The organism is Embleya sp. NBC_00888, assembly GCF_045207655.1.
Classification (GTDB): Bacteria; Actinomycetota; Actinomycetes; order Streptomycetales; family Streptomycetaceae; genus Embleya.
In genome coordinates this window covers 4,720,621-4,835,963 of sequence record NZ_CP108785.1, presented here as the reverse complement: position 1 = coordinate 4,835,963, position 115,343 = coordinate 4,720,621, and the positions used below count along the sequence as shown (strand labels likewise).

Sequence of the window (115,343 nt, the reverse complement as noted above, 5' to 3'; positions counted from 1 at the left end):
CGAGCATTTCCAGGGTGTCGCGCACCGGGGCTTGGGCCTCGGGCTCGGGAGCGAGCGGCAGCCGCCGGGCCCGCCGGTCCAGGTGGGCGGCCGCGACGGTGGCCGCGTCCAGAAAACCGGCCTGGAAGACGACGACCGTGCCCTCGACCGCAAGGGGGCTCGGCCGAAGCCGAAGGACCTGTCCCGGTCGTACCCACAGCCAGGATCCGCTGTCCACCACGCATTCGGTGAGGTCCACCGCGCACGGCAGCCGCCCGGTGCGCACGGTGACGAGCCGGCCGAGTGGGACCCGCGGACCGCGAACCGCACCGGAACCACGTGGTGTTCGCCGCGGGTTCGACACGCGCCCTCGACCGGTCCGAAGCCGATCGAGGGCGCCCCGTCGCGGACCGGTGCCGGCCGGGCGGCCCGCGCCGGGTCGCCGCCGGCTCCTGCTGTGCTATTGCCCCTGGGCGTTCATGGCGTTGATCAGGCTTTGCGGACGCATGTCGGTCCAGGTGCGTTCGATGTGGTCGAGACAGGTCTGGCGGCTGTCCTCGGGATGCGCCACGGTCCATCCGGCGGGTACGTCGAGGGTTGCGGGCCACAGGGAGTACTGGTTCTCGTCGTTGACCAGGACGAGGTAGGTGGCGTCGTTGTCCTCGAAGGGGTTGGTCGTGTGGGTCATGTCAGCTCCTTCCGGTCGTGCGCTGCCGGTGCCGGTGCACCGGCGGGAACGGGGTCGGGGTCGGGCGTGCCGGCCGGGAGGGTCGCGGCGATCCGGTCGAGGCGAGCCGCGAGGGCGGGGCCGATCCGGGCGAGCGCGTCCGGTTGCATCAGCCCGTTGTGACGGGCGGCGATCTCGAGGACCTCGATCCGCCCGCGCACGTGCGGGCGCCACGCCGTGGGCTCGGGGATCCGCGGATCGCGGTCCGTGGTGGCCTTGAACAGCAGCATGTCCCCGTCGAACACGCCGGGGGTGAACGCGTGCGCTGCCACCGCGTTGTGGTCCAACACGGCCGCGACGGCCGCGAGTTGGTCCGGCTGGAGACCGGCCAGGACGTGCTCCCGTTCGCGCAGCACCCGAGCGAGTTTGTCGTAGGTCGCCGGAAGGGGGGTGAAGGCGCCCGGGTCACAGTCGAGAACGACAGCCAGGTGTTCCGCTCCGCGGTGAAGGGCGGATTCGTGGGCGGAGATCGCGTACAGGGGGTAGGCGTCGAGAACGGCCAACAACGCCGTGTGCTCGCCGCGCGTGGCCAGTTCGGTGGCGATGGCGTGCGCGATCAGTCCGCCGGCGGACCAGCCGAGCAACTGGTACGGCCCCTCCGGCTGCACCTCGCGGATCTGTTCCAGGTAGTCGGCGGCCATCTCCTCGACCGAGGCGGGCGCCGATTCCGGGTGGCTCAAGCCACGGGCTTGCAGCGCGTACACGGGTTGGTCCGGGTGCAGGTGGCGCAACAGCCCGCCGTACGCCCAGCCGATGCCGCCGGCGGGATGAACGCACCACAGTGGCAGCCTGCTTCCGTGCGGGCGCAGCGGCAGTACCACCTCCATGACGTCACCGGGGCGACCCGCCCCCGCTCGCTCGGCCAGGCCGGCCGGGGCGGGTGTCTCGAAGAGGGTGCCGAGTGCGATGTCGACGCCGAGGACGGCGCGGATTCGGGAGATGAGGCGGGTGGCGAGAAGGGAGTGGCCACCGAGGTCGAAGAAGGAGTCGTCGGTCCCGACGGCCGGCAGATCCAGAATCTCGGCGAACAGTTCGGCGAGGACCTGTTCGTGGGGGGTTCGTGGAGCCGTGCGGGTGTCGTCCTTGGCGTTCGGCCGGTGTTCCGGGGCGGACAGCGCCGCGCGGTCCGGTTTGCCGTTGGGGGTCAGCGGCATGGCGTCGAGGAGGACGAACGCCGAGGGGACCATGTACTCGGGCAGGTGCTCTCGCGCGTACGCGCGCAGTTGCGGGACCGTCGGGCTCTCGCCCCGCGTGGGCACGAGGTGGGCGGTGAGGCGTTTGTCGCCGTGTCGGTCCTCGGGGGCGGTGACGACGGCCTGGGCCACGCTGGGGTGCGTGGTGAGAACGGCTTCGATCTCGCCGGGTTCGATACGGAACCCGCGGATCTTGATCTGCTGGTCGCCTCGTCCGCAAAATTCCAGGCCCGCGCCGTCCGCGCGCCATCGGGCGAGGTCGCCCGTGCGGTACATCCGTTCCCCGGGCGCACCGAACGGGCACGCCACGAACCGCTCGGCGGTCGGGGCCGGGCGGTTCAGGTAGCCGCGGGCGACGCCCGAGCCGGCGAGGTACAGCTCGCCGGTCACTCCCGGCGGCAGCGGGTCGAGGGCGGCGCCGAGGACCCAGGCGTGCATGCCGGGCATGGGATGGCCCAGCGGCAGCGGCCGATCGGTGGCGACCACGGGGCCGAGCCGGTGGTGGGTGGCGAACGTCGTCGTCTCGGTGGGGCCGTAGACGTGTACCACCAGCGTGCCGGGACAGGCTTGCCGGATCCGGGCGGCGGCGGACGGGGAGACCACGTCGCCGCCGGTCCACACCTCGCGCACGCCGGCGAGGCAGTGCGGTTGCTGTTCGGCGATCAGGTGGAACAGTCCGCAGGTGAGGAACACAGCGGTCACCGCGTGGCGGGTGAGGACGCGGTGGAGGGTGTCGACGTCGAGGGGGTCGGGTGGGGCGAGGACGACGGTGCCGCCGTTGAGCAGGGGTGTCCACAGTTCGTAGGTGGAGGCGTCGAACGCGGTGGGCGAATGCGCGAGGACCCGCTCGTGGGCGCCGCCGCGCCAGGTGGGGGCCAGTGCCAGCGTGGCCACGTCGTGGTGGGTGACGGCGATGCCCTTGGGTTCGCCGGTCGACCCGGAGGTGAACATCACGTACGCGAGCCGGCGCGGGTGGCAGGCGATGTCCGGGTCGGCGTCGCTGTGGTCGCCCCGTTCGAGCGTGGTCAGCGTGTCGGGTGTCAGCAGCAGCACCGCGTCGGTCCGGCGCATGATCAGGTCGATGCGTGAGGGCGGGAACCGCGGGTCCAGCGGCACGTACACCGCTCCGGCCTTGACGATTGCCAACAGGGCCGCGACCAGGTCGAGGGAGCGTTCCAGCAGGACCGCCACCGTGTTCTCGGGTCGCACCCCACGGTCGATCAGGGCGTGTGCAAGGCGGTTCGCGCGCTCGTCCAGTTCCCGGTAGGTCACGGTCGTGTCGCCGGCGATCACGGCCGGCGCGTCCGGCGTGGCCCGCGCCCGCCGGGCGAACAGTTCGGGCAGTGCGGCCCACGGCACGGCCTCGTCCCGTGCCTCGGTCCGCCCGGTGCCGGACCGCAGCGTGTATCGCTCGTCCTGGGAGAGCAGGTCGATGCGGCCGATGGGTGTGTCGGGATCGGTTGCGGCTGCCCGCAGCAGTCGGGTCCATCGTGCGGTCAGCGTCTCGATCGTGGACCGGTCGAACAGGTCGGTGGCGTACTCGAGCATGCCGTCCACACCGGCGGGATCGCCGTGCGGACCGTACCGCTCCTCCAGGCCGAACGCGAGGTCGACCCGGGCGGTTCCGGTGTCCAGGGGCACGGCGCCGGCGCGCAGTCCCGGCAGGGCGAGGTCTTGTGCCGGTGCGGGATGGAGGCCGAGCAGCACCTGGAAGAGCGGGTGTCGGGACAGCGACCGGGTGGGGTTGAGTTCTTCCACCAGTTGCTCGAACGGCAGGTCCTGGTGGGCGTAGGCGGTCAGGGCGTTGTCGCGGACGCGGGCGAGGAGTTCGGTGAACGTGGGGTCGCCGGAGGTGTCGGCGCGCAGGACGAGGGTGTTGACGAAGAATCCGACGAGGTCGTCGAGGGCTTGGTCGGTGCGTCCGGCGATGGGGCTGCCGATCGGGATGTCGGTGCCTGCGCCCAGGCGGGTGAACAGGGCGGCGAGCCCGGCCTGCAGGACCATGAACAGGCTCGCGCCGTGGCATCTGCCCAGATCGGTCAGGGCGGCGTGCACTCCGGCGTCGAGTTCGAAGGCGAGGCGCTCGCCGCGGTGGGTGGCGGCCGCGGGGCGGGGACGGTCGAAGGGTAGTGGGAGTTGGTCGGGCAGACCGTTCAGGGCGCCTTTCCAGTAGGCGAGTTGGCGGGCGGCGAGACTGTCGGGGTGGGCCGGGTCGCCGAGCAGATCGTGCTGCCACAGGGTGTAGTCGGCGTATTGCACCGGCAGCGGTTCCCATGCGGGTTCCTCGCCGCGGGCCCGGGCGGCGTAGGCGCGGGTCAGGTCGCGCGAGAGCGGGCCCGTCGACCAGCCGTCCCCGGCGATGTGGTGCACCAGGAGCAGCAGCACGTGCTCGTCCGGTCCGGTGATGAACAGCTCCGCGCGCAGTGGCGGTTCGACGGCGAGATCGAAGGAGTACCGGGCGGCGGCGGCGAGCCGCTCCCCGAGGTCGCTCTCGTCGAGCCGGGTGACGGGCAGACACAGGTGCCGACGGGTCTGCGTCGCGTCCAGCACCCGCTGGTGCGGCACTCCGTCTTCCGACTGGGGAAATACCGTGCGCAGGCTCTCGTGTCGCGCTGCCACGTCGGCGAGGGCGGCGTGCAGGGCTTGTCGGTTCAGGCGGCCGGTCAGGCGCAGCGCGAGGGGAATGTTGTAGGTGGGGCTGGGGCCTTCGAGGCGGTGCAGGAACCACAGGCGGCGCTGGGCGAAGGACAGCGGCACGTTCCGGGGGCGTTGCCCGCGACCCAGGGCGGGCCGCCTGACCGGGCTCCCCTGGTCGAGTCGCCCGGCCAGGTCGGCCGGGGTGGGGGCTTCGAAGAGGGTGCGCAGTTCCACGTCGGTGTCGAGGACGGCGCGGATGCGGGAGGTGAGGCGGGTGGCGAGCAGGGAGTGGCCGCCGAGCTCGAAGAAGTTGTCGTCGGCGGACACGTGTGGGAGGTCGAGGGTTTCGGCGAACAGTTCGCACAGCAGTCGTTCCTGCGGGGTGCGTGGGGCTCGCCGGTGTTCGGCCGGGCGGTGTTCGGGTGCGGGGAGCGCGGAGCGGTCGAGTTCGCCGTCGGTGGTCAGCGGCAGGGCGTCCAGGGTCGTGAACGTCGAGGGGACCATGGATTCGGCCAGCTGCTCGCGTGCGTGCGCCCGCAGGTCCGAGGGGTGCGCGATGCGGCCGGCGGTGGGGACCAGGTAGGCGACCAGGCGTTTGTCGCCGTTCCGGTCCTCGTGGACGACGACGGCGGCCCGGTCCACGTCCGGGTGGTTCGCCAGGACGGTTTCGATCTCGCCGGGTCGGATGCGCACACCGCGGATCTCGACTCGGTCGTCGGTGTGGCCGCAGAGCTCCGGTCCGTTGTCGTCCGAGCGCCATTTCGCGAGGTCGCCGGTGCGGTACATGCGTTCGCCGGGCCGGCCCCATGGGCAGGCGACGAACCGTTCGGCGGTCCGGTCGGGCCGACCCAGGTAGCCGCGGGCCAAGCCCGCCCCGGCGAGGTACAGCTCCCCGATCACTCCCGGCGGCACCGGCCGCAGGGCGGCGTCCAGCACGTAGGCGCGCATTCCTGCGACGGGCCCGCCGATCGGCGGGGCGCAGCCGGTGGAGGCGAACGGGGCACGCGTCGTCGCCGATACGGTGGCCTCGGTCGAACCGTGGGCGTTGATCGTGCGTCGCTCGGGCGCCCACCGGTCCACCGGGCTCGCCGGGCACGCCTCGCCGGCGACGGCCGGCGTGGTCGCCGGGCCGTCGGGCGCGACCGCACCGGCCGGCGCCGATGCCGGCCCGGTGGCGTGCGCCGGCCCCGACGGCGGGTCGGCGAGCGCGGACAACGGGTCGGCCACCGGGGTGAGCACCAGCGTGGCGCCGGACAACAGGGCGGCGCACAGGTCCCGGACGAAGACGTCGAAGGCGGGAGAGAGCAACACGCGGCTGCCGGTGCCGAGTCCGAGCTGCGCGATCTGGGTGGCGGCCATGTGGGGGATGCCGGCGTGGGTGACGGTCACGCCCTCGGGGCGGCCGGTGGCGTCGCAATCGTAGATGACACAGGCACTGTGCCGGGGGTCGACGGCGATGCCCGGGTCGGTGGCCGGGCGTTCCTCCCCCAGGACGGTGACCATCTCCGGGTGGTCGAGGACGAGCGCGGGGCGGGCGTCCTCGAGCATCGACCGGATGCGGGCGGCCGGGGAGGCTGGGTCGACGGGCAGGTAGGCGGCCCCGGCCTTGAGCGTGCCCAGGATCGCGACGACGAGGTCGACCGAGCGGGGCAGCACGAGGGCGACGATGTCCTCGGGGCCGATGCCTCGGGCGATCAGGGCATGCGCGAGCCGGTTGGCGCGGGCGTTCAGCTCCCGATAGGTCGGCTCGCCGTCGCCGGCGATCAACGCGAGGGCGTCCGGTGTTTCCTCCACCTGTGCGGCGAACAGTGCCGGCATCGACCGTCCCGGCGGCGCGGGAGCGGTCCGGTCGAACTCTTGGAGCACTCGTCGGCGTTCTTGTGCCGACATGAGCTCCACGTGGCCGATCGGCCGGTCGGGGTCGGCCGCCACCGACACCAGCAGGCGCGTCCACCGGTCCGTCAGCGCCTCGACGGTGGCCGGATCGAAACTGTCGGTGGCGTATTCGACGGTGCCGACGATCCCGTTCGGGGCGCCGTCGCGCGTGTGCCGTTCGGTGAGGCTGAGCGTCAGGTCCATGCGCGCCGTGCCGGTGGGTGTCGGTCGGCCGCTCACCCGCAGGCCGGGGAGCTCGAATGTCCCGGCGGGGGTGTTCTGGAGGACGAGCATCACCTGGAACAGGGGGTGGTGCGCGAGCGAACGCGCCGGACTCAGCTCTTCCACCAGGCGTTCGAAGGGCAGGTCCTGGTGTGCGTAGGCGGCCAGGTTGGTGTCGCGAACCCGGGTGAGGACTTCGGTGAACGAGGGGTCGCCGCTGGTGTCTGTGCGCAGGACCAGGGTGTTGACGAAGAACCCCACCAGGTCGTCGAGGGCCTCGTCGGTGCGCCCGGCGATCGGGGTGCCGATGGGGATGTCGTGCCCGGCACCGAGGCGGCTGAGCAGGGCGGCGAGACCCGCCTGGAGGACCATGTGCAGACTCACCCCGCGTTCGCGGGCGAGTTCGAGCAGGGCGGCATGGAGGTCGGCGCCCAGCGTGATGTCGGTCGTGGCGCCGCGGTGGGTGGCCTCCGCGGGGCGTGGCCGGTCGGCGGGCAGCGCGAGTTGCTCGGGCAGGCCGGCCAGCGCCTGTCGCCAGTAGGCCAGTTGGCGGGCGGCCGGGCTTTCGGGATCCGCCGGATCCCCCAGGAGGTCCCGCTGCCACAGGGTGTAGTCCGCGTACTGCACCGGCAGCGGCTTCCACGCGGGTGCCTCGCCGCCGCGCCGCGCGGTGTACGCCGCCGTCAGATCCCGTGCCAGTGGGCCCATCGACCAGCCGTCCCCGGCGATGTGGTGCACCACCAACGACAGCACGTGCTCGTTGGGGGCCAGGGCGAACAGTTCGGCGCGAACCGGCGGTTCGGTCACCAGGTCGATACCGCGGCGCGCCGCCGACGCGAGCCGGTCCTCCAGCTCCGCCTCGCCGACGGAGGTCACCGCCAGGGACAGGTGCCGACGGATTCGCCCCTCGTCCAGGACCTGCTGACCGGGCATCCCGTCCTCGGACACGGGGAAGACGGTGCGCAGGCTCTCCTGTCGCACGGCGACGTCCCCCAGGGCCTGCTCCAGTGCCGCCGGGTCGAGTTCCCCGGACAGGCGCAGCGCGAGGGCGATGTTGTAGGTGGGCGTGGGGCCGTGCATGCGGTGCAGGAACCACAGGCGGCGCTGGGCGAACGACAACGGCAGCGGCGCCGGACGGTGCTGCGGGCGCAGCCCGGGCCGGGCCGGCCCCGCCGCGTCGAGCCGGGCGGCCAGGCCGGCCGGCGTGGGTGCCTCGAACAGGGTACGGATCCCCACCTCGACGCCCAGTACCGCGCGGAGGCGGGAAATGAGGCGGGTGGCGAGCAGGGAGTGGCCGCCGAGGTCGAAGAAGGAATCGTCGGCGCCGACGCGGGGCACGCCGAGGACCTCGGCGAACAACTCGCCCAACACCTGTTCGTGTGGGGTGCGCACGGCCCGGCCGCCTTCACCGGGGTGGTGCTCGGGAGCCGGTAGCGCGGCGGTGTCCAGCTTGCCGTTCACCGTCAGGGGAAGCGCGTCCAGGGTCACGAACTCCGACGGGACCATGTAGTCGGGCAGGTGCCCTCGCGCGTGCTCGCGCAGGTCCTGGGCCCGCGCACCGCCGGGGGTCGGGACGATGTAGGCGACCAGGCGCTTGTCCCCGGGCCGGTCCTCGCGGGCGACGACGGCGGCGTGAACCACGTCCGGATGCGCCGCGAGGACGGTTTCCACCTCGCCGGGTTCGATCCGGAAACCGCGGATCTTGACCTGCCGGTCGGCGCGGCCGAGGTAGACCAGCGCGCCGTCCGCGCGCCGGCGCACCAAGTCCCCGGTGCGATACATCCTTTCGCCCGATCCCGCGTACGGGCAGGCGACGAAGCGTTCGGCGGTGAGGCCGGGCCGGTCGAGGTAGCCGCGGGCGAGCCCTTCGCCGGTGAGGTACAACTCGCCGGGCGCGCCGGGCGGTACCGGTTGCAGGGCGGCGTCGAGGATGTGGGCGCGCAGGTCGGGCAGGGCGGTGCCGATCACGCTGGCGCCCGCCGCGGCGGCGGTCTCCCGGTCGAACGCGGCGTGGGTGGCGTACACCGTGGTCTCGGTGGGGCCGTACATGTTGACCAGCACGGGCGCGTCGTCGCCGTGGCGGCTGTACCAGTCGTCCAGGCGGGCGGGGTCCAGGGCCTCGCCGCCGAGCAGCACCATGCGCAGCGACAGCGCCTGCCCGACCTGCGGGGCTTCGCGGTCGGCGTGCATCAGGGGATGGAACGCGGACGGTGTCTGACAGAGCACCGTCACGCGCTCGTCGGCCAGCAGACGCAGGAACTTCCCCGGGGAGCGGGTGGTGTCGTGGGGGACGACGACCAGGCGCCCGCCGTGCAGCAGCGAGCCGAAGATCTCCCAGACCGAGGCGTCGAAGGTATAGGAGTGGAACAGCGCCCACACGTCGTGCGGACCGCACGCGAAGAGGTGTCGGGTCGTGGAGAGCAGCCGCACCACGTTGCGGTGCGGGATCACCACACCTTTGGGTCGGCCGGTCGAACCCGAGGTGTGGATGACGTAGGCCGGATGCCGGGGATCGATGGCGGCGGCGGGATCGGAATCGGGGCAGTTGCCCAGCAGCGCCGCCGTCGAAGGGGCGTCCAGCAGCAGCGAATCCGTGCCCGGGGCGGGATCGATCGCGGCGCGGATCGCGGTATGGGTGAGCAGCAGGGCCGCGCCGGTGTCGGCGAGCGTGGCCACGATCCGCGCGGCGGGGCAGCCGGGTTCGATGGGCAAATACGCGGCACCGGCCTTGAGCACTCCCAGGATCGCGGTCACCATCTCGACGCCGCGGGGCAGAACGAGGGCGACGATGTCCTCGGAACCGACACCGCGGGAGATCAGCGTGTGCGCGAGCCGGTTCGCACGGGCGTTCAACTCCCCGTAGGTCACGGCGTCGTCCCCGCACACCACGGCGACGGCCTCCGGGGTGGCGCGAGCGCGGACCTCGAACAGCCCGGGCACGCTGGTGTCCGCGACTTCGGCCGGCACCTCGTCGCGGCGGGCCACCAGCTCGCGGCGCTCACCGTCGGAAAGCAGGTCGAACGCGCCGATGCGCCGATCCGGGTCGGCCGTGGCCATGGCGTCCAGCAGGCGCAGCAACCGCGTCTGGTGGTCGACCAGGTCCGCGTCGCCGTACCGGTCCGCGGCGGCGTGCAGCTCCAACCGCATCCCGGCCCCGTCCCGTTGCTCCAGGGCCACCAGCGTCGGGGCGGCTACGGCTCCCCGGGAGAGGTTGTGCATCGTGGAGCGGTGGCCGGCGAACGTGAGGGAGGCGCCGAACGTCATGACGTTGACGATCATGAAGAACCGGGAGCCGATCCGGTCGGGCAGGCCGAGGTCGCGGGTCATGTCCTCGCCGCGGTAGCGCTCGTGCGCCACCGCCTGCTCCACCGCATGGTCGACTCGGGAGAGCAACTCGGCCAGCGGCATGGCCGGATGCAGCTTCAGGCGCAGCGGCACCACGTTGGCCAGTACTCCCGGGATGTTGAGCAGGTCACGCCGCGAGCGGCCGGAGACGACCAGGCCGAGCAGCACGTCCCGCGCGCCGGTCAGCCGGTGCGCGTACGCCGCCGCGGCGGCGACGACGTAGCGCGACCGCTGTGTCCCGGTCTGCTCGGTCGCCTTCCGCAGCGCCTCCGGGGATGCCATCGGGCGCGCTTCGGTCCTCCGGGCGCCACCGGGAAACCACAGGCCGTCGCCTGCGCCGACTTCCGTGCGTGCGAGGTCCGGTCGGGCGGGCAGCGGGGCCGGGTCGGGCAGGTCGGCGAGCACTTTCGTCCAGTGCGCGCGGTCGGTGTCGTACTGCCCCGAGGTCCGGTAGTCCAGGTCCGCCCGCACCAGATACGCCGGCGACCCGAACGGGGAGGCTCCCGTCGCCCTGCCGGCGACCATGGCCGTGTACACCCGCGCGACCCGGCGCGCGACGAGGGCGAAACCGAAGCCGTCCATCACCAGGTGGTGACTGCTGCCGTACCACCACCAGCGGTCCGTCCCCAGTCGCAACAACGCGAACCGGAACAACGGACCGCGAGACACGTCCATGGGGGTGTCCATGTCCGCTGTCATCCACGCCCGCGCCGCCGCCTCCGGGCAGGCATCACGGCTGACGTCGACAAGCGGGAACGACAAGTCCGGGTCCGCGTCCACGATCTGCACCGGGCCGTCCTCGCCCTCGATGACGCGCGCCCCCACCGCCTCGGTCTCCGACACGGTCTGCCGCAGCGCGGCCTCGAACAGCGCGGCGTCGACCGGGCCGTGGATCTCCACACACTCCGCGACCCGGTACGCCGCTCCCCCACCGGGGGAATGCTGCTCGGCGAGCCAGAACTCCCGTTGCGCGCAGGTCAGCGGCAGCGCACCGGAGACGGCTCCCTCGTGCCCCTCCACGGGGTTCGAACCGGGCTCCGGGTCGGGATCGGACACGATCGTGGCGCCAGGGCTGGACAACGGAAGACCTCCGGGAGTCTCGGACAACGGACGGGGAACCGCGGCTGCGGGGTCGGTCGGGTGCGCCACCCGGGCGAACACTGCCGAGGAACGAAAGCCACGAGAGCGGCTGCCGCCACATCCGCGGTGTGCGTGGCGACTCCCGGCTCGGGCCGTCCGAGCGTGCCTGTGCACCGATCGCCGACCGCGCCTTGTCTTCCGCGCGGCATTCCTCCGAACATACGAAAAGCCAACCAGAGGGTTAGCCGACCGGGCAACGAAACCGGCGCGACGCACTACGAACGGGTGAACACCCCTGGGCCGCTTGGCGGGCCCGGACGACACGTGGCGAACTTCGGCTCGACACACGTCGAGGCCGAGGCGGCCGGGCGCGACTTTCGCAGACCGCGCATCCCGATGCCCGACGATCGGCCACCCCGCGGACCCGCTCCGATGCCGGCCCGCCGGGCGGCCCGACCGATGCGTCACAGCGTCCACGGCGTACGTGCTTCCGTCCGGAGCGACGAGGCGGACCTGTCGGCCGGTCGGGCCCGCCTCGAGGGTGAATCACTCGCGGCGGGGTCGGTTCGGGTCCGGCCACAGGCGATGTGCCCGTTCGATCGGTGCCCAGACTGTGTTCTGCCGTATCAAGGCCGGCTTCCCCAACTCCGCGCGGCCCTCACGGCGGATCGCCGCGTACGGATCGGTCCGGGAATCCCGAGGCATCCGGCCCCGTCACGACGACGAGCACTCTCATGCTCGCGACGCAGGAGATGGGGTGCTACCGGAACGCGTGAGCATCACCCTGGCGAATCCCGGCGCCTCCCGAAGGCCTTGTCGAACGGCTTCCGGTTGACGTGGACAAGCCAACGGACCGGATATCAGCCCGCGTTCCGTCCTCTCACGGTGTGCGGGGGCGTGCGGATGCGGCGTGGATTCCGTCCAGGAGGACATCGAAGCACCAGTTGCTGCGAGTCGGCCCGTCTCCGGACGTGAGTTCGCCGCCGAGCCGGGCGATATTGGGATAGCGCCCCGCGTCCACTGCGGCGATCCGCTCGGTCGGGTCGTCGGCGCGCTGCCCGGGGGACTCCCGGTTGCCGTGCTCGACCGCGATGGCCGTGGGGTGGAGCAGCAGGAGATCGAGCCCCCAGGCGGCCGCGTGATCCGACACGCCGCCCTCGCGGAGGAGGTCGAGTACGGCCTCGGCCAGGGCCATGTGGTTCGGGCCGTTGGGTTGCGTGGACAGCGCCATCCGGGAGAGCTCCGGATGGGCGATCAGAAGTTCCGCGTAGTTCGCCAGCAGCGCTTTGAGCCGATCCCGCCACGTACCGCCCTGGGGCGGCGTCCAGGCGGCCGGGTCGAGCAGGGCGTCGAGGATCTGCGCATGCAGGTCCCCGGTATCGCGGACATAGACGTACAGCGACGCCGGCCCCGTGTCGAGAGCTGTCGCGATGCGACGCATCGTCACCTTCTTCAGCCCCTCCTCCCGCATGATCACGAGTGCGACGTCAACGATCCCCTGCCTGGTCAAGGCGGGTTTCGCCGGACGCGCTCGCCGACTGCGGGGACTCGGTGCGCTGTCGGTGAATCTCATGACCGGAGCCTATCCCGAACATGTTCGTGACGATCACGCCGAGTACCGGCGACCGAGGGCAGCGGCGCAGGGGATCCTCGCGGCGCAAACGGCGTCCGTATGCACTTGCACCGCCTTGACCAGGAGATCCCAGGGCACGGAGGAGGGGCCATCGGCCGGGACGGCGGCCGACGGCCCCGAGCAACTCGCGGACCGCGGAACGGTATTCATCCGCCCCCGGGCCGCGTGGTGCTATCTGAACAGGCGGTCGCCGCTGTTGGCCATGCGGTGGGTGCCGCTGTGTGCGTTCACCCAGTCACGGACCATCTTGACGGCGTTGCCGCATTGCCAGTTGTTGTCGTAGTCGCGCACCCCCGTGAAGGCCCCGTAGCCCGCGATGATGCCGTCCACGCGTGCGTCGCCCAGGAGTTTGTCGACGTACCACGGATCGTTGTAGGTGGTCGTCCAGGACAGCGTGGCCGCGAGTCGTCCGGCGGCGCGGTCCCGGGCGCCCTTCTTCAATTCGGCGCACGTGTTCCAGGTGGCCTCGGTGCAGTTGCCGAATCCCTTGCTGATGTCGCTGTCGCCGTAGTCCATCACCCGCCGGCCGGTCGGGAATCCGGAACCGGATCGGTCGAACGCGTTCACGACCTTGTCGCGGGTCCCGGTCGTGGTGATGCCCTCCAGCGGGCCGAGCCTGCCCTCCAGGCTCTTCCAGCCCCTGCCGCCGACGTCCGGGGTGCTGCCGCCGTGGTACTCGTAGAAGCCGTAGAGCACCTGGATCCCGGCCGCCGTCAGGCGCTGTGCCTTGTCCCGCAGTCCGGCCACGCTGCACGTGCGGTTCGGCGCTTCCCCGCAGTAGTTCGGGTCCTTGATGTCCAGCCACACCAGCGCCAGCCGGCGCCCCGCGTTGGCGTTGGACAAGATGCGGTCGAGCATGGCGTCGAAGCTGGGGCCCAGCCGGTTCTCACCGGCCGAGGAACAGTCGTGCCAGGCACGCCACTCGTTCGGATTCCACCAGGCACAGACGTCGATCTCGATGGCGTTGGCACCATGGTTGATCGCGGCGTCCACGCCGTCCAGCGTGTCGACCCGATGCGCGATGTCATAGATCGCCTGACGCTGATCGGCCGCCGCCGCCGGAGTCGAACCGAGCACGGTGGTGGCGACGAGCCCGCACAGGGCCGCCATCAGCGCCAGTAACGTCCGTGGGCGGGTGACACCCCGTAGGTGAGTGGTCACGAAGCTACTCCTTCATATAGGTGTCCCGAAGCGCACGACCACCGATCGTCGACATCCGCGTCGGCGTCGGCGGGCGGGTGCGCGCCGGATCGGCTGCCGCAGGTTCCGGCGAGAACGCCCGCTCGGTGAGCCGACCGGAGGCCGACCCCCGATCGTCGCAACGCCGTGGGCAGTTGGTGTTTCGGTTGCCTGCGCCGGGTTCTCGACGCGAGCATCCACAATCGTCACGCCGCAGCCACGCTTCGGGTTGCATGAGGGTTGCGTGAGCCCGCCGTGTCGTATCCCGACCGGCTCCGCACCCAACGGATCCGCCACGCAACACGCGCGGCCACGCGATCGCCTCACACGACCATCCCGTGCTCGGCCACGGCGCCCACCCCTGCCGGCGCGAGGTGTGCACCGCCCGTCCCGCCACGCCGAACACCGACCGGGGGCGGGCATGGCGGGACGGATGCCCGCGTACCGGCGGCGCGATACCCCGACGAGGACCGGTCGCGCACAACGGTTCCGCCGCGGACGCCTTCGACGTGGTCGTACCGGCTCTGCCCGGTTTCGGTTTCAGCGAGCGGCCCCGGGAACCCGGCTCGAACCCGGGCCGTACCGCACGTGCCTGGGCGGACCTGATGACCAGGCTCGGTTATCAGCGCTTCGGGGGCGCACGGCGGCGACTGGGGCGCGTGCATCGGCACCGAGTCGGCCCGGCCGGCGCCCGAGCGGGTCGCCGCGCTGCATCCGACCATACCGATCGCGTCGCCCCTGCCCGAGGACCCGGCAACGGCCGACGAGGCGGAGCAGCGCATGATCGCCAAACGCGACAGGTTCCCGCGGACCGGCCCCACCCTTGTGATCGTCCAGAGTGTGCTCCCCCAGACCCTGGGCTACTCCCTGCTCGACTCTCCCGCCGGGCTCGCCGCGTGGCTGGGCGAGGCGCTGGTCGCCTTCTCGGACACGCGTCCTGCCAGCGCCCAAGTCCCGGTTCAGCTGGGCTGTCCACGCATCGACCGGCTGTGTGCCCAGGCCCCGCCGAGGCGCCGGCTCCGAACTGGTCCTGGTGCTATCCGGCCTTCGGTTCGCTGTCCGTTCGCGTCGCGGAGGTCAGGGGCGTGGCGGCCGGGGGGCGGCGTGTGAAGGTGCTTCGGTAGGCGGTCGGCGTGGTGTGCACGGAGCGTCGGAAGTACAGCCGAAGGTTCGCCGCCGAGCCCAGCCCGCATTGCCGAGCCACCTGATCGATCGAGTGGTCGGTGGTCTCCAGGAGTTCACGGGCGACGCCCACTCGGGCGTTGACCAGCCATTGCAACGGTGGTCCACCCCGAACGCGAGGCTCATCCGGAGGCGCCGCGTGCGCACGTCGAGACCGTAGGCGCGGCCGGGTCGAACGAGGGGGTCCAGGTATGACTCGGCATGTGGGTCGACAACCAACGCACCGGACGGGCCTCGCTGAGCGAAGAGCAATGAGCGACTCCTCACCCGACTCGGCATGTGCTGGTGAGGTTGGTGCGGGAGCCGGGAACGCCGCACCAGTGGTCCGCGTGGTCGGTCCTGCGGTAGAACCCCCAGCCGCTGTTCGTCGGGGACTTGAGGAAGCTCGGCCCGGATTTGATCTGCACGGCCACAATCGGCCGGTGGCGCGGCTCATGCGTCCATCGCGTAGGACTGGTCCATCAGTTCGGTCATGGCCTGCCGGAAGTCACGGCGCCGCTGCTCACTCCAGTCGGCGGTCAGCCGGCCGAAGACCTGCTCCTGCCGGCGGTGAGCCTGTTCGAGCATGGATCGGCCCGCGGGGGTGAGGGACGCTTCGCGCCGTCGTCCATCGATCGGAGATGCCTCCATGACCAAACAACCGGCTGCGGTGGCACCCTTGATCAGCCGCGAGGCTCCGCTCTGGTCGATACCGATCTCGTGGGCGACCGCATTCACGGTCGCCGATACCCCGCGTGCGGTCAGAGCGTGGACTGCCTCGGCGACCAGCACGAGTCGCCCCTGTTCAGCCGCCCCAGGATCACTTGCCACAGATCGGCGTGACCAGTGCCGGACGAAACCGAACAAAACCTGGCCCGGCCCCCGGCCGCTCATTCGGATGCCGCCATCTCACGGCAGATGTAGGCCAGTTCGAGCGCCGACTTCAGGTCGGACAAGCGCAGCGCGGCAGTCACCTTGCCGGCGGTGGCGCGGAAGACCGTCGCCACACGCGTCGGTGTCCTGCTCTCGGGCCAGGTCGCGTCCTCCTCGACAACCATCAAGCGGTCACTGATCGGGTACCACGCCTGCGGGACCAGCTTGATCCCGGAGCGTTCCACCCACTCTCCGAACTGCTCGGGTGTGATCGGACCGGCACCCTTCGGACCCAGGACGACGATCGGGTTCCCGACCGCCCTCGCCGAACGCCGCAGGTCACCTTCGTTCACGCTCGCGTGCCACTCGTTGACGGCTGTCTCGAGACTCGACTCCATACCAACAATTATATGCTACTCGCATACATTTTTGCAGGTCCAGGCCGTCTGCAACCTTCCGACCCAACTGATCGATCCAAAACTGTTTCGGACGCCCCGGCCACCCCGAAGGGACTGCGTGGCCCCTGCGAACCGCCGGGCGCGGTCCGGGTTTCGGGCCACACCCTCGCGAGACCGACGACCGCGGCCCCGCCCGAACTCGTGCCCTGCACCCAGGAATCAGGATGCGGCCCCGGGAAGTCGCCCCGAAACAGGCATGGTCGCCTCGGCCCGTGTCGGGAGGTCCGCGATGTGGAAGAGGGCGTGTTCGCGGCCTGTCGGGGCGACCAGTTGCAGGCCGGTGGGGAGTCCGTCCACGGGAGCCGCCGGCAGCGTGAGCGCGGGAACGCCGACGAGGTTCCAGGGGAAGGTCAAGGAAAGCAGGAGCGCGCGGACCTCGACGGGCGTACCGGCGACATCGAGGTCCCGGCAGCCCAGGGGTGGTGCCACCACCGGCACCGTGGGCAGTGCCAGCACGTCGTGTTCCTCGAAGAGACGGGCCGCCGTCCGCGCCGCGGAGCTCCGGACGCGGTGTGCGTGGCCGACCTCGTCGTCCCCGACCGCGCCCGCAACGCGCAGGCGTTGCAGGACCTCCGGATCGAACAGACCGGGTTCGCGCTCGATCCGGTCGGCGTGCACCGCATGGGCCTGCCGGCCCTGAATGGCGAGGAACGCCTGCCGCAACCGCGCCGCTCCGGGGAAGGGGACGTCGGGGACGGGGCCGACACGCTGTTCGAGTGCGGCCCGTGCCGACCGCGCCACCCTCGGGTCCATGGGTCCCAGTCCGCCGGTGTCCAGCCACGCGACCCGGAGCGGAGCGGCCGTCCGGGCAAGCTCCGGCGCGGTGCCTGCGAGCACGTGGTGCGCGATGAGACAGTCCCGTGCGCCGCGGGCGTGGATGCCGATGTGGTCGAAGGCCGTCGCCAGCGGGAAGACGCCCTCGGTGGGCAACGCTCCGAAGGCGGGCTTGAATCCGTGAACGCCGCAGAGTGCCGAGGGGATGCGTACGGAACCGCCGGTGTCGGTGCCGAGAGCCAGCGGAACCATTCCCGCCGCGACCGCCGCCGCGCTGCCACCACTGGATCCACCGGTCATGCGGCTCGGGTCGTGCGGATTGCGCGAAGCGCCTTGGAGAGAACGGTCGCCGGTCGGGCCGTAGGCGAACTCGTGTGTGGTGGTCTTTCCGACGATGACCGCGCCCGCCTCGCGAAGCCGGGTCACACAGGCCGCGTCGACGGCGGGGACGTGGTCGCGGAAGTGCGCCGATCCATAGGTCGCCGGCAGGCCCGCGACGTCGATGAGGTCCTTGACGGCGACCGGAATACCGTGCAGGGCGCCACGATCGCGGCCCGCGTCCAACTCGCGGTCGGCCCGCTCCGCCGCCTCCAATGCCCCGACCGGATCGACCGCGACGAAGGCGTTGAGCCGATCGTTCAGTCTCGTGATCGAGTCGAGCGCGTGGTGGGCCAGTTCCACGGCCGTGACGTGTCGTGCGCGCAGGGCGTCGGCGAGGTCCGCGAGCGTGTGGTTCGTGAAGTAGCCGGAGATCGTCGGCTCGACCTTGCGGTCGGTCGTCATGTGCGTTCCCTCGTATCGCGTCGTCGTGCGTCGTCGTGCGCGGTCGTGCGCGGTCGTGCGCGGTCGTGGGTGGATCGACCCAGGGCCGGTCCCGCCCCGTCGGCCCGCCCCCGGCAGGAGGCGGGCCGACGGCGCGGGTGGATCACCGGACGGTCGCCACGTTCGGCGTGTCCGTGCTCCCGTCCGCCGAAGTGGCGGAAGTGGCCGAGCCCGTGGCCGGCGCTCTGCCCCCGACCGGTTCGTCCTCGCTCGGAGCCGGGTCCGTCCGAACGGGAGGGGTGGACGCCCCGACCTTTCGCCCCGCCGCCGCGCGCGAGAGCAGATAGTAGAACCCGCCCGCCACGCCGAGCCCGGCGAGCCAGGACAGGTCGATGTCGCCGAGAGCCCGGGCGACGGGCCCACGCATGACCGGAACCAGGCCGTACTGGCAACTCCACGCCGCGACGATGCCGAGGCCCAGGCTGATCAGACCGGGGCGGTTGAACGCGGGGTAACGCGAGGCGGGCCCGGTCTCGTACAGCGAGGCGACGTCCGGCCGGCCGCGGCGCACCACGAAGAAGTCGACGACGACCACGCCTGCCCAGGGGCTGATCCACACCAGGATCGATGTCATCCAGTTGTCGAAGGCGTGCGCGAAACTGTCGGATCGCAGGAAGACGAGCAGCACCAGCGTGGCCACGGCACCGGACGCCAGGGTGACCTTCCATCGGGCCGCTCGCAGACCCACCGACAGCGCGGCCAGCGAACACGAGTACAGGTTGAGGATGTTGGTGGCGATGGGGCCGTGCATGACGAGCAACAGCACCGGCAGCGCCAATCCTCCGAAGGCGCCGATCACCAGTTGCGACGGGTCACCACTCTCCCCGGAACTCGCCAGACACGCGCCCAGCGCGGCCAGCCACACCGTGGGCACGTACATCCCCAGCGCCGTGGCCCACACGACCTTGCGACCGGACGTACCGGGTCTGACGAAGCGGCTGTAGTCGCCCGAGTACGGGAGCCAGCTGACCGCCCAGCCGACGCCGATCGCGGTGACCAACTGGGTCACGGCGGTGAACTTGGCGCCGGGGGACGTGGCCGTCGACCCGGTCCAGTCCAGGTCGACCTGGGTGAGCGCGACCACCGTCATGACGGCCATGACCACCACCGTCAGGGGCACCGTCCACTTCTCGAAGGTGCGGATCGCGTAGAACCCGAACAGGGCCAGCCCCAGTTGCACGGCCATGATGACGGCGGCCACCAGGTATTGCAGACCGGCCCCGCCGGTGATGCCGAGTTCGTCCAGCATCGCGATGGCGAGGTCCAGGACCACCCAGGTGTTCACGCCCACCCAGCCCATCGCGAGCAGGCCCTGCATCACGCCGGGCAGGATCGCGCCGCGACGGCCGAACGCGGAGCGGCCGAGCACCATCTGGTTGACGCCGGTGCGGTGTCCCATCAGGTTGAACACGCCGAAGACCGCGCACCCGACGATGTTGGCCACCACGACCACGAGCAGTGTCTCGACCAGGCTCAGGCCCAGGGTCACCCCCAGTGCCCCGAGCACCCAGTTGATCGGCGCGATGTTGGCGCCCGCCCAGATCCAGAACTGCTCCCACGCGGTCGAATCGCGACCCGATGCCGGAATCGGATCGATCCCGTGCGGGTCGAAGACTGCCTTCGTCGGGGTCCCGCCTGTCTCGTGTGGTGCGTTGGGCGACATGACTTCCTCCGGGGGTCAGCGACATACGTCGGCTGTGAGTGACTTCACGGAACCACCGGAGCGCCACTGCCGGAGAGTGGAGAGAAAGTGCCTTTTCGGGGTCGATCGATGGTTGAATCCACACCATGTTCACGTTGCGTTCGCTGGCCGAGTCGGAAGAGTTGCGGCTGACGGTCCTCGTGACCGGCGCGCCGGGGGCGCTGGACGCGGACGTGGCCTGGGTGCACAACACCGAGCTGCCCGACCCCTCGCCATACGTCGGCCGCAGCGAATTGGTGATGACCAACGGCCTGTGGGCCGAGCACACCGACGCCGCGGACTTCGTCGCGAACGTGCGTCGGTCGCACGCCGCCGGAGTGGTGTTCGGACTGCGCAGGTCGGTCCGCCGGACACCGTCCGACCTGGTCGCCGCATGCCGCGAGGCGAACCTGCCGCTGCTCGAACTGGCGGTCGAGGTCCCTTTCACCGCGCTCTCCCACGCCGCGGCCGCCGCCTACGCGCGCCGGCGGCACGACAGCCTGGAGGCGTCGGTACGCAGAGGTGACGCGCTGGCCGAGGCCATCTCCCGGGGCGCGGGCACCGAGGGAGCGCTGCACGTCCTGCGCCGGGAGGTGGATCTGCCGCTGGCGGTGGTCGAGCGCTCGGGACGACGGCTCGCGGAGGCCGGCATGCACCTGGGCGACGACGAGGCGGCGGCCGTCGCCGCGGCTCTGACCCGACGTCCGCCCCCGCTGGAGGTGGGCATCGACGACGACCGGACCGTGACCCTGTTCCTGGTCGGCGCTTTCGGCGAACCCGACGCCGCGCTCGTGTGCCCGGGCCCACCGTCGGCGATCGGCGAGTTCGAGCAGACGGCCCTCCAGCAGTGCGCGCATTTCCTGAGCCTGGAGACCGCCCGGCGGCGCGCCGAACGGGCCATCGAGTCGCGGTTCGCCGCCGAACTCGTCGACATGATCATGTCGGGCCTCGGCGCTTCCCGGGAACTCGCGCACCGGCTCGAGGGGTTCGGCCTCGACACGGGCGAGCCGACCGCGATGTGTGCCATCGCCCCGGCGCACGGCGACCATGCCGTCCTCGACGAACTGGCCGAGGCCGCACAGGTGGCATTCGCGGCCGCCGGCCTCCCGGCCGTCATCGCGCCGGGGGGCCGCGACATCATCTGCCTGTTCACCTGGCGGGACGACGAGGAGGATCTCGGCGCCTGGCTCGCCGGCCTCGTCGCGCGTCTGGGCGGACGCGTCCCCGATCGCCGCGTCGTCCTCGGCTACAGCGGCGTCACCACGCCCGGCGCACCCTTGCGTACCCCGCTGGTGGAGGCACGCGAGGCCTGTCGGATCCTGGCCCGACAGGCTTCCGGACCGAGCGTCGCGACGTTCGCCGAACTGCCGTCGTACTCCGCGCTGTTGGGCCAGATCGACCCCGCCGTGCTGCGCCGCATGGCGGACACGCTACTCGGCCCGCTGCGCGAGCAGGACGCCTCCCGCAATACCCAGTTGGAGATCACGCTGCGCACGTTCCTGGACCGCGGCGCGCAGTTCTCCGCGACCGCGGAGGCTCTGTTCGTCCACGTCAACACGCTGCGCAAGCGACTGGCCCGAATCCGTGAGTTGACCGGTCGCGACCCGCTCCTCATCGACGGCCGGGTGGACCTCTTTCTCGCGCTTCAGGCGGACGCGATGACGGGGCCGTGAGCACCCTCGGAGAGATCCTCTCCAGAGGGGGGATGATCCGACACCATATTGCCTCATCCAGTGTCGGATCCTCTCCTGCCGTCCGCGCACCGCGCGTGTTTGAGTTGGCGACATGGAACTCACCTTCCGGGTACACCGGATCGAGGTGCCGGCCCGCGAGGGGCGCGCACTACGCGTCGCCGCCGGACAGCGGCTGCGGGTGGTCGACGTCGAAGGCCGCCAGGTCGGAGACGTATTCGCGTTCACCGACGACGACTCCGGCGAACATCTGAGCGCGTCCCACACCCGCGCACACCTGAGCAAACTCTTCCCCGACGTCGGCGAGCACTTCGTCACCAACCATCGCCGCCCGATCCTGCGTCTCGCCGCGGACACCTCCCCCGGACGCCACGACATGCTCATCGCGGCGTGCGACGCCGCGCGCTACACGGCGCTCGGGGCACCCGGTCACGCGTCCTGCGCCGACAACCTGCGCACCGCCATGGCCGAGATCGGCCGCCCGGTGTCCCACATCCCACAGCCGGTCAACGTCTTCATGGACATCCCGGTGCGCGTGGGCGGCGGACTCGACTGGGTCAGCGCCTCCACCGGCGCCGGAGACAGCATCACCTTCGAAGCTCTCGTCGACTGCGTCGTCGCGGTCTCCGCCTGCCCCCAGGACCTCGTCGACATCAACGACGGGACACCCACCGCGCTCGAACTGCAATTGATCGACCACTCCCCCGACACCACCGACCCGTTCGGCGAAACACCCGCCGACCCGGCCGACACCCGACTCTAGAACGGAACTTGCGATGACCACGCCTGCCACGGCCACGCCTGCCACGACCACCCCTGTCGCGGGCCATCCGGCCACCGAGCCCCTCACGTTCGCCGGGCTACGCCTGGACAACCGCTTCGCGGTCGCGCCGATGACCCGGGTGTCCGCCACCGAGGACGGGGTCCCGACCCCGGAAATGGCCGACTACTACGCCCAGTTCGCCAAGGGCGGCTTCGGACTGGTGATCACCGAGGGCACCTACACGGACACCACGTTCAGCCAGGGCTACGCCCGCCAGCCGGGCATCGTCGCCGGGCGGCACGTGTCCGCCTGGACGTCGATCGTCGACCGGGTCAAGGCCGCCGGCACGCCGATCGTCCTGCAACTGATGCACGCCGGGGCCTTGTCCCAGGGCAACCACTACCGCACCGAGACCCTGGGGCCCTCCGCCGTTCGGCCCCGCGGGGAGAAGATGCCCGAATACGGCGGCTCGGGACCGTGGGACGTCCCCCGCGCGATGACGCCCGACGACATCGAGGAGGCCGTCGAGGGCTTCGTCGCGTCGGCGGTCAACGCCCACAGGGCGGGATTCCAGGGCGTCGAGGTGCACGCGGCCAACGGCTACCTCCTGGACCAGTTCCTCACCGACTACACCAACGAGCGGACCGACCGGTTCGGCGGCGACGCGCACAACCGCGTCCGCCTGACCGCCACGGTGCTCAATCGCATTCGGGTGGCCCTGGGACCGGACTTCGTGGTCGGCGTACGCCTCTCGCAAACCAAGGTCAACGACTTCACGCACCGCTGGGCGGGCCCCGCGGAAGCGGAGACCATCTTCCGCGCGGTCGCCGAGGCGGGAGCGTCGTACCTGCACGTGGCCAGTGAGGGACGCGACTGGCTCGAGACCGCGAAGCTGGAGGGCGGGGAGACGATCACCGCGTTGGCTCGCCGGGTGACCGGCCTCCCGGTGATCGCCAACGGCGGCATGCACAAGCTCGACCAGGCCGGACGACTGCTCACCGAGGGGCACGCGGACGTCCTGTCCATCGGCCGCGGTGCGCTGGCCAACCCGGACCTGCCGTACCTTGTCACCAAGGGAGCGGCACTGGACCGCTTCGACCACGCGATGATGCAGCCGATGGCCACTCTGGAGAACGCGCGCCGGTGGCGAGAGCAGCGCGACGCCGGGTGATCTCCGGGTGATCTCCTTCCCGACAGCACGTCCGATGCGGTGGCGCGGGTACGATTCCCGCGCCGCCGCGGGACCCGTCGAGACGCGAACGCGGCGACCGCGCGTCGCGACGCGACCGGCGCGACAACGACACCGACACGACCAGCCGAGGTACACATGAGCGACAAATGGCGAAACGGTGCCGGGGCTGTGGCCACCCTCACCTTCGATGTGGACGCCGAGGCCCCGATCCTGGCGCACGGACGCCATTACGCCGCGCACGCGTCGACCATGTCGCACCAGGCGTACGGACCCGACGTGGGCGTACCGCGCATCCTCGACCTGCTCGACGAGACGGGTGTGCCGGCGACGTTCTTCATCCCCGGTTGGGTCGCCGAGCGCCGCCCGGGCCTGGCCGCCCGGATCGTCGACCGCGGTCACGAGGTCGCCCACCACTCCTACAGCCATCGCCCGCCGACGAGCCTGGCGCCGGGTGAGGAACGCGCCGACTTCGAGCGCGGCATGGAGGTCTTCGCGGCGCAGGGCATCGAGATCAGCGGTCACCGGGCGGCGAACTGGGAGGCGACCTACGAAACCGCCGAGCTGGTCGCCGACCACGGGCTCCTGTACGACTCGTCGCTGATGGGCGACGACCGCCCCTACCGCATCCCCACGGCGAAGGGCGTCGTCACGGAGCTACCCGTGCACTGGTCGCTCGACGACTGGGAGCAGTACGCCTTCCTCCCGGCCCCACACGTGGGATCCGTCGTCGAATCCCCCCGCAAGGTCCTGCAGATGTGGACCGACGAGATCGACGCGATGGCCCACTACGGAAGCCTGTTCAACCTGACGAACCATCCCTTCCTCACCGGACGTCCGTCTCGCGCGATGGCACTGCGCAAGCTGATCGAACACGCGCTCTCCCGCGGCGACGTGACATTCCTGCGCTGCCGTGACGTGGCGAAGCTGGCTGCCGAAGACGCCGATCTCGCCACCCGCCCCTCGGCACCGCCGCCCGCGGACTCGCTGGGCGCATTTCCGCCTGGGCCCGCGTGACGTCGGAGACACTCGGCCCATGCCCGTCGGCGGCGCTCGCATACTGGACCGCATGGACGTCTACGACACGATCGGGATCTCGTACACGCGGACCCGACAGCCGGATCCGCGGATCGCCGCACAAATCGCCGCGGCGCTCGCGGACGCGGCGGACGTGGTCAATGTGGGAGCCGGAACCGGCTCCTACGAACCGCCGCACACGGTCCTGGCGATAGAGCCCAGCCGCGTCATGATCACCCAGCGGCCACCCGGTTCCGCGCCCGCGGTGCAAGCGGTCGCCGAACACCTGCCCTTGCCCGATCGGGCGGTCGACGCGGCCATGGCCCTGCTCACCGTCCACCACTGGACCGACCCGGCGGCGGGGATCGCCGAATTGCGCCGCGTCGCCCGCCGCCGCATCGTCGTCCTGACCTGGGATCAGCGGATCTTCCGCGAGAATTTCTGGCTCGTGCGCGACTACCTGCCCCAGGCCGCCGAGTTCGACGACGCGCGGGCGATGGACCTGGACCGATTGACCGATCTGCTCGGCGGAGCCCGCCGGGAGCCGGTCCCGGTACCCCACGACTGCACCGACGGATTCGGCGCCGCGTACTGGCGCCGACCGCACGCCTACCTCGACCCCCGGGTACGCGCGGGCATCTCCATGCTCGCGCAGACCGGCGAACACGCCCTCGCCCCGGGCCTCGCCCGACTCGCCGACGACCTGAACACCGGCCGCTGGCACACCCGTTACGCCGACCTGCTCTCCCACGACAGCATCGACGTCGGCTACCGCCTCGTCATCGCCGACCTGGCCTGACACCTCCCAAGCCCGGTGGAAGTGCGGGCCCACAGCGTCCTCGATCCGCTCGATCGCCCGAAGGACGCGGTTCGCCCGCGCGTCGTTGGTGAAGTTCCGACGTGGGACGGGGCCGGCCCATCGGCATCGGCCCCGTCCCAGCCCTACCGGGGAATCAGGTGATGAAGACACCTGACATGACGGCGTTGGGGCCGCCCGCCTTCGTGACGCGGACGGTGACCTGTCCGTTCACCGTCCACGTCAACCAGCGTCCGGCACCGAAACCGGTCAACGTGGTGGTGCTCAGCACGGTGCCCGACTGGTCCAACAGTTCCACGGTTTGGGCGCGGCCCTGGTTGTCGTAGTCGGTGAAGTAGGCCGCGAGTTCACGTGTGCCCTGCACCGACACGCCGATCTCGAAGCGGTTGGGGTTGAACCAGGTCGACGCGACACGGGTACCGTTGGTCGGGTGTTGCAGCGCCCTGGGCAGAGTCGAACTGTTCGCCCAGGTGTAGGGCGTGGCGGTCGCCGCGGGGGTGACGGTGACGCCGGTGGGCAGGGACGTGGACACGCCGGGGATCGCATGGCCCGCCTGTCCCCTCACACCCAGCCAGTCGCCGCCGATGCTCTGGCCCACGCCGGGGCCGAGGGCCTGCACGGTGTCCAGGGACAGGCTGTAGGCGGCGCCGGGGTTGCTGCGGAAGACCAGGTACAGGTCGTGTGTGCCGGCGGGTGCGGTGACGGGCACGGCGGCCGTCTCCGTGAAGGTGTACCACCCGCCGGTGTTGCCGACCTGTGTGGTGGCGACGAGTTGCCCGGTCGGGCTGCCGAGGCGGGCCTCGATGCGCCCGCCGGTCGAACCGGAGGCGACCCGGTACCTGATCGAGTCGATGCCTTGGAAGCTCACGTTGTCGTATTTCACCCACTCGCCGTCCTGGATGTTGCCGACGTACTGTCCGTGTTCGGCGTTCGCGTGGTTCTCCACGGCCACGCCGGACGCCTGGTTGTAGTAGTGGGCCTGGAAGCGCTTGGGCCGGTAGACGGAGGTGTCGCTGCCGGTCAGCTTCCCGATCCCGCCGGGGCCGCCGCGGTCGGTGTAGCGGGCGTCGATCGCCCAGAACGCGTTGGCCGCGGCGTGGCCCTCGTCGAGGAATGTCGCCGCGACTCCGGAGCATGCCCGGACCGGGTCGGCCGGGTGGGCGTGCTCGTCGTGGCCCAGGGCGGGCTGTACGACGATGTCGGCGCAGTTCACCGTCCCGTCCTGGGTGTCGTTGACGGCTACCTGCCAGGGCAGTGAGTCGCCCCATTCGAAGAAGCCGCCGTTGGTGGGCGTGGTGATGCTCACGGTGGGTGCGGTGTTGCCGACGACGATCGGCACGGACGCGGTGGCGCTGCGCTTTTGGGGTGTGTCGGTTTCGGTGACCCTGAGTGTGGCGGTGTACTCGCCGTTCGTCGTGTAGGTGTGGTTGGGGTTGGGGTCGGTGGAGGTGGTGCCGTCGCCGAACGTCCACAGGAACGACAGCGCGTCTCCGTCGGCGTCGCGGCTGCCCGTGCTGGAGAACGCCACGGTCAGCGGCGCGATGCCGGCGCGGGGTGTGCCGTCGGCGACCGCCGTGGGGGCGCGTCCGTTCTTGACGTAGTCGATGCGGTAGAGCCCGGAGTTGGGGTTGTCCCGGCCGTAGCCGCCGCCCCACTCCAGCAGGTACAGGGAGCCGTCCGGGCCGAACTGCATGTCCAGGGGGGCGAGGAAGGACAGGTTGGACAGCACCGGGTTGAGCGCCATGACGCTGCCGTCGGCCGCGAGGGGGAACTCCTTGATGTAGTTGCGGCCCCATTCGTAGAACAACGGCGTGCCGGAGAAATACTCGGGCCATTTGGTGTCCGATACCAGGTTCGGGTCGTAGCGGTAGACCGGACCGGCCATGGGTGCGCCGGCTCCCGTGCCCAGTTCGGGGAATTGTGCGGAGGCGCCGTAGGAGTACCAGACGTCGGCGGCGCGGGCGGGGGGCAGGTTCGTCAGTCCGGTGTTGTTGGGTGAGGTGTTCACCGGGGTGGCGCAGGTGAATTTCGCGCCCGGGGTGCCGGTGGCGAAGTCGTAGTCGTTGAACGGGGTGTTGTCGCCGATGCAGTATGGCCAGCCGTAGTTGCCGGCGGAGCGGATGATGTTCCACTCCACGATTCCGGCCGGGCCCCGGTTGGGGTTGGTCGTCTTGGAGTCGGGGCCGTAGTCGGCGAGGTAGACCGTGCCGTCGGTGTCGACGCTGTAGCGGAAGGCGTTGCGAAAGCCCATGGCGTAGATTTCGGGCCGGGTCCTGGCCGTGCCGGGCGGGAACAGGTTGCCGGTGGGAATGGTGTAGGTGCCGTTGGGCTCGGGGTGGATGCGCAGCAGTTTGCCGCGCAGGTCGTTGGTGTTGGCCGAGGAGCCCTGGGCGTCGAAGTGGCTGCGGCCGGGGCGCTCGTCGATGGGTGTGTAGCCGTTGGACTCGAACGGGATGACGTCGTCGCCGACGGACAGGAAGAGGTTGCCGTTCCCGTCGAAGCGCAGGGTGCCGCCGGTGTGTCCGATCTCGTTGGGTGCCCGGCCCGCGGGAACCTCCAGCATGACGACCTCGGTGTCGAGGCGCATGGTGTTGCCGCTCATGGTGAATCGGGAGAGGCGGTTGAGCGGGCCGCTGTTCGCGGGCGAGTAGTAGAGGTACACGTATTGGTTGGTGGTGAAGTTCGGGTCGAGGGCCAGGCCGAGGAGGCCGTCTTCGCCGCCGCTGTAGACCGGGATGGTCGCGGCGGTCACCGTGCGGCCCAGTTTCGGGTCGTGGATGCGGACCTGGCCGCGCACGAGTTCGGTGAAGAACACCCGGCTGTCCGGTGCGATGGCGATGCCCCACGGGGCGGACGTGTCGGTGTCCAGCGCGACCTTCTGGTAGTTGGGCCAGTCGGTGCCGCCGCAGTCGCCCGGCTCGGCGCCGGCGGCGTATTCGATGCCGCCGAGGACGTGGGTGCGCAGCAGCGGGTCGGCGTAGGCGGCGATGGAGTGGCCCATGGATGTGATCCACGTGCGGCCGCCCTGGTAGTCGTCGCACCAGGTGACCGGGTGGTCGGGGCCCATGCGGCCGGCGGCCGGTGAGGAGGGGTAGCTGCGTTCGTCGAGTTGGACCAGGACGTGCTTGTCGCCGCGCACGGTCCTGGTGAAGGCGTACCACTCCTCGCTGCGGGTCCACTCGCGGGGGAGGTCCTTGGTGGAGGGGTGTGCCCGGTCGGATACGAGTGCGGTCGCGGTGACCCCGGCGGAGGCGGTGTGCGAGGTGAACTCGGTGCCGATCAGGGACCGGTAGAACGGGAAGTTCGGTTCCATGTCGAGGGGGTTGTGGATGGCGACGACACCGCCTCCGGCGCGTACGTAGCGTTCGAACGCGCCTTCCTCGGCGGCGTTCCACACGTCGCCGGACGCCTGCGCGAGGATGATCACGTCGAAGCCGGCGAGGTTGGCGTCGGTGAAGCCGGAGGAGTCCGGGGCGTGTACGACCTCGAAGTCGTGCTGGTCGGCGAGGTTTTGCACCATCGTGATGGCGGCTTGCTTGGAGTCGTGGACGAATCCGGCGCTCTCGGTGAACAGCAGTGCGCGGAAACGGTGTTCGTGTCCGGGGTGGGCGACGGCTGTGTGCGGGGCGACCAGGGCGAGCAGGGTCAGGAGAACCACTGTTAACCCGGTCAGGGATCTTTTCATGTGGGCGTGCTCCTCGGTGTGGTGGGGCGGAACGAGGTCAGTCGTGGGGGATGCCGAGGTCGTCCAGCGCGGACCGGAGCCAGTTCAGGGAGCGTTCCAGCATCGGGCCGCCCTGGCCCTCGCATTCGATGCTCAGCACGCCGTCGTAGCCGCTGTCGTGCAGGAGCGCGAGAATGCGGCGGATGTTGTCGGCGTTGACGCCGTCGCCGATCGCGCAGTGGCTGACGGCGATGCCGGTCTGTCCGCCGCGCACGGCTTCCGCGAGGGACCGGGAGACGTCCTTGATGTGCACGTGGGAGATGCGGTGGAGGAAGCGCTTGGCGAACTCGACCGGGTCCTGGCCGGCGATGAAGGTGTTGCCGGTGTCGAGGTTCATGCCCAGGAGCGGCGAGTCGACGAAGTCGAGCATCTCGGCCATGCGGTCGGGGTTGGTGGTGAAGTAGCCGTGCGGTTCGATGTTGATCCGCACACCGTGTGCCTCGGCGACGTGCAGGATCTGTTCGTAGGAGCGCTTCATCGACGCCATGGCCTCGTCGTCGGTCAGGCCGGCCGGCGCGTGCAACCCGTCGGTGGTGTCGACCCGGTCGCAGCCGGCCTGGGCGGCCCACGCGATGGACTTGAGCACGTACGGCACCCCCCGCAGGGGCCCGTCCAGGCCGGACAGCGGGTAGGCCGCGTCGACCTGGGAGAACCGCACGCCGCGCGCGTGCATCGCGCGGCGCAGCAGGACGGCGTCCTCGTAGAGCGCGACGTGCGGCTGGTAACCCAGGCCGTGGATCCAGCTCACGCCGTCGATGAGGCCGCATTCGATGTGGTGGACGCCGTGTTCCTCGGCCCACGCAAGGCACTTGTCGAACGACCAGTACGCGGAGTTGAAGGCGTCGGTGTGGAACCCGATGTGCATGACGGGGCTGCCTTTCGATGTCGAACGGGATTCGTGCCGTCGGGATTTGTGCCGTGCGTCCACGCCATGTCGTTGCCGGCGGCGCGCCCTCGCACGGATCCCGGGCGCGGACACGGAGAACGTCGGGGACGGTTGTGGTGTGGTGTGGTGTGGAGTGGCGGGGTCGAGGGGCTGAGGGCGGGCCGGGGCATGGCCGCGTCGGTGCTGCGCCGACGGTCGGCGCAGCGGGTTGTCGGTGGTGCTCCGCGGGTCGCCGTCGCCCCCGTGCGTTGCAGGCGTGTACGGGGTCGGCTTCCTGGTACCGGCGCGTGCACTCGACGTATCGGTTCGCCGGCACCGGTTCGAGCGGCAGAGCCTCGACCCGAGTCGCGTGCGGGGTATCGCGCTTGGCGGTGGAGTCGCTGCACAGCGGCAGCGGGCCGTCGGGCGAATCGGTGGGCGGAGTCCGTGTGTTCCCCCGCGCGGGTACCGGACTGTGGGAGGGACTGGTTCCGGTCGTCCACAGGGTCGCCGGGACCGGGTGCGACGCGGTCGCAAGGCGTTGCGCTCCTTCCTGTTTCCGGCTTGCGACAAGCGAAGGTTCCGCCAGGAATGTAGTTGATTCCGCTTTCACCAAGAAGAGTTTCAACTAATCAAAACAAACTTCTTCCCGCGTATGGACAAACTGTCCGGTCGAGTGGAGGGTACAAGCCTCGGAGCCACCGGAAGGGCGGGAGGACATCGGATGTGAGCCGCACCCGTCGAGCGACCCCCCGCGCACCGGCGGCCACGAATGCCCCGGGCCCCTCGCGGACTCCGCCACGCGCCCCTCGGAAGGACGACCATGCCTCGCCCCGTGACACCGTTCATCGGTCGATGGGCGGACCCGCCCTTTCGAGCAGGTGTGCCGACTCGCCGCCGACGGGGACTACGACGGCCTCGAAATCGCCTGCTGGGGCGACCACTTCGAGGTCCGAAGAGCCCTCACCGGGGGCGACTGCGTGGACGGCCGCACGGCAATCCCGAACAAGTACGGGCCGCTGACGCGGGCCACATCAACCATGGCCGGACGGGCGTGCCTCGCGGATGCCGCGGCTCGCCACCACACCCGCACGCAAGACGCTCGGCCGGGAAACCCCGACCGAGCGTCTGTATGAACTGCCCGCCGGACACGTGATGATCACGTGTCGCGACGATCGCCGTGGACCCTCCAACCGGCGTGGTACGCAGAGCCTCGCCTCAGGACTCGTCCCCGTCCTTGCCCCAGTCCCGGACTCGGCGCAGCGAGTGTCCGGTCGCCGACTTGCACAGGAACTCGGCGCGCTCGTAGGACAGTCGCCCTCGGCCGGTCTGCGGGCAGACGTCCTCCGCGCCCAGGATGCCCGCCCGCGCCGGGCCCGGGCGTCGGTCGGCGAGGAACACCGGGCCGCGGGTGCGGCCGTCCAGGAGTTCGGGCAGGAGCGCGGCCGTCCCCGACCGCCAGGTGATCCACGCGCGACGCCGATCCGACCGCCGATCCGCTTCCCGGTCCGCGCGGCGGGCTCGTCGCTCCGGCAGGTCGAGGTCTTGGACGTTCAGGGCCAGCACGGCCGCGACGGTGGCGCCCGACTCGCGCAGCAGCGTCCACAACGTGCGCTCCCGCAACGGGGCTTCCGCATCGCCCGGCCACGCCGTTCCGGGCGGGACCGGCATGGGCCCGGGGCGGGATTCGGGCGTCCGCTGGGGAACGGCCGCGTCGAGGCCCGGGGTATCCGCCCACGCTCCGAACGCCCGTACGGCGGAACGGTGTCGGTTCCAGGTGGCCGCCGCCACGCCGCCCCACGACACGCGGAAGGCGCCGGCGATCTGATCGGCCGTCAGCGACGCGAGCGGCAACCCCACGCCCAGAGACAACCGCAGTCGCCACAACGTCTGTCCGTAGGAGCGGGCCGTCGCCGGCGCGAGCCGGTCCTGGGCCAGAAACGCGTCGATGGCCTCGCCGAACGTCGGCGTGGACGCGTCCCCGATCGGGATCGCCTCGGCACGACGCGTCAGAAAGGCGCGTTCGGCGGCGTTCTTGGTCAGCAGCGCCGCGCGCACGAACTCGCGGCGTGCCTCCTCGCCGCGCCCCAGGCGCAGCAGCAGGTCGCCGCGCACCCCGGGGAGCAGGTGGTAGTCGCGGAGCGCGGGATCCGAGGTGAGCGTGTCGACGAGGGCGAGGCCGGCCGCGGGGCCGTCCGCCTTCCCCACCGCGACCGCCTGGTTGAGCCGCACCACGGCGGTGGGCAGGAGTCGGGCCAGGGCGGCGTACAGTCCGGCGATCCGCACCCAGTCGGTCTCCTCGGCGGTAGGCGCCTGGGCATGGCAGACGGCGATCGCGGCCTGCAACACGTAGGGTCCGGGCCGGCCGGGCGTACCGACCGCGCGGGCCCGCAACATCGCCGCGAAGCCGCGGCGGATGAGCAATCGATCCCAGCGTCCCCGGTTTTGCGCGTGCAACGGAACCGGTTCGCCGGCGGGGCCGGTGCGCGCCGCCGTACGGGACGCCTGGATCTCCATCAGCGCCACCAGGCCGTGCGCTTCCGCCTCGTCCGGCACCGACTCGGCGAGCAGGCGCCCCAACCGCAGCGCCTCCAGGCACAGGCCGGGCCGCGTCAGGTCCTCGCCCACGGTCGCCGAGTAGCCCTCGTTGAAGATCAGGTAGACGACCTCCAGGACCGAGGACAGGCGTTCGGCCAGTTCGGCGCCGTCCGGGAGTTCGAACGGAACCCGCTCCTCGGCGAGCGTGCGCTTGGCCGTCGCGATGCGGCGGGCGATCAGCGGCTCGACGCTGAGGAACGCGCGGGCGATCTCGGATGCGGTGAGTCCCCCGAGCAGCCGCAGGGTCAGGGCGACGCGTGCCTCGGTCGGCAGGACGGGGTGGCAGGAGACGAACATCAGCCGCAGCACGTCGTCCTGCTCGGACGCCGGATCGGCGGTCCCGAGGTCGTACTCGGAGCCGCCGACACCGTCGTCCATCCGCCGCCGCTCGGCCAGGTCGTGCGCGAGCGTCTCGCCGTGTTCCGCCGACCGCCGGTCGCGGCGGATGTGGTCGACGGCGCGGCGCTTGGCGACGGTGGTGAGCCAGGCACCGGGATTGTCCGGGACCCCCGACTGCGGCCACTGCTCCAGCGCCGCGACCAGCGCGTCCTGCGCCAGTTCCTCGGCCACCCCGACGTCGCGCACCATGCGGGTGAGCGCGGCGACGATCCGGGCCGACTCCATCTTCCAGATCGCGTCGACCGTGCGGTGGACGTCCGTCACGGACCGAAGACCTGCTGGATCACGCTCTCGCCGTCACCGACGATCCTGCGGAACCGGCGGCCCAGTTCGACCGCCTCCTCCTTGGACCGGACCTCGACCAGGGCGAAGCCGACGACCGCCTCCTTGGACTCGGCGAACGGACCGTCGGTGACGGTGATGTCGCCGCCATCGGAAACCAGCCGGACGCCGCCCGGCTCGAGCCCGCCGGTGGCCAGCAGCACGCCCGCGGCGCTGAGCTCATCGATGAAGGCACCCATCTCGGCGAACAGTTTCTCGTCGGGGGCCTTCGCGTTCTCCGAGGCCTTGGACGTCATCAGGTAGCGCATGGTGTTCCTCCGGTTTCGTCTCGCCCGGCCGGATCGCCGGGGCGCACCGACACGTCGCGCCGGCCATATGACAGGGAATCGCATTATTCCCTGTCGCATCGGCGGATCGACGATGGTGCGAGCCCCAGGGAAGAAATCCGAGGCTCACCCGCCCCTCGAAGGAGCCCGCCCTGATTCCGTCGACCGGGGACACCCGCGCCGTGCGGTGGGCGTCGTGGTGACGCACGCGTCGTCGCGCAACGAGGTGGTCGAAGGTCACCCCTGCGGTGCCCACAAAAAGATCGTCGGGACCGAAGAGTCGTGGACGGCCCGACGGTCTCCATGACCAACAACCAACGAGGAAACGAGACAGTTCGATGCGCATTGTGATTGGTGAATTCGTCAGCCTGGACGGCGTCATGCAAGCTCCGGGCCATCCGGACGAGGACACCGAGGGCGGGTTCGCCCACGGTGGCTGGACACACCCGTTCTTCGACCCGCAGGTGATGGGCGGCGCCCTCGCCGAGTGGGCCGCCGACACCGACGCGCTGCTCTTCGGACGCCGCACGTGGCAGGTCATGGCCGCGGCGTGGCCCGGGCGGGCCGGCGACCCCTTCGCCGACCACATGAACTCGGTCGCCAAGTACGTCGTCTCCGGAACCCTGGGCGACGACGACCTGACCTGGAACAACACCACCCGCATACCCGGCGACCAGGCCCTCGACCGGATCCGGAAGTTGCGTGACACCGAGGGTCGGGACCTGGTGGTGATGGGCAGCCTCTCGCTCGCCCGCGCCCTCCTGGCCGAAGGGCTGGTCGACGAACTGCGGCTCATGATCATGCCGGTGCTGCTCGGCGGCGGAAAGACGATCTACCCGGCCGACGGCGCACTGCGCACGCTCGAACTGGTCTCGACCGTGGTCAGCGGCACAGGCGTGCACGTGTGCACCTACCGACCGGTGGCCGCGGCGTAGTTCGCGCCCGGGATCGGGTTCTCACGGCGCGGCCGGGAACACACCCGGCCGCGCCCGCACGGTGATGAATCCGCGAAACGCTCGCGCGGCCCGCACCGAACGTCACCGCCTACCGAACCCGGCAAGCACCCCACCCCACGAACGCGGACCCGACAGCGCTCACCCACCCGGCTCGGGGGTGCGCCGGGTGTCGGCAGGCCGACCGGGCAAGGTACGGGTGTTCGGCTCGATGGCGCGCATGGCCTGTCGGGCTTCGGCGCCGACCTGGCGTCTGTCTGCGATCGTCGGTGCACGCGTGTGCGGGGCGATCGCGACGAATCCGTACGCGCCGAGCCGCTGCATGTCGAGCACCGAACGTGCCCGGTTGGGCGCGGGCACGCTCTCCATTGCTCGGGCCGCGTGCGCCACCACCGTCGCCAATCGCGCCGGCTCGACGGCCCCGGTCAGGGCGTGGCCACCGGGCTGGGGCAGAACGTACACGTCCTGGCCTTTGGCCTTGTCTCCGAGTCGCTCGGTCATCGCCCATTCGTACGCGGCGGCCGTGGCGAAGACCTCCTTCTCCGGGATTCGGAAGTCCTGGGTGGCGCTGATGAGGCGCTGTGGGCGATTCCCGCCGGACGGGCCGACCAGTCTCGTCCATCCGCCGATCGCACGAGGGGAATCGCCACAAACAGTGGGGAACGTGTTCGGTGCGCCTATCGTCGGCGTGTCGACCCGAACCCTGTCGATGTCCTCGCACATCGACCCGGGGGTTTCCATGTCCATCGCAGGCGCCCATCCCCTGTTCTCGACCCGCACGCACGGAGACGTGGTCGTGGTCGCGTTGCGGGGCGAGATCGACATCGTGACCGCGCCCGACATCGAATTCCATCTGGATCACCTCACCCGGGTCCGACGCACACATCTGTTCATCGACCTGAAGGCGGTCACCTTCATCGGGGCCTGCGGCATCGCGCTGCTGGTGCGCGCTCGCGAACGAGTCCTCGCCGGGGCGGGCACACTGTCCCTGATCTGCGTCAGCCCCTTCGTCCTCAGGCTGTTGTCCCTGCCCGGCTTGTGCCGACCGCGCTTCGTCGTCCTGGCCCGATCACCCGTCCCCGCCCCCTGACCGCGCCCCGGGAGCGGGCAGCCGAGACAGGCCGGACCGGTGGACGGTGGACCCTCACCCTCGCCGCAGCGAAGACGGACAACGCTCGTCGCCGTCGCGGAACGTGCCCGAATCGTCGCCACGTGAATTCCGATTTCGCCCACGTCGTTGTGGCGCGGTGTCCTGCCCGGGTCTGTTGAGCCGTGGCCGAGGACTCGGGAGGCTGTGGACCCCCGACCGGCCTTAGGCTGGAATCGCCGACGGAAGTGGCGCACGAGCGTGTGGACGCCGCTCGTTCACGAGGGCTCCAAATGGCCCGGTGATGAGAGGGATCGGCGGACAAAAGCCTGTCGCCCCGTCGCACGGAAGCGAGTGCGGCCGGCGGCCACGAGCGGCGCGCCCGGGTCGAACGGAGTGATTTGTCATGGACATCAGCAACCGAACCGTGACCGCCAGGCCCGCGCCCGGATCACGGTGGGCCTTCGAAGTCCGTTGGACGGTGACGCTCACGCCCTCGGAAGCGAGCAGCGGCACCCTGTTCCAGGATGCCTACCGGATGTGGGAATGGGATGTCTCGGACCACGACGCGCTGACGAGCTGGTCCACGTCCGATCCTTTCGATCCCCCTTCGACCACGATCAATCGCATAGCCCGGCTGAACATGCCCGCGGACGCGCTGGACACCGAATCGGGTGAAGAGGAGATACGCGCACAGATTGGCGTGCGCAACGTATCGGCGGGCGGACCGTGGCTGATCGACAGGTTCACCCCCATCGTTCACATCTCGCCGTGAGCCCCTCTGCGGGCAGGTAGGCCGCCCGAAAACGGCGGTCGGGTGCCGTCCGGCCGCCGTGGAACTCGACGCGGTCACCGCCGCGTTGACGGACCCGATCCGGGCGGTCGCATCCCATGCGGGGCCGAGACCCGGCGACCGGGACCGACCACGTCCGACGCCGTCGGGCCCGCCGAGGCGCCGAGTCCGGTCCTCATCCTCGAGTCGTCCCGGCTGCGCGCGGCTCGAAGAGTCGGTCGAGGTGGTAGTCCAGCACGGCACGGGCCGCCCGGGGGGTGTGTTGGCCGACCAGGACGCCCGTGCCGACGCCGTGCCCGAGCGCGAGCAGCCGGGCGGCCTCCGCGTCGGGGTCGCGGTCGGCGGCGATCTCCCCGACGGCCCGTGCCTGTTGCAAGGCTTCGGCGACACGGCGTTCCAGGCGGCGGGGTCCCTCGACGAACGGTTGCCCGGCCAGGTCCGGGTCGGTCATCGCCAGCACCGCGTACGCCGTCCACACCAGATGGAAGACCCTGCTCTCCTCGTCGGTCGGCAGCGCCTCGGCCACGAGCGCCTCCACCAGCGCCCGCGCCGGTGCCGGATCCGGCAGCCCGGCCAGCCGCTCGGCCCATCGCGCGTCGCTGCGGCTCTCCAGCCGATCCAGGGCGGCGTGCATCAGGTGGGCGCGGGTCTCGAAGTAGTACTGCACGATGCGCAGGGACACCCCGGCCTCGGCGGCCACGGCCCGCATCGTCACCGCGTGCAGCCCCTCGCGTGCGGCGAATCGCACGAGTGCGTCGGCGATGTGCGCGCGTCGTTCGGCGTGATCGACCAACCTCGGCATGCGCCACGCCCTCCCACCGGACACACATTTTTACGTTACAAACGTATCATCAAAGAGTTCGTGGCCGACGCGTCGAACGGTGGAGGACATGAAGCGGGAAGAACGCGCGAGCGGGCCGGACCCCACGGCTCCGGCGCTCGCGACGGACGCGCAATCCGCGTCGGGCCGGGTCGGGCGGGCGTCGTCGGGGGTGCTCGCGTTGGCGTGCGCCGCGCAGTTCATGGTGGTGCTGGACGTGTCGGTGGTGAACGTGGCGCTGCCCTCGGTTCGTGACGCGCTCGGCTTCCGCGAGGGAGCCCTGCCGTGGGTGGTGAACGCGTACGCGTTGGTGTTCGCCGGGTTCCTGCTGCTGGGCGGGCGGCTGGCGGATCTGTACGGGCTGCGGCGTGTCTTCGCCGTCGGGCTCGCGCTGTTCGCCGGGGCCAGCCTGGTGGGCGGCTTCGCAACCTCTCCGGCCGCGCTGGTCGGCGCGCGCGCCGCGCAAGGCCTGGGGGCAGCGATCCTGGCGCCCGCGACGCTGACGCTGGTGACCACCACGTTCGCCCAAGGCCCGGCGCGGACAAGGGCGTTGGCCACGTGGACGGCGGTGGGTTCGGCCGGCGGCGCGGCCGGGAACCTGATAGGCGGGGTGCTCACGCAGACCCTGTCGTGGCGATGGGTCCTGCTGATCAACGTACCCGTCGGCGCGATCGCGATCGCGGCGGCGTTCGCGCTGCTGCCCCCGACCCGGCCCGCGACGCCGTCGACACGAGGGCGGCTGGATGTGCCCGGCGCGGTCCTGGCCACCGTGGGCGTCACCGCGCTGACCTACGGCGTGGCACGGGGTCCCGTCCGGGGCTGGGCCCAGCCGATGACGGCCGGGGCCGTGGCCGCGGGGATGCTCGCGCTGGTCGCGTTCGCCGTGGTTCAGGCGCGGTTCGCCCCCGCGCCGTTGATGCCGCCGAGGTTGTGGCGGGTGCGGGCGATCTCGGTGGGCAACGCGGTGATGCTCCTGGCCGGGGCGTGCTTCATCCCGATGTGGTACTTCCTCTCCCTCTACATGCAGAACGTGCTGCGCTACGACGCTCTGGAGACCGGCCTCGGGTTCCTCCCGCACACCCTGGCCGGCATGGGCGCCGCCCGATCGGCGCCGTGGGTGATACGACGCATGGACGCGCGCACGCTGATCCTGCTCGGCACCGCGGTCACCGGGGCCGGGTTCCTGTGGCAGAGCCGTTCCGACGCCGGCAGCGGCTACGCGCTGGGCGTGCTGGGGCCCGGGATCGTGATGTCCGCGGGGGTCGGCCTGCTGGTCACCCCGATCACCGCCACCGTCACCTCCGGCATCGACACCCGCGACGCGGGCGCCGCGTCGGGGCTGATGAACACCACCCGCCAACTGGGCGGCGCCCTGGGCCTGGCCGTCTTGGTCGCCGTCGCCGGAGCCTCCGACGCGGGCCGAGTCCCGGCCGACCCGGCAGCGGATCACGGCCGCGTTTTTCTCGCGATGACCGCGATTCTTCTCGCCGTCGTCGCCGCCACCTTCGCCCTCCCTCGGGCCGAGGACGCCGAAGCGGGCCCGACACCGCGGGAGGTACGGTCCAAGCGGGGCGCCTGAACCGCCAACCGGATCAGGAGGCCGGGAGGCGGGTGCTGCGCACGACTGGGCCGGTTGCGTCCGCGGGCCCGTTCCCGCAGCCGTCGTGCGCCGGGTGTGCCGGTGTCGGCGGAGTGGCCGTCAGGTCACCGGGTTGTTGTACGTCGCGTCGACGACACCGTTCGCCTTCTGCCCGGCGGTCGCCGGATTCATCTCGTTGAGAATCTCGGTGGCGTAGGTGCGCAGCGGTGCGATGGCGAACCCCGGTGCCTGCGGCAGCATGCGCGCCGCCTCGGTCGCGATGTCCTGGGCGGTCGTGAGCATCGGGTTGTCCGCCGCCCGCTTGGGGACGACCCCGGTGCGGGCCGGCATGCTCTGGCTCGCGTCGGACCACTTCGACTGCCAGTCGGCGGTGGTCGTCATCGCCAGCAGCCGTGCGGCGCCCGACACCAGGCGGCTCGCCTTGGCCACCACGAGCACCGTGCCGACCAGCGGGACGGGCGCGGGGCGGTCGGCGACCGGGCTCGGCAGCGGGAACACGCCCAGCTTGCCCTTGAGGTCGGGGTGCGCGGCGATGAGCGGGTCGTAGATCCAGTCGCCGCCCACGATCATCGCCGTGTCGCCCGCTCCCAGCACGTCGTACGGGCTGCCGGTGTCCGCGGTGTAGTCGCCGACGTTCTTGGGGGCGGTCGAGAACGCCTGGAGTTTCTTGAAGTACCCCATCCCCGCCTGCGCGGCCGGCTGGTCCAGGCGACCGCGCCAGGTCGTCCCCTCCTTCTCGGCGATCCGGCCGCCCGCGGCCCAGATCGACGACGCGATCACCTGCCAGGCCTGGCCCGGCATGTGGACGGCCTGGAACTTGGGGTTGCCCGCGTGGAAGGCCTTCAGCCTCGCCAGTTCGGCGAGCCAGGCGTCCTGGGTCCGGGGCACCGTGAAGCCGGCCGGATCGCACAGGTCCTTGCGGTAGAGCACCACGGACAGCGCGGCGTTCTGCGGCACCGCGACCAGTTGCCCGTCGATCTCGCAGGCCTTCCGCATGGCCAGGGTCCACGAGTCGACGTCGAACAGGCCGCGGTACGCCGACAGGTCGGCCAGCTGGCCGCGTGCGTGGTACCTGGCCAACTCGCTGACCTCCACCTCGAACACGTCGGGCGGGCTGCCCGCCGCCAGCGCGGTCGCGAGCTTCCGGTCCTCGGCGAACGTCACGACCGTGGGTTTGACGGTTGCCTGCGGCTGCTTCTCACTGAAGCCGATGCCGAGTTCGGTGAGCAGCGCCCGCTGCGCGGTGTTGTTGTCGCTGCCGAACTCCGTGCACCACATGGCCAGTGTGTACGAACCGGTCGGCGCGCGGGGTACCTGCGCCGGTACCTGCGCGGCCGCGGGTTGCGAGCCGGTGGGACCGCTGGGGCCGGTCGGCGGCTTGGCGGCCGGATCGCCGTCCCTGCCGAACAGCCAGGCGGCGACGCCGCCCACCGCGGCGGTCGCCGCGGCGGCGCCCAGCGCGATGAACCGCCTTCGGTTGGGCGGGCTTTCCGGCTTGGGCGGCGCGAACCCCGGGGCGTAGTCGGGGCGCGGCACCGGCGGCGGCATGCCGGCCGGAACAGGCGCGTGCGCGCCACCAGACGCGTGCGCGGCACCAGGCGCGTGCGCGGGAACGGCCGGCGGGGCGAGCGGCCGGGGCGGGACCGGTGCGCCCTGCGGAGCGGCCCCGGCCGGTAGCTGCCTCGGGTACCGCGGGGGCGGACCGTACGGCGGACCGTAGGGCCCCGGGACGTGCCCCGATCCGGGTGGCCCGGGGATACCCGGTCCTGCGGCGTCCGTCCCTTCGGCGCCTGCCGCCGGGATGCCGGCCGGTGCTCCCGGACAACCCTGCTGCGGTGTGCCGGGCAGCGCGGACGGGTCGCCCGACTGTGCCGCGATCTGCCGGGCGAGCGGGTCGGGAAGCCAGTTGTCCAGGGAGAGTTCGCCGGTCTGCCCGGCCTGCGGCAGCGCGCGGTGCAGGACCTGGTCGGTCGTCGGGCGAGAGACCTCGTCCTTGGTCAGGCAGTCGGCGATCAGGGCGTGCAACGAGGCGGGCACCCCGTCCAGGACCGGGTCCGCGTGCACCACCCGGTACAACAACCCCGGAGCCGACCCCCCACCGAACGGCCCGTTGCCGGTGGCCGCGAAGACCAGCACGGAACCGAGCGAGAACACGTCGGACGCCGGGGCGACTTCCTCGCCGCGTGCCTGCTCGGGTGAGAGGTAGCCGGGCGAACCGACCACGAGGTCCGTCGCGGTCACCGAGGTGTCGTCGGCGGCCCTGGCGATCCCGAAGTCGATCACCCGGGGCCCGTCCAGGGCGAGCAGCACGTTGGACGGCTTGAGGTCGCGGTGGATCGTGCCGGACGCGTGGATCGACTGCAGCGCCTCGGCGAGCCCCGCCGCCAGCGCGCGCAACGACCGCTCGGGGAGCGGCCCATGCTCGCGGACCACGTCCGCCAGGCTCGGCCCGGCGATGTACGCGGTGGCCAGCCACGGCATCGGACCCTCGGTGTCCGCGTCGACGACCGGGGCGGTGTAGAAGCCGCCCACCCGCCGTGCGACGGCCACCTCGCGGGCGAACCGCCGCCGGAAGTCCGGGTCTTCGGCCAGGTCGGGCCGGATCACCTTGAGCGCCACGGAGCGCCCGCTCGGCGAACGGCCCAGGAACACCCGGCCCATCCCGCCCGAGCCGAGCCGCCCGGTGAGCCGGTACGCCCCGAGCTGTACGGGGTCGTGCTCCTGCAACGGCTCCATCGGCCCTCCCACGACCCGCGCACCCCTTGATCCGCGTGGGACGGCAGTCTGCCAGAGCCACCCACCGGACGGGACGGCCGGGCGTTCACAGGTCCACGGCCTGCCACCCGATCCGCACGTCGCCGACCCCACCACGTACGAACGGGTACGAAGTTCGGGACCGGCGCCTTCCGCTGCACCGGACACCGTGAGCAACGCCAGGATCCGAAAACCGGCCCGATTCCGAAGTCCTGCCGAACTCGTGCGCCACCGACTGGTGTTGCCCGGGCGACCGCCGCGGCCGCGAGTGAGGACCTGGTCAGGCGGTGGCCCCGGACGTGGTGGGGCGCGGATGAAGGTACGCAAGAAGTCGGATGTGCCGAGACCGGCCCCGGCGTCAGACTGGGCGTCGGTTTGTCGTCGAGGGCGGGGAGACGAGCACGTGGGCATGGTGCGGACGACGGCCGGGGCGCGAGCGGCGGCCATGGCGCTCACGGTGTTGTCCGGTGCGCTCGCTGCCGCGTGCGGCGCCGGGAACCAAGCGGACGACGCGAAGGACAAATCGGCGGCACGGCGCTGTGAACCGGTGCGGTCCACCACGTCCGGCCTGTCGGAGGTGTTCCCGGAGTTGGCCCGGTTGGGTCCTGTGGTTTCCGCCGGCTGGTGCGGCCGGGCTCTCGGCTCGCTCGACACGGCACGTGTGCAGGTGCCGGGGCCGTCGGACTGGGTCTACTACGGTGTCGTCCGTCTCGCCGACGGCGCCGCCGCGGAAGCATGGGGCCCGTGGAAGCCGGCCGGCGGGCCTCCGACCGGGATACCGACCGCCTTGAGTTCGTTCATACCCGCGCATGGCCAGTGGTCGTCCAACGAGGCGGGCGCCTACCTGGACCGCTCCTCCGCAACGATCGTCCTCGGTTCGGTGCCCCTGGGGAATTGAAGGCCGCGGCCGGCTCGGCCGTACGACCGCCAGGGCCCCGGACGAGCCGCGGCGCGGTTCGCCCGGGACGAGCCGGAAGGCGCCTGTGGTGCTCCCCGCATTCGCGAACCCGCCCGACGAACACACCGAACCCCGTCCTTGACGGCCACCGCCGGCGCTCCGCGGGTCGGCGACCGCGTCCTGGACCGGCCGAGCCGTGTCGACGTCCGGCCGCCGGCCCGAGCGGGTGAAAAGCCTTACCGGACGGCCCAATGACAGCCTGCCGACCGCTCGCCGTCGTGCGGTAGGTGATTGCTTGACCCTTGCGCCGGATCGGGTGCGATCAGGCACAAGGAGCCGGGCGGCGGGAGCCGGGTTACCTCCCCGCCTCCGGCGTTTCGACGCGCGGAGGCGCAGTGACGGACGATCAGATCCTTCTCGGGCTCGCTCTGACGGTGGTGCTCGCCACCGGCTCACAGATCCTGGCGAGCAAGCTGCGCGTCCCCGCACTGATCCTGCTCCTACCCGCCGGATTCACGGCCGGCGCCCTCACCGATGTCGTCCACCCCGACAAGCTCATGGGCGCGAACTTCTCCGCCCTGGTGTCCCTGGCCGTGGCGGTGATCCTCTACGACGCCGGTCTGGGACTCAACCTGCGCAACCTGACCGGACGGACGCGGTGGATCGTCGGCAGACTGCTGCTCCTCGGCGTGCTGGTGACCTTCTTCGTCACCGCCGCGGTGTCACCCGCCCTGTTCGACATGCCCCTGCGCGTGGCCGCGATGCTCGGCGTCATCCTGGTCGTATCGGGGCCGACGGTCGTGGGTCCAATTCTCGATTTCGTACGACCGAACGACAAGGTACGACGCATCCTCATCTGGGAAGGCACGCTGACCGACCCCATCGGCGGCATCCTCGGTGCTCTCGTCTTCCACGCCATCTCCTCGACCCACCGGGTCGACATCGGACGGGGCTACCAACTCGGCCAGTTCGCCCTGAGCCTTGCCGTCGGCCTGATCGGCGGGGCGGTGGGAGCGGTGCTGCTGTGGTGGACACTGCGCGTGCTGCGGCTCGGCGAAACGCTGGGGACGCTGGCACAGCTCGCCACCGTGATCGCCGTCTCGGCCGGCTGTGACATCGCCCGGGACGACACCGGACTCATCGCCGCAATCGTCACGGGACTGGCCGTCACCAATATCGCCGGCTTCGACATGCCCGCTCGCCGGCCCTTCTTCGAGACCCTGGTTCAGCTGATCATCGGGCTGCTGTTCGTCTCCATCTCGGCCACCGTCACCCCTTCGTCGCTGACGCCGGTGCTGCTGCCCGCTCTCGCGCTCATCGTGATCCTCGTCCTGGCGGTGCGCCCCCTGGTCGCCTTCGCGGCGACGTCCCGTTCGGGTCTGACTCCAGGAGAGCGGGGCTTCATCGGATGGATGGATCCACGCGGCATCGTCGCCGCCGCGACGGCGTCGGCGTTCTCCGCCGGCCTCGTCGACCGGGGGGAGCACGGCGCCTCCGAAATCCTCCCGATCACCTTCCTGGTGATCGTGGGGACGGTATTGCTGTACGCGTTGACGGCAGCCCCCGTGGCTCGACGGCTGGGCGTCGTCGAACCGGCGGGGACACGCGTTCTCCTCGTGGGCGGCGAGCCATGGGTGGTCGAGATGGGACAGGCCCTGCGATCCGCCGGCCTCGACGTGTTGATGTGGGCCGGCGCCGAGGAGGAGCGAGAACGGATCAGATCCGCGGGAGTCCGGCTCGCCCAGGGCGACCTGTTGGCCACCGCCACCAATCCCGGCGCCCGGCTCGAGGGGGTGTCGGCCGTGTTCCTGGCCACCGACGACGACGACTTCAACGCGCTCGCTTCGGTCGTCATGCAGGACAACGTCGAAGGCCCGGTCTACCGCGTCGGCCCTCCACACGACAGCCACGGCGTCGTCGCTCCCTACACCGGCGGCGACATCCTCTTCGGCAGGTCGCTCGTCCGTCACGTCCTGGCGGAACGCTATGCGGCGGGAGCGCGGTTCGTGGTCCGGCCCGCCTCCGCGCCCACGTCGCCCGGCCACGACACGCTCTTCGTGCTACGAGCCGACCAGCGACTGGAGCCGGTCACCGAGAGTCGGCGGGTCAGGCCCGAGAAGGGCGACAGCGTCGTCCTGCTCACCCCCGTTTCCTCAGGGCGGTGAGTGCCCCTCGCGGATCCCCCGCGTGTCAATCGCCGTTCCGACGCGCCCGGTTGAGAGTGGAGTCGAGGGTGATCGCCGCGTCGATCAACGCCAGGTGGGTGAAGGCCTGGGGGAAGTTGCCGAGTTGTCGTCCCGTCAGGTCGATCTCCTCCGAGTACAGGCCGAGGTGGTTGGCATAGGTGAGCATCTTCTCCAGCACGAGCCTGGCCTGGTCCGTCCTCCCGGCCCGCGCCAGGGCATCGACGTACATGAACGTGCACAGCGAGAAGGTCCCCTCGGAGCCGCGCAGTCCGTCGGGCGACGCCTCGGGGTTGTAGCGGTAGACCAGACTGTCGCTGACCAGCTCGCGGTCCATCGCGTCCAGCGTGGACGTCCACATGGGATCGTCCGGGGTGATGAATCCGACGGTGGGCATCCGCAACAACGACGAGTCCAGGACGTCACTGCCGTAGTGCTGCACGAACGCTTCACGCTTGGGGTCCCATCCCCGCGCCAGGACCTGTTCGTAGATCCGGTCGCGCTCGCTCGCCCAGTGTCCGCGGGCGGCCGGGCGCCCGCTCGCGGAGGAGAGCCGCAGGGCCCGGTCGAGGGCGACCCAGGACATCACCCGCCCGTAGGTGAAGTCCTTGCGGCCTCCGCGGGTCTCCCAAAGCCCCTCGCCCGGCTGATCCCAGTGGTCGACCAGCCAGTCCAGGAGGGTGTGCAGTGCGGACCAGCCCTTGATGTCCAGCCGTATCCCGTGCTGGTGCGCGAAGTGGATGCTGTCCATCGCCTCGCCGTAGATGTCCAGTTGCATCTGGTCCGCGGCACCGTTGCCGATCCGCACCGGCGCGGATCCCTCGTATCCCTCCCAGTGCTCCAGGATCTCCTCCGTCAGGTCGGAGGAGCCGTCGACCCGGTACATGACGTTCAGCGGTCCGGTGTCGATGGCGCCACCCGCCTCTTCCTTCACACGATCGCGCAGCCAGCCGATGAACGCCGTGGCCTCTTCCCTGAAGCCCAGGCCCAGGAGGGCGTAGACCGAGAAGGAGGCATCACGGATCCAGGTGAACCGGTAGTCCCAGTTGCGCTCGCCGCCCAATTGCTCCGGCAGTCCCGCGGTGGGAGCCGCGACCAAGGCGCCACTCGGCGCGTAGGTCATGAGTTTCAATGTCACGGCCGAGCGCTCCACCGCCTCACGCCAGCGGCCCGAATAGCGGGACTGGGCGAGCCAGGACCGCCAGAATCCGATCGTCTCCTCGTAGATCTGCTGGAATTCCGCGACCCGGATCTCCCGAGGTGGGCCATCGGGCGACGACTCGACGATGACGCCGCGCTCCTGTCCGGCCCGCAGCGGCAGGGAGAGATGCAAGTCCTTGTCCCCCGACAGCAGCGTCAGCAGCCGCTCGTCCCCCGGCTCCCGGACGGCATGCACGGCCAGCCGTATCCCCTCCGCATCGAATACCGCTCCGTGCTCGGTGATGTGCAGTTCGTGCGGCTTACGGCCGTAGTCGAAGCGGGGGGCGATGTCCCCTTCGAACGTCATGCTGCCGCGCACACAGCGCAGCATGCGGACGAGGCGATGGCGGTCCGTCGCGACGCCTCCGGTCACCGGCATGAAGTCGACCACCTCGCCCGTCCCCGACTCCGTCATGAAGCGGGTGACGAGAATGGCCGTGTCGGGAAAGTACAACTGCTTCGTCGCGTAGGTCGTGGCGGAGGGCCGGACGGTGAAATGCCCGCCCCTCTCCCGATCCAGAAGAGCACCGAACACACTGGGCGAATCGAATCGAGGGCAGCAGAACCAGTCGATCGCGCCGTCGGTGCTCACCAGCGCCGCCGTCTGCAGATCGCCGATCAACCCGTGGTTTTCGATCAATGGGTACGCGTCCATGAGGAGCCTGCCTTCGCCGGGAATGAGAGCCTGGCCGGCCCGACGAACTCGATGAACTCCGTCGGTCTCCGACCGGACGGCCGATTCGCCTCCACGGCGGCCTGCGGCCAAAAGCCACCCGTCCAGGCTACGCGTGTGCGCCCCACCGGTCCTGCTGAGCCGACGCGGCAGCCGGGCGGCTCGCGCGCCGTGCCGCCGCGCGCGTTCCGATTTGCCCTACCGTGGCCGTACCTGGAACACCGATCGTCCCGACCGGCGGCACACCGTGGTCGTGCCGCGTACCCGGAGCATCGGTTGCCGCGAGAGAAGGGGTTCGGGCATGCGCAGCTTGGTGTCCTGGGCCGCCGTGTTCCGATTGAGGCAGTACACGAAAGCCAGTTTGTGGATCGCGCCGCTGGGCGGAATGGCACTGGGCGTCATTCTCGCCGAATGCGCCATCGCCGCCGACGGGGCGGACTGGCCACCGAGCGGCTGGCGCTATTCCGCGACCACCGCCAGTGGCGTACTGAGTTCCATCGTGGGGTCGATGGTGGCCCTGCTCGGATTCGTCGTGACCATCGGTGTGCTGGTCATCCAGCAGGCGACCAGTGCGCTGTCCCCGAGGTATATGCGTCTTTGGTACAGAGACCGGTTGCAGAAGACCGTCCTGGCCACCTTCACCGGAACGTTCGCCTTCGCTTTCTCCCTCCTGCGCAGCATCGAGTCGAATTCGGTACCGGACCTCGGGGTCACCCTCGCCGGTGCGGCCGTCGCCGTCAGCCTTCTGCTGCTCCTCGTCTATCTCAACCGCTTCACGCACAACCTCAGGCCGGTGGCCATCGCCGACCTGGTCGGACGCACGGGTACGAGTGTCTTCGCCCGCGGGGCCACGGAAGTCCGTGCGTCCGTCCCCGACGACGGTGAATCGGTGCTGCCACAAGGCCCGGTCACGTTCGTCCACTCGACCCACGGCGGTGCGATCCAGGCACTCGACAAAGCCGGCTTGATCGCTACCGCCGTCCGCCACGACTGCGTCCTCGTCGTGCCCCACCTCATCGGAGACTTCGTCCCCCCGGGCGCCGTCCTCGTCGAGATCCACGGCGGTACGTCCGCGCCCGGTCCTCGCCGCGTGACCGGTCTCGTCGCCCTGGGCACCGAACGGACCATCGAACAGGATCCCGCCTTCGCCCTTCGGGTACTCGTGGACATCGCCATCCGTGCCCTCTCCCCGGCGGTCAACGACCCCACAACGGCTGTCCAGGTGCTCAATCACATCGAGTCGTTCCTCGGTGTGGTCGGCAGGGCGCCGGTGCGGGGGCGCTATGTGATGGCGGACGACCGTGGTCGGCCGCGTCTCGTCCTGCACGGGCGGGACTGGGAGAACTACCTCCAACTCGCCGTCTCCGAGATCCGCGACTACGGGGCGACCTCCCTCCAGGTCTGCCGACGCCTGCGTGCCCTGCTCGACGGCCTTGTGGACGCTCTGCCGCACGAGCGACATCCCGCGCTTCGGCACGAGTTGGACCTGTTGGATCAGTCGGTGGACAGGTCGTTCACGGACCCGGCCCGACACACCTCCGCCCAAGTGGCCGACCGGCAGGGGATCGGCGGCCGGATCCGACCGCACGGCCCGATGGGCTGAAGGACGCAACAACGCCCGCACGCTCCGCGACGAGATCACCACCCGTGGCCGCACCGGCGGCCGCCGGACCGTCCGCCGCTCCCTCGACGAGTTCGCAGACAATGAGACCCGGGTTCAGGAGCCGGTGCCGCCGCCCGGTAGGACGCGACGCCGGATCTCCCGCTGGAAGTGCCGAGCGGTCATGCGGACGTGCTCGGCCATCAGCGCCTCGGCGTCGCTCGGTTCGCCGGAGGCGATGGCTGCGGCGATCGCCTCGTGGTCCGCGGGAAGGAACTGGTCAACGACTTCTGCCAGGAGGGCTGCTCGGGCTCGGCCACGTGGATCCCGCGGCCTTTGCGTACGGACAGCCGCCCGAGGCCGGAGAGAATCTTCACCGCCTCCCGGACCACGGTCCGGCTCGTCCCCACCTCGTCCGCGAGATCCTTCTCGGTGGGCAGCCGCCCGCCGGGCTGAAGTTCCGCTCCGACCACGTACTCGAGGATGCGTTCCGCCGCGACCTCGTACCCGGGTCGGTAGGCACCCCCCGCACTCGCGGACGCGGTGGCCTTCTCTGAGTGGGTCAACGATCGTCGCCTTCACTCTTGCGGCCGTTCGACGCGCGATTTCGGCGCGACGGTGCCGAATGTTTCTCGCTCGGCCCACCTGCGGAAGCGCCGAGTGCGCACCGACGGCGAGGGCACCGGTGCCTCGGCCACGGGCTCACACCTGACCGTTGGCGAAGTAGGCGGCCACCTTCGGATCCACGGGATCGATGTCGACGACCTGTCCTCCGTCCCGCAGTGACATGGTGGCCGCGTAGCCGGCGGCCACCGCCTCGCGGGCCGCCACCGGCGAGGTGACGGTGGCCCCGCCGTCCCGGACGAACTCCAGGAACTCATCGACCAGCACCGGATCGGCGCCGGCGTGCGTGCCGGGCGGGGTGTGCACGCGCACCACCAGGTCCGCGTCGGCGCGGTATTCGGTTCGGCGGTTCCACACCCGGACCTCCGCGCCCTCGGTGTCGCCGAAGTTCTCGAGTCGCCCCTCGGTGCCGATCACGGTGTAGTTGCGCCAGGTGTCCGGTGTGTAGTGGCACTGCTGATAGCTCGCGAAGACGCCGTTGTCCAACTGCATCTGCATCATGCTCAGGTCTTCCACGTCCACCACCGGGCTGAGACCGGTCTGACTCAGCGGCGGCCAGTTCTCCTGCGACAGCCACTCGGTCATCCGTTCCCCGCTGCGGTCGCGGCGCGAGGTGATGCCGCCGTAGACCGTCAGCGCGCCCATGGCGTTGACCCGCCGGGTGTATCCGCCGGCGAGCCAGTGGATGACGTCGAGGTCGTGTGCGCCCTTCTGCAGCAACAGACCGGTGGTGTTGCGCCGGTCGGCGTGCCAGTCCTTGAAGTACCAGTCCCCGCCGTTGCCGACGAAGTGGCGACACCAGACGGCCTTGACCTCGCCGACGGCCCCGCCGGCGATCAACTCGCGCATGGCCAACACGACCGGCATGTGCCGCATGTTGTGGCCGACGTACAACGACGTCCGATGGTCGCGGGCCGCCTCGAGAAGCCGGTCGCAGCCCTCGGTGGTGATCGCCATCGGCTTGTCCAGGAAGACCGGGACACCCGCCGCGAGGAAGTCCAGACCGATCCGCTCGTGCGTGTGGTCCGGAGTCAGCACGAACACGGCGTCAAGCCCCGCATCGAGCAGCTCATGGTGGTCCGGGGAGGTCCTCACCCCGGCGCCGAAACGTTCCTCGGCGGCCGCGAGCAACCGCGGATCGCGGTCGCAGGCCGCGACCACCAGCGAACCCGAGCCGGGCCGATGAGCCAACTCGACCAGATCACTACGAGCGCCCAACCCGATGACGCCGAGCCTGATGTCGTGCAACGCGCTGTCCTTTCGGAGGATTTCGGGGAGTTGCGGTTGCCGCGGCCCAGGTGATGCCCTGGAGGAAGGGCCACTCGGGCAGCATGCGGGCAACGCTCACCGACGTGGACGCCATGGGCGACCGCGGTCGGCATCGAGTAGCCGGAGCAGGGCTGCCTTGGAACCCGGCGAGAGGAGCCATCGGTGGCAAGGACGGTGCGCAGCGGAGGCGATGGCTCGCCACCGCGCGGCAAGGCCTGGTTGTCGGTCCCCGTCGCGGACCTTGTGGTCGAGCCGCACTGCCGGATGCCCTGCCGCCCTGCCGAATGTACAGGGAGACATCCCATCCACGCTACGATGGAACAGCGATAAATCAGATACATATCGAACCCGCACGGGAACCCGTACCGGCCGCTCCGAACTCTGTGCGCGGGTTGCGAGAGTTCGGGATGGCCGCCCAAGGGCTGTGTCGCAGCCGAAGGAGAGTGATGCCGCGTAGTCACGGTCCGTTGAGCGGTGCGATCGGGGCGAGCAGGGTCTTCGGGCTGCCGACTCCTGGCACCATGGATCTGAATGTGATTCACTGATTACCAAGCGTATGATGTATCGGAAACATAGGCGGCATCGAGGCGTGGTCGGCAGATCAACGACCTCAAGAGGGAAGTGAGAGAGAGTCGTTGACCCACTCAGAGAAGGTCTCCGCGCCCACGCAGTCGACGGGCACGGCGCGGGGTTATCGCCCCGGATACGAGGTCGCAGCCGAACGGGTCCTCGAATACGTCGTCCAGGCGGGACTTCGGCCCGGTGACCGGCTGCCCACCGAGAAGGACCTGGCCGACGAGGTACGGATGAGCCGGACCGTGGTGCGGGAGGCGGTGAAGATCCTCTCGGCCCTGGGGCGACTCTCCGTACAAAAGGGGCGCGGCATCTACGTGGCCGAACCCGAGCAGTCCTCCTGGCAACAGTCGCTCGCCAACTTCCTGCCCGCGGACCTGCGGCAGGTCGACGAACTCTTCGAGTTCCGCCGCCACCTGGAGACCACCGCCGCGAATCTGGCCGCGCAGCGAGCCGCTCCGGCGCAGGTCAAGGCGATACGCGAAGCCGCACGGCAGTCCGCCCTCGCGGCGCAGCAGGGCGACATCGATGCTTTCACCCGCGCCGACGACGCCTTTCACACCGGCATCGCGGCCGCTGCCGCCAACATGTTCTTCGTCTCCACCGTCGACGCGATGCGACGTCTGCAGCAGCAGGTCATGGCCATCGGACTGGCCGGTGTCGCCGGCGGATCCCTGCAAGTGGCCGCCGAGCAGCACGAGGCCATCGCGGAGGCCATCTCCGGCGGAGAACCCGCCCGCGCCGAAACGCTGATGGCCGAACACATCGACATGACCGCCCGGCAGTTCCAGCAGGAGATCTGGCGCCGTGTCGTACCGAGCGACGACAGCCGCCCCTGAACAGGCACGCGTGCGAACCCCACTGCCGGGGCGGGATCGATCGAGCGGCCATCGGCGCGCGGCGTAACGCGAGATGGATCGGATACATACCGGATCCAGGAGCACCGAACCGTGCCGACGTTCCGGGAGACCCGTCGCAGGTGGGAGAGGGCGACACCAGTCGCCTGAAACCCCTCCCCCGCACCGACGTCGAGGCGGAAGATCCCGACCGGGACGGGGAAGAGGCCCGGCTACCGAACCTGGCGTCGAGATTTTTGATGTGATTTACTGATTGAACGTCACATCAATATATCCGAGACATAGGATGGGCCTCCAGGGCCGGAATGTGATGACGGGCAGCCTCAGGAAGCACGTGAGGCAGTGTCATTGCCCCCTCGGAGCACGTCTCCGCGCCCGGGTACGAGGGTCGTTGCCCTGCACATCCTCGACCATGCCGTCCGGGCGGGACTCCGGCCCTGCGACGACATCCACCACTGCGGATCCCGGGCCCCTAGCCGTGAAGGACATCCCTGCAAATCGTCGATGTGACTGTGGAATTGGTCGATCCGCCCGCGCAGCCGCCCTTCCGATGGCGTGCCGGGCTTCCGGGCTCGGAGCCGGCGGTGGTGGGCGGGATCCCGCGCGTCCACACGGACGAGGGCCTGGTGGGCGAGGCGCACACCAGGCGCGGGCTGATCGTCGCCGACCTGGTCGCCCGTCGCACCCGCGAGGACCTCAGAGGTCGCGATCCCATCGGCGGCGACGTCCCACTCATGTACGACGGCTCGGCCGGGTTCGACCTCGCCGACTCGATCCGGCTCGGCCACGTGCTGTCCGAGGCCGGCTACCTCTGGTACGAGGAGCCGATGCGCGAGTTCAGCGTGACCGCCCCTGGAGCGGGCGCGGGGGCGGATGACCATCTCGTACGACCCGAACTGCCGCCCGTCCCTGATGGGCGACCCCGCATCGGCCCGGATCCGGATCGAATCGCTGGTCGCGCTCGCCGACGTCGTCAAGGTGAGCAGTGAGGATCTCGAATGGCTGTGCCCGTCCCGTGACGTCGCCGACGCGGCGCAGGACGGGCTGGCTCGGGGCCCCGCCATGGTGGTGGTGGTGGTGGTGACGCTCGGCGCAGCGGGCGCGTACGGCGTCTGTGGCGCGGGCTCGACGTCCGTGCCGGCGGTTGCGGTCACCGTCGCGGACACGGTCGGCGCGGGCGACGCGTACACCGCCGGGCTGCTCGACGCGCTCTACCGCCGCGGGCTCCTGGGCGTACCGGAACTGGGCACCCTCACGAGCCCCGATCTGCTGACGGACATCCTCGCCGAGGCGTCCGTGATATCGGCCCTCACCTGCTCCCGTCCGGGCGCCGACCCTCCCACGGCGGCGGAGGTACGGGCGTTTCGCCGCTAGCGGACGCTTCGCCCAAGCGCGAAGCTCCCGGCACAACTGCCGCCTCCACGCGGCAACAGCGGGGCCGGGGCGGCCGCGTACGATGCGATTCGCCGGATCGGTCATGAGCACAGGAGTACGTATGGGGACCAAGGTCGTCGACAATCCCGAGAAGTCGCGATACGAGATTCTCGCGGGTGAGGACGCTGCCGAACTCGCGGGCTTCACCGAGTACTTCCTGCACGACGAGGAGATCGCCTTCATTCACACGGAGATCGATCCCCGGTTCGAGGGGCAGGGGCTCGGCGGTACGCTCGCCCGCGCGGCGCTCGACGCGGTTCGTGAACGCGGGCTCGCCGTGCTCCCGTACTGCCCCTTCATCCGTGGTTGGATGCGTAAGCACCCGGAGTATGCCGACTTGGTCCCCGAGTCCCGCCGGGCGGCCTTCGAACTCTGACCTCGGCTGCCGAAGCGCCGCCATCCGAGAGCTGGTCGGCGTGGCGACCATCGATCGTCACGGCGTGTCTGCTCGCCCGAAGCATCACGCCGACGGCAACAGGCGAACACGTCATCGGCCGCCGGCCGCTGCTCCGGCCCAAGCTCCGTGGCGGACCGAGTCGTGACCTCGACGGAATTGGGTGCGGGCCGCCTCCCTAGGGAACGGGTGCAGTCTGCGTGCGACTTCGGGCGTTGGTCGAGCCGCCCGATGACGCACCGTCTTCTCGCACGAGTGCCGGCCGCCAGAGGACCTCCGCCGGCCTCGCGCGCTGCGGAGCCCGTATCGCTGCGCCCATGGACGGCTTCTCCCGGTGGTCGCGGATGCAGCAGTCGGGGAGGGAGAGTTTCGGGTTCGTCCCCGTCTCCCGATCAGGTCTCGCCGACCCGGTCCGGCGGATTTGCGGGGGTTTACCTGTTCCGTGGTGTGGACATTCGGGTGTTCGTCCGTGGGCGCTTTCGTCCGGCGGTGTCACGCGAGGAGCGACGAACATGACAAGCAGGTGCGGGCGTGCCGCGGGAGCGATTTCGATCGCCGCGGTCCTGGTCCTGACCGCGGCGGCATGCGGTGACGACGATGACGGGGGCGGCGACACGTCGACGCCCACCGCGATCGCGTCCGCGCTCGAATCCGCGAGCAAGGAAGCCAAGGACGCCGTCGCGTCGGCGAGCGCGTCCGCGGCGTCCAAGCTGGACGAGATCAAGGACGGCGTCGACGCCAAGGCGGACGCGAGCGTCGGCCCGACCGCTGTCGACGGGGACCGCACCACGGCCGAGGTGACCGTCACCAACGGGACCGACAAGAGCGCCGACTACACGCTCACCGTCGAATTCCGCGACGACGCCGGCAACATCCTGGACATCGTCGTCGTCGACGTCGACGAGGTCGGCGGCGGCAAGCAGGCCAAGACCACCGCCCGCAGCCACCGCACACTCTCGGGCCCCACCAAGGCCGACATCGGCCGTGCGATCCGGCACTGAACACGCCGGGCAGGGCAGAGCCCGGACCGCACGGTCGGTTCCGGTCCGACCCCGCGAAGGCTGCCACCCCGACCCGCGCGAGGCCCAAGGCGGACGCACACGGGAGAAGGCTTCGGGAAACAGCGCAGCGGCCCGCGCCGCCTACGCCGAGCGCGGCCGGATCTGCCGCCGCTGCCCGGTGCCGTCACCCGCGGAGCCATGGCGTCCGCCAGACCGGTTGATCACCAGCTCGCCCACTCGCTCCCTCCCATGCGGCAGTGAACCACGAGCCCCCGTGCGAGGGGCCCGGATGAGATCTAGGGTTGAAGGGGAATCCCGACGCTCGCGGACGTCTGTCACCTCCGCCTCACTCCTCTCCTCGGGCTCGAAAACACACCAGAAGGGCATGTGACATGTCCACTGCATCCGAAACCCCTGTCCTGGACACCCTCGCCGCGATGACGGTCGACTCGATCGAGCGATGCGGGCTGTCCCCCGACATGCTCATACTCACGCGCATCGCGGCCCTCGCCGCCTCGGACGCTCCGCCGATCTCCTACCTGGCCCATATCGACCCCGCCCTCAGAGCGGGCATGACCGCCGACCAGTTGCAAGACGTCCTGGTCGCCATCGCGCCCATCGTGGGCACCGCTCGCGTCATGACGGCGGCAGGCAACATCGCCGAGGCACTGGGCATCGCGATCGCCGTCGCCGAGGACGAGACCCGGGGCTGAGTGCGCATCCGAATGCCGTCCGGCTCGAACCGGCCGAGGCTGACGCGCTGCGAAGACTCCTCGAGAGTCAGGTGCTCCCCCGCGATCGACGTGCGGGCGTCTTCAGGGACAAGAGGGGCACGTCGCTCGGTCCGCGGGGATTTGTCGTGCGCCGTGCCGATCTCGCTCAGGACGGGGTGGGTGAACAGGTTCTTCTTGCCTTCGGCGAAGCCGCCCCAGGACTGGTGCCGTACGCCGTGCGCGCGCATCAGGTCGTGGTCGGTGGCGCGCTGGAAGAAGGGGTGGGTCTCGATCTGGTCGACCGCCGGGGTGACCTCGTTGTTGAGGATCACGTCCAGGAGCCGGTCGGGGTAGAAGTTGGCGACGCCGATCGCCTTGGCCAGGCCCTCGCGGTTGGCGGCCTCCATGGCGCGCCACTGGCCGTAGACGTCGCCGTAGGGCTGGTGCATCAGGTACAGGTCGATGTGCTCCAAGTCGAGCTTGGTCAACGAGGTCTCGAGGGCCCGGCGGGTGTTTTCCTCGGCCGGGGCGTCCTGGACCCACAGCTTGGTGGTGACGAACAGCTCCTCGCGCGCGATGCCGCTGGTCTTGATGGCCCGGCCGACGGCTTCCTCGTTGCCGTAGGCGGCCGCGGTGTCGAGGAGCCGGTAGCCGGCGGCGAGGGCGTCGGAGACGGCCTGCTCGGTCTTGTCCGCCGGGATCTGGTAGACGCCGAAGCCGAGGATCGGCATCTCGATGCCGTTGTTCAGCGTGACGGTCTGCATGGGGATCTTCCTTGTCGTTCGAGTGCGTGGGAGCGGCGGCCGGACGTGTCATCGGGACCGGGGCGTTGTCGGCCGGGGCGGCGTCGACCCGTGCGGCGTCGACCCGTGCGGCGTCGACGGTCGCCAGGGCGCGCCCCCGACGCCGTACACTGCTGCGGTTCTGTGACCCGGAAGGGGGCATCGGCAGGTTCCGGGCCGGTCAGCGGGGTTCGAGGCGCAGGGTGGAGGCACGGGCCCCGTCGGTCAGGACGTGCTCGACGATGCTCGTGTAGTGCCCGTACTTCTCCCGGTAGGCGGCGTCCACCCCCGGGTACGCGGCGGGGTCGGCCTGGTGGAAGGTGACGTCCCGGCGGACGCCGCCGGCTTCGACGCGTCCCTGGTGGCGGGACTGCGTTCCCCGATACCAGGGGCCGTCCGAGCCCTTGACCGAGCGGACGTACAGCCCGTCACCGGAGCGGACCACCCACATCGTCACCGGGTCGCGCAGGGTGCCGTTGGACCGTTCGGATGCCAGGTCCAGCTCCTCGGCCGTGGCGATCCTCTCGAGTTCCGAGCCGTTCCAGTCCATCATCGTCATTCCCTTCCGCTGTACGAGGCCGGGTGCCGGGGCTTCGACCGGTCATGTCGGCGTTCATCACGTCCACCGTTACCCGCACGTGGGGGACACGCCATCGGAAAGGCCAGGCCACCCGGGATGCGGGACGGCGGACACTCGAACGCGGTCAACCCTGCCCGCCGGCGGCCGCCACAGGCAGGCCGAGATGTGCCGGGGGGGACCAGCGGGGGTGTGACAGGCCCCCCTCGATGCGCATGTCGCGCCGGCGGCGGAGAGACACTGGCGCTATGGCACCCGAGCAGCAAACCAGCAGCGGTGAACTGGCACGCTTCCTGCGTGCCCGCCGCACCCGGACCAGCCCCCAGTCCGCCGGCCCGACCCCCGGCCCCGGCGTACGCCGCACCCCCGGCCTGCGCCGCGAGGAACCGGCCACGCTCGCCGGGGTCGGCATCGACTACTACACCCGCATGGAACGCGGCAAGGAAACCCGCCCCGGCCCCGCCGTGATCGACGCCCTCGCCCGCGCCCTGCGACTCGACGACGCCGAGCACCAGCACCTGCGCGACCTCGCCGTACGCGCCGCCCGCTACGCACCTCAGGCAACCCCCGCCCCCAGCCGCGCGGTGCGCCCGCACGTGCGACTGCTGCTGGAAACGCTGCGACCGAGCCCGGCCTACGTCGTCAGCCGCAGCATGGACGTCCTGGCCCACAATCCCGGCGGCCTCGCCCTGTACGCGGGCCTCGAGGACTGGCCCGACACGCAGCGCAACCTCGGCCGCTACCTCTTCCTCCACCCGGCCGCCCGGGACGTCTTCCCCGACTGGGACAACCAGATCCGCCACTGCGTCGCCCGCCTGCGTGCCCTGGCCGGCACCGACCCCGACGCCCCCGACCTCACCCGACTCGTGGGCGAGTTGCTGCTGAAGAGTCCGGCCTTCGCCGGACTGTGGGAGCGCTACGACGTCACGGGCCGCAAGATCACCACCAAGATCTTCCAGCACCCCCAGGTCGGCAAGATCACCCTCGCCTTCCAAGGCATGGCCCTCGAAGGCACCCCCGGCCACCGCATGGGCATCTACACCGCCGAACCCGGCACCCCCGACCACGACGCCATGCTCCTGCTCGACATGACCGCCACCCCCACCCCCAAGCCGACACCGTCCCAGCACAAGCGATAAGCCCGCGAGCTTCCGGCCCGGGGCAAAGGCTCCATCGGGGCGGCTCGACGGTTCGTTCGGGGCGGGCGGCGCTGACGTACCGCATGGCGGGCTGCTCGGCGACGCCGAACAGGCGTACCGCTCCGAGGATGTCGGCGCCCTCGGCTGCTTCGCTGCGGATACGGTCTCGGCGCGGGCCGCGGAGCGCCGGCCCTCGGCGCGGGACTCCGCTCAGCGAACCGATGCCGCCGGGCGGGCGAACACCGCGACACGGGCCGTCGGAGGGGACGGACAGTCTCCGCCTGCGCCGTGGGCGCCACGGCACCGGCAAAGACGTGACGGCGGGTTGCCGGCCGGCGCGGATCGGGCGTGTGGGAACGGCTGCCTCTGCGAGCTGACGCGTCGTTAGAGTGAGCGCCGTGACGGGGACTGTGGGACTGCTGGTGGGCGGACGGTACCGACTGGTCGAGGCGGTCGGCCAAGGCGGCATGGGCCGAGTGTGGCGCGGCCACGACGACGTCTTGAACCGCGAAGTGGCGGTCAAGGAGGTCCTGTTGCCCGCGGATCTGCCGGACGCGATGCGCGATCGGCTGATCGCGCGCACGAAACGGGAGGCGCAGGCCGCGGCGCGGCTCCAGCACCCGGGCATCGTGACGGTGTTCGACGTGAGTGAGCACGACGGCGTGCCGTGGATCGTCATGGAGTTCGTACGCGGGTCCTCGCTCGGCGCGCACCTGGCCGAGCACGGCCGCCTGTCCTGGGAGCGGGCGGCGGCTGTGGGCGCGGACCTGGCCGAGGCCTTGGCGCACGCGCACGCCGCCGGGGTGGTGCACCGTGACCTGAAACCCGACAACGTGCTGTTGGCCGGGGACCGGGTGGTCGTCACCGACTTCGGCATCGCGCGCGTCCTTGACGACGTCAGCCGGTTGACCAGTACGCACACCGTCATCGGCACTCCGCACTACATGGCCCCGGAACAGTTGGAGGGCGCGCGGGTCGAGGGCCCCGCCGACCTGTGGGCGCTGGGCGCGACGCTGTACACCGCGGTGGAGGGCCGCCCGCCGTTCGACGGGCCCACCCTGACGGCGATCATCACCGCCGTCCTCACCGCCCCGCTTCCACCCGCCGCGCACGCCGGACCGCTGGGTCGGGTAGTCGAGGCGCTGTTGTCCAGGGAGCCGCGGCAGCGGCCGGACGCGCCCGAGACCGCGCGGCGTCTGCGCGCGCTGAACACCTCGATCCCCGGTTCCGGCGTCCACTTCGCCACCACCCGCCGGGCGCGGGTCACCGTACGCGAGGGCACACCGAGCGGTGACGAACCGGTCGGCTCCCGCCGACCGAGCCGCCGCGCCGTCCTGATCGGCGGGAGCGCCGCACTGGCCGCGGCGGCGGGCGTCCTCACGGCCGTTCGCCTGACCGGTGGCGACGTCGACGACAACGCCTGGTTTCGGCTGGCCGGCCATACCGGCCCGGTGAATTGCGTGGCGTTCGGCCCCGACGGCAAGAGCCTGGCCGGCGCCGGCGGCGACGTGCGGATCCAAGGCGGCGGCGACACCACCGTGCGGTTGTGGGACCTCGCCCGCCGGACGACCACGGCCACTCTCACCGGGCACACCAACGTGGTGAACGCGGTGGCGTTCAGCCCGGACGGCAGGACCCTCGCCGACGGTGCCTTCGACGGGACCGTGCGATTGTGGGATGTCACGGCCCGGTCCGCCCCGGTGGTCCTCACCAGCCGAACCCGCGAGGTGAGGTCGGTGGCGTTCAGCCCCGACGGCAAAACCCTGGCCGTCGGTGGCGGTGGCGCATCCGAGGGCATCGTGCAGTTGTGGGACGTCGCGGCCCGATCCGCCACGAAAACCTTCGACCACCACACCGCGGGGGTGTGTTCGGTGGCGTTCAGCCCCGACGGCAAGACGCTGGCCGGCGGCAGTGCCGACGACACCGTACGGCTGTGGGACCTCGCGACGGGAACCAGCTCGGCCCGCCTGGCCGGGCACACTGAAACGGTGAACGAGGTCGCGTTCAGCCCCGACGGCAAAACCGTGGCCAGCGGCAGCTTCGACGGCACCGTACGACTGTGGGACATCGCGGCCCAGTCCACCACCGCCACTCTCACGGGTCACGGCGAGGCCGTGTACAGCGTGGCGTTCAGCCCCGACGGCAAGACCCTGGCCACCGGCGGCTCCGACCACATCGTGCGCCTGTGGAACGTCGCCGACCGAACCCGGATCGCCGCTCTCACAGGTCACACCAAAGCCGTGTACACGGTGGCGTTCAGCCCCGACGGCACGATCCTCGCCGGCGGCGGCGCCGACCACGGCGTCCGGGTATGGAAGATTCCCTAGAGCCGGGCGCGGCACTGGAAGCCCCCGCGAGGGCGACCGCGGGCAGGAGGACCAGGCGACCGTCTTCATGCGCGACCCGGGACTCCCGCGGATCAACACCGATTCCGGAATTCGGTGTCGGGAGAAGACGTCCTCCGGTGCCGGGCGCGGCGCTAGCGCTCCAGGGGCGAGGACACGAGGTCGGCGATCACCTCGGCTCCTCGTCGGGTCGACTCGGTGTCGGTCGGCTTGGGCTCCCCGCCGCGGGATCGCATGTAGGTGATCTGGACGACGAGGTTGCCTGTCCGGAAAACGACGTCGGCGCTGTTGAAGCTGTGATAGGCATCACCGCCCATCGTCTTGTCGACGTTCTCCTTGTCTACGCGGATGGCGGCTTCGTCTCCGATGTCACCGGGCGTTCCAAGGCCGGTGTAGGGGAAACCGCCGAACAGGGACGTCCGGCCCTTCTCCTTCTCCATGAAGCCTCGCGCCTCGTCGACGCCGGTGAATCTTTGCGCGGTGATCACCAGGGCCCCGTCCACAGGCACCGAAGGGGATCTTTCCGTCTCCCAACCGCACTTCCGCGCGTCCGCACTCGTCGTGGCGTCGCTGGGACGCCGATGGTCCACCAGGTCGTCCAGCACCCGCGCTTGCGACAGATTCCCGCAGATGTCCGGGATGGTCTCGAACTTGACGAGCGGGGACGGACTGGGAGACCTCCGCGATTGCGTCGAACCGTTGCCGTTGTCTTTGTCGTTGCCGTTGTCGCGGCCGACGACGATCGCCACGCCGGTGACCACAACGGCCAGGAGCAGCCCGGCGAGGACCACCCGTGCCTTCCGGGACGCCAGGAACCTCCGCTTCGTGTTCGCCTGCGCCGCCTCGGGGGCGGAAGCCGCGTTCGGCCGGGAGGAGTCCACGTCGCTCGCGCCGGCCCGGCCCGGGCCGACGGTGGGCGCGGCGTGGACGGGGACACGGTCGCGGATGGCCCCGGCTGCCGTGCCGTCCCGGATCCGGGGAGGGGCCACCGGGTTGGGTTCGGTGGTCACCACGCCCGCGTTCTCCCGCGAGCGCCCACCGCCCGGTCCCGCCGAGGCCGGTGTGCGGCCGGAGGCGGGGCCGATGGCGGCATGCAGGCGCTCGCGGACCTCCTCGGCGGTGGCGGGCCGGTCGTCGGGGTCCTTGGCGAGGAGGTCCAGGACGAGTCGGTCGAGTGCGGATGGAATGCCGGGACGGTGTTCGCCGGGGCGGACGGGGGTCTTGAGCAGGTGCGCGTTCATCATGGCGACCGGGCCGGTGGCCTCGAACGGCACGTTTCCGGTGAGGAGTTCGTGGAGCACGCAGCCGAGGGAGTACAGGTCGGAGCGGGCGTCGCCGGGATGTTCGTCGAACCGCTCCGGGGGCATGTAGGCGAGGGTGCCCATGACCTTGCTGGAGCGGTTCGTGGACTCGATGAAACGGGCGATCCCGAAGTCCAGGACCTTGACCCGCCCTTCCCCGGCGAGCATGAGGTTCGCCGGCTTCAGGTCCCGGTGCACGATCCCCGCCGTGTGCGCACGGCCCAGCGCGGTCGCGGCCTGGCCCGTCCACTCGACCGCGTCGGCGACCGGCGGCACACCGTCCTCGCGCAGCACCGCGGCCAGGTCCCGGCCCTGAACGAACTCCATCACCATGAACAGCGAATCGTCCGCGGCGTCCTGCCCCACGTCGAACACCGTGACCACGCCCGGATGGTCGAGCGCCCCGGCGGTCCGAACCTCGCGCAGGAACAGCGCCGCCCCGGACGCGTCGCCCCTGCCGTGCGGGAGCAGTTTGACGGCCACCCGGCGTCCGATCCTGCGGTCCCGGCCCTCCCACACCTCCCCCATGCCGCCCCGGCCCACGAACCGCACCAGTTCGTAACGCCCGTCCAGAACCCGCACCGCCACCCGGCACCACTTCCCCGTCGTCCGGCCCCGCTCCCCGACGATGCCCGCGCCGATGCGGTCACCCTCAGCACCCGACCACCACACAGACACCGATCCGGACGGCCCCAGGACACGATCGGCGCCGCGAACCCGAAGCCCGCATGTGTGCGCGCGAAGCCCTCGGCCGGAGCACGGCGCGCACCGGTCCGGCCGATCCGGCCGGAACACCCCGCGCATTTCCCCGACATCGGCTTGCACGACCCACGCGCCGGACACCATTGCCGCCGTCCCGACCAGCGATCCTGCCCGATCTCCCGGATAGCCGTCGACGACCGTAAGAGGGCTCGGCGGGAGGGCGCAAGTACGGAGCGGACCCGATCGCATCAGCGCCCCGATTTGCCGTGATATGGCGGGCCCGGCCATCGGATTCGGCGGCGGACGGCGCATAGGCGGCCGTTCATACCGCTGCCTGCCGATCCGATGACTCGCGACAGGCGGTGTCCGTGGCGGGTTCGCGGCTGTCGACCCGGGGCCGATCGGCGCGTGGATCACTGGCGCGGCCCGACCGGACAGCTCGGCACCGATGCCTGGTCACACCGGATATCGACCCGGAGGGGGAATCTCGACTCCGACAACGGGCAAGCACGTTCGAGCCACCGCCGCGCAAGGCGGGTCGTCGACTACGAGGCCCCTTTGCTCGGGCAACGGAGGGATGCGCGCGGGGCGACCGCGCACCCGGACGACGCCCGGACAATCCTTGCCGGAGGGGTCGAGCGATGGCGCCGCCCACGCGGCGACAAAGAGGGCGATCCGTGCCCCGGGGCGAGGACGGCGGTCGGTCCGCCCCGGGTCACGGGATCAGTCCCGGGTCACGGGATCAGTTCCCGGGTCACGGGATCAGTTCCCGGTGGAGCGGGCCGCGACGGTGATCGGGCGCGCCTCGCCGGGTGGTGGGCATCACGGGGCCGCGGGAACGACGGGGGCCGCCGGCAACGCGCGGCCGAGACGAGTCTGCGGGCGAGGCGGATCAGAGCGTGCCGACCAGGCCGCCGTCGATGGAACGGCGCCCGGCCGCCGCGCAGGCGTACCTGATCGCCGGGAATCCGGTCCAGGCGCAGGCGATCCTCGACGAGGCCGCGCCCGTGCTCGGCGATCCCGTCGCCCACGCCCGGGCCCAACGGATGAAGGCGACGCTCGAGATGTACTTCGCCCGCATCGCCGAGGTGCCGGCGATTCTGATCGCGGCGGCGGGCGAAGTCGCCGTTCTCGACCCGCCCTTGGCCCGACACATGTTGCTCGAGGCGGTCGAGGCCGCGGTGATCGCCGACCGGTTCACCACGCGCACCACGTTGCGAGAGGTCGCCCGAACCGTGCTCGACTCACCCGCGATGGCGTCGGCCACGAGTTCCGTCCACGACCTGCTGCTCGTCGCCCTCGCCACCCGGATCGCCGTCGGCCATCCGCCGGCCGTACCGCTGTTGCGCACGGCCGTGGCGGCGTTGCGCGAGGACGGCGCACTCGTCGAGGTCGGCATGCCGTTGGCGGTGTTGGCCTCGTGCGTGCTGGACGAGCTCTGGGACGACGAGAGCGCGTGGGTGGCCCTCGAGCGGCTGGAGGCCTTCGACCGGGAGAAGGGTGCGCTCGCCGCCCTGCGGATCACGCTGTTGGCCAAGGCGCATTGGGTGGCGTCCGTCGGGGACTTCACCGCTGCGCAGGCCCTGCACGAGGCGCACGCCGGGATCACCGCCGCCATCGGTCTGCCCTCGGAGGGCTTGACCCAGCGCATCGAACTCTTGGTCTGGCAGGGCCGCGAGGCCGAGGCCCTCGCCGCCTTCGAGCAGGTGCGGGACACCTGGCTGCGGTCGTTCGGACACGGACACATAGCGCTGCGTTGCCAGGTCTCGCTCGCGATCCTCGACATCGGTCTGGGTCGATACCGCGAGGCACTCGACCGGGCGGCCGAGGTGTACGAGGGCGACGCGCCGGGGATCGGCAATCGCGTCCTGCCCGAGATCGTCGAAGCGGGCGTGCGCGCGGGCGATCGCGCCTTCGCCGGTTCGGCATTGACCCGCCTGGCGGAACGCGCGCCGGCAGCCGGCACGCCCTGGACGATGGGACTGCCGGCCCGCTGTCGGGCGCTGATGGCCGACGACGAGGACGCCGAGGCCCACTACCGGGAGTCGGTCGATCTGCTCGGCCGGACCCGGGTCGTCACCGAACTCGCCCGCACCCGCCTGCTGTACGGCGAGTGGCTCCGTCGCCGCCGACGCCGCACCGACGCTCGGCGGGAACTGCGGCTCGCGTACCGGCTGTTCGACACGATGGGCGCGGCCTCCTTCGCGGCCCGTACGCATGCCGAACTCCTGGCCACCGGCGAACGCGCCCGCAAACGCGCTGCGCGGACCGAGCACGACCTGACCCCTCAGGAGGCGCAGGTCGCCGCTCTCGCGGCGGCGGGGGCGACCAACACCGAGATCGCCGGCCGGCTCTTCGTCACCACCTCCACCGTCGAGTACCACCTCAACAAGATCTTTCGAAAACTGGACATCACCTCCCGCCGCCGACTGGCCGCCGCGCTCGTCGGCGAGAGCCGCTGACCACGGCGCATCGACGACCGATCAGCGGGCGAGAGCGTCCGTCGGGAGGGAGCTTGGATCCGGCGTTCGGCGTGGAGGTTACGCAGGACGACGGGGCCGCACCTGGTGCCCCTCTCGTTTTCCTCGGCCCGTCTCAGCTCGACGAGCCGGCGGACAACGGAGAATCGAGCCAGGTCACGGTGGTGAGTCGACGGTCACCGGGTGTATCTGCGGATGCGGTAGCGCAGCCCGGATGTCGAGGACTGCCGGCCCTGGTCCTCGGTGACTTTCCACGTCGGGTCCGGTGTCGGGGCGTAGGTGTCGCCGTCCACCGTCGATTCGACTTCGGTCACCGAAAGCATCGTGGCGTATTCCATGGCGGCACGGTAGATCTCCCCGCCACCGATCACCCACGCGGCATCAGGGACACCTGTTTCCGACGGCTCGGCTGCGAGTGCCAGAGCGTCGGTGACGGACCCGGCGCGTTCCGCGCCTTCGGCCACCCATCGCGGATTGCGAGTCACCACGATGTTGCGCCTGCCGGGCAGCGGCCGGAATCGCGAAGGCAGCGAATCCCACGTCTTGCGCCCCATCACCACTGGATGACCCAGGGTGGTTGCCTTGAAATGGGCCAAGTCCTCGGGCAGTCGCCACGGAATCGCGTTGTCCGCGCCGATGACGCCGTCGAGGGTCTGCGCCCAGATGAGCCCGACGTTCACACCGCGACCGGGGCTTTGATGGCCTGGTGGTGCCGGTAGTCGAGCACCTCCACATCGGCGTAGGCGTAGTCGAAGAGCGAATCGGCTCGGCGCAGGCGCAACTCGGGAAACTCGAACGGGGTGCGGGAGAGCTGCTCGGTCACCTGCTCGACGTGATTGTCGTAGATGTGGCAGTCGCCGCCGGTCCAGATGAAGTCGCCCGGCTCGAGGTCGGCCTGCTGCGCCACCATGTGCGTGAGCAGGGCATAGCCGGCGATGTTGAATGGGACGCCGAGGAAGAGGTCCGCGCTGCGCTGGTACAGCTGGCAGGAGAGCTTGCCGTCGGCGACGTGGAACTGGAAGAGGGCGTGACACGGCGCGAGTGCCATATTGGTCAGCTCGGCGACGTTCCATGCGGAGACGATCATCCGGCGGGAGTCCGGGTCGCGGCGCAGAGTCTCGAGAACATCGCCGATCTGGTCGATGTGCCTGCCGTCCGGGGTGGGCCAGGAGCGCCACTGTGCGCCGTACACCGGACCGAGTTCGCCGTTCGCGTCGGCCCATTCGTCCCAGATGGTGACGCCGTGCTCACGCAGCCAGCCGACGTTGGAGTCGCCGCGCAGGAACCACAGGAGCTCGTACACGATGGACCTGAGATGCACCTTTTTGGTGGTGACCAGCGGGAACCCCCGCGAGAGGTCGTAGCGCAGCTGGTGCCCGAAGACACTTCGAGTCCCGGTGCCCGTCCGGTCGGCTTTGGCCGTCCCGGAGGTGAGCACCAGTTGCAACAGGTCTTCGTACTGGGTGTCCGCCACGGCAGTCGAGTCTACCGGCCTGCCACAGCCGCACTCGACGGCCATGCCTCCCAAAGGAGAAAGTCGTGTCAGGTCGTACGAAGCTCCTCACCGCGGTCGCCGCCACCGTCCTCCTCGGTGCACCCCTCGTCGCGGGTTCGCCCGCGTCCGCCACGCCGTCCCGATCGGGGGACGCCTCGACCACCGCCGCGTCCTGCATCGGCGGCGCCTGGCAGTACGACAAGCCGTCCGGCTGGGGATACGCCCCGACCGGTCCCGGCTACTACGTGACGACCAACCGTTGCGCGGACATCCAGGTCAAGCCGGCCCAGAACACGGTGATCGAGCTGTGTTACCTGAAGAACCGGGATCCGCGCAAGGAGGTCTGCAAGGGTCGGGTCACCGTGAAGACCGGCAAGTGGACCGTGCTGGGCACGGACTTCGACAACGGCGCCTACTTCTACTTCAAGTTCGCCAACACCACCTCCCACAAGTGGGGCCTGGTCGCCGCCTGACGGCCGCGGGATCGCACGGCTGCCTCCGCCCTGTCCTCGGGACGGAGGCAGCCCCCGGTCGGCAACCGTCACACCCCGGGGCTGCCGCATCACGTCAGGCTCCTTGAGGGTCGTGCATCGAACGGCTCTGTCCCACATGCGGCGATGACGTCGCGGGTGGGTGGGGGTGGTCGGGCGCGACCGGGTCAGGCGCTCCACCACGTGGCCGTGAGCGAGGCTCATCGGCAGGCCGCCGCCGGGTCGAACCCCGAGCGCGCGGACCGACGCTCCTCGGCACCGGGTAACGCCGCCCGAGCCGGTCCTCGCCGGTCCTCGCCGGTCAGCGGCTGACGGACCGGAGTGCGGCGTGGCCGGCGGCGGTGCAGATGGCGAGGCCTTTGGTGCTGATGTTGGTGATGGTGTCGCCGGGGCCGTGATATTGGGGGTCGAAGGGGCGGCCGACGGTACCTCCGAACAGTGCGGCCTCACGATCGTTTTTGAGATCCGCGGGTGCGCTGCGGACCGTGTCGATCCCGGCGACCGGAATCCCGGCGTCGAGGAAGGGGACTTGGTCGGACATTCCGTCGACGGGACCTTCGATCCAGGGTTGACCGATGGCGGTGAAGTGGTCGGTGAAATGGCGTTGCGGCCCGTTGCCGTAGACGCCGATGACGTAGTTGGGGGCGGCGACCATGTCCATGTTGAAGTAGCCGCGGATCGGCCGGAGCGGTTCGGTCTCGACGAACTCTCGGGAGCCGCGCATGCCGTCCTCCTCGCCGCCCCACCAGCAGAACTGCACGGGACTGCGGGCAGGCTTGGCGGCGAAGGCGTGGGCGAGTTGGAGGAGCAACGCGGAGCCGGAGCCGTTGTCGTCGATGCCGGGGCCTTGCGGAACGCTGTCCAAATGCGCACCGAACACGTGTCTGGCGGCCGTGGCGTCCGGGGGCTCGGTGAGCACGCTGAAGGTGTCCACCCGCCGCTGTCGCAGCTCCAGTTCGATACGCACCGTCGTGCCGCCGGCGTTCATGTCCTCGCGCAGCACGGTGGCATCGCGGGAGAAGACGACGCCCGCCGGCGGCAGTTCGGCGTCCCCGGGAGCGTCGAAGGTCAGGCCGATCGGGATGTCGGCCTGATCGAGGTAGAACAACACCGCCACGACGCCGGCGGTACGGGCGTGGATCAGCGCCTGGCGGGCGGACTCGGTCTGACCCGCGGCGATCCGTTGTCTCCTGACCACCCCGCCGCCGTGGCATCCGCCGGCCACGTACTCCGGGCGAGCACCGCGCAGCAGGTTCGGGCGCAGTTGCAGCAGTGCCACCTTCCCGCGTGCGCCGATGCCCTCCCAACTGTCGGCGGCGTCACCGAAGCCATCGCGCGGTGTGACCAACTCCCCGGTGTCCCCACCGGCCGGTGACGCCGCAACTCCTCGCGCCACGGTGTGAAAGACGCTGCGCTGCCGGGGGCGGACCTGTTCGACGACGTCCCGTATGTGATCCGTGCGCTCGTAGCCGACCGGCAGACGCCGGGTGCGGTATCCGACCCGGTGCAACCGGTCCTCCACATAACACGCGGAGTGCGTGAAGCCGGGGAGCCCGGCCGCCCGGTTGCCACCGTGCCGGGCGGCGATCGCGTCCAGCATCTCCATGTGCCGCTCGACCGGCCCGGTCACCCGCTCCGCGGCCCGAGGGGCCCGGGCAGGAGAGCCGTACGCCTGCCCGACCGGCCCGGCCGAGGCCACGGCGCCCGCGGCCATCGCCCCCAGCATTCGCCTCCGCGACATTCCCTCGGCCATCCGGTGTCCGTCCTGTGACGTCACTGTCGACTCCTTCCCGTTGGTGATGTTTCGGCCTGTGAGCAGGGCAGTGGATGTGAGCAGGGCAGTGGATCGCAGCGCGGCAAACGCCGCGTCGTGGCCGGAACCGCTCGACACCGGGCAGCGCCGCGTCGTGGCCGGAACCGCTCGACACGAAGCGGGGATTGCCCGGATCCACGTCCGCTATCGACGCGGGCCCGGGAGGGTGTTCCGGATCCAGTCCAGGTGGTCGGCCACGGAGACGTCGATACCGTCGGGCATCTCCCGGCCGTCGAAGAACCAGCCGGTACGGGAGACGACTCCACCCAGGGTCCACCCGCAGTTGCCCTTCACCAGCACCGGGCCGCCCGAATCCCCGGCACGCGCGGATTCACCGGCGGGTGTCGTCGCGACGCAGAACTCCTTGTCGGTGATGTACTTCCCGTCCGGACCGTTGCAGCGTTGGGAAGTGACGACCGAGGAGTCCAACCGGCGCAGCATGGTGGGGGGATCCGGGAAGGGATCTCCCGGCTTCTGCGGCAGTTCGTGATCCCCCCACCCGAGAATGCGGACACCGGTACCCACCCGGGGCCGCTTTTCGGGCAGGTCCACCGGGGTCGCTTCGACCGGGGCGTCGAGCCTCAGGAGGGCGAGGTCCGTCCCGAGGTCACCGGCACCGCCATCGGGCGGGGACACCACCTGGGCGATGTTGCGGACTTCCCCGCCCCTGGTCCGGTCGAGACTGCCGATGCGTACCTGCTTGTCGTGCGTGCCGACCGGTTTGCCGTCCCTGTCGAACATGCAGTGCCGTGCCGTCAGGACCCACGTCGGCGCGATCAGACTGCCGCCGCAGATCTGACCACTGTTCTGCTTGCTCTGGATCGATGCCATGAACGAGTACGGTTTGCTCACCTCTTCGCCACCGTTGATGGCCTGGGCCGGTGATACGGCTATTGCCGTTGCCAGTAGTGCAGTTGCCGCGGTCCCCACTACGCGGGCGGCCCGGCCCCTGCCGCATGCCGAACGGCGGGCCGGGGAGGTTTTCGTCATCGATTTCCACATGCGATCAGCTAACCAACCGTCCTCTTACAAGGAGATAAGATCGCCGACCGAACAGCCGGGCCCGTGCTCCGACAACCCCTCCTCGTACGTCAGCCTCGGTTCGAGGCAGCGCCGACCCCGCCTTTGCGCAGGGCCGCGTGCTTGTTCCGGTAGCGGCCCAGGCCGATGGTCCGCAGATCCACGCCGTCGAAGGCGATCGACCCCGTGGTGGGCACGTCGAGTCCGGACGCCAGGCACAGCAGTGTCGTCTTGCCGCTGCCGAACGGGCCCAGGACGGTGTAGAAGGCCCCGCGTTCGAAGCCGTAGTCGATCTGCCTGAGCACAGTGGTCTTGCGGCGCTGTCCGGTGTACGTGTGGCTCAGCTCGGAGAGTCGCAGGACGGGCGGGTCGGTCACGGCGTTGCCGGTCATGGTCACTTGCCCGTCGAGAGGATGGAGCGCGGGGACAGGCGCAGCACGGAGGTCGCGGGGATGGCGGTGGCCGGCAGTGCGATGCCGAGGCCGAGGCCGGCCACGGCGGCCAGGGTGCCGTTGTGCAGACGTACGGTGATCTCGTCGATCGGGTCGGCGCCCTTGACGGGTTGGCTGTCGGGGTCGATGCCCTCGCGCAGGCCGGTCGAGCCGGGCGCCGGGGGCTGCCAGGCGTCCAGCTTCCGCTGGGCGGCGCTTGCCTCGCTGCTCACCAGGGAGTTGCCGACCCGCTCGGTGAGGGCTTGGGCGAACAGCGAGCTGAGGCCGACGGCCACCGCGACGACCGCGACGATCTCCGCGGCCTGCTGGGCGACGAGCTTCCACTTCCGCTCGCCGAGTGACAGCGGCACCCCCAGCTCGTCGCGCCGCTCGCGGATGGTGAGGGTGACGATCAGACCGAGGATCACGGCGCCGGCGCCGGCGATCAGCCGGACCAGCGCGCCGGCGAACGCGCCGACCCGCTGCAGGGGTTGCACCTGATTCCGGAAAGCCTTGTCGTTGACGTCGAAGCGGAAGCCGTCGCCGCCGAGCAGCCTCTAAGTTCTGTTACGGCGGGATAAGGAGACGTCCGGCCGGCCCGGCCGCTTACATCCCCGCAACGCTTCGCCTGGTTGCATGGGTCCATGAGAGTTCTGGTCGCCGAAGACCACCACGTGCTGGCGCGAACGATTGCGACCGGCCTGCGCCGGCAGTCGATAGCGGTGGACCTCGCCGTCTCGGGCGACGAGGCCGAGCGGATGTCCCTGCTCACCGACTACGACGTGCTGGTGCTCGACCGCGACCTGCCCGTGATGACCGGTGACGAGGTCTGCCGGAGACTGCGCGAACTGGTTGATCCGCCGCGCATCCTGATGCTCACCTCCGCCGGGGCGCTGGAGGACAAGGTGTTCGGGTTGGAGCAGCTCGGCGCCGACGACTATCTGGCCAAGCCCTTCGACTTCGCCGAACTGGTGGCGCGTATCCGCGCGCTCGGCCGGCGCGTGCCCAAGCCGCCGCCCGTGGTGCTGCGACATCTGGGCATCACGCTGAACCGCGCCAAGCGGGAGGTGAAGGTCGACGGCGAGACCGTGGAGCTCACGCCCAGGGAGTTCGCCGTGCTGCGGATGTTGCTGGAGGCCGAGGGCGAGGCGGTGCCGCACGACGAGATCGTGCGGACGGTGTGGGACGAGAACCTCGATCCGCGAACCGGCGCGGTGCGCTCCACCATCAGCCGGCTGCGCGGCAAACTGGGCGATCGCGAAGTGATCATCGCCGACGCGGGCCGGGGCTACCGGCTGTGCGGCTGAACCCGCGCCGGTTGCCCTTCCGGACCTGGCTGGCGGGCGCCTTCAGCGGGCTGTTCCTGCTGGCCGGCGCCGCCCTGTTGGCCTTTGTCGTGCTGCTGGCCCGCTACGGCACGGCGCAGCGGGTGCAGGGCATGGAGATCACGCGGCTACCCGCGAACGCGGTCATGGGCGACGCTCGGCCGGCGGCACCGGACGGCAGCACCGTGCTCGGGCCGACGTGGGATCGGTCCGGCACCGAGGGCGTCGCCGCCAGGCAGGTGAACCAGACCATTCGGACCGTGCAGGATGCCGCGCTCCAGCAGATGTTGCTCTGGTCCGGCATCGGGCTGGTGGTCCTGGCCCTGCTCGCCGGCCTGATCGGCTGGTGGTTGTCCGGGCGGGCGCTCCGGCCGATTGCCTCGATGACCGACGCCGCGCGCCGAATCAGCGATCACAACCTGCACGAGCGGCTGGACCTCACCGGCCCCGACGACGAACTGCACCGCCTCGCGGACACCTTCGACACCATGCTGGACCGGCTGGAGAAGGCCTTCGACAGTCAGCGCCGCTTCGTCGCCAACGCCTCGCACGAACTGCGCACCCCACTCGCCGTCCAGCGTGCCAGCCTTCAGGTCGGTCTCGCCGACCCGCTGCCGGAGGGTCTCGCCGAGGTCCGCGAGGACCTGCTCACCGCCAACCGGGACGCCGAGAAGCTGATCGCCGCACTGCTGCTGCTCGCCCGCAGCGACTGCGGGCTCCACGACACCGAGCCGGTCGACCTTCGAGACCTCGCCCGACAGGCCGCCGCGGAACTCGCCGCCCCGGCCGACGAGAAGGACGTGGCCGTGACGGTGACCGGCTCCCCCATCGACATCGACGGCGACCCCGTACTCCTGCGCCATCTCCTGACCAACCTGATCGGCAACGCCATCCGCTACAACCACGCCGGCGGCCGCGTGGACGTGGCCCTCGAAGGCCGGACCCTGACCGTCACCAACACCGGCTCCGAGATCCCCGCCGACCGGGTGAACAACCTGTTCGAGCCGTTCCGACGGCTGGCCCAGGACCGGGTGGGCCACAACAGCGGCCACGGGCTCGGCCTCTCCATCGTGCGCTCCATCGCCGACGCCCACGGCGCGCAGGTCAGGGCCGCTCCGGGGACGGAGGGCGGGCTGCGGATCGCGGTCACGTTCACCGGCCACTGACCGTTCGATCCGACGTGGCGGCCGGGGACGCAGGGCCCACACGAGTGGGCGCCTCACCCCTTCCGCCGGCGGGAAGTACGCCGCGGACCGCGCGTCGTCCGCCGGCCGGACGGCGACGTCCTTCGGCTGGGCGAGATGAGCCTCGCTCGCGGTCCGGGACGGGGGCACGCGGATCAGCCAGGCTTCTTCCCGCGGTGTGGCCCGATCCCACAGGTACGGTCGTTCGGCGGCGAACCGTTCTTTCACCAACACTCCCTGCGTCGTGAGTACGGCCTCTCCCCCGCGACCACACGAACCGGAGCGGGCCGACGCCACATCGGCATCGGTGAGAGTCTTTCCTCGCGCGATGAGCACGTAGCGGCTTGGGTCGACTCGCTTTGCCGGGGCGGCCGGGGCCGTCCCGGCGCGGCGACATGTCCCCCGGTGTTCAGGACGTGCGGGCTCGGGCTCCCGCGTGGACCCACTCGGCCTCGGCCTTGATCGCCACCAGATGGGCGGGGGCCAACTGGTCCAGCGCCCGGTTCAGCAGACCGCCGAGGTCCCGGGCCCCGGAAAGTTCGGCGACCGGCTCCGTCGGGGCGGCCGGTTCGAAGTCGTGGGTGATGGTCAGCTCCGTCGTGGTGTCCGACGTGGACACCGCCCGCCACTGCCCGGCCATCCGCTTCATCATGGGCGCGGTCTCCACTTGGCGGTAGTCGATGACGCGACCCGCCTCGTCGATGTCGCGCCGCGAGACCCACGACTGGCTGCGGCCGCCGATGTTCCCGGTGAGGGCGACGATCTGATGCGTGGGCGAACTCTCGGTGACCCGCGCGGCACTGGTCGAGGGGAACAGGCGGACCCATCCCTCCACGTCCAGCAGGACGTTCCACACGTCCGCGATCGGGGCGCCGATGGTGACGGTGTGTTCGAGGTGGCGCATGACGGTCCTTTCGAAGCGATCGCCGGGCGATCGCGCGGTCTGCGAGGTGTGCGCTCCCGGGATCGACGTGCCGGCCGACACGTCGGCGGGAACGAGCGGTGATGTGGCGCGAACAATTTCGCGTACGACCCACCCTTGAGCAAAAACACGGCTGGGCCATTCGGGGGGCCGCCGGGCGCCCACGGGCCGACGACCTCGCCCCCGGCCCCCGGGCGTCCACTCGTGACGCACACGTCGGCGAAGGTCGGTACCCGGCCAGGATCATGCACGCTTCCCAAGACCGAGCCCGAGTTCACGGCGAACAAACACCGTTCGAGGCGGCGCGTTCGTCCCGTTCGGGCGAACTTCCCGCGTCGGCGGCCGGATCGCCGCAACCGTGGGCGAGCAAGTCCTCGGCATCGGTGTTCAATCAGATGATTGAGAATTGTCATTCAATCGATTGAAGTGTAGGCTCCGATCATGGCAGACGTCGAAGCGAACAGCGCGAAACGGGTCCGGCGGTCGCCGCGTCCGGAGGAGCGGGGGAAGGCTGCGGCCGACTCCCGCGCGCGGATCCTGGACGCGGCCCTGGCGGAGTTCTCCGCCAAGGGCTACGCGGGGGCACGCACAGCCGGGATCGCCGCCCGAGCCGGGGTCAATCAGCAGCTCATCGCCTACTACTTCGGCGGCAAACAGGGCCTGGTAGACGAACTCCGCGCCCGGTGGCGCGAGCGGCGGGACGCGATCGCCGCGGAGGAGGCGGGCTTCGAGCAGGGCTTCGCCGCGATGATGGACGCCACCCTCGACGATCCGCAACGATCGCGGATGGTCGTGTGGCAGGCACTCGGCGACGGACCCGACGACGCGCGTGCCCTGTCGGACGAATGGCGCGCGACGCTGACCGACGCGGTGGAGCGAATGCGCTCCCGGCAGGAATCGGGCGAGGTCACCGACGAGTTCGACCCCGAGTTCGCGGTGCTGCTCGGCTTCGTGCTGTCCTTCGCCCCGATCGCGCTGCCGCAGGTGGTCGAGGGCATCTACGGCATCGATCCGCTCTCCGCCGAATACCGCGAGCGCGTGCGCGCGCAACTGATGAAGATCCTGGTCCCCCCGCGCGCGGGTGCTGGTGATGGCGAGGAGGAGGGCGCGACGTGAGTCGGGCGATCGTGTTCACGGCCTACGGCGATCCCGAAGGGTGAACGCGGCGTTCGACACGCACGGCGATGAGGAAGCGCTGGGCACTGGCTCGTCCCGGACGCCGCGCGCCGGGTGACCATCGCCGGTGCCGGCGAAATCGCGCAGCGCCTGGGCGTAAGGGCGGTGCGGGCAACCCGCACGACCGAGCAACTCGGCGCGCCCGCCGCGCTGTTCGAGAAGGCCCGCCTGCGGATCGAAAGCGCGCGCGAGACGGCGCTCGCCGACGCCGCCGAGGCGCACCGCGAGATGGAGACCGGACGCGTGCGCGGCAAGGTCGTCCTCACCGTCGACTGAGTCGAGGATTCCGTCGCTTCTTCGGGCACACGCCCCGGCACCGGCACCCGTCGAACCACCGTCCCGTGGAACCGCAGTCCGTTCGGCCCCGTCTGCCCAGGATCGGCAGCCGACGATGAAGCATGCCCGGACGGTCACACGACGGTCGCTCGACTCCCCGCCGTCCGGCCCTCGGCGCTTCACCGCCCGACTTTCCTTCCCTCCTACACAGCAACCCATGGAGTGCCTCATGCCTGAAACCACCAAGCGCACCGTCCTCGTCGCCGGCGCGACCGGCAAGCAGGGCGGCGCCGTCGCCGACCTCCTCCGGGCACGCGGCCACGAGGTCGTCGCCTACGTCCGCAACCCCGACGCGCCCGCCGCCGCGACCCTGGCGGCCGACGGCGTACGACTCGCCGTCGGCGACCTCGCGGACTCGGCCGCGCTCACCACGGCGGCTCGCGGGGTGGACGCCATCTTCGGCCTCACCGTGCCGTTCGGCGAGCACGGGGCCGCCGAGGAAATCGCCCAGGGCCGGGCCATCGGCGCCGCGGCCGAGGCGGTCCACGCGCATCTCGTGCACTCGTCGGTCCGGGGCGCGGCCTCCGACGACGACCTGAAGGTCGAACACGCGTCCTCGAAGCAGGTGATCGAACGCTGGTTCCGAGAGAAGGAGTTGCGGGTCACGAGCGTCCAGCCGGTCTATTTCATGGAGAACGCACTCAACGTCGGCTTCAATCGTCTGCCGCAGGGCGTCTACGCGTTCCCGCTCTCGGCCGACCGCCGACTCGACCAGGTCACGGTCCTCGACATCGCGGGACTGGCCGTACATGCGATCGAGAACCCGGACACCCTCATCGGGCGCCGGATCGACGTCGTCTCGGACAGTCTCACCACGCTCGAGGTCGCAGGGATCCTCTCCGACGTACTCGGCAAGGACATACCCTACGCGAACATCCCGATCCCGCAGGTACGACAGTGGGCCGGCGACGAGATCGCCGACATGTTCCAGAGCTTCGAGGACACCCCGCTGCACACCGACGTCGCGGCCCTGCACGCCGAGTTCCCCGAGGTCGGATGGCACGACTTCCGCCGGTGGGCCGAGCAGGTCGACTGGGAACGCGCCTTCGCGCAGACGCCGACCTGGGGGTAGGGCGCCGCGAGACCGGGCCCCGTGCGTCGCCGTGATCGGCGAGCGGGGCCCGGTGGCCGGGGTCGGGGCGTCGCGATCAGCGGCGCCCGGACACACCGTCGGCGGCGGCGAGCACGCGAGCGGCGTCGCGATCGCGATCGGTGCGGTTCAGGCGGTGTGGGACCGGTCGAGCGTCCTGGGATCGGGAGCGAGGGAGCCCGGTTTCTACGTGCCGACGGTCGGGGTGCCCGCGTCGATGCCGAGCATTTCGGCGGAGAGGACCACTTCGTCCATGGCGCTGGTTGCCACGATGTGGTCCTCGGTCGCCAGGATCCGGTCGAAGTTGGCGAGGTATTCGCCCGGCGTCGCGCTTCCGGGATCGGCGGAGAGGTAACCGGGCGCCACTCCCAGGAAGACCCGCGCGGCGCGGCCCGCGCCCACGCTGAACGTCTCGCCGGTGCACGGGACGCTCTCGTCCGCGAGCACCGCGACGAACGGCGCGACGTATTCGGCCTTGAAGAAATGTTCGAGGAGGGCCCGTAGTCCGTCGTCGGGGATCTCGGCGGTCAGCCGGGTGTACGCGGTCGGCATGATCGCGTTGACCTTGATCCCATGGGCCGCGCCGTCCTGCGCGAGGGCTCGGGTCAGCCCGAGGACGCCGGCCTTGGCCGAGATGTAGTGGCTGGTGTGGGGGATGCCCAGGACCGATGTCGACGACGAGTTGATGACGCGTCCGTACCCCTGCGCCCGCATGACCGGCCATGCGGCGCGGATCATCTCGACGGTGCCCCAGTAGTGCACGTCGACCATGCGGCGGAACTCGGCGTCGGGGATGGCGTCGATCTCCCCACCGCCGGAGATGCCCGCGTTGTTGACCAGGATGTCGACGCGGCCCCAGGTCTCGACCGCGGCGCCGATGACGCCCGCCGCGTCGGTGGTGATGTCGCGCGTGTCCGCGCGCGCGGTGCCGCCCGCCGCGCGGATCTCGGCGACCACCTGCTCGGCCGCGCCGAGTTCACCCGCCCCGGCCGGGTCGTCGGCGGGCGGCTCGCCGTGGCTGCCGCCGCCGAGGTCGTTGACCAGGACGCGGGCGCCGAGTCGGGCGAGTTCCAGGGCGTAGCCGCGGCCGAGCCCACCTCCGGCGCCGGTGACCACGGCGACGCGGTTCTCGAAGGTCATATCCGTCTCTTCCTGTGTCGGCGGGCCTGCCGGTGGGTCGGTGTGCGGTTGCGCCGGGTGGCGCGGCGGCTCAGTGGACCGTGAGGCCGCCGTCGATGCTGACGATCTGGCCGGTCATGAAGCTGCCCGCGTCGGAGGCGAGCAGCAGGGCCAGGCCGGTCATCTCCTCAGGGTCGGCCATGCGCTTGAGCGGGGCCGCTTTGGTCATGCGTTCCTGCATGTCGGGTGTCGTCTTGAGGACCATGTCGGTCTTGACGGTGCCGGGCGCCATCGCGTTGACGCGGATGTTGTGGACCGCGAGTTCACCGGCCATCGTGCGGGTGAAGGCCACCAGCGCGGACTTGCCCGCCGCGTACAGGCCCTTGCCTTCGGCGCGCGTGAACACGGCGGCGCTCACCACGTTGACGACCGACGCCCGGCCACTGGCGATCAGGTGCGGGAGCGCGTACTGGACCAGGAAGACCGGGCCGCGCAGGTTGACCGCGAACGACTTGTCCCAGGCTTCGGGGGTGATGTGCCCGACGGGCTGGGCGAGTTCGTTGGCGGCGTTGTTGACGATGATGTCGAGGCGCCCGAAGCGCGCCACGGTGGCGTCGACGAGGGCCTCGAGCTGGTCGAGTTCGCCCAGGTGGGTGGCGACGGCGAGGGCCTGCCCGCCGGCCGCCTCGATCTCCTCGGCCACGGCCTTACAGGCATCGGCCTTGCGGCTGGCGATCACGACCGCCGCACCGGCACGGGCGTAGGCATGGGCGATGGCGCGGCCGATGCCGCGGCTGCCGCCGGTCACGATGGCCACGCGGCCGGTGAGGTCGAATCGGTCGGTCACGAGGTCACCTGTTCGTCGGTTGGTCCGGGGTCGGTACGGGGTGCGGCGTCGAGGCCGGCCCGGGCGGCGGCGTCGCGCCAGCGTGCGGCGAACCGCTCGAGGAGTTCACCCAATTGCTCGCGTTCGGCGGGGTCCCAGTCGCGGACCGCCCAGGCGATGTCGGCGAGCCAGGTGCCGCGCACCCGGGCGCGCAGGAGCAGGCCCGCCTCGGTGACGCGGACCAGGCTGGCCCTGCGGTCGTCGGGGTCCGGACCGCGCGCGACCAGTCCGGCGACCTCGAGCGGCCGGACCTGGCGGCTGGCCGTGGACTGGTCGACGCCGAGGCGTACCCCCAGTTCGCTGACGCCGAGGGGGCCTTCGCGTTCGAGGACGGACAGGATCGACAGTCCGGACTGGTGCAACTCGACGCCGGCGACCGCCAGCAGCCGGTTGCGGTAGCCCGGCAGCCGCGCCATGTCGGCCACCTGGCCGACGAACGCTTCGATCCGGCGCACGGCCCGCTCGTCTGACATGCCGTCACCTTTGCATGCATCAGTACATGGATACAAGGCCTTCGCGAGCAGTGTTTGCCAGGGGCGGTGGGCCCGAAGCCGGTGTTCGCTGCGGCACCCGGCGCTCCCGACTCCCGATGTTCGGAGTCGGGGTACGCGGCGAAGCGGCCGACGCGCGGCAGACTCCGACGCCCCCGTGTAATCGGCGGGCGACAGCGGATGCCCCTGTCGGTCCGTCTCGAATCCCATCGAACGCGTGGGCGCGCCGCCCGACGTGTAGCCCGCACGCAATGCGCGCCCACCTACCGGGCCGCGAACCCGGAAGGCCCCAGCCGACCGAGCAGACCCGCGCCCCGGAGCGCGATGGTGGGGCCGCCCGCGCAGCGTCTTTGGCTGCGTACCGACACCTGGAAGCCGAGGACCGGGCCCTGCCACCCTGCGACGGATGAGACGGAGCCTCGCCGACACGAGCGTGCGGCATCTCGTTCACGCGCTCGAAGCCCATGCAACGGTCCGCGGGATGCGCGCCCTGGGCATCGACGGGCAACCGTGCCTCGACGACGCCGGCAACGACTACCTCGCTTCCCCTGCGTCGGGAACCTCGCCGACACGGTCCACGAGGCCGCCCGGCGCGTCGGCAGCGCGGTGGCCACCCGCACAGCACGTACACCCCACGAACTGACGGCGCGTCAATCGCGCCCGTGGTTCTCGGGTGGTGGGCGTCAACTCGCCCGCACCGGAGCCGATCCGCAGGGCGTATCGCTCGGGCGGTTCGCCGTCCTCGACGCCGAGCGCCGGCGGGATCGCGATGTCCAAGTCGGCAGGCCGGGCCGCGCAGGGCCCACGGCGCCCTGTGTGTCCAGAACGCGCAGCATTCAGGGGTGCCACGAGCGGGCGGTCGCGGAGCCGTGGCGGTGTCGAGGATCGAGTGACGGATGGCGCGTCTGCGCAGGTGGCCCGCGCGGGAGGAGTACGCGGCATCCGTAGTGACCGTGTCCGGCCTGGTCCGCGGCGGGCCGGGACGCGGAACGCGGATGCCGCGCACCACCTGTTCGAACTGCGGGGCGTCGCCCGCCTGTCCGGCCGTGGCGACCAGACTCGGCGGCCGTGCTCGACCGTCCGCGGCGAGGTGGGGCTTGGTGGTGAGCCCGCCTCGGGAGAGGCCGAGGGCTTCGTCCCGTTCGACGGTTCCAGCAAGCCCCACGCGCGATCCGTCAGATCACCACGCCCCATGAACAGACCAACAGCCCGATCAACGGATGGTCACAAGAACCTTCGTACGGCTCCTACGAGTCGATGGTGTAGAGGCGCGAGTTTGCGTAGCCACAGGCGTCGATGTTCTCCCCGGGCCAGATTCGGCGGACACGGCAGATTTCGACGGTCACGACGCCGCTGCGCACATAGCCCAGTTTGCTGATATCCCAGGAGAAGCTGTCGCCGATTCCGGTGCCGCAGCCGCCGTAGTTGGACAGGTGCACCGACTGCTCGTCTTGACCGTCAGGCCTGACTCGGACGTTGGCGGCCACGGCTTCGCCGTCGCAGCGGGTGTCTTCGGCGGAAACGGCGTGTCGTTCTCGGGCTACCAGACCCCCGGCCTCCCGATCTGCATGACCTACCCGATACGCCGCCGCGTCCCCCTGGGGCGCCACGAACCCGGCAGCGTACGCACCCTGGGCCCCCTGCTCGGACGTACGCGCACCGCCATCCTGACGGCGATCGCCGAAGCCGACATCCACTCCACCGGAGACATCGCACGGCACGTCCGCTGTTCTGCCGCAGTCGTCAGCCACCACACCGCGGTGCTGCGCGACAGCGGCCTGATCCTCACCCACCGCGACGGCCTGGCGGTCCGACACGTCATCACCGACCTGGGCGCCCTCCTCCTCGGCACCGACGACCGACAGTGCACCCCGGATGACACTCGTCGGCTCCCCGAGGACCCCCGGGGACGTTCGGCTGCGTCGACGGACCCGTCTTCGTTGCCAAATCCACCGCATCCAAAAGAGCCGTGCTCGTCCAGCGGGTCGTGTCACCGATGGCATGGCGGGTTCGTGGACGGTGCTCGGTGACGAGGTCCGGGCCGCCGTCCGCTCGCGGGTCACGCGCCGCACGGTCACTGTCTCCTGGCTGCTCGCGAGTCGTGGGCCGCCACCCGGAACCGGGCGCGGGTCCCGGCGCGCAACAGCAGGTTCAACCCGGAGCAGTCGCGGAACCGGATCCGACCGAGGTCGACCACGATCCGATGGGCCCGGTCGATGCGCCGACGCGGACCCGGCCACGCTCAACGCTTCGTGTCGCGCGGCAGCAGCCACCACGCCACGGCCGCGGTCGCGGCCAGGAGCACCGCCTCGGCCAGCACGCCCGTACGCATGCCGGACAGCGAGAAACCACTGCCGTCCGACCCCGTGGCCAGTGACCCGAACAGGGCCACCGCAAGCGCGCCTCCGGTCTGCCGCAGCGCGTTCAGCAGGCCGGACGCCGCTCCGACGCGCTCGCCGGGCACGCTGTCCATGAGCTGCGCGGTGAACGCCGGGACGGAGAGCGCACCGCCGATGCCCATCGGCAACAGCAGGACGATCACGAGCCAGATCGGTGTGTGCGCGTCGAGCGGCAGCATGGCCAGCATCGCGCCCGCCATGATGAGCTGCCCGGCCGCGATGACCGGCCGCCGCCCGATACGTTCCGCCAGGCGCGGCGACACCAGGTTGGTGGAGGTGATGACCGCAGCCATCGGCACGAACATCAGGCCCGCCTCGGTGCCCGACATGCCGCGCAGCTCCTGGTAGTACAGGCCGAGCAGGAAGATCCCGCCGTAGAACGCCGCGTTGATCACGAAACCGACGGTGAGTGGGATGACCACCAAACGCTGCCGCAGCATCTCCAGCGGGACCATCGGCGCGCGGTGCCGCCGCTCGACGAGGTGGAAGCCCACACCGCCCGCGACCGCGATCGCCAGGGCACTCAGCACCCCCGGCTGTGTCCAGCCCGCGTGGCCGCCCTCGATGACCGCGTACGCGACCCCCGCCAGCGTCGCTATCGCGGTCGCCTGGCCCATCAGGTCGAGCGGCGCCGGCCGCTTCGGGGACGGCGCGATGCGGGTCAGCAGGACCAGAATCAGCACCCCGATCGGCAGGTTGAGCAGGAACACCGCCCGCCAGCCCGGGCCTTCCGTCAGCACCCCGCCCAGCACCGGGCCGGCGGCCATCGCCACCGAGCCGCCCACGGTCCACAACGCGATCGCGCGGGCCCGTTGCCGGGGCTCGTCATAGGTCTGCCGGATCAACGCGAGCGATGCCGGGATCACGATCGCCGCCGCGGCGCCCTGCGCGACGCGCGCCCCGATGAGCGTGCCGATCCCGGGAGCCAGCGCGCAGGCGAGCGACGCCAGGGTGAACAGCGTCACGCCCCAGGCGTAGGCACGTCGCGCACCGGTCCGGTCGGCGAGCGCGCCCGCCGACAACATCAGGGCCGCGAGCATGAGCGTGTACGCGTCGACGACCCACTGCAACCCGGTCATCCCGCTGTGCAGTGAAGAGCGGATCGACGGCAGCGCGATGTTCACCGCGGACACGTCGATCGAGATCACGGTGAATCCGAGCAGCGCGGCGACCAACGCGAATGGCGACGGCCGCTGCTCCGCGCCGACGTCGGACGAGGCGCGGGCGGACCTCGCGGCGGACGGGTCGGCCGTCGGCTCGGCGCGGGTGTGCCGGTCGCCGGTGTCGGTGTCGGTGAGCGTGGTGGGCGACATGCGCGGGGCCTCCGTCGGTGGTGCCGTGGGACTGAATCGTGCGGGCGGTCCGGCCTCCGGGTCCGCGGCCCGGTGTCGCGCACCCCCTGGGATCCCCGAAGGCGGGCCGCCCGCAACGAACACAACTCTCCCGGCCCCGGGCCGACCGTGGCAGGACGCGTTTCACCGGGGCGCGGCGTTCCGGGGTGTGACGCGGCCCCCCACCTCCGAACGCCACCTGAGACAATGGTTCGATGGCTGAGGTCACCGAGTTGGGCAGGTACTTGCGGGCGAGGCGTGCACTCGTGCGCCCCCAGGATGTCGGGCTGCCCGCGGGCAATGGGCTGCGGCGCACCCCCGGGCTGCGCCGTGAGGAGTTGGCGACGCTGTCCGGCGTGAGCGTCGACTACTACACGCGGCTCGAACGCGGGCGCGAGAGCAACCCGTCGCCGGCCGTCATCGACGCCGTCGCCCGCGCCCTCGGGTTGTGCGCCGACGCGTACGCGCGGCTCCACGAGCTGGCCGACCTCGCGGCGGGCCGGGCCACCGATACCCCGGGGGCCACGGACCGCACGGTGCGTGACTCGGTGCTGCGCGTACTGGAGGCGGTGCGCCCGCTCCCGGCGTACGTCGTCAACCGGTTCAACTACGTGCTGGCCGCGAATCCGCCCGGGCGGCGCCTCACACCCGGACTGTGGGACCTTCCGCCGGAGCAGCGCAACGTCACGCGCTACCTCTTCCTGCATCCCATCGGCCGAACCCTGTACCAGCCGTGGGAGGAGACCGTCGCGGCGTCCGTCGCACACTTGCGCGCGGTGGCCGGCGCCGACCCCGACTCGCCGCAACTCGCCGCCCTGGTCGGCGAACTCCTGCTCAAGTCAACGGACTTCGCACGGCTTTGGGAACGCTACGAGGTCTTCGAGCGCGGCGGTGGCCGCAAGACGTTCGATCATCCCAAGGTCGGCCTGATGACCTTGACCTTCGAGGTGATGCAGTTGTCGCGCACCGGCGGACTGCGAATGGTCGTCTACAACGCCGAGCCGGGCACGGCGGACGAGGCGGCGATGCTGCGCCTCGAATCGGCGTCCGGTACCCGTACGCCGGAGGCTCCCGTATCCGACGCCGCATCGTCCGACACCTCGCCGTCCGACACCTCCACGTCGGACGCCTCCACGTCGGACGCCTCCGTGTCGTCCTGCGCAGGCGCGTAGGTCGCACGGCACCCGCGCCGCCGAAATCACCGGTGTTTGCGGAGCGGCGACCGGCGCGGCGTGGAACCCGGTTCCGGCGCGGGCCGGTTCGGCCGAGTGCGGCGGGATGCGCCGGATGACGTCGTTCACCGTGTTCGGCGGCGCGTACGGTGCGCGTGGGGTCAGGGGGCGAGGAATTCGGTGATGAGGGTGGCGATGGTCTCGGGGGCGTCTTCGAGGCTGTAGTGGCCGGCGTTCGGGAGTTCGGAGGTCCGGCCGCGGGGAAAGGCCGATCGGAACAACGGGAGGAAGTGCGCGCTCCCGAGGGTTTGGTCGGCGGTGCCCCAGATGGCCAGTGCCGGGGTCGCGGCGAGCTTGGCGCGAGCTGCCGGGGTGGGGGTTTCGAAGATGTGCGCGCCGGTGGCGAAGCCTTGGGCCCAGCCGAGCGCGCCGCGGCAGTCGTCGGGGGTGGGGAATGCCGCGGCGTAGGCCCGGATCCAGGTGTCGGTGATGATCGCGTTGTTCTCGAACCCGTTGAGCTTGAGCGTGCTGAGAATGTTGAAGTCCAGCCGATTCAGGATGTGTTCCAGGGATCCGTCGCGCTGCGCCCGGGCGATCCAGCGGAACCAGGGGGACTCGGCGGCGTTGGCCGTCAGTACGCGTGCCAGGTCGTCCTGACCGAACGGGGTCGGGGCGTTGACGGCGACCACGCGGGCGATGCGTTCCGGGTGCCTTGCCGCCAGACCCATGCCCACCGGGCCGCCGAAGTCGTGCATGACGAGGGTGATGTGGTCGAGATCGAGGTCGAGGACGAAGGCCTCGATGTTGTCGACGTGGTCCTGGAGGCGGTACGACCTGGTCGCGGGTGTCTCGCTCTTTCCGAAGCCCATGTGGTCGGGGACGATCACCCGGTGGGTGCTCGAGAGGCGACGGATGAGGTCGCGGAAGAGATATCCCCAGGTGGGTTCGCCGTGCAGGCACAGCAGGACGGGGCCCGACCCCTCGTCGACGTAGTGCATCTCGAAGCCGGGAGCCGAGGTGTGGTGCGGCGCGAAGGGGTAGCTGCCTCGGAAGTCTTCATGGGCGGGGATCATCGGGGCGGCTCCTTGGGGGTGGGGTGCGATCGGGGGATGCGCCGAGCGCCACGGGCACGGCAGTGCTCGCGGATCCGGGCGGCGGACGTACGAGCGAGCGGGCCGCCATGCGGGCGGGCGCGGACGTGACCGCGTCGCGAGTGGTAGTAAATTGAAACCGGATAATGAACATAAGCGGTCTGGTTTTTATTTGCAACCAGTCTGGAGCGGCAGGAGGGCGAGGATCGGATGAACGAGACGACGCGGGCGAACTCGCCGTGCCCCGTGGCACGCACGGTCGAACTCCTGGGTGACAAGTGGTCGTTGCTGATCGTCCGCGACGCGTTCGCCGGGGTACGGCGCTTCGGGCAGTTCCAGCGCAGCCTCGGCGTGGCCAAGAACATCCTCAGCATGCGACTGCGCACTCTCACCGACGCCGGGGTGCTGCGCAGCGAACCGGCATCGGACGGCAGCAGCTATCGGGAGTACGTCCTCACCGACAAGGGCCGGGAGCTGTTCGACCTGATCCTCAGCCTGCGGCAGTGGGGCGAGCACCACGGGGTCGACCGGGGCGAGGAGTACGCACCGCTGATCGACCACTCCACCGGCGAACCACTGGCCAGGCTCACGTATGTACGGCCCGACGGGAGCGCGGTACGCGCCGACGACACGCACGTCGGCGCACTCCGCCCGATGAGCTGAAGCACGCGACGGCGCGCCGGTCGGTCGCGACGGTCCGGCGCACCGTCGGCCGCGGCGGTGGCCGGTCCGTGCCACCGCAGGCGTCCGAGGTGCCGCCGGTGCGGGAACGCCGGCCGGGAACGGGTTCCGGCCGGCGCGCCGGGCGCTGCGATCTCGGGTCAGCTCAGATGCCGGGCGAAGAACCTCAGCGAGCTGTCTACTTCGAACGACGGCACATCCCCGTGCCTGCCGGGGTTGGCGTGCAGCGTCTTCTCGGCCGAGGCCAGGGCGTCGAACAACGCCAGGCTCTGGTCCCGCGGCACCATCTGATCGTTCCACTGAACCAGGAACCGCACCGGCACGGTGATCCGCGCGGCGTCCTCGGCCAGCCCGTGCACACCGAGCAGCCCCAGCACCGCGGCGCGGATCCGGGGCTCTGCGGCGATGAGCGGGATACCGAGCCCGCAGCCCATCGATGTGCCGCAGTAGCCCACCGGGCCGACGCCGACCCGGTCGAGGCGTTGGACCGCGCTCAGGACCGCCTGCCAGTCCGCGACGGCCGGCGGGGCCAAATGGCTGTGCATGCCCGCGACCAGCGCGCCCGGACTCTCACCGGCGGCCATGCCGGCCCGCATCTCGGCCGCGAGCGCGCCGAACTCCTCGGTTTTGGGTCGGTCGCCGTGGTTGGGCGCGTCGATCGCGACGACCGCGAAACCCTCGGCGGCGTAGCGGCGCGCCCAGATCACGGTGCCCGGGGCCGTCTTGTGCTGCCCGCCGCCGTGGCCCAGCAGAATCAGCGGACGAGGACCATAGGCCTCTTCCGGGGTCCACAGCACACCGGGGATCTCGTCGAGGGTGAAGAACTGTTCGGTGACGCCGTCGGACGACGTCTGGGAGGTGAAGCGCATCAGCGTTTCAAGCCTTTCGGGATGCCTTGTGCGGGCTCCCTAGACCATGCAAAGGAGGGAGCCCCGACCTGTCACAGCGTTGATCGGTCTCACCTCCTCGAATTCGCGGTGATGCACGGCGGCGCCGAAGGTATCACAGGGATCGTCACTCGCACCTCGACGGGCGCGAACGCTGTCCGATGCGGCGTTGGGAGGCCGCGACGGTGGTGGTGGCGGCGGTTGTGGTGGCGGCGGTTGTGGTGAACAGTTCCGGGAGAGTGCCGGTGAATTCGCCCAGGAGCAGCACGAGGACCGCCCACACCTCGGTGCGGCGGCCTCCGGCCGGTCGTGCGCCTCGCGTACGTCGGGCCGTTGCGCCAGGGCCGGGGAGGGCCGGGCGACGGACACCGCGGCCGACACCGAACGCGCGTACAGGGCCGAGGTGTACAGCTTGTCGGCGGTGAGGACGCCCGCGCGCAGGCCGGTGGCGATCGCCGAGTCGTGGCCGATCCCCCGCCCCTCCCCGGGACCGGCCCACTTCGCCCGAGTCGTCGGCGGCTTCGAGGAGACGGCCGTTGCGGACGGACCGTGCGCGCGGCGATTCTCGGCGTGGGCCACGGGCGTACCGTGCACCGTGTCCGATCGTCGGGCGGGTTCGAGGCGTCGCGGAGCGGGGGTTGGTCGGATGGATGCCGGAACGTCGGCGGCCGAGGTGCTGTTGCGGTGCGCCGATCCGGACGTCGCGGCGCGGGTCCGGGCTCGGCTCGGGATCGATGCCGGGCCGGCCGATGCCGCCGCCCGGCCGCTCGGCGCCGGGGTGCCGGTCCCGCCCGCCGACCGGGGCACCTGGAGGTTCGTCGCCGACTCCCGCGAGAAGCGGTTCCTCTCCGCGGCGGATCCCGACTGGGACGACGTCGTCGCCGCGCATCGGCGCGAGCCCTTGCGGGGGTTCGCCCGGACGATCCTGCTGGCGAACGCGAGTTGCCCGCCGCAGGCCGCTCTCGAACTGGTGGTCTCGCCGCCGGCGCCGCATCGGTCGCGGTGGGATACCGGGCCGCTCGAAGCGGGGTTGGTGAGTGGTGTGCTGACGCCGCGTCGGGTGGCGCTGGCGGCGGCGCCGGGCTGGTGGGCGATCCGTACGCTGGAGTTCTTCGTCCGCCCCCGGCACTACCGGCGACTGGCGGCGATCGATCGGGTGCTCGACGAGGCGGCCGCGCTGCTGCCGGGCGACGACCTCGCGGCGTGGGGGTGGTTGATCGCACACGCTCCCGACCATCCGGGGACGTTCCCGCAGTTGTGCGCCGACGCCGCGCGGTGGGCCGGCGAAGCCGATGCCGGCGGCGGTGCCGTCGACGACGCGCGTACGTTGGGCCGCGCGTTCGCCACCGCCGGTGGTGGGCCGGCGGTCGGTGAGTGGAGCCGGTGGGGGGCGTTCTCGCCGGCCGGGATGCTGGGCCGGGTGGATCCCTCGGTCGCGACACGCGTGGTCGCGGCGCTGCCGATCGCTGTCGTACGCGGCTTCGCCCGGGCCGGAACCGCGTTGGCCGGACGGGTCGTGCTGCCCGCGCTGGAACGGGTGCCCGAGGACACCTGGGATCTCGTGCACGAGGTCGTGCCCACTGCTCCGACCGTCGAACGGCTGCTCGCCCGGCACGACCCGACGGTCAACGCGGCGCTGTTGTCGGCGCGTCCGGGCCCGGACGCCGCCCACGCGATCTACCGGGCCACCCGGCGCGACGCGCGCCCACGCGTGCGGCTGCCCCTCGAACGCCGCGGGTGGCTGCATACGAGGTTGTTCGACGACTGCGCCGAGGCGGTCCACGGCCACCACCCGTACCTGATCCGGGCCGCTGTCGACCGCTACCGCGCCGCGGGGCTCGGCGCTCCCGCCACGCTGCGCGGACTGCTCGGCCTGTGGGAAACCCGGGGCCGGACCGCGCTGTTCGACCGGCGGGTCAGACTGCGGCTCGGTCCGGAGTACGAAGTCGTGAAGGTCTTCCTGAAGACGACGCGCGCCTTCGACGGGCTGCGCCGACTGCGGGCCGAGGTGGCCGCGTTCGAGCGGCCGGCCGCGTTGCTGGCCGCGATGGCCGGCAACCCCGAGATCGCGACCCGGCATGTACCCGACGCGCTCTGGCCGGAGGCGATCGCCGCGCATCGGCGGGACGAATTGCCCCCCGCCGTCCTGGCCAACCTCGCCGCCCACCCGCGCTGCCCGGACGAACTCACCCTGGCCGCCTGCCGCACCGACCCGGAGGTGGCGGCGCGGGTCGGTCGGCGCACGCCCGCCCACGCGCTCGCCGCGCTCGGCCATCCGCTGCGCGAACCGTTGTCGGCGAAACCGAGCGACTGGATCGAGGAGGCGGACAACTGGTACGTCGACGCGGTCGCCGACAACGCGCTCACCATGCGCGAGTTCGTCGAGATGGCCCGCCCGCCCCACCGGATGCTGGCCGGCCTCGACGCCTTCGCGTCCCTGCTGCCGAACGAACTCGACGAGGCGCGCCGGATCATCGCCGGGCACCTGGCGGACACACTCGGCGACGACGTCGACGCGTGGGTGGTCGCCGCCCGCATCGTGGCCGACTTCCCGGGCCCACTACCGGAGTTGCTGACAACGGCGGCGGCCGTGGCCCGATAGTGCCCGACGGCCTCGTCATCGGATCCCGGGACCCCGAACGAGCGGCATCCGTGGAGGAACCCGAGCCCGGACAGGGCTGTGGCCGTCCTCGACCACAATTGCGGGAGGCCCTCAGGCTCCGTGCTCCCGGGCCGACGCGATACCCGCCCGTACCGCTTCCAGCAGGGCGTCCAGGCCCTGCGCCCGCTGCCATTCCTCGGCCGAGTGCTGCCATGTGTGCTGCGTCGCCGGGGCTTCGGGCGAACCGGCGACGATCTCGACGGTCCGCCTCCCCTTCCGGTCGGGACCGGTGACCCGCAGGTCCATGTTCCGGATGTGGAACCGCTTCGGATGGCTGCCGAAGACCTCCAGGATCCGGCCGTCGAACGTGTAGAACTCTCTACCTGCCCTGGCCGTGATCTCGTCGGTCATGGGGTGACGCTACATGCGGGAACTCGCGGCTGTCAGGCCCCCGTCCGCCGGCAGCTCCATTCAGGAGCGGAGGGCCTCGGTGGCGGTCTGCGCCAGGTCGGCGAGTCGGGCTCGCCGGTCGGACGGCCACGACACGAGTCGAGTCTCGATCGCCGCCGTGACCGCGTCCCTGAAGCGCACGACCAATTCCGTGCCCTGATCGGTCAGGTGCACTCGGGTGGCCCGCCGATCGTTCGGGTCGGGTCGCCGTCGCACCAGGTCGCGCCGTTCGAGCCGGTCGACCAGTCCGGTGACGTTCGTCTTGTCGCAGTGCAGCCGGGCCGCCAACTCGCCGTGCGTCAGTTCGCGTTCCGCGACGGCGGTGAGCAGTTGCGACTGCTGCGGCGTGAGTTTGAGTTCACGGCTGGCGGTGCCTCTGATCCCCTCGACCACACAGCACATCTCGAGCAGCACGTGCGCCAGTTCCGGATCGGGTGTCGACTTCGCCATGTGTCGAGCGTACTTGACAAGTCCATGACACAGACTATTTAGTCGATGGTACGGACTATCGATATCATCGACTGAATGGGATTGCCATGCCGAGCAAGCACCGGCGCGTCGCCGTCGTCACCGGGAGCTCCCGCGGAATCGGTCGGGCCACGGCCCTGCGCCTGGCCGCCGACGGATCGGCCGTCGTGGTCAACTACCACTCGGACGCGGATGCCGCGCGGCAGGTGGTCGCGGCCGTGGAGGAACTGGGCGGCAGCGCCACGGCGATACGCGCGGACGCCGCCGCCCCCCGGGAGTTGCGCGCGCTGATCGACGCGGCCGAGCAGCGCTACGGCGGCCTGGACGTCCTGGTGCACAACGCCGCCGGTTTCACGCGCGGTCCCCTGACCGACGCCGCGGACGACGACTACGAGCACGTCTTCGACCTGAACGCCCGAGCCACGTTCGTCGCGCTGCGCGAGGCCGGCCGACGCATGCGCGACGGCGGTCGCATCGTCTACGTCTCGTCGGTGGCCACCCGGCTCTCCCCACCCGGCGAAGCCCTGTACGCGGCCGGCAAGGCCGCCGGGGAACAACTCGTGCGCAGCTTCGCCCGCGAGATGGGCGAACGCGGCATCACCGTCAACAGCGTCCTGCCGGGACCGACCGACACCGACGGCTTCGCGGCCGGCGGCGCGCCGACCGAGGCACTCGTCGCACGCACCCCGCTGGGCCGATTGGGCCGGCCCGAGGACATCGCGGACGTCGTGGCCTTCCTGGCCTCCGACGGAGCCCGCTGGGTCACCGGCCAGAGCGTGACCGTGGACGGCGGCCTGACCTGACACCGCCGGGGATCCGGGCTCGGTTCCCGTTGCTTCCGGGGGCACCGCGTGTGCACGGCCGGGTGGCGATCGAACGTTCAGCGGACAGTCGGCCGGAGCACCCAAGCCTCGCGGGTCATTCGGCGAGGGTCGGGGCGGCGCGGGACCAGCGGTGTTCGTCGAGTTCGCGGGCGATGAAGCGGGCGAGGTCGGTGCGCGTCACCTTCCGGCCGCCCTTGGGGTTGCTCGCGTCGAGGACGCGGTAGTTGCCGGTGGGGGGTTCGTCCTGCAACCGGGCGGGGCGGACGAAGGTCCAGTCGACGGCGCTTCGGCGGACGATCGTTTCCATCAACCGCATGTCGTCGTACAGCTCCCGCACCAGGGGTGTGACGAGATTGCGGTACCACCAGGGGAAGTTCGGGTCGCGGTGGTGGACTCCGCCCGAGGTGACCGCGATCAGCCGGGGTACGCGGGCGCCTTCCATCGCGGACACCAGGGTCCGCGCCGCGTCGGAGTAGAGCCGGTGTGCGTGCCGCCCCGGCGGGCCGATCGCGGAGACCACGACGTCGTGGCCCTCGACGGCGGAGCGTACGCCGGCGACGTCGCGCACGTCGGCCCGCACGACGTTCGACTTCCCCGTGCCGGGCGCGTCCTCCGCGGTCGGGGGTTGCCACCGGGCCGGCTCGCGCACCGCGGCGGTGACGTCGTGGCCCAGGCGCAGGGCTTCCCGGACGACGAGCTGCCCGGTGCGGCCGTTGGCTCCGAAGACGATGACGTTGCTCATGACGGGGTCCTCACATGGTTGATGGGTTGATGCGGGTCACTCGTCGGGTGCACGAATGCACGGATCCACGAATGCACGGATCCACGAGTGCACGGGTCCACGGGCGCACGGGCGCACGGGCGCACGGGTCCACGGGTCCACAGGTCCACGGGTCCACAAGTGCGACCGAAATACCGGCCGGCCCGAGACAGCCCGGGGCGCGGCCCGGTCGGTCCTTCGGCTACGAGGCGTGGTCGCGGTCGCGGTCACGGGCGCGGTCGCGGTCGCGGTCGCGGGGCAGCAGGAGCACGAGGGCTGCGCCGACCAGGCAGGTCGCGGTGACCACGAGTGCGCCGATGACCAGGCCGTCCGCTCCGGGGTCGGGGGCACCGGGGTCGTGGGCGACGAAGTACACGGTGCCCAGCACCGCGACGCCCAAGGCCGTGGAGAGTTGTTGGAGTGCGTTGAGGGCGCCCGACGCGCTGCCCGTCTCGGCGGGTTCGGCTGCCGCCAGGATCGACTGGACCAGGGTGCCCGACACCAGTCCCACGCCCAGGCCCACGACCAGGGTGGGTATCGACAGCACCCAGGCCGCAGGTCCCCACGCGGCCACCGCGGCGAGGCCGAGCGTGCCGAGCGCCTCGACCCCCAGCCCCAGGTGCAGGAGCGAGCGGCCGAGTCGGACGGCCGCAGCCGGGGCGACGAGTGAGGCGAGCCCGATGCCCGCGGCGAGCGGCGACAGGGAGAGCGCGGTCTCCCACGCGGACCGGCCGAGATCGAGTTGGAGGTGGAGGGAGAGGACGAGCAGCAGTCCGCCGAGGCCGGTGAAGAACGCGGCGGTGACCGCGAGGCCGCCGACGAACGCGGGTTTGCGCAGCAGGGTCGGTACCAGGACCGGCGAGCGGCTGGTGCGTTGACGTCGACCGAAGGCGGTGAAGGCCGCGATGCCGGCGGCGATCTCCGCGAACGTCCACCACGGCCAACCCGCTTCCCGGCCCTGGATCAGCGGATGGACCACGAGCGCGGACCCCATGGCGACCAGGAGGGCACCCGCCGGGTCGATCCGCACGAGCGGGTCCCCCGGGTCGGCCGGCATCCACCGCAGCGCCCCGACCACGGCCAGCGCGCCGAGCGGAAGGTTGATCAGGAAGATCAGCCGCCAGTCGAGTCCGGCCGGGTCGAGGGCGATGAGGCCGCCCGCGAGAACGGGGCCACCGACGCCGGCGAGCGCCATCACCGGTCCGAACGTCGCGAACGCGCGGCCGCGTTCGCGTTCGTCGAACACCGCGCTCAGGACGCCGAACCCCTGCGGGATCATCAACGCGCCGAGCGCGCCCTGCGCCACCCGAGCCGCGACCAGCACGGTCGGCGAAGGCGCCGTCGCACACACCGCGGAGGCCACCGTGAACCCGGCGGCGCCCAGGACGAACAGCCGCCGCCGACCCCACCGATCACCCAGCCGGCCGCCGACGACCAGCAGGACGCCGAAGGCGAGCGTGTACCCGGCGGTGAGCCACTGCATCATCGCCGCGCCGCCGCCCAGCCCGGCGCGGACCGATGGGGCGGCCACGTTCATCACGGTCGCGTCCAGCAGGTCCAAGGCCTGGGCGAGCAGCACCACCGCCAGGATCCGCCACCGATGCGGATGGGCCGCGGGTGGTGCCGCACGGGCAGTCGGCGTCGTCGAAGCGGGAACGGTCACGAGAGGTCTTCCCATCAGTCTTAACAAACACTGTTCGTCAAGCACTGTGCCTTAACGAACACCATTCGTCAAGCTAGGATGGCACCATGCCGCAAGCCCGCTCCCGCTCCCGCCCCTCGAAATCCATGCTCGGCCTGGACGCCGTTCTGGCGGCCACCATGGCGCTGGTCGACGAGCTGGGCTGCGAAGCGGTGAGCCTGCGGCGCGTTGCCCAGGCCCTCGAAACCGGACCCGCCTCGCTCTACGTCTACGTCCGCGATCGACAGGAGTTGATGGCGCTCGTCCTCGACCACGCGGTGGCCGACGTGGTCGTGCCCGACGAGGGTGCCGGGGACTGGCGTACCCGCCTCGAACTGCTCGTCGGGCGCATCGTCGTCGCCCTGGCCGGCCACAACGACATCGCCTCCGTCGGCCTGCGCGACGCCCTCCCCGGCCCGCACGGCCTGCGCCTGACCGAGGAGACGGCGCGCCTGCTCCGCGCGGGCGGACTCGACGACGACGCCTGCTCCTGGGCCATCGACCTGCTCGGCCAGTACATCTACTCGACCGCCCTGGAGCACGCCGGCGACCCACAGCCCCGGCGGGCCCCCGCACCACCCTCGCCCGACGCCGACCCGACCGGGCCCGAGACGTTCACCGCCCGACTCGACGCCACCTTCCGGGCGTTGCCCGCCGAGCAGTACCCCACCCTGCGAGCCCTGGCGCCCAGACTCACCGGCGGCGACCCGAACGCCAGGGCCGCGTGGAAACTTCGCGTGATCATCGACGGCCTCCTCGCCCAACCCCCGCTCCGAGCCGCACCCCACCGGGACGACACCGCCGCACCCACACCGATCTGACCGAGCGCCGTCCCACGCCCAACTCCCCTTTCGACGGCGCCACTTGCGGTGCACGCCGGACGGGCGCCGCGGTACGGCCCCGAGCGGAGAGGGGATGGGCGCTCCCGTACGAACCGGCCTGCGCCGTACGGCGCCGCCACGCCGTCGACGTGGCGGCCGGGATCACCGACCCGAGCCGAGTACCGCCGCCCTCGGCCGAGGGCGGCGGCGTGCGGCAGCGCACCGGTCAGCCGGCCTGCCCGGTGGGCATGATGGTGACCTGTTGCAGGTTGACGGCCCAGACCCTGTGCGTCTACAACGTCGAACCCGGCTCCGAAACCGCCCGCTCCCTCCAGCTCCTCACCAACTGGACGGCACCACAGCCGGACACGCTCCCCCGACCCGGGCCCACCATCGCGCCCGAAGCAACCCCGTAACGATGTCGCCGGGCGGTACCGGACGGCACCGGACCGACGTTCCGACCGACCGTGCGTCGGCCCGTCAGACCTCGCCCGCAGGCGCCTCGCGCAGGTCCCATCCGGTGGCCGCGAATGCGAACCACATCTCCTCGTACCGGACCCCGTCGTGCGCGAGTTCGTCGGGAACGCGCACGGTGCCGTGCCGGTCGCGCGTCGCCGGCCGCACCGTGAGCGGGAACACCTGCGCCGCATCCGCCTTCCCGGGGTGCGCGCTCAGCACCCGAAACTCCCACGCCTGGGGACCGGCCGACGTCGGATCCGGCTCGTCGCGGCACAGGATGTAGTGCTCGTGTCGGTGGTGGACGCGCGAGCGAGCCCGTACCGCCACCGGCCTTTCCGCGACGGACAGTTCGCTGCGGATACGGCCGATCGCACGCCACGGCGCCTCGGGCCGGTGCGGCCCGAGCCCGTCCGCGGCCAGTTCGCGGCGCAGCTCGGCATACAGCGGTGCGATCGCGGTGAGCCCGTCGACGGCGTGTGCGACGTCGCTGTCGCTGTCGCACCACATCATGCTGTGCTCCCAGCGCACGATGCGCTCGCGCACCCACGGCTTCAGCACCGCGTCGATCCCGGCGCCGAGCCGATCGCCGCGCTCCGCCCACTCCACGGCGAACAGCGCCCCGTCATACGCCTTGCGGAAGTCCTCGAGCAGCCCCATCGCATCCCCCTGCACGGTCCCAACCGTCGTAACCATCGCCGACGGTACGCGAACGCGCCCGGCCCGGGGCGACCCCCGGCCGTGCATCGCGCCGTCGGATCGTCAGACCTGTGTGGCGGTGCCGTCCTCGGCGACCCTGATCCGGGCCACGTAATCGGTTCCGCAGTGGGGCCCGTTGGGGTGGGTGGCCTCGGGGACCAGCGTGAGTCGCGCGGGTGGCGGGGAATCACCCGAGACGGTCGTCACCCGCACCGAGGCCTCGACGGGCCGTGCCGTCAGGGACAGGGACATCATCGCGGACCAGGAGGTCACCGGCACGCGTGTCGGGTCCAGGGAGCGGGTCTGCTCCTCGCATTCCCCGTCGCGACACAGCTCCACGGACAGCGTTTCCACCCGCTTGCCCAGGTCGGGCGCGAGGTCGACGGTCAGCGGGATGGACCCCACCAGCGTGCACTCGGGTGCGGGATCCGACCCGGAACACGCGACGAGCGCCGCCGTCACGCCCAGCGCGCCGACCAACCGAAACCCTCCATGAGCCGCCATCACACATCCTCCAAGTCCCCGAAGCCCGCCGCGAAATTCGCCGACCGACACGTCCGCCGGGCGCAGCCTCCCGTACGGCCACCGCCCCGGCACGCGCGGGCCCGATCCCCGTCGCGCCGACCGTTGGATCTCGCCCGGATCGACCCGGGTCGACACCGCCGGGCTATGACGTCCATCGGTCGCGGAAGGTTCCATCTCTCGGCGACCCGTCGATGAATCGTCTTCAGCCGTACCGTGACACGCACTTGCGAGTGGTTCGGGCCCGGCTCGGGTGTCGAGCGCTCCGATCTGGTGGCCCTGGTCGGTGGGAAGGCCCCGGGTACGGACGTCTTCGAGGCGTTGGCGGGTTCGGCCGATCCCGCGCGAAATCCCTGGACGCAGCCGCGATCATGGTGCAAATATATGCCTCATGACACATAATCATGCAGTGTATGAGGAGGGCGCGGCGTTGACGTGGCCCGCGGGCTTCCGGGCGTACACCGGTCATGGCGGGCTGCGCGATCGGGGGGACGACATCTCGATCGTGGCGTCGGATCGGCCGTCCGTCAGCGCGGCGATGTTCACCCGCAGCCGCTTCGCGGGGCCGGCCGTGGTGCTCAGCCGCGCGCACGCCGCCGGGCAACACCTCCGGGCCCTCTGCACGTTGGCGAAGAACGCCAACGTCGCCACCGGGCGGCAGGGCGAGGAGAACGCCGCCGAGGTCGTCCGCCGGGTCGCCCGGATTCTGGACATCCCGGAGGACGAAGTACTCATCGGCTCCACCGGGGTCATCGGACGCCCGCTGCCGATGGACACCATCCGCACCCATCTCGACGAGACCGCGCAGCGCGGTCCGGCGGCCTTCACGGCGGGGCCGCTGGACGTGGCTCGCGCGATGATGACCACCGACACGCGGCCGAAGACGGCTGTACGGACCGTCGGTCCGGCCCGCATCGTCGGCGTGGCCAAGGGCGTCGGCATGCTGGAACCCGACATGGCGACCATGCTCGCCTACCTGTTCACCGACGCGGCCCTTTCCCCGGCCGACCTGGACACCGCGCTTCGCGGTGCCGTCGAGAAGACCTTCAACTGTCTGAGCGTGGACACCGACACCTCCACCTCCGACACCGTGGCCGTGATCGCCAACGGCGCGGCCGGCCCGGTCGACCTCTCGGCGTTCTCCCTCGCGCTCGCCGAACTGTGTCTGGACCTCACCACGCAACTGGCCGGTGACGGCGAAGGCGCGACCAAGCTTCTGCGTGTGGCCGTCGGCCGGGCTCGGGACTACGAGCAGGCCAAACGCGTCGCGAAAACCGTGGTGAACTCGCCTCTGGTCAAGACCGCGGTCCACGGAGCCGACCCGAACTGGGGCAGGGTCGTCATGGCCATCGGCAAGAACACCGACGACACGGACATCGAACCGAACAAGGTAACCGTGCGGTTCGGCGCGATCGAGGTCTACCCCCAGGAGCCCGAACCGGACACCCTCCACCAACTCGTCGACATCATGCGGCAGGACGACGTCGACATCACCATCACCCTCGGCCTCGGTGACGCCACCGCCACCGTCTACGGCTGCGACCTCTCCGAGGGCTACATCCGCGTCAACGCGGACTACACCTCGTGACGGCCGCCGATCGCGGTCACGGCCCCCGGAGCAGGTGACGTGGTGGCGTCCCTCGGCGCACCCCCGCACACGGGGACGCTCGATGCTGCTCCACGCCCTCGCCGGCCGCGCGATGACTTTTGTACAAGACCGACGGCCGGTGGCCCACTCATCATCGCTGCATGAGTGAGTACGACGTCGAGCACAGTTCGCACGGCATGCACGTGATCCGCGACGGCCCGCGGCAAGCGCCGCCGGTGTTGCTCATCCACGGGTCGGGTGCCGCGAGCGCCTCGTGGCGCCCCTTGGTCCCGGCGCTCGCCGCCCACCACCACGTCGTCCGGGTCGACCTCCCCGGATGCGGCCGATCCCCGTCCGCGACGTCCTACCGGGTCCCCGTACAGGCGGGCAGGATCGCGGCGCTGCTCGACGACCTCGGACTGGGCTCCGTCACCGTGGTCGGGCACTCCAGCGGCGGCTACGCGGCCACCGCGCTCGCGGAGCAGCGCCCCGACCTGGTGGGCTCGCTCGCGCTGATCAGCACCGGACCGAGCCTCGACGCGCTGCTTCCGCAGCCGCTCGTCCTGCGGGTCCTGCTGGGCCCGCCGTTCGGGCCGCTCCTGTGGTCGCGGCGTTCGGACGCCATGATCCGCAAGGGGATCAACGCGACGGCCGCCCGCCCCGTGGACATCCCGGACGGTGTGGTCGCCGAGCTACGAGGCACCACGTACGGCGCCTTCAGGGCCGTGATGCGCGAGAACACCGCGTACGTCGCCGAGCGGAGCGTGCCCGAGCGTCTCGCCTCCCTCGGGGTTCCCCTGCTGGTGGTCTTCGGCGCCGCGGATCCCCGCTGGGATCCGTCGTCGGCGCGCCGGTACGAGACGGTGCCGGGCGCGCGGGTCGAACTCCTGCCAAAGGTGGGGCACATACCCCTGTGGGAGGCGTCCGAGCGGACCGCGCACCTGCTGCTGGAGTTCGCGGCACAAGACACCGGCACCCCGCCGGTGCGGCCCCGACAGGCTTGAGGCCGGTCGCGTATGTCGACAACGGGGGCGCCCGACTGGACGGGCGTGGGCGTGGCGGTCCCGCGCCCGTCGGGTCGGCTGCCCGGAGTTGCCATGGCCGGCTTCACCCAACACGTCCCCGCACTCGTGGACATCGCCATGGTCGCCCACCCGTCCGTCACCGTGCTCATCGACCTGAGCGCGGGCGACGGCCTCGTGTACGACGCCCGCGGCCGGCACGGGCGCGGCAGCGCGATCGTCGGGACGACATCGCCTGGCCGGATTCATCGCCGACCCGGCCAGGGCCAAGGCCGGGGCCGGGGCCGAGGCCGGGCTTCGGGAGGCCACAACACTCTCCCGATACCCGAAGGTGACGAACGGTCGGGCTCGGCACGGTCGGTCAGCGCGGGATGACCGGTGTCTGCAGTTCCGTCACCCAGTCGTCACGGTCGTCGGGGCACTCGAGGTTGACCTCGCGGGGGTATGCGTTCGACCGGTAGCCGTTGGCGTCGATCCAGCGGGCGAGGGTCTGCGCGGTGGGGAGCACGGTGTCCATCGAACCGTGGTGCACGATGGTCGCGGCCTGGTCGAGGGATGGCAGGTCCAGGACGCGGAAGGCGCCGTCCTGGAGAGGAGCGGAGACCTGGACGGCGGCGTGGACGCCGATCCTGCCGCCCTCCGGGGCGTCCTCGTAGTAGGCGACACCGGGGCCCGTGACGGCGATGCCCGCCGCGCCCAGGCACCGGAACAGCTCTTCGTAGAGCGGCCCGACGACCGGCCCGATGTCCTCGGGCTCGAAACTCGCGGCGGTCGCGGTCAACTCCGCCACCCGGACGGTGGGAACGCTCTTGATGACAACGTCGTTCGTGGGCATGTGCCCCTCGCTCTCGATCGCTCGGAGCCTCGCCTCGACGTGGACCAGCCGTGCTGCTGCGGCAGCCATCGCGGTCTCCAGTTCGGCCCGCCGCAATCGCAGCATGCCGCGCAGTTCCTCGACGCCGACCTTCTCGTCCACGATGCCCCGGACCTGCTGGAGGGTGAAACCGAGGTCCTTGAGTGCGATGATCCGGTTGAGGCGGGCGAGTTGGACAGCGGTGTAGTAGCGATAGCCGCTGGCAGGGTCGACGTGAGCCGGGCGCAGCAGGCCGGTCGCGTCGTAGTGACGCAGCATCCGGACCGAGACGCGGCCGTGCCGGGCGAATTCTCCGATGGTGAACATGATGTCTCCGAGCCGACCGCCTGACACGGTGTGAGGGTCAAGAAGTTACCCGCGGCCGAGGGACGGCGAGAGCACGGGGAGCTTCATCTGCGCCTCCATGAGGTCCCCGACAGGGAGCCGGCCCCGACCATCGCGGCGTGGCCGGAGTTCGAGGCGGTCGAGGTGGCGCGGGCGTGCGGCAAGGCCGTGTGGAAGCCGTTGATGGAAGAGATCAAGGCGACCACCCACCGTGACTGATCGGTTGCGCATACGGGTACACGCCCCTCGTCCGGCGGCCGGGAGCGCGTCCGGTACAGGTGCGGCCCGGCCGTGTTTCCACGCGCGGGGAGAACGCCTTGACCTTCGCATCCGACCCCCGACCACCCGCGCCCGCACCGATGCCGGGAAATCGCCAACCCCCCGCGCCCACCGGCTACTTCGAGACCCGGCCGACCCCACTCGACGCGCCCCCACGACGCGCTTCGCCGCCCACCCACCCCGGCGATCCGGCGCTCTCGCGATCCGCCGGCACACCGGACGACCCGTATGGCGAGCACCTTACGCGCCCGACACCGGACGACCGCGTCGAGGCACTCTCCGACAACCCGGCCGAGACATTGCTGCGCCTGGCGACCGCCCATCGCACCGTCCCCGAGGTCGCACGGATGATCGCGATCCTGAAGGACTGCTCCGGATTGGCCGCCGACGATGCCCTGCGCGAAGCCGCGACGACACGACCGGTGAGCGAACTCGTGCTCTTGGCGAACCTGCTGAGCAACCCCACCCACGCCCGACAGGGCCGGCGCCCCGCCGAGCAACCCGACCGGCACGATGCGCGTCTGCCGGTCGGCCCGAAGCACACCGGCGCGTACCCACCACCACCGCCGGCGTTCATCGCCGAGAAACCACCGGTCAAGGCGCCGTCGACGGTCGCGGAAAAGGGTGCGGGTGCGGGTGCGGGTGCGGGTCTGCGGTGGGCCACCGCGGTGGGCCTGGCGGTATCCGGACTGGCGCTGGGCAGCGCGATTCCCGCGAGTGTCCGCACGCCCCCGTACGCAGCCGGGTGGTTCGCGCTGCTGGGCCTGGCAACCCTGTTCCTCGCCGGGATCACGGCCGTACGCGCCGGCCGCGGCATGCGCCTGGCGGCGTTGGCGGCGGGGTGCGCGACGATCGCCACGGCGCTCGTACCGCCGCTGCTCGCCGACGCGGGCGCGGCGTTCGAAGCGTGGGGTCCGGTGGCCCTGGGCGCGGGCACGCTCACCGCGTTGTGCGCCGCCGCGTTCCTCACCCGATCCACCGCGCCGCCCGACCCCGGTGACCCGCCGCACCGGGAGATCGACTTCGAGCCCTGGGAGACCACGATGCTCGAGCACTGCCCGGCGAGCACCACCCGCATGTTCGGCTGAACTCCAACCCTGTCCGACCGGTCGTTCCCTTCACCGGATGTCCGGGACGAACCAAACGTCACGCATGTGGTCGGGGCCGAGTTCCGGAAATGACGAGGGCGCCGACTCCCCGCCGGATGCGGCGCCCTCGCCCCGTCCCCACCACGGGGGCACACACCCCACACTCGCCGAGCACGAACGTGCGGATCCCGCAGAGGGCATCCATCAACAATGGCGACAATTCCGGCCACAGGACAGCGGATTCACCCGCGCGCCGACACGTTCCCTCGAACGAGCGATGGCGATGCCGGCGATCCGCGGTGAACGCGGTGCGCGGTCGGCCGCAGCCCGTGGTGTGCGGGGAGGTTGGGATCGGATCGGTGTCCTGCCGTGTTCCATGTCGTGTCCATGTGGGCTCCAAGACGGTGGGGCGAGTCTTCTCGCAAGGACACCGCGGCACTTGAGAGGACACACCGTGATCGCCGAGAACGTCACCATCGAACCGGCCTTCGCAGGGGCCGCGGGCACCGCCCTCGGGGTTCACCGGGTCACCACCGTGCCGGTGGTGATCACGGCCGGTGTGCTGCCGCGGGGGCGTCCGAGTACGACCGCTGCGGCTGCCGCCGCGGGACGTGTTGCCTCGCCCGTGGTTTGAGCACCCCGTATATCCGACGACCCGAGCATGTCGGCCCGCACCGAGGAGAATTCGCCATGTCGCTCATCGTTCCCGGATTCGACGACTCCGTCGTGGTCCGTTCCACCGATGCGGAAGTGATCGGCCGCGCCCCGACCACCGTCCGGCTTTTGGCGGACGGCAGTTCCACCGGAGGTGCGCTGTCCACCCAGCGCGTGACCCTCGCCGACGGCGCGAACGGCGCCACGCCGCACCGGCATTCGCGGTCGGCCGAACTGTTCTACCTGCTCGACGGGACGGCCCGCCTCCTGTCCGGCGACCAAGTGGTCACCGCCGAGAAAGGCGACGTGGTCATCGTGCCGCCGGGCCTCGACCACGCTTTCGCCGCCGCGCCGGGAGCGGACGCGGACATCCTGATCGTGATCACCCCGGGCGTCGAACGCTTCGAATATTTCCGGCACTTGGAGCGCATCGCCTACGGCTTGGTGCCGCCGGAGAGTCTTCTCGACGTCCAAGAGCTCTACGACACCCATTTCACCACCAGTGAGAACTGGAACCGGGCGCGGAGCCGGGGCTGAGCCCGGACGGCGCGAACCGACCGAGATCAGCCGTCCGTCGGCTTGGCGATCGCCATCCCGGCCGCCGGGAGGTGGCACCGCCCCGGGGGTATCCGTGGGTTCGGCAGGAACGCGGGAGTGGGCCGCGTGGTGGCGCGGAGCCATCGGAGCTACCCCTGGGCGGTGGGGCGAATCACGATGTCGCCCACGTCGACGCCGTCCGGCTGCTCGATGGCGAAGGCGATGGCGCGGGCCACCGCGTCCGGCGACAGAGCGGTCTCCATCATCTTCTCGATTCCGACCTTGACGGCCGGATCCATGCGCTCCGCGAAGTCCGTGCGCACGGCGCCGGGCGAGACGATGGTCACGCGCAGACTGTCGCCGGCCTCCTGCCGCAGGCCCTCGGAAATGGTGCGCACGGCGTTCTTCGTACCGGCGTACACCGCCTGGAGCGGCACGATACGCAATCCGGCGGTGGACACGGTGTTGACGAAGTGCCCGAAGCCCTGCTCCCGGAAGACGGGAAGGGCCGCGGCGATCCCATACAGGACCCCTTTGAGATTGACGTCGATCATCTCCTCCCAGTCCTCGACGCGCAGGTCGTCCAGAGGGGAGATCAGACCGACCCCGGCATTGCTGACGAGGGTGTCGAGCTTGCCGTACCGCTCGCGTGCCAGCTCGACGAGACCGGAGAGGTCCTCGCGTCGTGTCACGTCCGTGCGGGCCCAGACCGCCTTGCCGCCGGCCGCTTCGATGCGGGTGGTCAGGGCCTCGAGGCGCTCCGGACGGCGTGCCCCGAGGACGACCTTCGCGCCGCGCTCGGCGAGCAAGAGCGCGGTCGCCTCGCCGATGCCGCTGCCGGCCCCCGTGATCGCTACGACCTTGCCTTCGATTCCCGACATGATGCGCGGTCCTTCCGCAAGACGAATGAGGGCAGGCTCATGCCCTAGAGTGAAAGTGGAGGCGCCGCCACTTCATTCAGATTAAGTGGCGCCGCCTCCACTTAGCAAATGGGATGAGGAGGGAACCGCCGATGACCCGAGATGCAGGACGTCCGCTGCGGGCCGACGCGCAGCGCAACCGGGACAAGATCCTGGCCGCCGCGGTGCGCGTGTTCACCGAGGAGGGCCTCGACGCGCACTTCGAGCGCGTCGCCAGGGAAGCGGGCGTGGGAACCGGCACCCTCTACCGCAACTTCCCGACCCGGGAGACCCTGATCGAGGCGGCCTACCGCAACGAAGTGGCGCTGCTGTGCGACGCCGTCCCCGGCCTCCTCGCGGCGATGACACCATCCGAGGCCCTGCGTGCGTGGACTCGCCGCTTCATCGACTACGCCACCGCCAAACTGGGCATGGCCGACGCCCTGCGAGCCGTCGTCGCCTCCGGAACCAACCCCTACGCCGACAGTCACGAGATGATCCAGGCCGCCCTCTCCTCCCTCATGGAGGCCGGTACCGCTGCCGGAACGATCCGGTCCGACATCAGTGCGACCGACATGTTCGCCGCCCTCGCCGGCATCGCCCTCACCTCGGCCAGGCCCGAGCAGCGAGCGCAGGCCGAACGCCTCCTCGACCTCATCCTGGACGGACTCGAACCCGTGCCGCCGCGGCTCCGCGAAAAGTGACGGCATGACCCGGACGTCACCGAACCCCCCGTCCAACCGGAGACCTCGCGCGGCTCTTCGCGATCCGAGGCCCGGCCCGCGGTCCCTTGGCGGTCACAGCTCGCGCAGTGCCACCAGGAGGTTGTCCCGCGCCCAGTCCAGGAACGCGTGCTGGGTCCCGCCGCCGATCTGGATCAGCGCGACCTCGGTGAACCCGGCCTCGACGAACGGGCGAACCGCGTCCACGAACGCGTCCACGTCGTCACCGCACGGAATCGACTCGGCGGCGTCCTCCGGTCGCACGAACCGTGTCGCGCCCGCGAAGCCCGCGGTGCCCGGAAGCTCGGAGTTGACCTTCCAGCCGCCCCCGAACCAGCGGAACTGCTCGTGCGCCCGCGCTACGGCGACGCCCCGGTCGGGGTCGTAGCTCACCGGCAACTGGCCCACCCGGGGCTTCCCCGTGCCGCCGTGCCGGTCGAACTCGGTCAACAGCTCACCCTCGGGCTCGGTCGCGATGACCAGGTCCGCCAGCCGACCCGCCAGGGCACAGCTCTGCCGTCCGGAGACCGCGATGCCGATCCCGGCGGGCGGTCCGGCAGGTCCCACAACTTGGCGGACTCGACGTCGAAGTGGGTGCTGTGATGGTCGACGTACCCGCCCGCGAACAACGCCCGAATGATCTCCACCGCCTCGCCGAGCATCTCCTGGCGCACGTCCGCCGCCGGCCGGCCGCCGCCGACCACGTGCTCGTTCAGGTTCTCCCCGGAGCCGAGCCCGAGCCGGAACCGGCCGTCCGACAACAACTGCACGGTCGCGGCCTTCTGCGCCACCACCGCCGGGTGGTAGCGCATCGTCGGACAGGTCACGTACGTCATCAGCGGGATCCGCGAGGTGGCCTGCGCCGCCGCGCCCGGCACGCTCCACGCGTACGGCGCGTGGCCCTGCGCGTCCAGCCACGGAAAGTAGTGGTCCGAGGTCACCGAGAAGTCGAACCCGACCTCTTCCGCGTGCACCACGTGCGCGACCAGATCCTTGGGCCCGGCCTGCTCGGTCATCATCGTGTAGCCGATCTTCACCATGGCACCCGGGTGCCCGGACAAGCCGGCGGAAACCGGACCACCGACACCGACGGCCGGCGCCCCGCTCGGCCCTTCGCGGGCGCGTCCGAGTCGGGCGCCGGCCGGGGTTCGCCGTCCGGCCCGGGGCACCGCACCTCGCGTCTCGGGCCGGCCCGGAAGCGATGTCCAGGGCGCGGAGGCAGGTCCGCTTGTCGAACCGGAGGAGGCCGATCGCCGGGAGAAACAGGTCGGGAGGGCGACGACGGCCGTGGCGGCGGGAGGTGAAGACCCGCGTGCACCCCAGGGACTACGTCGTGACGGCACCCGGCGACGCGGCGCCCCGACGCCGTCGGGTCAGCTCGACGCCAACCGTGGTGTGCGCGGCGGTGCGGTGCGGCGGTTTCCGGTGGCCTCGAAGGCCGCCGCGACGGCGAGCAGGGCGTTGTCGTCGTAGGCGCGGCCCGCGAAGGTCAGCCCGACCGGCATGCCGATGTCGGCCATGGTGCCCATCGGCACGGTCACGGTCGGGATGCCCAGGTGTCGGGGCACCAGATTGCCGTTCGCGACCCACACGCCGTTGCGCCAGCCGAGGTCGGCGGACACCTCGGAGACGTCCATGTCCGCCGGGCCCACGTCGGCGACCGCGGGGAACACCACCGCGTCCAGGCCCAGCTCGTCCATCCACTGCTCCAGGTCCACCCTGCGCGTCTCCTCGAGCCCGCGCAGCCCCTGCTCGAGGTGCGGCATCTCGGTGAAGGACGCGTACGGACGCTCGCGCACGAACCGCGGATAGTCGCCGATCGTGTCATCGAAACCGGCGTAGCGGTCCGGCAGTTCGCGGGAGTCCTTGGGCCAGATCCGGTCGCCGTCGACGTCCGCCAGGCCGGCGAATGCCGGGTCGCCGTTCGCCCGCAGGAAGTCGTCCCACGCCCAGGCCGACAGGTCCTCGATCTCGACCTTGAGGAAGTCACGTCCGACCAGGCCCCGGGTCGGCAGGGAAGGCGCGCCCGGACGGTCGGCCTCGTAGTTCGACACCACGGGGAAATCGACCTCGACCACCTCGACGCCCGCTGATTCCAGGTCGCGGCGGGCGGCCTCCCACAGGGCGATCACCGAGGCACGCGTCTCGATGCGCCGGCCGGTCTGGCCGCCGATGCCCCCGTCGGGGTTCGTCCCGGCGTCGGGGTCGGCGTTGATGTACATCTTCGGCACGCCGACGCGCTTGCCGGCGAGCGAGGCCCGTGCCGCCTTCGCGTCCGCGGGCGCCAGCGCCGGGTACGAGGCCGGGCGCACCCGCGACGGCGCGGGCAGCGGCACCCACGGCTGGGACCGCCACAGGTCGCCGCGGGTCTCCGGGTCGTCGGCGACGATGACGTCGAGCAGCTCGAACAGGTCGGCCATGGTGCGGGTGTGCGGCACCACGACGTCCATGGTCGGCACCAGCGGCCAGTTGCCGCGCACCGAGATCACGCCGCGACTGGGCGTGTACGCGCACAGCGCGTTGTTCGAGGCGGGCGCCCGGCCCGACGACCAGGTCTCCTCGCCGAGGCCGAACGCGCCGAACGACGCCGCCGTCGCGGTGCCCGAACCGTTGGACGAGCCGGAGCCGAAGGCGCTGGTCAGCCAGTCGGCGCTGTACGGGCTTTCGGCGCGCCCGTACACGCCGCGCTGCATGCCGCCGTTCGCCATCGGCGGCATGTTGGTCAGGCCGATGAGCATCGCCCCGGCCGCGCGCAGCCGCTCGACGGCGAAGGCGTCCCGCTGGGCGACCAGATGTTCGAACGCCGGCGAACCGGCCGCCGCCGTCAGGCCCTTCACGAGGTAGCTGTCCTTGGCGGTGTACGGGATTCCGTCCAGCGGACCGAGCGTCTCGCCACGCGCGCGGCGTGCGTCGGAGGCTTCGGCATCGGCGCGAGCGTCCGGGTTCATCACGACCATCGCATTGAGCGCGGTGGCGGTGCCGGGCCGGTCGTAGGCCTCGATGCGCGCCAGATAGGCGTCGAGCAGCCCGACCGCGGTGGCCTCGCCCTTCTCCAGCGCCGCGCGCAGGTCGGCGATGCTCGTCTCCACGACGTCGAATCCGCGCGTCATGCGGGGGTCCTCCTGGATGCTTCGGTCGAACGGGGCCACGGACTCGGAACGGGGTCGCGGGGAACCGCCTCGGGCGGCGGAGCCTGCGGGTCGATGCGACACCCCGAATCGCGCGGGCGGACCGCACGACAAGGTGTCACGACAAGGTGTGCCGGATCGATCCGGCAGAACCGAATCTAGACTCTGCCGGATCGATCCGGCAAGTACCCGTTCGGGTCATCTAGACTCCGTGGCTGTGACCGCCCGCATCGTGACCCTGCTCGACGTGGCCCGCGCCGCCGGAGTCTCCCGGAGCACCGCCTCCGACGCCCTCCAGGGCTCCGGGCGGGTGGCGGCGGCCACCCGCGCACGGGTCCGCGAGACGGCCGACGCCCTGGGCTATCGCCCCAACAGCGCGGCCCGCCACCTACGCCGCGCCGGCACCGGAGCCATCGGCCTCTACCTCCCCCGGACCGCGACCCGGCTCGACTACTACATGAACCTCGCCTTCGGGTCCGTCGCTCGGGCCCAGGACGAAGGATTCGATCTGGTCCTGCTCGCCGGATCCGCGGGCACCGGAGGACCGGTCGCCTCGCGGGTCGACGGTCTGCTGCTCATCGACCCCGACACCGAGGACGAGACCGCGACCGAGATGCTCGCCGCCGGCGTCCCCGTGGTCACCGGCGAGCGGTTCCCCGGTCCTTCCGCCACCCCCAGCGGCGCCGTGGTCTGCGACACCGCCGCCTCCCTCACCGCGCTGCTGGAGCACCTGACCGACCGTGGCGCCCGCCGCCCCGCCCTGCTGGCCCCCGGCGGCGAGTCCACCTGGGCCCGGGCCCTACGGACGACCGCCCGCACCTGGGGCAGGGCGCACCGCACCCCTGTCGCCGTGCGCCACGTCCCGTTCGCGGCCACGCCCGCCGACGCCGCCGACGCGGTGCGCGGCCTACTCGAAACCGAACCTGCGGTCGACGCGGTGATCTGCGGCCCGGACGGCGCCGCCCCGGGCGTCCTCCACGCCGCCGCGGCCTTCGGCCGTACCACCGGCCGGGACCTGCTGGTCGCGTCCTGCGTGGACGGCACCGCCACCCGCACCAGCAGCCCACCGATCACCGCGGTCGACCTCAGGCCCGCCGACTACGGACGCGCCTGCGCCGAACTGCTCTGCGACATCATGGCCGGCCGCACCCCACCCGACACCGTTCGCCCGCACGACTGGGCGTTGCGTACCCGGGCCTCCACACAACCCGAGAGCTGAGATTCCACGACCGTCCGCCGGTATCGCCCGCCTGATCCGCACCTCCACCCCGCCAGGCCCGACTGCGACGAGATCGCCGTGCCCTTCGACGCCACCTCCGCCCGCGCCCACCACCGCCACGACCGGCTCCCGCGCGCGTACGCCGGGCGGATGCTCGAACCGACGGCCCCGATCAGGCGGTTCGTGCTCCCGGTGCGTCGACCGGCGCTACGCGGCTCTGCTCGAACCGGATCGGGGATACCGCGCACGAACACCTGCCCCGGCAAACCATGCTGGGCCACGGGTGTCGGCCGCGGGCGGGCGCCCGCCGAACTCGCCCTGTAGCTCCACCGGTTGACCGACTCCGAACTCGGCCCGCAACTCGACCGGTTGACCAACTCCGAACTGGCTCCCGCAACTCGACCGGTTGACCGACTGCGACGGCCGGAATGCCGCCGTCCGCCCCACCCCGCACACCTACGACACGCCTCCGACGCTCGACGCGTGGACGCCGAGCACGCCCGCGTCCACCCGGTCCACGTGCCGCCGCTTCGGCTCGCGACGACGTCATCGGCCGCGCTCAGTGTCCGTTCGCGCCGGCGGCCGGTCGGCCGAGGAACCAGTCCCGGGCCAGGTCGGCCACCGCGTCGAGGGTGCCCGGTTCCTCGAACAGGTGGCCGGCGCCGGGGACGACCTCGAGACGGCTCTCACATCGGAGGAAGGTACGCGCGCGGTTGTTGAGCTCCAGTACCACGTGGTCGTTGCCACCCACGATGAGCAACGTCCGGGCCGTGACGTCGGGCAGATGCGCTTCCGCCAGATCGGGCCTGCCGCCCCGGGAGACGACCGCCCCCACGTCGTCACCGAGTTCGGCCGCAGCCCACAGTGCGGCTGCGGCGCCGGTGCTCGCCCCGAAGTACTCCACCGTCTGCCCTTCGACTTCGGGCCGCTCCCGGAGCCCGCGTGTGACGTCGATCAGGCGCCGGGCCAACAGCTCGACGTCGAAGACGTTCGACCGGGCGCCTGCCTCGCTCTCGGTGAGGAGATCGAACAACAACGTGCCCAGGCCGGCTCGGTTCAGCGCGGTCGCCACGAAGCGGTTGCGCGGGCTGTGTCGACTGCTGCCGCTGCCGTGCGCGAAGACGACGATCCGTTCCGCTCCCGCGGGCAGACTCAGGTGCCCCGGAAGCCGCGCGGTTTCAACCGGTAGGTCGATGTCGCTGTGCGTGGGCACGGATTCCGCGGAGCGCGTCGATCCGCCATCCGATCTCGTCCCCGCCCCCGCCCCCGGCCGCATTCCCGCGTCCGCCTCCGCCCCCGACCTCATTACCGCGTCCGCCCCCGCCCCCGGCCTCATTCCCGCTTCCGCCTTCGGCGGCGACTCCGACCGGCGAGCGACGGCCCGATCGAGGCACTCGACGACCTCCTCGTCGGTGGTCTGGGAGAAGTTCGCGTAGAACTGCCCCACCGCCATGAATCCGACCGGGTTGTGCAGGCAGATCACCTCGTCGGCGTCCGGATCCGGCTCCTTCCCCCAGCCGGCCGGCGCCACCGGCACGGCGAGCACCACACGCGCCGCGCCTCGATCCCGGACGGCGCGACAGGCCGCGCGGGCGGTGGATCCGGTCGCGATGCCGTCATCGACGACCACGACCGTTCGGCCACCGAGTTCCACCGGTGGCCGTTCGCCCCGGTAACGGTGGGCACGCCGTTCCAACAACTCCCGTTCCCGCCGTTCGATCCCTTCCAACTCGGCGCGGGAAATACCCGAGGCTCGCACGACGTGGTCGTTGAGGACGATGACTCCCTCTTCGGCGACGGCGCCCATGCCCAGTTCCGGTTGGGAGGGAACGCCCAGTTTCCGCACCAGGCATACGTCCAGTGGAGCGCGGAGTGCGTCGGCCACCTGGGCGGCCACCGGCATTCCTCCCCGGGGCAGGCCGAGCACGATCACGTCCTGGTTCGCCAAGGGCGAGGGCGCCAGGTACTCGGCCAGTTTCCGTCCCGCGTCGACACGATCGGTGAAGAGCACGACTTCATCCCCTTCCGGGCACGACCCGGTCTCCTACCGGCCGCCCGGGACTTCGACCGACCCGGTACGACCGGGCAGCCGCACGAGCAGGCCGCGGTACGGGCGGCCACGGACTTCGGCCGCCGTGCGCACCGATTCCCATCGGGCGACGACCCGCACCTCGGACGGATGGGCGGCATGGAACCGATTGTCGAATCCGTCTCCCCCGTTCCTTCGATTCTCCGACGTCCACTGCCGAAGCGCCTGCCGTCCCTTGCCCCGCGCGACGCCTCCGGCACGACGTCTCCGGCACGACGCGAGGTGGTCGGGAAGGGTGCGGTCGCCGGGTGGCACCGAACCGATCGGTTTACCCGGGTGCGGTCAGTTCGCCAGGTCTTCGGTCGCGTCTCGTCCCGCCGCGGCGGTGCGGCGGAGGAATTCCGCGAAACGTTCGAGTTCTGCGCCTTCGTAGTCGGCACAGATCTGCTCCACCGAGGTGTTCATGCCGGCGAAGAGCGCCAGGAGTTCCGCGTTGCGATCACGCAGGGCCCGGATTTGGGAGCCCCGGCGGTCCGAGGGGTCCGGCTCGCGCGACACCCAGCCGGCGCGTTCGAGTCGGTCGAGCACCCCGGTCATCGTGGCGGCGTGCAGACCGGCGCGTCGCGCCAGTGCGCTCGGGCTCAGCGGGCCGTGGGCGTTGACGATGTCGAGGCAGTCCAAGTCCACGTCGCGGAGCGTCAGATGGGCGCTGACCTGCCGGTTGAGCAAGGACAGTTGGAGGCTCAGCGCGCGCAGTCCCTCTTTGACGTCGACGGTTGCCCGTCGGCGGCGCGGGTCCGCGTCGTCCGCATCCGCATGTGCTACGGATTCCATAATATACGCCTCTCAAATCAACATGCTACGGTTCTCATATATTACGTCACGCGAATAACCGTGACCCGAGTGAGGAGACGCACGCATGTTCCTGGTGATCGGAGCGACCGGCACGGTCGGACGCGAAACGGTGAACCTGTTGCTGGAGTCCGGCCGGAAAGTGGCGGCGGTCACGCGCGACCCCGCCACTGCCGCTCTGCCCGGCGGCGCGCATGTCGTTGCCGGCGACCCGTCCCGGCCCGACACGCTGACGTCGCTGCCCGACGTAGTCGAAGCGGTCCTGCTCGGCCCACGCGCCGCCGGCAGCGCGAGTTCCGAACTGCTGTCACTGGCCGCGGCACGAGGCGCGCGGCGGGTGGTGGTGCTGTCGGCCGCGACCGTGGAGCACCCGGTCGGCCACCCGCGCTTCATCGAGGAGTTCAAGCGGGCCGAAGCCGCCGCACGAGAGTCCGGTCTGCTCTGGACGTTTCTACGGTGTGCCGACTTCGCCGCCAACGCCCTGGCCTGGGCGCCGCAGATTCGCGCGACGGGCGTCGTACGCGGCGCCTATGGCGGCGCGGCGACCTCCCCGATCCACCACCGCGACATCGCGGAGGTGGCCGTCGCCGCACTGACCGACCCCGCGCACGCCGGACGCGCCCACCTGCTCACCGGCCCGCAGTCGATCACGCAGTACGAAAAGGTCCGCATCATCGGAGCGGCCATCGACCGGGCACTGACCTTCCGGGAACTCGCCCCCGAGCAGATTCGCCAGGCGATGCTCGCTCAGGGCCTCCCCGAGGACATCCCCGACCGGCTGCTCGGTTCGCTGGCCGACTACGCCGATCGCCCCGGCCCGACCACGGGCACCGTGGAACGGCTCCTGGGCCGACCCGCGCTGACCTTCGCCGCGTGGGCGGCCGACAACGCCGCGGCCTTCACCGCCCGGCCCGTCTCCTCGGCCTCCGCCTCCGGCAGGGAGGACCACGCATGACCGAGACCCCGCTCGGCACGGTTGCGCGATGGGTGAGCCTGCTGTTCTCGGGCCTCTTCGCAGGCTTCCTCGTCGCAGTCCTCGTGCTCGAAATGTCGCTTCGGGGTGAAGACCGCCACGTGTACACCCAAGTGCGGCACGTGGAACTCGATTCGCTGGACAAGCTCGCAACCGCGACACTGCTGCCGGCACTGATCGCGACAGCGTTTCTGGTCGCCGTCACGTTCAAAACCCGAGGACGCACCTTCCGACTGCGCTTGACCGGACTCGCGCTGCTACTCCTGATCGTGGCCGTGACGGTCGTGTTCAACATGCCGATCAACGCGGACCAACTCGACTGGGATGTACGGCAACCCCCTTCGGACTGGGCGAGCGTTCGTGACCACTGGCAGATCGCCCACGCCATACGCACCGGCGCGGCGATCATCGCGTTCGCGACTCTCATCGCCGCCTCGACGCGGACGGCACGCGACACCCGCGAGCCGGCCCGCGCGTAGCCCTCTCGCCGCATGCCGACGGGTCTGCGACCGCAGGGAAGACACCATGACGACGCGAGCAACGTTGACGGACACCATGGCCTTGTCGACCGGCGACTCCGCAGTCTTCATGACTGTCGAGAGCGGAGAGTTCACCCAAGGGCAACGCGTCAAGGTGAGTCGCGACGCATGTCTCCTGGGCGAAACGGTGATTCGTCTCGGACTCGCCACGGCGAGGGCGGACGAGGAAGGCAACCGTTCATCTCATGCCCTGATCAAGGGCATTGCCTGTGTTCGCGGTGACGTGATCGAAGGCTTGGAAGGGTGACGTACGTTCTCCGGTTGGATCAATCAACGACCAGGCATCGAGGAACTCGGCGACCTGGAGGCCACGTTGGGCGCTTGATGTCGGCCGGTAGTCTCTGGCGCCGTGACCGATTCGACACAGCCGGGATGGGTTGACGACCTCTTCCCGTTCCCGACTCCGTCCGCGCTCCGCACGTTGATCGACATTGCCTGGCAGAACGCGTACGACTTCCATCACGAGAACGAAACCTACGATTACACCCTGCTGGAGAGCCACTACGACTTATGTTCGACCTGGCCACGATTCCCCGCCCACCCGAGGGCTGCGATTCCTACCCGGAGTCCACCAACCAGGATCGGCAACCATCGCTGCCGCACTTCGCCACGCCGGAGTTCGTGTCCTTCGGCTCCCTCGGCGACGGCGGCGACGTCGGCCGGCTGGTACCCGCGCCGGAGCTCGGACGGCCGGACCATCCGGTCGCTCTGGCCAATGGTCATCAGCCCGGTGTGACCTTGATCGGCGCGGACACCCGTACCGGTCTGGAGTTCATGCTGTCGTGGGCCCTGCGACGGTGGCGCGCGGACCCGGTCCCGGAACCCCCGGCATGGCGCGACGCGGACGTATGGCTCGCCCAAAACCGGTGGCGCATCGACGCGCGCGCCAAGGACCGGAGCCTTGTCGACCGGCTGGCCGCCGAACTCGGCGTGCGTCCGGACCCCGATCGCATCTTTCCCGGTTCATCGTGGGAACGCACGACCGTCCGAAAGGACACCGAGTTCGACATCGTGTTCGACCCGCCCGAAGGGTGGCGCCACGAGCCCGGCGCGGACGGTATCGGCGTACACGCCCCAGCCGACGCGTACGCCGATCGCCGGCCGGTGGTCGCGGACCACCCGCTGCTTGAACCAGAGCTGGTCGCGGCCTCTTGCAGCCTCGATGCCGGACACCCGGCGACCGCGTTACTCGCACTCAAAGACACGTTCGTCAACGGACCGAGCTGCTACTTCGCCGACCTCAAACCGTTGTGGAAGCGCGCGTACCGCGATCTCGGCCGACCCGAATACGCGGACCGCCTCGACCTCATGACACCGTATTACCAGGTTCCGTGCCCCTGCCCTACCCCGCACTGAGGCACCGGGTGAATCACCGTGCGGCTGGAGACGCTCGGCGGGGTGGAACGGTGTGGCGACCGTGGGACCACAGGCGCTCCCGGGCCCTGGTCCACCAACGGCCCGACGGCAAAAAGCCGGCCGAGGCCCCGGTCAGTGGTGGAAGCCGCCGCGGCTCGCGTCGCTCGGGCGGCCGTCGTCGAGTTCCTTGATGGCGCGGCGCATGTCGTCGGCGAGCAGATCGATCTCGTCGCGGTCGACGCCGTGGCGCACGAGTACCCGCTGGATGACGGTCTCCTGGCGGTCGGGCGGCAGCGGATAGGAAGGCACCTGCCAACCGCGCATCCGGAGCCGGTCGGTGAGGTCGTACAGGCTCCACCGGCGCGAGTCGGGATCGGTCAGCGTGTACGAGACGGCCGGCAGCGCTCCCACCCCGTCGTAGAGCAGGGTGAAGGGGCCCATGTCGGCGATCTGCCGGGCGAGGCCCTGGGCCGTGTGCGCACACGCCTCGTAGACCCGCCGATACCCCTCCCGGCCCAGGCGCAGGAACAGGAAGTACTGGGCGATGACCTGCCCGCCGGGGCGCGAGAAGTTCAGGGCGAGAGTCGGCATGTCGCCGCCGAGGTAGCTGACGTGGAAGACGAGGTCGGCGGGCAGGGCGGCGGTATCGCGCCACAGGGCCCAGCCGACACCGAGCGGGGCCATGCCGTACTTGTGGCCCGACGAGTTGATCGAGGCAACGCGCGGCACCCGGAAGTCCCACGACAGGTCGGGATGCAGGAAGGGCGCGATGAACCCGCCGGACGCCGCATCCACGTGCACGGGGATGTCGAGGCCGGTTTCCGCCTGGATCCGGTCGAGTTCGGCCGCGATCTCGGCGACCGGCTCGTATGTGCAGGTGTAGGTCACACCGAGGATCGCCACGACGCCGATGGTGTTCTCGTCGACGTAGTCGCGCAGTTGGTGCGGCTCGAGGCCGGTCGCTCCCGACTCCACCGGGACTTGGCGCAGCTCGACGTCGAAGTAGCGGGCGAACTTCTCCCAGCACACCTGTACGGGCCCGCACACCAGGTTGGGCCGGTCGGTCGGCAGGCCCGCCTCGCGCCGCCGGTTGCGCCACCGCCACTTCAGCGCGAGTCCGCAGAGCATGGCGGCCTCGCTGGAACCGGTGGTGGAGCAGCCCACGGCATTGCCGCCGCCGTCCGGCGCGTGCCACAGGTTCGCCAGGATGTTGACGCATCGCGACTCGATCTCCGCGGTCTGCGGGTACTCGTCCTTGTCGACGATGTTCTTGTCGAGGCACAGATCCATCAGTCGGCGCACCTCGTCGTCCGCCCAGGTGGTGCAGAACGTGGCGAGGTTCTGTGCGGCGTTGCCGTCCAGGAGCAGTTCGTTGCGCAGCACCTGGAAGACGATGTCCGGGGGCGTCGGAAGTTCGGGGATGGCTCGCTTGGACAAGGGGCGTTCGCTCAGCGGGGAGGCGAAGACGTCGTCGGCGGAGCTACCGGCCTGTTCCCTGGCCTTGTGCAGAGCCATCAGAAACCCTCTCGTATTGCCGTATAAGCATCTCCTTCCGAACAATACGAGTGAACTCTGGTACCCGACAGCGGGCATACTCCGCCCGAGGTTCAGGGGTACGCGCCGCCCGGGATGTCGGACGCAGCGCCGCCGACCGTCCTGCGTGGCTTACCGGTTGCTCCGTTGTGGACCGGTGCACAACGCCCAGATGATGGCGATGTCGATGGCGATCACGATGATCGACCACACCGGGTAGTGAGGCAGCCAGACGAAGTTCGCGAGCATGCTCAGCCCCGCCAGGAGTACACCGAGGAAGCGGGCCCAGAGGGCATTGGTGAACAGGGCGAGGCCTGCGAGGAAGATGACGATGCCCAGGATCAGGTGGATCCAGCCCCAGCCGGTGGTGCTGTACGAGAAGGAGTAGTTGCGCGTCTCGACGACGACATCGTCTTTCGCGATGGCGGCGATTCCCTGGAAGACCGCCAGGACGCCGCCGACGGTCATGAGCACCGCGGCAAACGTGGTCCAACCGGACGAGTGAGTGGCTCGTTGTGTGTGCGTGGCCATGTCCAGGCCTCCCTATCGGGCAACCCCTTGAGCGGATATCCCCTTCTCCCACACTGACCCCTCCGGTGGGTCCCTGCGACCGGGACCTCCCGGGTCCACCGGGAACGGCTCGCGACCCGAGAGTGATCGCCGCCCCCTGCGGGAGCGGGGCCGGCGGAACCTACGCGGCCAGGGCGGCGGGCGCGGGTTCGACCCGGTGACGCTCGACGACCGGAACGACGATCAGGACGATTTGGGCTGGACGAGAGGGTTGCCGGACCATGCCCCGAGGGTGACGGTACCGATGGATACCAGGCCGGCCGTGTCCGCCGCCTCGGCGATCTCGCTCTGATCGGCGTGGCCGGGCAGGCCCGTCTCCGGAGTGAGGACCCAGAGCACGCCCTCGTCGGCAAGGGGCGAGGCCGCATCAGCGAGTTCGTCGGCCAGGTCGCCATCGCCTTCCCGCCACCACAGCAGGACTACGTCCACGACTTCGTCGGTTTCGTCGTCCACCATCTCGGTGCCGATCGTG

At 70.9% G+C, this 115,343-nt stretch carries 94 protein-coding genes and 6 pseudogenes (2 of these 100 only partly in view); 46 read left to right on the top strand and 54 right to left on the bottom strand.

Annotated elements, in window-relative coordinates:
• The 11 genes and pseudogenes from OG948_RS55450 to OG948_RS55400 form a co-directional block, all read right to left on the bottom strand.
• A protein-coding gene (locus OG948_RS55450) for an AraC family transcriptional regulator (RefSeq protein ID WP_331772690.1) crosses the window boundary here: on the bottom strand, positions 1-265 show its 5' end (the start). The gene continues 458 nt to the left of window position 1, outside the view; only the first 265 of its 723 coding nucleotides appear in the window; the start codon lies at positions 263-265; the stop codon falls past the left edge of the window.
• Positions 266-439: 174 nt separating this feature from the next.
• Positions 440-667: an MbtH family protein gene (locus OG948_RS55445; protein WP_331772689.1), complete on the bottom strand. Its 228-nt coding sequence runs from the start codon at positions 665-667 to the stop codon at positions 440-442.
• On the bottom strand, positions 664-11,058 hold the full coding sequence (locus OG948_RS55440; RefSeq protein WP_331772688.1) for an amino acid adenylation domain-containing protein: 10,395 nt from the start codon (positions 11,056-11,058) through the stop codon (positions 664-666). Before OG948_RS55440 ends, OG948_RS55445 begins: the two co-directional genes overlap by 4 nt.
• A gap of 880 nt (positions 11,059-11,938) precedes the next feature.
• Entirely contained in the window at positions 11,939-12,631 is a 693-nt protein-coding gene (locus tag OG948_RS55435; RefSeq protein WP_406300775.1) for a TetR/AcrR family transcriptional regulator, read from the bottom strand.
• A 231-nt stretch (positions 12,632-12,862) separates the two neighbouring features.
• Positions 12,863-13,852, bottom strand: a complete 990-nt coding sequence (locus tag OG948_RS55430) for a phospholipase (RefSeq protein ID WP_331772686.1) — start codon at positions 13,850-13,852, stop codon at positions 12,863-12,865.
• Between the two features lie 1,054 nt (positions 13,853-14,906).
• A pseudogene (locus tag OG948_RS55425) lies at positions 14,907-15,161 on the bottom strand (helix-turn-helix domain-containing protein); the annotation flags it as partial.
• Positions 15,162-15,315: 154 nt separating this feature from the next.
• A complete protein-coding gene (locus tag OG948_RS55420; protein WP_331773673.1) occupies positions 15,316-15,459 on the bottom strand; it encodes a hypothetical protein in 144 nt (47 codons plus the stop codon).
• A 25-nt stretch (positions 15,460-15,484) separates the two neighbouring features.
• Complete coding sequence (locus OG948_RS55415) at positions 15,485-15,823, bottom strand: MarR family winged helix-turn-helix transcriptional regulator (protein ID WP_331772685.1); 339 nt, start codon at positions 15,821-15,823, stop codon at positions 15,485-15,487.
• 98 nt (positions 15,824-15,921) lie between these two features.
• Positions 15,922-16,302 carry a hypothetical protein gene (locus tag OG948_RS55410; protein ID WP_331772684.1) on the bottom strand — a complete coding sequence of 127 codons (381 nt, stop codon included), beginning with the start codon at positions 16,300-16,302 and terminating at the stop codon, positions 15,922-15,924.
• 219 nt (positions 16,303-16,521) lie between these two features.
• Positions 16,522-17,919 carry an amidase gene (locus OG948_RS55405; protein WP_331772683.1) on the bottom strand — a complete coding sequence of 466 codons (1,398 nt, stop codon included), beginning with the start codon at positions 17,917-17,919 and terminating at the stop codon, positions 16,522-16,524.
• Between the two features lie 142 nt (positions 17,920-18,061).
• The gene (locus tag OG948_RS55400) at positions 18,062-19,621 is read right to left on the bottom strand and encodes a cytosine permease (protein ID WP_331772682.1); all 1,560 of its coding nucleotides are present in this window, start codon (positions 19,619-19,621) and stop codon (positions 18,062-18,064) included.
• A gap of 125 nt (positions 19,622-19,746) precedes the next feature.
• Here OG948_RS55400 and OG948_RS55395 point away from each other — a divergent pair, with 125 nt between their 5' ends.
• The 5 genes from OG948_RS55395 to OG948_RS55375 all read left to right on the top strand — a co-directional run bounded on the left by OG948_RS55395 (position 19,747) and on the right by OG948_RS55375 (position 25,098).
• On the top strand, positions 19,747-21,312 hold the full coding sequence (locus OG948_RS55395) for a PucR family transcriptional regulator (RefSeq protein ID WP_331772681.1): 1,566 nt from the start codon (positions 19,747-19,749) through the stop codon (positions 21,310-21,312).
• A gap of 112 nt (positions 21,313-21,424) precedes the next feature.
• On the top strand, positions 21,425-22,093 hold the full coding sequence (locus tag OG948_RS55390) for an urea carboxylase-associated family protein (RefSeq protein WP_331772680.1): 669 nt from the start codon (positions 21,425-21,427) through the stop codon (positions 22,091-22,093).
• 13 nt (positions 22,094-22,106) lie between these two features.
• On the top strand, positions 22,107-23,264 hold the full coding sequence (locus OG948_RS55385) for an NADH:flavin oxidoreductase (RefSeq protein WP_331772679.1): 1,158 nt from the start codon (positions 22,107-22,109) through the stop codon (positions 23,262-23,264).
• Between the two features lie 156 nt (positions 23,265-23,420).
• Positions 23,421-24,299: a polysaccharide deacetylase gene (locus OG948_RS55380; RefSeq protein ID WP_331772678.1), complete on the top strand. Its 879-nt coding sequence runs from the start codon at positions 23,421-23,423 to the stop codon at positions 24,297-24,299.
• Positions 24,300-24,351: 52 nt separating this feature from the next.
• Positions 24,352-25,098 carry a methyltransferase domain-containing protein gene (locus tag OG948_RS55375; RefSeq protein ID WP_331773619.1) on the top strand — a complete coding sequence of 249 codons (747 nt, stop codon included), beginning with the start codon at positions 24,352-24,354 and terminating at the stop codon, positions 25,096-25,098.
• A 154-nt stretch (positions 25,099-25,252) separates the two neighbouring features.
• On the opposite strand, the gene OG948_RS55370 is transcribed toward OG948_RS55375, so the two are convergent.
• On the bottom strand, positions 25,253-28,801 hold the full coding sequence (locus tag OG948_RS55370) for a ThuA domain-containing protein (protein ID WP_331772677.1): 3,549 nt from the start codon (positions 28,799-28,801) through the stop codon (positions 25,253-25,255).
• A 37-nt stretch (positions 28,802-28,838) separates the two neighbouring features.
• Positions 28,839-29,705 (bottom strand): sugar phosphate isomerase/epimerase, encoded by an 867-nt coding sequence (locus tag OG948_RS55365; protein ID WP_331769002.1) that lies wholly within the window; start codon positions 29,703-29,705, stop codon positions 28,839-28,841.
• 823 nt (positions 29,706-30,528) lie between these two features.
• Here OG948_RS55365 and OG948_RS55360 point away from each other — a divergent pair.
• A pseudogene (locus tag OG948_RS55360) lies at positions 30,529-30,671 on the top strand (sugar phosphate isomerase/epimerase); the annotation flags it as partial.
• Positions 30,672-30,923: 252 nt separating this feature from the next.
• Here the strand turns inward: OG948_RS55360 and OG948_RS55355 are convergent.
• Positions 30,924-32,966, bottom strand: a complete 2,043-nt coding sequence (locus OG948_RS55355; protein ID WP_331772676.1) for a DUF6596 domain-containing protein — start codon at positions 32,964-32,966, stop codon at positions 30,924-30,926.
• A complete protein-coding gene (locus OG948_RS55350; RefSeq protein ID WP_331772675.1) occupies positions 32,963-33,292 on the bottom strand; it encodes a YciI family protein in 330 nt (109 codons plus the stop codon). The genes OG948_RS55355 and OG948_RS55350 overlap by 4 nt, the downstream gene beginning before the upstream one ends.
• Before the next feature lie 356 nt (positions 33,293-33,648).
• Here OG948_RS55350 and OG948_RS55345 point away from each other — a divergent pair, with 356 nt between their 5' ends.
• Positions 33,649-34,245 (top strand): dihydrofolate reductase family protein, encoded by a 597-nt coding sequence (locus tag OG948_RS55345; protein ID WP_331772674.1) that lies wholly within the window; start codon positions 33,649-33,651, stop codon positions 34,243-34,245.
• A 159-nt stretch (positions 34,246-34,404) separates the two neighbouring features.
• On the opposite strand, the gene OG948_RS55340 is transcribed toward OG948_RS55345, so the two are convergent.
• Complete coding sequence (locus OG948_RS55340; RefSeq protein ID WP_331772673.1) at positions 34,405-35,010, bottom strand: hypothetical protein; 606 nt, start codon at positions 35,008-35,010, stop codon at positions 34,405-34,407.
• Here OG948_RS55340 and OG948_RS55335 point away from each other — a divergent pair.
• Complete coding sequence (locus OG948_RS55335) at positions 35,003-35,353, top strand: anti-sigma factor antagonist (RefSeq protein WP_331772672.1); 351 nt, start codon at positions 35,003-35,005, stop codon at positions 35,351-35,353. The genes OG948_RS55340 and OG948_RS55335 overlap by 8 nt on opposite strands.
• Before the next feature lie 403 nt (positions 35,354-35,756).
• Positions 35,757-36,125 carry a hypothetical protein gene (locus OG948_RS55330; protein ID WP_406300774.1) on the top strand — a complete coding sequence of 123 codons (369 nt, stop codon included), beginning with the start codon at positions 35,757-35,759 and terminating at the stop codon, positions 36,123-36,125.
• Positions 36,126-36,318: 193 nt separating this feature from the next.
• Here OG948_RS55330 and OG948_RS55325 read toward each other — a convergent pair whose 3' ends face one another.
• Complete coding sequence (locus OG948_RS55325) at positions 36,319-36,945, bottom strand: TetR family transcriptional regulator C-terminal domain-containing protein (protein ID WP_331772670.1); 627 nt, start codon at positions 36,943-36,945, stop codon at positions 36,319-36,321.
• Between the two features lie 88 nt (positions 36,946-37,033).
• On the opposite strand from OG948_RS55325, the gene OG948_RS55320 reads away from it, so the two are divergent.
• Complete coding sequence (locus OG948_RS55320) at positions 37,034-38,542, top strand: MFS transporter (RefSeq protein WP_331772669.1); 1,509 nt, start codon at positions 37,034-37,036, stop codon at positions 38,540-38,542.
• Between the two features lie 120 nt (positions 38,543-38,662).
• Here the strand turns inward: OG948_RS55320 and OG948_RS55315 are convergent, their stop codons facing one another.
• The gene (locus OG948_RS55315; RefSeq protein ID WP_331772668.1) at positions 38,663-41,299 is read right to left on the bottom strand and encodes a serine/threonine-protein kinase; all 2,637 of its coding nucleotides are present in this window, start codon (positions 41,297-41,299) and stop codon (positions 38,663-38,665) included.
• Between the two features lie 427 nt (positions 41,300-41,726).
• Between OG948_RS55315 and OG948_RS55310 the strand changes: the two genes are divergently transcribed.
• Positions 41,727-42,215, top strand: coding sequence for a hypothetical protein (locus OG948_RS55310; RefSeq protein WP_331772667.1), 489 nt, complete (start codon positions 41,727-41,729; stop codon positions 42,213-42,215).
• 395 nt (positions 42,216-42,610) lie between these two features.
• Positions 42,611-44,380 (top strand): cation:proton antiporter, encoded by a 1,770-nt coding sequence (locus OG948_RS55305; RefSeq protein WP_331772666.1) that lies wholly within the window; start codon positions 42,611-42,613, stop codon positions 44,378-44,380.
• Between the two features lie 25 nt (positions 44,381-44,405).
• On the opposite strand, the gene OG948_RS55300 is transcribed toward OG948_RS55305, so the two are convergent.
• Positions 44,406-46,253, bottom strand: a complete 1,848-nt coding sequence (locus OG948_RS55300) for a glycoside hydrolase family 15 protein (RefSeq protein WP_331772665.1) — start codon at positions 46,251-46,253, stop codon at positions 44,406-44,408.
• 319 nt (positions 46,254-46,572) lie between these two features.
• On the opposite strand from OG948_RS55300, the gene OG948_RS55295 reads away from it, so the two are divergent.
• Positions 46,573-47,874 (top strand): DUF2254 domain-containing protein, encoded by a 1,302-nt coding sequence (locus OG948_RS55295; RefSeq protein ID WP_331772664.1) that lies wholly within the window; start codon positions 46,573-46,575, stop codon positions 47,872-47,874.
• A gap of 200 nt (positions 47,875-48,074) precedes the next feature.
• Here OG948_RS55295 and OG948_RS55290 read toward each other — a convergent pair whose 3' ends face one another.
• Together OG948_RS55290 and OG948_RS55285 are read right to left on the bottom strand one after the other, a co-directional pair.
• On the bottom strand, positions 48,075-48,437 hold the full coding sequence (locus tag OG948_RS55290; RefSeq protein WP_331772663.1) for a GntR family transcriptional regulator: 363 nt from the start codon (positions 48,435-48,437) through the stop codon (positions 48,075-48,077).
• 136 nt (positions 48,438-48,573) lie between these two features.
• Positions 48,574-49,743, bottom strand: coding sequence for a Gfo/Idh/MocA family oxidoreductase (locus OG948_RS55285; protein WP_331772662.1), 1,170 nt, complete (start codon positions 49,741-49,743; stop codon positions 48,574-48,576).
• Between the two features lie 656 nt (positions 49,744-50,399).
• Between OG948_RS55285 and OG948_RS55280 the strand changes: the two genes are divergently transcribed.
• The 6 genes and pseudogenes from OG948_RS55280 to OG948_RS55255 all read left to right on the top strand — a co-directional run.
• Positions 50,400-51,176 carry an FCD domain-containing protein gene (locus tag OG948_RS55280; protein ID WP_331772661.1) on the top strand — a complete coding sequence of 259 codons (777 nt, stop codon included), beginning with the start codon at positions 50,400-50,402 and terminating at the stop codon, positions 51,174-51,176.
• Between the two features lie 524 nt (positions 51,177-51,700).
• On the top strand, positions 51,701-52,183 hold the full coding sequence (locus OG948_RS55275) for a hypothetical protein (protein WP_406300773.1): 483 nt from the start codon (positions 51,701-51,703) through the stop codon (positions 52,181-52,183).
• On the top strand, positions 52,068-52,568 hold the full coding sequence (locus OG948_RS55270) for a PfkB family carbohydrate kinase (protein ID WP_331772659.1): 501 nt from the start codon (positions 52,068-52,070) through the stop codon (positions 52,566-52,568). The genes OG948_RS55275 and OG948_RS55270 overlap by 116 nt, the downstream gene beginning before the upstream one ends.
• A 121-nt stretch (positions 52,569-52,689) precedes the next feature.
• A complete protein-coding gene (locus tag OG948_RS55265) occupies positions 52,690-53,004 on the top strand; it encodes a GNAT family N-acetyltransferase (RefSeq protein WP_331773618.1) in 315 nt (104 codons plus the stop codon).
• A gap of 530 nt (positions 53,005-53,534) precedes the next feature.
• Positions 53,535-54,023: a hypothetical protein gene (locus tag OG948_RS55260; protein ID WP_331772658.1), complete on the top strand. Its 489-nt coding sequence runs from the start codon at positions 53,535-53,537 to the stop codon at positions 54,021-54,023.
• Between the two features lie 392 nt (positions 54,024-54,415).
• Positions 54,416-54,613 (top strand): annotated as a pseudogene (locus tag OG948_RS55255) (carboxymuconolactone decarboxylase); the annotation flags it as partial.
• On the opposite strand, the gene OG948_RS55250 reads toward OG948_RS55255, so the two are convergent.
• Both OG948_RS55250 and OG948_RS55245 read right to left on the bottom strand, forming a co-directional pair.
• Positions 54,559-55,500 carry an aldo/keto reductase gene (locus OG948_RS55250; RefSeq protein ID WP_331772657.1) on the bottom strand — a complete coding sequence of 314 codons (942 nt, stop codon included), beginning with the start codon at positions 55,498-55,500 and terminating at the stop codon, positions 54,559-54,561. The pseudogene OG948_RS55255 and the gene OG948_RS55250 overlap by 55 nt on opposite strands.
• A 199-nt stretch (positions 55,501-55,699) precedes the next feature.
• Positions 55,700-56,071: a DUF2255 family protein gene (locus OG948_RS55245; protein WP_331772656.1), complete on the bottom strand. Its 372-nt coding sequence runs from the start codon at positions 56,069-56,071 to the stop codon at positions 55,700-55,702.
• Between the two features lie 272 nt (positions 56,072-56,343).
• Between OG948_RS55245 and OG948_RS55240 the strand changes: the two genes are divergently transcribed.
• Positions 56,344-57,234 carry a helix-turn-helix transcriptional regulator gene (locus OG948_RS55240; RefSeq protein ID WP_331772655.1) on the top strand — a complete coding sequence of 297 codons (891 nt, stop codon included), beginning with the start codon at positions 56,344-56,346 and terminating at the stop codon, positions 57,232-57,234.
• Positions 57,235-57,632: 398 nt separating this feature from the next.
• Positions 57,633-59,561: a serine/threonine-protein kinase gene (locus OG948_RS55235; protein ID WP_331772654.1), complete on the top strand. Its 1,929-nt coding sequence runs from the start codon at positions 57,633-57,635 to the stop codon at positions 59,559-59,561.
• 152 nt (positions 59,562-59,713) lie between these two features.
• On the opposite strand, the gene OG948_RS55230 is transcribed toward OG948_RS55235, so the two are convergent.
• Positions 59,714-61,468, bottom strand: a complete 1,755-nt coding sequence (locus tag OG948_RS55230; RefSeq protein ID WP_331772653.1) for a serine/threonine-protein kinase — start codon at positions 61,466-61,468, stop codon at positions 59,714-59,716.
• Positions 61,469-62,481: 1,013 nt separating this feature from the next.
• Here OG948_RS55230 and OG948_RS55225 point away from each other — a divergent pair.
• The gene (locus OG948_RS55225; protein ID WP_331772652.1) at positions 62,482-64,044 is read left to right on the top strand and encodes a LuxR family transcriptional regulator; all 1,563 of its coding nucleotides are present in this window, start codon (positions 62,482-62,484) and stop codon (positions 64,042-64,044) included.
• Positions 64,045-64,238: 194 nt separating this feature from the next.
• Here the strand turns inward: OG948_RS55225 and OG948_RS55220 are convergent, their stop codons facing one another.
• Both OG948_RS55220 and OG948_RS55215 read right to left on the bottom strand, forming a co-directional pair.
• On the bottom strand, positions 64,239-64,742 hold the full coding sequence (locus tag OG948_RS55220; protein WP_331772651.1) for a dihydrofolate reductase: 504 nt from the start codon (positions 64,740-64,742) through the stop codon (positions 64,239-64,241).
• Entirely contained in the window at positions 64,739-65,536 is a 798-nt protein-coding gene (locus OG948_RS55215) for a thymidylate synthase (RefSeq protein WP_331772650.1), read from the bottom strand. Before OG948_RS55215 ends, OG948_RS55220 begins: the two co-directional genes overlap by 4 nt.
• 65 nt (positions 65,537-65,601) lie before the next feature.
• Here OG948_RS55215 and OG948_RS55210 point away from each other — a divergent pair, with 65 nt between their 5' ends.
• A complete protein-coding gene (locus OG948_RS55210; protein ID WP_331772649.1) occupies positions 65,602-66,030 on the top strand; it encodes a hypothetical protein in 429 nt (142 codons plus the stop codon).
• A gap of 319 nt (positions 66,031-66,349) precedes the next feature.
• On the opposite strand, the gene OG948_RS55205 is transcribed toward OG948_RS55210, so the two are convergent.
• The 4 genes from OG948_RS55205 to OG948_RS55190 form a co-directional block, all read right to left on the bottom strand.
• Complete coding sequence (locus tag OG948_RS55205) at positions 66,350-67,825, bottom strand: M20/M25/M40 family metallo-hydrolase (RefSeq protein ID WP_331772648.1); 1,476 nt, start codon at positions 67,823-67,825, stop codon at positions 66,350-66,352.
• Between the two features lie 180 nt (positions 67,826-68,005).
• Entirely contained in the window at positions 68,006-68,851 is an 846-nt protein-coding gene (locus OG948_RS55200; RefSeq protein WP_331772647.1) for a serine protease, read from the bottom strand.
• Between the two features lie 101 nt (positions 68,852-68,952).
• Positions 68,953-69,273: an ATP-binding cassette domain-containing protein gene (locus OG948_RS55195; protein ID WP_331772646.1), complete on the bottom strand. Its 321-nt coding sequence runs from the start codon at positions 69,271-69,273 to the stop codon at positions 68,953-68,955.
• A gap of 2 nt (positions 69,274-69,275) precedes the next feature.
• Positions 69,276-69,809 carry an FtsX-like permease family protein gene (locus OG948_RS55190; protein WP_331772645.1) on the bottom strand — a complete coding sequence of 178 codons (534 nt, stop codon included), beginning with the start codon at positions 69,807-69,809 and terminating at the stop codon, positions 69,276-69,278.
• 147 nt (positions 69,810-69,956) lie between these two features.
• Here OG948_RS55190 and OG948_RS55185 point away from each other — a divergent pair, with 147 nt between their 5' ends.
• Both OG948_RS55185 and OG948_RS55180 read left to right on the top strand, forming a co-directional pair.
• Positions 69,957-70,619: a response regulator transcription factor gene (locus tag OG948_RS55185; protein WP_331772644.1), complete on the top strand. Its 663-nt coding sequence runs from the start codon at positions 69,957-69,959 to the stop codon at positions 70,617-70,619.
• The gene (locus OG948_RS55180) at positions 70,610-71,803 is read left to right on the top strand and encodes an ATP-binding protein (RefSeq protein WP_331772643.1); all 1,194 of its coding nucleotides are present in this window, start codon (positions 70,610-70,612) and stop codon (positions 71,801-71,803) included. The genes OG948_RS55185 and OG948_RS55180 overlap by 10 nt, the downstream gene beginning before the upstream one ends.
• A gap of 427 nt (positions 71,804-72,230) precedes the next feature.
• Here OG948_RS55180 and OG948_RS55175 read toward each other — a convergent pair whose 3' ends face one another.
• Positions 72,231-72,725 (bottom strand): SRPBCC family protein, encoded by a 495-nt coding sequence (locus OG948_RS55175; RefSeq protein ID WP_331772642.1) that lies wholly within the window; start codon positions 72,723-72,725, stop codon positions 72,231-72,233.
• Positions 72,726-73,184: 459 nt separating this feature from the next.
• On the opposite strand from OG948_RS55175, the gene OG948_RS55170 reads away from it, so the two are divergent.
• From OG948_RS55170 to OG948_RS55160, 3 genes are all read left to right on the top strand, one after another.
• Positions 73,185-73,859 (top strand): TetR family transcriptional regulator, encoded by a 675-nt coding sequence (locus tag OG948_RS55170; protein ID WP_331772641.1) that lies wholly within the window; start codon positions 73,185-73,187, stop codon positions 73,857-73,859.
• Between the two features lie 114 nt (positions 73,860-73,973).
• Entirely contained in the window at positions 73,974-74,195 is a 222-nt protein-coding gene (locus OG948_RS55165; RefSeq protein ID WP_331772640.1) for a zinc-binding dehydrogenase, read from the top strand.
• A gap of 229 nt (positions 74,196-74,424) precedes the next feature.
• Positions 74,425-75,327, top strand: a complete 903-nt coding sequence (locus OG948_RS55160; protein WP_331772639.1) for an NmrA family NAD(P)-binding protein — start codon at positions 74,425-74,427, stop codon at positions 75,325-75,327.
• Between the two features lie 204 nt (positions 75,328-75,531).
• Here OG948_RS55160 and OG948_RS55155 read toward each other — a convergent pair whose 3' ends face one another.
• The 5 genes and pseudogenes from OG948_RS55155 to OG948_RS55135 all read right to left on the bottom strand — a co-directional run bounded on the left by OG948_RS55155 (position 75,532) and on the right by OG948_RS55135 (position 79,658).
• Positions 75,532-76,485, bottom strand: a complete 954-nt coding sequence (locus OG948_RS55155) for an SDR family NAD(P)-dependent oxidoreductase (RefSeq protein ID WP_331772638.1) — start codon at positions 76,483-76,485, stop codon at positions 75,532-75,534.
• A gap of 70 nt (positions 76,486-76,555) precedes the next feature.
• Positions 76,556-77,311, bottom strand: a complete 756-nt coding sequence (locus OG948_RS55150) for a glucose 1-dehydrogenase (protein ID WP_331772637.1) — start codon at positions 77,309-77,311, stop codon at positions 76,556-76,558.
• Entirely contained in the window at positions 77,308-77,823 is a 516-nt protein-coding gene (locus OG948_RS55145; protein ID WP_331772636.1) for a MarR family winged helix-turn-helix transcriptional regulator, read from the bottom strand. The genes OG948_RS55150 and OG948_RS55145 overlap by 4 nt, the downstream gene beginning before the upstream one ends.
• A 901-nt stretch (positions 77,824-78,724) precedes the next feature.
• Positions 78,725-78,979: pseudogene (locus OG948_RS55140) on the bottom strand (transposase); the annotation flags it as partial.
• A gap of 109 nt (positions 78,980-79,088) precedes the next feature.
• A complete protein-coding gene (locus OG948_RS55135; protein WP_331772635.1) occupies positions 79,089-79,658 on the bottom strand; it encodes a hypothetical protein in 570 nt (189 codons plus the stop codon).
• On the opposite strand from OG948_RS55135, the gene OG948_RS55130 reads away from it, so the two are divergent.
• A complete protein-coding gene (locus OG948_RS55130) occupies positions 79,551-79,871 on the top strand; it encodes a hypothetical protein (RefSeq protein WP_406300927.1) in 321 nt (106 codons plus the stop codon). The genes OG948_RS55135 and OG948_RS55130 overlap by 108 nt on opposite strands.
• A 212-nt stretch (positions 79,872-80,083) precedes the next feature.
• Here the strand turns inward: OG948_RS55130 and OG948_RS55125 are convergent, their stop codons facing one another.
• Positions 80,084-81,553, bottom strand: a complete 1,470-nt coding sequence (locus OG948_RS55125) for an MFS transporter (protein ID WP_331772634.1) — start codon at positions 81,551-81,553, stop codon at positions 80,084-80,086.
• Positions 81,554-81,786: 233 nt separating this feature from the next.
• Here OG948_RS55125 and OG948_RS55120 point away from each other — a divergent pair, with 233 nt between their 5' ends.
• On the top strand, positions 81,787-82,743 hold the full coding sequence (locus tag OG948_RS55120) for a helix-turn-helix domain-containing protein (protein WP_331772633.1): 957 nt from the start codon (positions 81,787-81,789) through the stop codon (positions 82,741-82,743).
• Between the two features lie 161 nt (positions 82,744-82,904).
• Here OG948_RS55120 and OG948_RS55115 read toward each other — a convergent pair whose 3' ends face one another.
• The gene (locus tag OG948_RS55115) at positions 82,905-83,816 is read right to left on the bottom strand and encodes an alpha/beta fold hydrolase (RefSeq protein WP_331772632.1); all 912 of its coding nucleotides are present in this window, start codon (positions 83,814-83,816) and stop codon (positions 82,905-82,907) included.
• Between the two features lie 228 nt (positions 83,817-84,044).
• Here OG948_RS55115 and OG948_RS55110 point away from each other — a divergent pair, with 228 nt between their 5' ends.
• Positions 84,045-84,497, top strand: coding sequence for a helix-turn-helix domain-containing protein (locus OG948_RS55110; RefSeq protein WP_331772631.1), 453 nt, complete (start codon positions 84,045-84,047; stop codon positions 84,495-84,497).
• A gap of 158 nt (positions 84,498-84,655) precedes the next feature.
• Here OG948_RS55110 and OG948_RS55105 read toward each other — a convergent pair whose 3' ends face one another.
• Positions 84,656-85,384 carry an alpha/beta hydrolase gene (locus OG948_RS55105; protein WP_331772630.1) on the bottom strand — a complete coding sequence of 243 codons (729 nt, stop codon included), beginning with the start codon at positions 85,382-85,384 and terminating at the stop codon, positions 84,656-84,658.
• Between the two features lie 664 nt (positions 85,385-86,048).
• Between OG948_RS55105 and OG948_RS55100 the strand changes: the two genes are divergently transcribed.
• Positions 86,049-88,004 (top strand): hypothetical protein, encoded by a 1,956-nt coding sequence (locus tag OG948_RS55100; RefSeq protein ID WP_331772628.1) that lies wholly within the window; start codon positions 86,049-86,051, stop codon positions 88,002-88,004.
• Positions 88,005-88,115: 111 nt separating this feature from the next.
• On the opposite strand, the gene OG948_RS55095 is transcribed toward OG948_RS55100, so the two are convergent.
• Together OG948_RS55095 and OG948_RS55090 are read right to left on the bottom strand one after the other, a co-directional pair.
• The gene (locus OG948_RS55095; RefSeq protein ID WP_331772627.1) at positions 88,116-88,415 is read right to left on the bottom strand and encodes a hypothetical protein; all 300 of its coding nucleotides are present in this window, start codon (positions 88,413-88,415) and stop codon (positions 88,116-88,118) included.
• A 60-nt stretch (positions 88,416-88,475) separates the two neighbouring features.
• Positions 88,476-88,904: a MarR family winged helix-turn-helix transcriptional regulator gene (locus OG948_RS55090; RefSeq protein WP_331772626.1), complete on the bottom strand. Its 429-nt coding sequence runs from the start codon at positions 88,902-88,904 to the stop codon at positions 88,476-88,478.
• An 86-nt stretch (positions 88,905-88,990) separates the two neighbouring features.
• Here OG948_RS55090 and OG948_RS55085 point away from each other — a divergent pair, with 86 nt between their 5' ends.
• Positions 88,991-89,725, top strand: coding sequence for an SDR family oxidoreductase (locus OG948_RS55085; protein ID WP_331772625.1), 735 nt, complete (start codon positions 88,991-88,993; stop codon positions 89,723-89,725).
• Between the two features lie 115 nt (positions 89,726-89,840).
• On the opposite strand, the gene OG948_RS55080 is transcribed toward OG948_RS55085, so the two are convergent.
• Both OG948_RS55080 and OG948_RS55075 read right to left on the bottom strand, forming a co-directional pair.
• Positions 89,841-90,488: an SDR family oxidoreductase gene (locus tag OG948_RS55080; RefSeq protein WP_331772624.1), complete on the bottom strand. Its 648-nt coding sequence runs from the start codon at positions 90,486-90,488 to the stop codon at positions 89,841-89,843.
• A 220-nt stretch (positions 90,489-90,708) separates the two neighbouring features.
• Positions 90,709-92,169: an MFS transporter gene (locus OG948_RS55075; protein ID WP_331772623.1), complete on the bottom strand. Its 1,461-nt coding sequence runs from the start codon at positions 92,167-92,169 to the stop codon at positions 90,709-90,711.
• Between the two features lie 86 nt (positions 92,170-92,255).
• Between OG948_RS55075 and OG948_RS55070 the strand changes: the two genes are divergently transcribed.
• Positions 92,256-93,008 carry a TetR/AcrR family transcriptional regulator C-terminal domain-containing protein gene (locus OG948_RS55070; RefSeq protein ID WP_331772622.1) on the top strand — a complete coding sequence of 251 codons (753 nt, stop codon included), beginning with the start codon at positions 92,256-92,258 and terminating at the stop codon, positions 93,006-93,008.
• Positions 93,009-93,157: 149 nt separating this feature from the next.
• Positions 93,158-93,424 carry a hypothetical protein gene (locus tag OG948_RS55065; RefSeq protein ID WP_406300771.1) on the top strand — a complete coding sequence of 89 codons (267 nt, stop codon included), beginning with the start codon at positions 93,158-93,160 and terminating at the stop codon, positions 93,422-93,424.
• Between the two features lie 64 nt (positions 93,425-93,488).
• Here the strand turns inward: OG948_RS55065 and OG948_RS55060 are convergent, their stop codons facing one another.
• Together OG948_RS55060 and OG948_RS55055 are read right to left on the bottom strand one after the other, a co-directional pair.
• Positions 93,489-94,124: a hypothetical protein gene (locus OG948_RS55060; protein WP_331772620.1), complete on the bottom strand. Its 636-nt coding sequence runs from the start codon at positions 94,122-94,124 to the stop codon at positions 93,489-93,491.
• 102 nt (positions 94,125-94,226) lie between these two features.
• Entirely contained in the window at positions 94,227-94,667 is a 441-nt protein-coding gene (locus OG948_RS55055) for a hypothetical protein (protein WP_331772619.1), read from the bottom strand.
• Between the two features lie 409 nt (positions 94,668-95,076).
• Between OG948_RS55055 and argJ the strand changes: the two genes are divergently transcribed.
• The 3 genes and pseudogenes from argJ to OG948_RS55040 all read left to right on the top strand — a co-directional run.
• Entirely contained in the window at positions 95,077-96,273 is a 1,197-nt protein-coding gene (gene argJ / locus OG948_RS55050; RefSeq protein WP_331772618.1) for a bifunctional glutamate N-acetyltransferase/amino-acid acetyltransferase ArgJ, read from the top strand.
• Positions 96,274-96,434: 161 nt separating this feature from the next.
• Positions 96,435-97,277, top strand: a complete 843-nt coding sequence (locus tag OG948_RS55045; protein ID WP_331772617.1) for an alpha/beta fold hydrolase — start codon at positions 96,435-96,437, stop codon at positions 97,275-97,277.
• Positions 97,278-97,289: 12 nt separating this feature from the next.
• A pseudogene (locus OG948_RS55040) lies at positions 97,290-97,535 on the top strand (AraC family transcriptional regulator); the annotation flags it as partial.
• 121 nt (positions 97,536-97,656) lie between these two features.
• On the opposite strand, the gene OG948_RS55035 reads toward OG948_RS55040, so the two are convergent.
• Complete coding sequence (locus OG948_RS55035) at positions 97,657-98,475, bottom strand: MerR family transcriptional regulator (RefSeq protein WP_331772615.1); 819 nt, start codon at positions 98,473-98,475, stop codon at positions 97,657-97,659.
• 335 nt (positions 98,476-98,810) lie between these two features.
• Between OG948_RS55035 and OG948_RS55030 the strand changes: the two genes are divergently transcribed.
• Positions 98,811-99,860 (top strand): hypothetical protein, encoded by a 1,050-nt coding sequence (locus OG948_RS55030; RefSeq protein WP_331772613.1) that lies wholly within the window; start codon positions 98,811-98,813, stop codon positions 99,858-99,860.
• Positions 99,861-100,550: 690 nt separating this feature from the next.
• Positions 100,551-101,051, top strand: coding sequence for a cupin domain-containing protein (locus OG948_RS55025; protein WP_331772612.1), 501 nt, complete (start codon positions 100,551-100,553; stop codon positions 101,049-101,051).
• Positions 101,052-101,200: 149 nt separating this feature from the next.
• Here OG948_RS55025 and OG948_RS55020 read toward each other — a convergent pair whose 3' ends face one another.
• Positions 101,201-101,932: an SDR family oxidoreductase gene (locus OG948_RS55020; RefSeq protein ID WP_331772611.1), complete on the bottom strand. Its 732-nt coding sequence runs from the start codon at positions 101,930-101,932 to the stop codon at positions 101,201-101,203.
• A 131-nt stretch (positions 101,933-102,063) separates the two neighbouring features.
• Here OG948_RS55020 and OG948_RS55015 point away from each other — a divergent pair, with 131 nt between their 5' ends.
• Positions 102,064-102,654 carry a helix-turn-helix domain-containing protein gene (locus OG948_RS55015; RefSeq protein ID WP_331772610.1) on the top strand — a complete coding sequence of 197 codons (591 nt, stop codon included), beginning with the start codon at positions 102,064-102,066 and terminating at the stop codon, positions 102,652-102,654.
• 93 nt (positions 102,655-102,747) lie between these two features.
• Here the strand turns inward: OG948_RS55015 and OG948_RS55010 are convergent.
• Together OG948_RS55010 and OG948_RS55005 are read right to left on the bottom strand one after the other, a co-directional pair.
• Positions 102,748-103,712: pseudogene (locus tag OG948_RS55010) on the bottom strand (LLM class F420-dependent oxidoreductase).
• A 333-nt stretch (positions 103,713-104,045) separates the two neighbouring features.
• Positions 104,046-105,782 carry an amidase gene (locus tag OG948_RS55005; RefSeq protein ID WP_331772609.1) on the bottom strand — a complete coding sequence of 579 codons (1,737 nt, stop codon included), beginning with the start codon at positions 105,780-105,782 and terminating at the stop codon, positions 104,046-104,048.
• Between the two features lie 235 nt (positions 105,783-106,017).
• On the opposite strand from OG948_RS55005, the gene OG948_RS55000 reads away from it, so the two are divergent.
• The gene (locus OG948_RS55000) at positions 106,018-107,019 is read left to right on the top strand and encodes a LacI family DNA-binding transcriptional regulator (protein WP_331773617.1); all 1,002 of its coding nucleotides are present in this window, start codon (positions 106,018-106,020) and stop codon (positions 107,017-107,019) included.
• A 559-nt stretch (positions 107,020-107,578) separates the two neighbouring features.
• Here the strand turns inward: OG948_RS55000 and OG948_RS54995 are convergent.
• On the bottom strand, positions 107,579-109,030 hold the full coding sequence (locus OG948_RS54995; protein ID WP_331772608.1) for a phosphoribosyltransferase: 1,452 nt from the start codon (positions 109,028-109,030) through the stop codon (positions 107,579-107,581).
• Between the two features lie 360 nt (positions 109,031-109,390).
• Positions 109,391-109,882 carry a MarR family transcriptional regulator gene (locus OG948_RS54990; RefSeq protein WP_331772607.1) on the bottom strand — a complete coding sequence of 164 codons (492 nt, stop codon included), beginning with the start codon at positions 109,880-109,882 and terminating at the stop codon, positions 109,391-109,393.
• A gap of 85 nt (positions 109,883-109,967) precedes the next feature.
• On the opposite strand from OG948_RS54990, the gene OG948_RS54985 reads away from it, so the two are divergent.
• The 4 genes from OG948_RS54985 (at position 109,968) to OG948_RS54970 (ending at position 112,768) form a co-directional block, all read left to right on the top strand.
• Entirely contained in the window at positions 109,968-110,855 is an 888-nt protein-coding gene (locus OG948_RS54985) for an NAD(P)H-binding protein (protein ID WP_331772606.1), read from the top strand.
• A complete protein-coding gene (locus OG948_RS54980) occupies positions 110,852-111,352 on the top strand; it encodes a DUF1772 domain-containing protein (RefSeq protein WP_331772605.1) in 501 nt (166 codons plus the stop codon). The genes OG948_RS54985 and OG948_RS54980 overlap by 4 nt, the downstream gene beginning before the upstream one ends.
• Positions 111,353-111,398: 46 nt before the next feature.
• On the top strand, positions 111,399-111,659 hold the full coding sequence (locus OG948_RS54975) for a hypothetical protein (RefSeq protein ID WP_331772604.1): 261 nt from the start codon (positions 111,399-111,401) through the stop codon (positions 111,657-111,659).
• Between the two features lie 263 nt (positions 111,660-111,922).
• Positions 111,923-112,768, top strand: coding sequence for a hypothetical protein (locus OG948_RS54970; protein ID WP_331772603.1), 846 nt, complete (start codon positions 111,923-111,925; stop codon positions 112,766-112,768).
• A 132-nt stretch (positions 112,769-112,900) separates the two neighbouring features.
• On the opposite strand, the gene OG948_RS54965 is transcribed toward OG948_RS54970, so the two are convergent.
• From OG948_RS54965 to OG948_RS54955, 3 genes are all read right to left on the bottom strand, one after another.
• A complete protein-coding gene (locus OG948_RS54965) occupies positions 112,901-114,283 on the bottom strand; it encodes a glutamate decarboxylase (protein ID WP_331772602.1) in 1,383 nt (460 codons plus the stop codon).
• A gap of 150 nt (positions 114,284-114,433) precedes the next feature.
• Positions 114,434-114,832, bottom strand: coding sequence for a hypothetical protein (locus tag OG948_RS54960; RefSeq protein WP_331772601.1), 399 nt, complete (start codon positions 114,830-114,832; stop codon positions 114,434-114,436).
• Positions 114,833-115,054: 222 nt separating this feature from the next.
• Positions 115,055-115,343, bottom strand: partial view of a DUF3052 domain-containing protein gene (locus OG948_RS54955; protein ID WP_331772600.1) — the 3' portion only. Its footprint extends 122 nt past the window's final position; the window shows 289 of its 411 coding nt (coding positions 123-411); its start codon lies beyond the right edge, outside the window — the gene reads right to left on this strand; its stop codon occupies positions 115,055-115,057.

Coding starts and splice junctions, on each gene's coding strand:
- OG948_RS54975 (WP_331772604.1), top strand. CDS start 111,399: ATGACGACGCGAGCAACGTTGACGGACACCATGGCCTTGTCGACCGGC.
- OG948_RS55435 (WP_406300775.1), bottom strand. CDS start 12,631: ATGAGATTCACCGACAGCGCACCGAGTCCCCGCAGTCGGCGAGCGCGT.
- OG948_RS55145 (WP_331772636.1), bottom strand. CDS start 77,823: ATGTCAGACGAGCGGGCCGTGCGCCGGATCGAAGCGTTCGTCGGCCAG.
- OG948_RS55375 (WP_331773619.1), top strand. CDS start 24,352: ATGGACGTCTACGACACGATCGGGATCTCGTACACGCGGACCCGACAG.
- OG948_RS55245 (WP_331772656.1), bottom strand. CDS start 56,071: ATGATGGACTGGAACGGCTCGGAACTCGAGAGGATCGCCACGGCCGAG.
- OG948_RS55315 (WP_331772668.1), bottom strand. CDS start 41,299: ATGGAGCCGTTGCAGGAGCACGACCCCGTACAGCTCGGGGCGTACCGG.
- OG948_RS55045 (WP_331772617.1), top strand. CDS start 96,435: ATGAGTGAGTACGACGTCGAGCACAGTTCGCACGGCATGCACGTGATC.
- OG948_RS55395 (WP_331772681.1), top strand. CDS start 19,747: ATGTTCACGTTGCGTTCGCTGGCCGAGTCGGAAGAGTTGCGGCTGACG.
- OG948_RS55400 (WP_331772682.1), bottom strand. CDS start 19,621: ATGTCGCCCAACGCACCACACGAGACAGGCGGGACCCCGACGAAGGCA.
- OG948_RS55125 (WP_331772634.1), bottom strand. CDS start 81,553: ATGTCGCCCACCACGCTCACCGACACCGACACCGGCGACCGGCACACC.
- OG948_RS55320 (WP_331772669.1), top strand. CDS start 37,034: ATGAAGCGGGAAGAACGCGCGAGCGGGCCGGACCCCACGGCTCCGGCG.
- OG948_RS55090 (WP_331772626.1), bottom strand. CDS start 88,904: ATGGCGAAGTCGACACCCGATCCGGAACTGGCGCACGTGCTGCTCGAG.
- OG948_RS55260 (WP_331772658.1), top strand. CDS start 53,535: ATGACAAGCAGGTGCGGGCGTGCCGCGGGAGCGATTTCGATCGCCGCG.
- OG948_RS54970 (WP_331772603.1), top strand. CDS start 111,923: ATGTTCGACCTGGCCACGATTCCCCGCCCACCCGAGGGCTGCGATTCC.
- OG948_RS55310 (WP_331772667.1), top strand. CDS start 41,727: ATGGTGCGGACGACGGCCGGGGCGCGAGCGGCGGCCATGGCGCTCACG.
- OG948_RS55160 (WP_331772639.1), top strand. CDS start 74,425: ATGCCTGAAACCACCAAGCGCACCGTCCTCGTCGCCGGCGCGACCGGC.
- OG948_RS55250 (WP_331772657.1), bottom strand. CDS start 55,500: ATGCAGACCGTCACGCTGAACAACGGCATCGAGATGCCGATCCTCGGC.
- OG948_RS55185 (WP_331772644.1), top strand. CDS start 69,957: ATGAGAGTTCTGGTCGCCGAAGACCACCACGTGCTGGCGCGAACGATT.
- OG948_RS55100 (WP_331772628.1), top strand. CDS start 86,049: ATGGATGCCGGAACGTCGGCGGCCGAGGTGCTGTTGCGGTGCGCCGAT.
- OG948_RS55325 (WP_331772670.1), bottom strand. CDS start 36,945: ATGCCGAGGTTGGTCGATCACGCCGAACGACGCGCGCACATCGCCGAC.
- OG948_RS55200 (WP_331772647.1), bottom strand. CDS start 68,851: ATGACGAAAACCTCCCCGGCCCGCCGTTCGGCATGCGGCAGGGGCCGG.
- OG948_RS55025 (WP_331772612.1), top strand. CDS start 100,551: ATGTCGCTCATCGTTCCCGGATTCGACGACTCCGTCGTGGTCCGTTCC.
- OG948_RS54960 (WP_331772601.1), bottom strand. CDS start 114,832: ATGGCCACGCACACACAACGAGCCACTCACTCGTCCGGTTGGACCACG.
- OG948_RS55445 (WP_331772689.1), bottom strand. CDS start 667: ATGACCCACACGACCAACCCCTTCGAGGACAACGACGCCACCTACCTC.
- OG948_RS55020 (WP_331772611.1), bottom strand. CDS start 101,932: ATGTCGGGAATCGAAGGCAAGGTCGTAGCGATCACGGGGGCCGGCAGC.
- OG948_RS55170 (WP_331772641.1), top strand. CDS start 73,185: ATGGCAGACGTCGAAGCGAACAGCGCGAAACGGGTCCGGCGGTCGCCG.
- OG948_RS55365 (WP_331769002.1), bottom strand. CDS start 29,705: ATGCACATCGGGTTCCACACCGACGCCTTCAACTCCGCGTACTGGTCG.
- OG948_RS55060 (WP_331772620.1), bottom strand. CDS start 94,124: ATGGGGCTGCTCGAGGACTTCCGCAAGGCGTATGACGGGGCGCTGTTC.
- OG948_RS55390 (WP_331772680.1), top strand. CDS start 21,425: ATGGAACTCACCTTCCGGGTACACCGGATCGAGGTGCCGGCCCGCGAG.
- OG948_RS55335 (WP_331772672.1), top strand. CDS start 35,003: ATGTCCATCGCAGGCGCCCATCCCCTGTTCTCGACCCGCACGCACGGA.
- OG948_RS55350 (WP_331772675.1), bottom strand. CDS start 33,292: ATGCGCTACCTGATGACGTCCAAGGCCTCGGAGAACGCGAAGGCCCCC.
- OG948_RS54980 (WP_331772605.1), top strand. CDS start 110,852: ATGACCGAGACCCCGCTCGGCACGGTTGCGCGATGGGTGAGCCTGCTG.
- OG948_RS55035 (WP_331772615.1), bottom strand. CDS start 98,475: ATGTTCACCATCGGAGAATTCGCCCGGCACGGCCGCGTCTCGGTCCGG.
- argJ (WP_331772618.1), top strand. CDS start 95,077: ATGACACATAATCATGCAGTGTATGAGGAGGGCGCGGCGTTGACGTGG.
- OG948_RS55330 (WP_406300774.1), top strand. CDS start 35,757: ATGGACATCAGCAACCGAACCGTGACCGCCAGGCCCGCGCCCGGATCA.
- OG948_RS54965 (WP_331772602.1), bottom strand. CDS start 114,283: ATGGCTCTGCACAAGGCCAGGGAACAGGCCGGTAGCTCCGCCGACGAC.
- OG948_RS54985 (WP_331772606.1), top strand. CDS start 109,968: ATGTTCCTGGTGATCGGAGCGACCGGCACGGTCGGACGCGAAACGGTG.
- OG948_RS55300 (WP_331772665.1), bottom strand. CDS start 46,253: ATGGACGCGTACCCATTGATCGAAAACCACGGGTTGATCGGCGATCTG.
- OG948_RS55110 (WP_331772631.1), top strand. CDS start 84,045: ATGAACGAGACGACGCGGGCGAACTCGCCGTGCCCCGTGGCACGCACG.
- OG948_RS55380 (WP_331772678.1), top strand. CDS start 23,421: ATGAGCGACAAATGGCGAAACGGTGCCGGGGCTGTGGCCACCCTCACC.
- OG948_RS55085 (WP_331772625.1), top strand. CDS start 88,991: ATGCCGAGCAAGCACCGGCGCGTCGCCGTCGTCACCGGGAGCTCCCGC.
- OG948_RS55120 (WP_331772633.1), top strand. CDS start 81,787: ATGGCTGAGGTCACCGAGTTGGGCAGGTACTTGCGGGCGAGGCGTGCA.
- OG948_RS55265 (WP_331773618.1), top strand. CDS start 52,690: ATGGGGACCAAGGTCGTCGACAATCCCGAGAAGTCGCGATACGAGATT.
- OG948_RS55105 (WP_331772630.1), bottom strand. CDS start 85,384: ATGCGCTTCACCTCCCAGACGTCGTCCGACGGCGTCACCGAACAGTTC.
- OG948_RS55410 (WP_331772684.1), bottom strand. CDS start 16,302: ATGGAGTCGAGTCTCGAGACAGCCGTCAACGAGTGGCACGCGAGCGTG.
- OG948_RS55155 (WP_331772638.1), bottom strand. CDS start 76,485: ATGACCTTCGAGAACCGCGTCGCCGTGGTCACCGGCGCCGGAGGTGGG.
- OG948_RS54990 (WP_331772607.1), bottom strand. CDS start 109,882: ATGGAATCCGTAGCACATGCGGATGCGGACGACGCGGACCCGCGCCGC.
- OG948_RS55070 (WP_331772622.1), top strand. CDS start 92,256: ATGCCGCAAGCCCGCTCCCGCTCCCGCCCCTCGAAATCCATGCTCGGC.
- OG948_RS55005 (WP_331772609.1), bottom strand. CDS start 105,782: ATGACGCGCGGATTCGACGTCGTGGAGACGAGCATCGCCGACCTGCGC.
- OG948_RS55405 (WP_331772683.1), bottom strand. CDS start 17,919: ATGACGACCGACCGCAAGGTCGAGCCGACGATCTCCGGCTACTTCACG.
- OG948_RS55055 (WP_331772619.1), bottom strand. CDS start 94,667: ATGGCGGCTCATGGAGGGTTTCGGTTGGTCGGCGCGCTGGGCGTGACG.
- OG948_RS55195 (WP_331772646.1), bottom strand. CDS start 69,273: ATGACCGGCAACGCCGTGACCGACCCGCCCGTCCTGCGACTCTCCGAG.
- OG948_RS55340 (WP_331772673.1), bottom strand. CDS start 35,010: ATGGACATGGAAACCCCCGGGTCGATGTGCGAGGACATCGACAGGGTT.
- OG948_RS55015 (WP_331772610.1), top strand. CDS start 102,064: ATGACCCGAGATGCAGGACGTCCGCTGCGGGCCGACGCGCAGCGCAAC.
- OG948_RS55295 (WP_331772664.1), top strand. CDS start 46,573: ATGCGCAGCTTGGTGTCCTGGGCCGCCGTGTTCCGATTGAGGCAGTAC.
- OG948_RS55345 (WP_331772674.1), top strand. CDS start 33,649: ATGCGCATTGTGATTGGTGAATTCGTCAGCCTGGACGGCGTCATGCAA.
- OG948_RS55240 (WP_331772655.1), top strand. CDS start 56,344: ATGGCACCCGAGCAGCAAACCAGCAGCGGTGAACTGGCACGCTTCCTG.
- OG948_RS55115 (WP_331772632.1), bottom strand. CDS start 83,816: ATGATCCCCGCCCATGAAGACTTCCGAGGCAGCTACCCCTTCGCGCCG.
- OG948_RS55095 (WP_331772627.1), bottom strand. CDS start 88,415: ATGACCGACGAGATCACGGCCAGGGCAGGTAGAGAGTTCTACACGTTC.
- OG948_RS55270 (WP_331772659.1), top strand. CDS start 52,068: ATGACCATCTCGTACGACCCGAACTGCCGCCCGTCCCTGATGGGCGAC.
- OG948_RS55175 (WP_331772642.1), bottom strand. CDS start 72,725: ATGCGCCACCTCGAACACACCGTCACCATCGGCGCCCCGATCGCGGAC.
- OG948_RS55080 (WP_331772624.1), bottom strand. CDS start 90,488: ATGAGCAACGTCATCGTCTTCGGAGCCAACGGCCGCACCGGGCAGCTC.
- OG948_RS55385 (WP_331772679.1), top strand. CDS start 22,107: ATGACCACGCCTGCCACGGCCACGCCTGCCACGACCACCCCTGTCGCG.
- OG948_RS55370 (WP_331772677.1), bottom strand. CDS start 28,801: ATGAAAAGATCCCTGACCGGGTTAACAGTGGTTCTCCTGACCCTGCTC.